This is a genomic window from Sporolactobacillus caesalpiniae, from assembly GCF_040513385.1.
In the GTDB taxonomy this organism is placed as follows: Bacteria; Bacillota; Bacilli; order Bacillales; family Sporolactobacillaceae; genus Sporolactobacillus.
The window spans coordinates 230,686-346,028 of sequence record NZ_JBEVCB010000006.1 but is presented as its reverse complement, the minus strand read 5'-3'; the positions used below and the strand labels follow the sequence as shown (position 1 = coordinate 346,028).

Here is a 115,343-nt window from a genome sequence, read left to right as displayed (position 1 = left end):
GGTTATCGAGTCGCTTCACTGATTGGAATCGCCATCTTTTTTGCCATACCAAGCAGTCTCGGATTTCTTATACGATCAGATTTTGATGTGCAGAGCTTTCAGTTCTTAACGAACAATCCGATGCTCGCTCTTGGCGTCGGTACAGTCATTGTCGTTACTGTTTCTTTCTGCTTTTCACTTTTCATTGTTACTAAGAAAGATTATTGAACGGAGGTGCATTTCATGAAGCCGAGTCAAAGTCAAAGCTATCATTATATTTGTTTTATTGTCTTTTTGGCGGTTGGTGTATGGCAGCTGATTGATAAAAATCCTTTTGCTTTTCTCTTCTTTATCTGTGCGCTTTTCTTTTTGTTTAAAGGAATCCGATTACACAAGAAATAGAGACGGTTCCTTAAAGAAGGGTTTTGATGCTCCTTGCAAAAATATATGATACCATTGAAATACGGAAAATGTGCTCAGGAGTGTGATGGAATGAATGCGGCACTTGACGATAAATTAAATCTGCTTGAAAAAAATATGGATTTATTGACGAAGCAATTAAAGATGATCTCCGCGAATACGCGGCTAATTCTTGCGGCCAATTATACAGCCTCAGGTGAACGGTTTGATGAAGCGGCATTTCTCAGCGTCGACGAACAGATGAAAGGCGCAACCGGGTGGTTTACTGTGCTTAGCCGTGAAATTCGTTATTGTATTAACGTCATGCTCATTCAAAACCACTCAGAACCGGATTCTGTTCGCGTGATTTACGGTTATCTTGTTAAAGACGGATTTACGCGGCAGCAGCAAACCTATATAGCGGCAGCCATACTTGCCGGAATGGACCGCCGCGAGGCACGTCGAGTTTCAGAAAAGGCATTCGCGCTTTACAAGTTAATAAAGAAAAAGCACCCGATTTTAACAAATAAAAATGACGTATCGCTTATTGTACTCCTTGCCCAGCTCGAAGAGGGCGTGACTGAACTTCTTGAAAAAGAGGAACGCATCTACACGTACTTAAATGAAAACAGATTTAGAAAATGCGATGACCTCCAAACACTCGCATGTCTTCTTGCATACATTTCTGAGGGAACCAGCTTAAGGTTTGCACAGAAGGCGGTGCAAATCAAGTCGGCACTGGAAGATCGAGGCATGCGTCTTAGAGCCAGCTGCTATCCGATGTACGGCGTGCTTGCTTTGCTCGCGAATGAACACGAAGCAGCAGGAGCGGTGAGTGAATTCTATCAACAAATAAGAGAAAAGAAGCTAAGTCTGTTTATCGGCAAAGATCTTTACTTTCAAACGGCGGCTGCTCTGTTCGTCAATGAAGCGCTGAACGGCGAAGACAAACATAAATCAATTGATCCAAGCTTGCTTGTCATGACCGAAATGGTGATCCGTGCCCAACAGGCAGCGACAGCCGCTGCTATTGCCGCATCCACAAGTGCCGCGGCGGCTTCAAACAGCGGAAATTAATCTGATCTGCGATACGTTTGGGAAGACGGCAAACTGCGGCCTTCTCCTCATTTTTACCGTTCTCTTCAAACTTTTAATCGCATATCGTTTGTACCTTTTTTAAAACAAGAGTAAACTATGGATAAGTAAAGCATGTGTCTGTCACTGTATTTATAAAGACATGATGAATGAAACCTTTCTAAAGGTAAAACGTAGATAAGTCATGCGAAAATAGGGAGTGACTTTTTTTATGACCAAAAATTATGACCTGGTCCTATTAGGTGGTGGAACGGGCGGTTATGTTGCGGCGATTCGTGCCAGTCAACTTGGATTAAGAACGGCCATCGTTGAAAAAGAAGCACTTGGCGGCACCTGTCTTCATAAAGGGTGCATTCCGACGAAGGCACTGCTCAGAAGTGCGGAACTATACGATACAATAAAAAAGAGCAATTCCTTTGGTATTGAAGTATCAGAAGTCGCGCTCCGATTTGAAAAAATACAAGAACGCAAACAAGCGATTGTGGAACGGCTGCACCAAGGAATTCAGCAACTTATGAAAAAGGGGAAGATTGATGTCTACAACGGATTTGGACGCATGCTTGGACCGTCAATTTTCTCACCGCTCCCCGGATCAATCTCAGTCCAATTTGCAGATGGCAGAGAAAATGAGATTCTGATCTCAAAAAATGTAATTATTGCGACAGGATCAAGACCGCGTTCTCTAAAGGGATTAGACATTGACGGTGATCGTGTCTTGACATCGGACGAAGCATTGCAGCTTAAGGAATGTCCGTCATCCATCTTAATTGTCGGAGGAGGCGTTATTGGTGTTGAGTGGGCATCAATGCTGGCAGACTTCGGCGTAGATGTTACCATCATTGAGTATAGTGACCGCATCATACCGACGGAAGACAAAACCCTTTCAATTAGTCTTGCTCGAAATCTAAAGAAGCGTGGTATTAAGATTGTAACTTCCGCTCAAGTGCTCCCGGAAACGCTAGAGGAGAAAGAGGGAGTCACCATAAGCGCGAAAATCGGCGATCAACTGCAAACATTTTCCGCTGAAAAAATGCTTGTCTCTGTGGGCCGGATGCCGAATACTGAGGACATTGGTCTGTCTAATACATCAATTGAAACCGATCATGGTTATATTAAGACAAATGCTTTTGGCCAGACAAAAGAATCTCATATATACGCGATCGGTGATGTGATCGGGGGATTACAGCTCGCACACGTCGCATCACATGAAGGAGTTAAAGCGGTAGAACATTTGGCAGGACTTCCAGTTGAACCGCTTCATTCAGAACTCGTGCCGCGTTGCATCTATACGCATCCGGAAATCGCCTCGATCGGATTAACAGAAGCACAAGCAAAAAAAGAACATGTGGTCAAGGTTGGAAAAGTGCCCTTCGGAGCAATCGGAAAAGCGCTTGTTTATGGTGATTCTGAAGGTTTTGCGAAAGTTGTATCCGATAAGACGACAAATGATCTTTTAGGTATTCATATTTATGGTCCGCATGCGACGGACTTGATTGGTGAGGCAGCAGTGGCAAAATTACTTGATGCGACACCGTGGGAATTATCTGAAGCGATTCATCCGCATCCGACATTATCTGAGATTATTGGAGAAGCCGCACTTGCGGTAGACGGGAGGGCGATTCATATATGATTAAGGAAAATAAGGAAGAGACATTAGTTAAAAATCGTCACCAGGAATTGGGACTGTCTGATGAAGTTGTTTTGTCGATGTATGAAAATATGCTGAAGGCGAGAAGAGTGGACGAAAGGCTTTGGCTGCTTAATCGTGCCGGCAAGATTCCTTTTGTTGTGTCCTGCCAAGGACAAGAGGCGGCTCAGGTTGGTGCGGCATTTGGTTTGAATCGTAAGACGGATTATGTTGCACCGTACTATCGCGATTTTGGTTTTGTCTTTGCTTGGGGAATGACGATCAAAGAAATGATGTTGAATAACTTCGCCAAAGCAGAAGATCCGAGTTCAGCTGGTCGACAAATGCCAGGACATTTTGGGTACCGTAAATTGCGTATGCTCAGTCATTCGTCACCGGTGACAACTCAGAACCCGCACGCGGTCGGAATTGCACTCGCTGCCAAAATCAAAGGAGACGATCTTGTCAGCTTTGTTGATTTTGGTGAAGGTTCATCAAATCAGGGCGATTTTCATGAGGCAGCTAATTTTGCAGCGGTTCACAAACTTCCAGTTATATTTATGTGTGAGAACAACCACTACGCCATTTCGGTACCTCTAAAACATCAATTGGCATGTGCGCATGTTTCAGACCGGGCGATCGGTTATGGAATGTACGGAGAATCATTCGACGGCAATGATCCGCTTGCCGCATATGCGGCTGTCAAAAAAGCGGCTGATCGCGCGCATCTCGGAGAAGGACCAACATTGCTTGAAGCGAACTGTTATCGTTTGATGCCGCACACTAGTGATGACAATGACATGACTTATCGGACAAAGGAAGAGGTCGACGAGGCAAAGAAGTATGATGGTGTGATTACATTTGCGGACTATTTGCGTTCGATTGGTGTCCTTACCAAAGAGAGAGAAAATGAGATGGAAGAACAGATCCGTAAAGAAATTGATGAAGCGACCGACTATGCGGAAAACGCGCCGTTCGCTGATCCTGAGTCTGTTCTTCGCTATGTCTATGAAGAAAAGAACTGAGGGGGAGAGCAAATGCCTGTAATTTCATATATTGAAGCCATTACTCAGGCTCTAGATGAAGAAATGAGTCGTGATGACAATGTGTTTGTAATGGGTGAAGATGTCGGCAAGCGAGGGGGCGTGTTCCAAGCGACCAAAGGATTGTTTGAAAAATATGGTGAGAATCGCGTGATTGATACGCCGCTTGCTGAATCAGCAATCGCCGGTGTTGGAATTGGCGCGGCAATGTACGGCATGCGCCCTGTTGCAGAAATGCAGTTTTCCGATTTTATGTTGCCGGCAGCCAATCAAATCATATCTGAGGCAGCTAAAACACGCTATCGTTCCAATAATGATTGGTCGGTTCCGATGACGATCCGTGCACCATTCGGAGGCGGCGTTCATGGCGGACTGTATCACTCACAATCGATGGAAGCAATTTTTGCGAATGTGCCCGGTCTAAAGATCGTGATTCCGTCAACACCGTATGATGTGAAGGGGTTGCTAAAAGCATCGATTCGCGACAATGATCCGGTCATCTTCTTTGAGCATAAACGGGCGTACCGTTTAATTAAAGGCGAAGTTCCTGAAAACGAATATGTTATTCCAATTGGCAAGGCAGATGTCAAGCGTGAGGGGACGGATGTCACAGTCATTACTTACGGCTTAATGGTGCACGAAGCGCTTCAAGCAGCTGAAAAGCTCGCAAGTGAAGGTATTTCAACGCATATTCTTGATTTGCGCACCGTTTATCCATTGGATAAAGAGGCAATTTGTGAAGCGGCGAAGAAAACAGGAAAAGTATTGCTTCTTACCGAAGATACAAAAGAAGGCAGTGTGATCAGTGAAGTGGCGGCAATCATTGCTGAAAACTGTTTGTTTGATTTGGATGCGCCGATAAGAAGGCTCGCTGCCCCTGATGCGCCAGCAATGCCTTATGCCGGCCCACTGGAACATGCGTTTATGGTCAAGCCGGAACAAGTAGAACACGAAATCCGTGATTTAGCTGAATTTTAAAAGGACGGGGGCAGCAAAATGAGTATCGAACAAATGGCGATGCCGCAATTAGGAGAAAGTGTGACCGAGGGAACGATCAGCCAATGGCTGGTTTCTATAGGAGACACGGTAAACAAATATGATCCGATTGCCGAAGTAACAACAGATAAAGTAAACGCGGAAATTCCATCCAGTTTTTCAGGGAAAATCACCGAGCTGTTCGTTGGCGAAGGAGATACGTTACCGGTTGGCGAACCCATATGCTCCATTGAAGTTGAAGGGGCAGAGACAACGGTTGATAAATTGGTGAAAAATACTTCATCTGCGAGCACTGTTTCTGAAAATGTGCAGCAAGATCAGGATACATCAATGAAGAAGCGCTATTCACCTGCGGTATTGCGTCTTGCGCAGGAGAACGAGCTTGATCTGAATCAGATTAAGGGAACAGGCAGAGGCGGACGAATTTCACGCAAGGATGTGGAGATTTTTCTCCAGTCTTCTTCGGTAAAATCTGAGGCAGATGCGAGTGCAGTACAGTCGTCCGGTGCCGGGTGTTTTTCAGAAGCTGTTGCTAAAGAAGCCGCAAAGCCCACGGCTCATGCGCCGAGATCTTACGAAAACGGAGCCGGCGATCATGTCATCGCACTTACCGGTGTCAGGCGGGCGATCGCATCGAACATGCTGCGCAGTAAGCATGAAATCCCACATGCTTGGACGATGATCGAAGTTGATGTCACAAATCTGGTGAACTACAGAAATCAAATCAAAGGTGCTTTCTTGAAAAAGGAAGGGCATAAACTCACCTATTTGCCATTTTTCATGAAGGCGATTGTTGCCGCACTTAAGGAATTTCCAAGAATCAACAGCACATGGGCCGGCGACAAAATTATTGAAAAGAAAGCAGTCAATATTTCGCTTGCTGTCGCGGCTGATGAAGCTTTGTATGTGCCTGTGATCAAGAATGCGGATGAGAAAAGTATTAAAGGTCTCGCATTCGCGGTGGATGAGCTTGCTGTCAATGTTCGCGAAAATCGCCTTTCTCCTGAAGACATGCAAGGCGGCACATTCACGGTGAATAACACGGGGTCATTTGGTTCTATTCAATCACAACCGATTATCAATTATCCTCAGGCAGCGATCCTCTCCATCGAATCAATTGTTAAACGCCCAGTTGTCGTTAACAACATGATCGCAATTCGGGATATGGTCAACCTATGTATTTCGATCGATCATCGCGTGCTTGATGGATTGATCACGGGACGCTTTCTTGCACGTGTTAAAGAATTACTTGAGAATATTAATCCTGAAAACACACCGATTTATTAATTGAATGAGGTCAGTATTAGAATGCATGCCCCCTATTCGTGCGAATAGGGGGCATGCGTTTAATTTGATTTCTTTATATGTTTCGTTTCTACCAATCTCTGCTGATACTCACGACTGAGCTTCATTAGATGTTTGAAAAAAGCTTCCTGATAAGTCTTTAATTCATCTCGAGCGCTTCGATCACGAGCTTTTTGAATGATCTCTTTTTCGCGCGAACAATCAAGAATAGCACACGCATGCTCCTCTTTAAAAAGAGCAACCGAGCGCGAGATAGTCATTCGACGATTTAATAGGCAGCTCAATTGCTCATCAATGGCATCGATTTCTTGACGATAGGTATGCAAATCACTCATAGTCAGTGCTCCAATCGTTTATTCTGAACCCTTGAATCAAGTGGCGCAAAGACCCATTCCACGGCTAAGTAAGATAAATTTTAATTGTTCCATAATTAGCTGTCAACCTCTCTGCCGGCTTGATTAATTATCGCGCGCAATCACGCCTCGGGTAATATCAGCGAAGCATTTAGCGGCTGGAGAGGCGGGTATTCGCGTTGCAAGTCCAATGGTTCGGAAACTATTCGTTGAGAAAGGGATCGCTTGCAATGGCGCAATATTATTTGGCAGGACAAGTTCGGGCAAAATACTGATGCCAAGATGATGAGCAACCATTGAAAGAATTGCATTTTCCTCCATGAGTTCGAATCGAATGTTCGGCGTACAGTGGTGCTCTGTCAAAAGACGTTTGACCTCATGATAGCCGCCAAATGCAGGCATGATAAACGGTTCATTTTCAATCTGGCTGAAGGAAATCGTTCTCTGATTATAAAGTGAACTTTCTGGCGATACAATACAGAGCATACGGTCTTTTTTTAATGGTATCACTTGGAATGAATTCATCTTCGTTTTATTTACAAAGCCGCAATCGAGTTCACCACGTATCATCGCTTGCTCAATCTCTTCATAATTTCCTTCAAACAGGCGAATCTTCACCAAAGGGTAACGGTCATCCATCGTCTGAATTATTTTGGGCAATAGATGTCTGGAAACACTTGTGAAAACACCGACTGAGACGATTCCTTTTTTGACACCCAGGATGGAAGAGGCTTCTTGATGTACATTCTCATCCATCTGCAGCACCTTGTTAATTGAGGGAAGAAGAAGATCACCTTCACGGGTCAACGTGATTCCTGATCGCTCTCGATTAATCAGGGTGAAGCCGAATTCATTTTCCAAGCTGGTTATTGCATGACTGACTGCAGATTGTGTCAACCCTAAGTGCTCTGCGGCTTTTGTGAAACTATTTAACGCGATGACTTTTGATAGTATTTGGTATTTTATTAGGCTCATTTTAATCTCACTATACCATGAAATTAATTCATGATTTGTATTATAAACATTCATTTTATTAATGATAACACAACACGTATACTAATTCTAGAAAATGATAACGGATAGTGAGGCGTAAAAATTGAATCAACAAAGAGCTGATCTTATGCTTGTCCTTGTTACGGCTTTCTGGGGTTCTTCTTATCTGTTTATGAAAACAGGATTAGATGCCCTTAACATTTTTAATTTGATTGCACTCCGTTTTCTAGTTGCCTTTGTTATCACCGCAGTCATATTTTTTAAATGGTTCAGAACGGTGGATAGAAGGACACTGATTTACAGCTTGGTTCAAAGTATTATGCTGCTTTGCGTCTTTGTTTGCATTATGTTCGGAATGTTCTCAACTTCAGCTTCCAAGGCTGGGTTTCTTGTCAGTCTCACTGTTATTTTTGTTCCGTTATTTCATGCATTAATTATGCGGAAAATGCCGGAACATCGAGTGACGGTTGGCGCATTGGTATCGCTGGTCGGCATATTCCTCTTGACTGGAACTGCTTCAATAAAATTGGGCGTAGGCGATCTGCTTTGTATCCTCGGGGCGATGTTCAACGCTGGTTATATCGTACTCGCCGGCCGGATGATTAAACATGTGCACACAATTGCCTTTAGCATTTGGCAGATGGGATTCACAGGTATATTGGCACTGATCATTTCTTTCCTACTCGAAAAGCCTCAATTACCTGGAACGGCTGCAGCCTGGATATCTGTCATGGGTCTAGGCATCCTGTGCAGTGCAGCAGGGTATATGATGCAAACCATCGCACAAAGATTCACGACATCTAATCATGCAGGCCTCATTTTTACATTGGAACCGGTCTTTGCTGTTCTCTTCGCTTACCTCTTCACTGGCGAAACGTTATCGGCACGCGGCTATGTTGGAGCAGGAATGGTATTATTAAGCGTTGCGATTATGGAAATGAATGTTCATGTGTTAAATCAGTCAGTACAGAAGCTTCGTTTGGCACATTTTTTCCGAAAAAAAGTAAAATCAATTCATAAATTACCAAATAAAATTTAGATACTCTAGAACTTATTTCATGATGAATCCATCACATTTATGAGGGTTTAACGGTATTGACGTTTCCTTTTGCTCTTCGACAAAGAGCAAAAGGAAACGTCAATTTTTCTTACAAGTAAAGACAGTATAGCGTTTTGCTTTGCAGGTACGACGATAAGGTCATAAGATTCGGTTGGGCTGGGCGATCAGGTAAGCGTCCAATCTGAGAAATAAGCGGAAAAATTCCGCTTATTTAGAGAATGAACGAAAAAATTGTATATTGCCATCGGAGAAGTCCACTTGTGCCATATTTCGGAGCCACTTCGGCCAGATTTGAAAGCCACTCTTGCCATCATAAGAGCCACCATCGTTCGATGGTGGCTCAACTTCAATTATTTCTTTATCCCATGCCGTTCTCTCATAGATACTTCTCCGTCAATTAAGAGACTATAAGAGTCATGAATGATTCGATCCAAGATCGCATCGGCTAATGTTGCTTCACCAATACTTTCATACCATCCTTGTGTATCGAATTGTGAGCAGAATATTGTGGAGGCTGTTTGGTGTCTTGCCTCTACAATTTCAAGTAAATCTCGTGCTTCGTTTCCCTTTAATGAAGTGAGAAGCCACTCATCGAGAATAAGAAGATTTACCTTTCGGTACATTTTCATTACTTTTTGGAAAATGCCTTCTCCTCTGGCGACGGCGAGTTCATCTAATAGATCTGGCAAGCGAATATACTTTACTGTATAAAATTGTCGACACGCAGCGATCCCAAATGCACAAGACATGTAAGACTTACCGTTCCCAGAGGCACCTTTGATAATTAAGTTATGCTTTTCTTGTATATAATGGCCTGAGGCTAATCGTAGAATTTGAGCCTTATCCAGTTTGCGATCAGGATGATATTCAATATCTTCAATACACGCCTGAGGGTAGCGGAACCCGGCATTTTTAATGAGACGGGCAAGCTTGTTGTTTTTCCTACGATCCCATTCTCGATCCACGAGCAGGCTGAAACGTTCTTCAAAGGATAGGTCGTTAAATTGAGGATTGTGAAGTTGTTCATGATAATACTCAGCCATTGCACTTAAGCGTAGATCATTTAATTTTGAAAGGGTACTTTCGTTGGTCATTTTTCTTTCCTCCCGTAATAAGCTGCGCCTCTAATAAACCCATGAGATTTTTGCTGTTCATTTTTATTTTCTTGTTCGAGTGCTTCTTGTTTCTGCTTGTCCTGTCCGGTTTTTAAGATCGTTGCGATGCTCTTAATATTAGGCCGTGGAGAGTAGTTGAGCGCTCTCATGCATGCGGACTCTAACCGTTCTACTGAATATTTGTCCGCCAGTTTTGAAAGGGCTAAACAGGATTTCAAAGCTTGTTTCTCAACCTTATAGGATGTAAGAATCGCTTGGATCATTGTATGTGTATGGGAGCCAATCGTTTTTGACCAGGATAAAAAATGTTCTGGTGTAAAAGTTAAATAGTCTTTATGTTGATCAGGCATATGATCAGGATTTGTTGATAATTGACCCATTTTTCCATACAGTCGAACATGCGAGGCAATGCGCATCGTGTGATAGAAGACTTCGATTATGCGTTCGGTCACGCGAATATCTACTTGATGTTTTAAGTATTCATAGGGAACAGAGTAATACATTTTTTCTACAGATATGTGATAATCATAGGGTACGGTAGCTGTTTTCCAAGTGGCTAATTCGTATGGGGAAGCTGGCAAAGGGAGCAGCGCAAAGCTCTCTTCCTCCGTGAAGGCGGATTGTCTGCTTCCATTTTTCTTTTGAAACGGTTTTTGATTGTATTCTACTAATTTTTCTTTAATGGATTCATTGAGTTCTTGGATGGAAAAGTACTGACCATTTCTTAATGCGGCAATAATCCAAGTGGATATGATTTTTACGGTGCCTTCAACATTAGGTTTATCTTTCGGATGACGAACTCTAGCAGGGATAATCACAGTTTGATAGTATTCCGCAAATTCTTGGTAGGTCCGATTAATGATCGGATTTGTACTTGAAGAATGATCAACACCCGTCTTAAGATTATCGGGAATAATAGTTCGAGGAACACCATTAAAAAAATGAAAGGCATGGATATGTGCGTGTATCCAACTCGTCGTGTTCATGGATAAAAAAGCTTCAACGTATGCGTATTGGGTGCAGGGAAGGACTGCGACAAAAACATAAGCTGGATGCACTTGTCCAGAGATCGAATCCTTAACTGACGCCGTTTGTCCTGCCCAATCGACTTCCATTGCTTCTCCTGGCTTTCGCTTAATCCGCATCGTTGCTTTTGTCTTAGTGACGTAACGGGTATAAAAGCGACAGAATTGCCGATAGCTATAAGGAATCTCTCTTCGCTCGCGGCACGATTGAACGTATTCATGCCAAAGCAGAGATAGAGTTACACCGCTCCGAGCCATTTCCTTATGAATGTAGTCACCGTCCGGTTTCTGTCTCACCTCTGATTGATTCTTTTCCGGAAACAGTAGTGTCTGCAGCTCTGCATCATCAACATCTTTTTCAAGTGGCCATAAAATATCTTTTTCCTCAGCCTTTTTCAAGACGTCACTGACTGTATTCCTAGAACTACCTACGCTTGAAGCAATGCTTCGAATGCTTAACTCCTGTGCATGAAGACGTAGAATCTCACGGTATTTAACCACACAAAAACCTCCTATTAAATGAATTTGTACCTGTGGTACAAGACAATTATACAGGAGGTGGCTCTGGTGATGTCACAAGTGGCTCTATATTATGTCCTAACATGCTCTAAAATATGGCGCAGTTGGCACTATTCAATGGCAATATACAAAAATAGCTTGAATAGACGGAGAAATTCCGCTTATCGAATCAAAAAACGTGAAAATGGAAGGTTTTTCTGTGAATAAGCGGAAAAATTACCTTTATTTACTTGAGAAACAAGCGCCAGGATGCATATAAGCGGAAAATCTCCGCTTATTTTACTCGTTACTTAATTAAGGATCATAGAAATGTCTGTTCACGCACAAGGGTGATGATTCAAAACGGTATTTGGAGCAAAGGAGTTTTCGTATGTAAGGAACGTGCACTCTGTGCCCGGTTTTTTCTAAACATTTTAGTGTATGAACAACTGAAATAGAGAACGTATGTGCTATAATTAATTTGTTTAAAAGCTAATAATAGTGAACAAACGAATAGTATACCTCGTGATGCGTTATGCTGTAAGGATGATTTTTAATAGTAGGTGGTTCATTTTCTGTTCATAGTTAAACGACACAATAAAAGGATATAAATGACATAGTAAAAGGGAGGTAGATACGTTGAACAAAATTCTCGTTGTCGATGATGACCCGCATATTCGTGAATTGGTCACTGTTTTTCTTGAAAATGAGAATCTGCCTTGTCTCGAAGCGGCTAATGGTGTGCAAGCTTTAAAAAAATTAGAACAAGAATCCGTTGGCCTCATTATTCTTGATATTATGATGCCGGAGATGGACGGATGGACATTTTGTCAAGAAGTTCGCCGATCCTCTCAAACACCGATTCTGATGTTAACTGCTAAGGGCGAAACAATGCAAAAAGTTAAGGGATTTGAACTTGGGGCAGATGACTATCTCGTAAAACCTTTTGAACCAATTGAGCTAGTCATGCGTGTCAAAGCACTATTGAAACGCTATCAAGTTTCCATTTCCCAAACCATACATGTTGGTAACCTGAATTTGGACCGAAAATCGTATACCATTTTTAATGGAAAGGAGTCCATAATGATTCCGATGAAGGAGTTTGAATTATTATTCATGCTTGCAGGCACGCCGGGGCGAACGTTTACTCGAGATGATTTAATTGAAAATATTTGGGGCTATGATTACGAAGGTGATGAACGGACTGTTGATGTTCACGTTAAACGGTTTCGTGAGCGATTCGACGCAGACATATGCAGGTTTGAAATCAAAACAGTCCGAGGTATCGGATACCGATTGGAAGAGTCATAATGAGAAAATGGCCCATGAAAAAAATTAAGGCACACGGTTTGTTCATTTTGATGCTGCTTCTACTTAACAGTTTCTGGGTGTTTTTTTATGTGGTGATTGGCTCTATATTTCACTATTACGGATCGAGTTTACCACCACTACTGCTGCATGTCGCAAGTGCGCTTCTTGGCATCATCCTCTTTGGCTTTGTCATGGAGAAGGTCGGCAAGTATACGAAACCTAAACGATTGAATTATCTTCAGACAATCATTCAGGCGATTCAGCAGATGGCGAAAGGCAATTTTGAGATTAAGTTGGATGTTCCGGTTTTAGAAAGAGGGGAGAACCGGCATAATCCTTTTGTGCAGCTGGCTGACAGTGTGCATTATATGGCAAAGGAACTCGGACAATTGGAACGTGTCCGTCAAGAATTTATTTCGAATGTTTCGCATGAGATTCAATCGCCACTGACGTCGATTAAAGGATTTGCGCGAGCTCTGGAGAATGATCAATTATCAAAAGATAAACGCGCACACTATTTAAGAATTATTCAAACGGAGACCGATCGTCTTTCAAAGCTAAGCGACAATCTATTGAAATTGACAACGCTGGAGAACGAAAGACATCCAATGCATATGGTCGATTACCGACCGGATCGGCAAATCAGATCATGTTTGCTCGCTCTTGAACCGCAGTGGAATAAGAAAAATTTAACTATGAACATTGAACTTGAACCGGTCATTATCCATGCTGATCGTGAGTTAATGAATCAGGTATGGATGAATTTGATTCATAACAGCATCAAATTCACTCCGAACGATGGAGAAATTCATGTTGAATTAAAGAATCAAAAAGATCGGATTATATTCCGACTGTCTGATACAGGAGTGGGGATAAAACAAGAGGATTTCGTTCATCTCTTTGAACGTTTTTATAAAGCAGACCGTTCAAGAAGCAGTCAGCAAGGAGGTAATGGTTTAGGACTCTCCATTGTAAAGAAAATTATTGATGTGCACCACGGAGAAATTCATGTGAGCAGCGACTGTGGAAAGGGAACAACTTTCACAATTAGTCTTGATAAGGGGAACAAGGTACAATCGAATCAACTTAGTTGAGCGCTTCGTTAATAATCGAAATGATAAAGACAGAAACTGTTGAGAGTACAAGTGCACCAATCATTAAGTAAACAATTACTTTAAATAGTTTCTTAGGCATCGAGCTGATAATTCCTTTCATTATGGATTACTTTTTATTATAGAGGAAAATGTGGGGCTTTTTCAATCGTCTTCATCTATTTAGTACGATTGGTATGCTATTATAGTTATGTCGAAATCGATAGAACGAAAATGAGCGGAGTTACATCATTAAAAATGCAAATGAAATGAGTGAATGGAATGATTAATAAAGAACGCTTGGTTAACAGTTTTTGCGAATTAGTTAAGATTGATTCAGAGACAGGAAGTGAGGGCCAAATTTTTGAAGTGCTCAAAAATAAATTACTGGCTCTTGGCCTGGATGTGAAAGAAGATCGTGCCAAGGAGTCAACGGGGCATGGCGCAAATAATCTCATCTGTACCTTGGCCGGAACAGTAAAAGGAACGCCAATTTTTCTTGGTACGCATATGGATACAGTATTTCCCGGAAAAGCTGTGAAGCCGGTGATCACGGACGATTACATTGCTTCCGATGGAACAACTATTCTTGGATCAGATGATAAGGCGGGTATTTCAGCGGTTCTGGAAGCAATTCAAGTGATTAAGGATGAACATCGGGAACATGCTGACGTGCAGGTCATCATTACAATCGGTGAAGAGTCCGGGTTGCTGGGCGCAAAGGCGCTGGACATGTCTTTAGTTCATGCTGATTATGGATTTGCATTGGACAGTGACGGACCTGTTGGAGATATCGTTGTCGCCGCACCTTTTCAATCAAAATTATCTGTGGACTTAATTGGAAAAACATCCCATGCTGGAATTGAACCGGAAAAAGGTGTATCTGCAATCACATTGGCCGCCAAAGCCATTGCCAGAATGCCGCTTGGACGAATTGATAAGGACACGACGGCTAATATTGGTCGCTTTGAAGGCGGACAAGCGACCAATATTGTTTGTGACCATGTTAACGTGCTTGCAGAAACGCGTTCGCTTGTTAAAAGTAAGATGGACAAGCAAATTAAGAAAATGACTGATGCATTTGAAGATACGGCTGCAGCAATGGGAGGAAACGTGGACATTCATGTGGACTTTATGTATCCGGGCTATCGTTTTGGAAACGAAGATGCTGTTGTGCAGCTTGCTTCAAAATCGATTGAAGCTGTTGGCAGAACGCCGCGTCTGCTTCAAAGCGGCGGCGGGAGTGATGCCAATGTCATTTGCGGCAAAGGAATTCCTACAGTTAATTTAGGCGTTGGCTATGAGAACATTCACACGGTTAAGGAGAGAATCGCGATTAAAGAACTGGTCAAAACGAGTGAATTGGTCCTTGCATTAATTGATCAAGCGATTGAAAAAGATTAATCTGAGAGAGAATAAATAGGTTAAAGGCGGAGAATGACGATGGCGAGTGCGAGAATCATTTTTCATATTGATATGAATAGCTTTTACGCCTCAGTTGAAATCGCCAATCATCCTGAACTGACGGGCAAACCGCTAGCAATCGCTGGGAAAACTGAGGAACGCCATGGCATTATCGTGACAAGCAGCTACGAAGCGAGAAAGTTGGGAATTCGGACAACGATGACGGTTCGTGAAGCGAGAATGCTATGCTCGGATCTTATTGTACGGCATCCTGATTTTTCGTTGTACCGTCAGACCTCAGAGCAATTGTTTGATATGCTCAAGGAGTACACGCCGTTCGTTGAAAAAGCGTCAATTGATGAAGGTTACCTCGATGTCAGCGCGTTGATTCAGCGTGTTCATCCCATGGAGCTTGCAACTCAGATTCAAAATCGAATCGCAAGTCAATTGCGCTTGCCTTGCAGCATTGGCATCGCGCCAAACAAATTTCTAGCGAAAATGGCGTCAAACATGAAAAAACCAATGGGTATGTTTGTTATTCGGAAACGTGAATTAGCTGCGATTTTATGGCCGATGTCAATTGGAAAAATGCATGGCGTCGGTCCAAAAACAGAAAAGAAATTCCGAGCAGCCGGTATAGAAACAATTGGGGATTTAGCGAAGCAAAATCCCCAAAAAATTGAGCAAAATTATGGAGTGAACGGCAGACGCCTTTACGATATGGCGAATGGACGCGATAATCGCCCGGTTGATCCTGACGCTTGGGATCGCTATAAGAGCATTGGCCATTCAGTTACTTTGTCCCGAGACACGCATTCGGTTGGTGCGATCCGTGAGACGTTGCATCAGCTTTCGAAGAAACTTGCGTTGCAAATAAAAAAAGAGCATGTGGCGAGCTATGAAATCATTGTGACGATTCGTTTCCATGATTGGAAGACAATTACGAGGCATAAAACTACGGTTCAACCTCTGCGTAATTTGGATGAAATAGAGTGCCTCGCTTTTTCGGTATTTCAAGCGAATTGGAACGGTAAAGATGTTCGTCTTCTTGGGATCACTCTTGCGTCATTTCAATCCGTTGTTGATTCAACGAAACAGCTCGATCTGTTTTCATACCAGGAGGACGCACAAACGGAGCGGATTGTTGACCTCATCGATAAGATTAATGATCAGTTTGGTGAGAATACCTTATTACCAGCGATGCGACTGCTTGATAAGAAACGAACGACTACAACTTCCAAATTGGAAGTGCCACTTAATAAATATAATTGACGTTTAAGCTGTAGAAGGATGGTTGAAATGAAATTTACATTTTTAGGAACGGGAGCGGGGATGCCGGCAAAGGAAAGAAATGTGACTTCTTTGTCATTGAGCTTTCCGGAATATGATGGAGAGCTCTGGCTTTTTGACTGCGGGGAAGGTACTCAGCGGCAAATTCTTTATACTTCAGTAAAGCTGACGAAACTTTCTGTTATTTTCGTCACACACTTGCATGGAGATCACATTTTTGGTTTGCCGGGAATTCTTGGCAGTCGTTCATTTCAAGGGGCTGATTCTCCTTTAACATTAGTTGGACCAAAAGGCCTAAAAGAGTATGTGGAAACTTCTCTTCGTTTATCCGGTACTCACCTTTATTATCCGATAACTTTTCATGAAATCGATTCTGAGGGTGAAGTATATGAAAATGAACACTTCGTTGTAACAGCAGGTGAGTTGGATCATGGGATAAAAAGTTATGGGTATCGGATTAGCGAAAAAGATCAGCCTGGTGAACTATTAGTTGATAAGTTGGTCAGCATAGGTATACGTCCGGGTCCGATTTATAAAGAAATAAAAGAACAAGAGCAGGTTGTACTTCAGGACGGGAGTATTTTGAAGACTGCGCCTTTCATCGGAACAAAGCGAAAGGGTCGTCATATCAGCATTTTAGGTGATACACGACCATGCGGCGCAACGCTTCTGCTTGCAAGAGATTCAGATGTTCTTGTACATGAGGCGACATTCCGTGGTGATTCTGCACGTCTTGCCCATGAGTATCACCATTCAACCTCGCTTCAGGCTGCAGAGATTGCGCAAAAAGCTGGGGTAAAGGTGCTGATTTTATCGCACTTAAGTTCTCGCTATCAAAAAAGAGAGCAGTTAGCCTTGCTAGAAGAGGCGAAAGAAGTATTTGAGCAGACCTATGTAGCTCATGACTTGTGGACGTTTGAGTTAAAGCACCAACCAAGAAAATGATCGTGCTGGCAAAAGCGCAACTTTAGTTGCGCTTTTTAATTTTCGCTTCGAATTCTAAAGGTATTTATAGTATAAAAAAAGGTTCCCGCAACTTGGGAACCTTTTTACATGTACGTTGTTAATTCATTAAGTAATAGTGGTGATTAATTATTTTTCAGTTTCACCGTAGCCGTATGCACCGTGTTCACTGACATCAAGACCAGCTTTTTCCGCTTCAGCAGAAATACGAAGTCCAATCGTCGCTTTGATAATTGAGAGAACAATTACTGAAGCGACTGCAACGAATGCGAATGCCGCGATAACACCGAGAGCTTGAACGCCCAGCTGATGAAAGCCGCCGCCATAGAAGAGACCTGCTTTACCGACACCAGCAGTTTTAACCAAGGCCGGTGCTGCAAAGAATCCTGTTGAAAGTGTACCAATGACACCGGAAATACCATGAACAGAAAATGCGTAGATTGGATCGTCAAGACCTTTTGCTTCAAGAGCGATCGAAGTCCAGTAAGTGAATGCGCCGGCAATCGCACCGATAACAATAGCTGCCCAAGGTTCAACGAATGCACAGGATGCTGTGATGGCAACCAATGCTGCAAGAACACCGTTACACATTGCGCCGATGTCTGCAGTTTTTCTGAGAGCCATCGCGGTGAACAAAGCGCCAAGAGCACCGGCAGCTGCCGCGAGGTTTGTAGTCAGTGCTACATAGCCGAAGAATTCTCCGTTGCCTACACTGACTGTACTGCCGGCGTTGAATCCGAACCAGCCAATCCAAAGAATAAAAGTACCAAGATAAACAAATGGAATGCTGTGAGCCGGAATTGTTTTCGCTTTTCCGTCTATGAACTTGCCAATTCTAGGTCCGAGAAGCAATGTACCAACTAATGCGGCAGTCGCGCCTTGAAGGTGAACGACTGTTGACCCGGCGAAATCCTGCATGCCTAGAGTGGACAGCCAGCCGCCGCCCCATACCCAGTGTCCGACAACCGGATAAATAATGGCGACAAACACTGTACCGAAAATAAAGTAAACAGCGAGCTTTGCGCGTTCCGCAAAACCGCCCCACGCGATCGCCAATGATACAGCGGCAAAAGCAGTTTGGAAAAGAACGAAAATCGAATCAGCTCCGCTTGGAACACCGTTTAGAAAAAAGTCCGAAGTCCCAATGAATGCGTTGCCTTCTCCAAATGCTACTCCGTAACCAACTGCCCAGAAAACAATCGACGAAACAGCGAGAGTAATAATCTGCTTGCCTGTAATATGTCCTGCGTTCTTGCTCTGCAGTGAACCTGCTTCAAGAAAAGCAAAACCTGCTTGCATAAGAAGAACTAAAATAGCTGAAATCAATACCCACAATGAATCAACGCTTACAGATAATTCTTTCATGTAATCTGATGCCCCCTTTTTTTTGAATGAAGTAATTATAACATATCATGTCAGTAAAAGTTACAACAAAATATTAAAAATATTCATTTATTTATGTAAGCCTTTTCAAAATCGACAATTATTTTAATATTTTACTTATTGAAACGGCATATATATCTCCGGACAGTGATTTAAAATGGTATTTCGAAATTTAAATGAAGGTAAGTTCAATGTTATGTAACACTACTTTTGCGACGAATTTCCATTGGATTTGTTTTTATTATAATAAGTGGGTAGTCCTGTGTGATCATTTGCCATTGGAGGTATGCAGTCTATGTTTCAACACAAAACAATTGTTATTACCGGAGCTTCAAGCGGACTTGGAAGTGAGCTCGCTCGTTTGTTTGCATCAAAAGGAGCAAACGTTATTATGTTGGCACGTAACGCTGAAAAGCTTGCCGAAATACAAAGACAAATCGAAATCGAAGGCGGAATATCGTTTTATTATTCAATAGATATAAGTGAGGCAGAAGCTGTTCGTTCCCTTTTCCAGAGACTCAGTCGGCGTTTTCGGAGGATCGACATTTTAATTAATTGCGCCGGAATCGGAAAATTTCAGCCATTTATTGATATGGATAATCAGATCATCGATCAAATGCTGGATGTGAATGTACGTGGTCTTATCTATTGTACTCAAGCAGTAATTCCGATGATGATACGGGAAAAACATGGTGGACATATCGTCAATATTTCTTCGATCGCCGGAATCATTACGACTCCAAAATCGGTGATATATGGAGCCACGAAGCATGCTGTAATTGGATTTTCAAATGGATTGAGAATGGAACTCGAAAGTAATGGGATTCGTGTTACCGTTGTAAATCCCGGGCCGATCCGCACGCCATTTCATAATTTTGCCGATCCATCAGGTCACTATGTTGAGAATGTCGGTCGCTTCATGCTTGACGCACGAACAACGTCTGAAAAAATTATGCGCGCGATCGAAAAGAAAAAGAGAGAAGTAAACATTCCATGGTATATGGGTATATGCAATAAAATTTATCAACTGAGCCCAGCCATTTTTGAAAAGGTCTTTGGATCACTTCTGAAAATGAAATAGACCTTAGAGAAAAATGCGCATACATATTCTTTGCATAACGTATACAAATAATGTATTATTGATATGTAGGAAAGCGCTTACATTAATGTTTTGTGAGTGGTAAATGACGGGAGGAGTCAGAATGCAAACTGATACACAAGTAGCTGCTAAAGACATGACCGTTGAGAAAGCAAAATGGATTTACACGAAAATGCAAGAGATTCGCCAATTTGAAACTGCTGTACATGATATTTTTGCAAAGGGTGAAATCCCTGGATTTGTTCATTTGTATGCTGGCGAGGAAGCTGTAGCTGTTGGTGTTTGTGCGCATCTAACTGATGATGACAGTATCACAAGCACGCACCGAGGACATGGTCACTGCATTGCTAAGGGCTGTGATTTGAATGGTATGATGGCGGAAATCTATGGCAGGGCAACGGGTCTTTGCAAAGGCAAAGGCGGATCGATGCACATCGCCGACGTATCGAAAGGTATGTTGGGCGCGAATGGCATTGTTGGTGCGGGATTGCCGCTAGCAATTGGCGCGGGTCTAACAGCAAAGGTGAAGAAAACAAAAAATGTGGCCGTATGCTTTTTCGGAGATGGCGCGAGCAATCATGGCACATTCCATGAGGCAGTAAACATGGCGGCTATTTGGAAATTACCGGTCATTTTTGTTTGTGAGAATAATGGATTCGGAGAAGCGTCAACCTTCGACTATGCAGCAGCAGCGGATCAGATATCAGATTTTGCTAAAGTATATAAAATTGCTGGCGAAACGGTGGATGGAAAAGATCTTCCTGCAGTATATGAAGCAGCAGCAAAAGCTGTGGCGCGTGCGCGAAAGGGCGAGGGTCCTACGATTCTGGAATGCATGACCTATCGTGATTTCGGACATTTTGAAGGTGACACACAATCCTATAAAGATAAAGAAGTACAGAAAAAGGCAGTCACTGAAGACGATGCCATTGTCAGATTCCAAGACTATCTTAAAAAGCAAAAAATCCTGACTGATCAAGATATCAAAAAAATTGACGGTGCAGTAAAGGCATCAATAGATGAAGCAATCCGATTCAGTGAAGAAAGTCCATTCCCAGATGCTAATGAAGTTACTACCGACGTGTATGTTTCTTATTAAACCGATTGGATAAATCTGGAGGTGCTCGCAATGGCAGTTAAAATGAGTTATTCAGAAGCGATTAATGATGCGATACGTTTAGCGATGCGTAAAGATGATGATGTTATCTTAATTGGAGAAGACGTTGCAGGCGGCGCCGAAGTCGATCATTTGCAAGATGAAGGCGCATGGGGCGGCGTGTTTGGTGTGACCAAAGGAATCGTTGAAGAATTTGGACGTGATCGAGTGATTGACACGCCGATTGCTGAATCGGGTTATATGGGTGCGGCTGTTTCTGCAGCAGCGACCGGGTTGCGTCCGATTTCAGAATTGATGTTCAACGATTTTATTGGCAGCTGTTTGGATGAAGTGATGAATCAGGCCGCAAAATTTCATTATATGTTCGGCGGGAAAGCAAAAGTTCCGTTAACAATTCGAACGATTGACGGGGCGGGATTTAATGCGGCAGCTCAGCATTCGCAGAGCTTGTACGCACTTTTCACACACATACCAGGAATAAAAGTGGTTATTCCAAGCAATCCATATGACATGAAAGGGTTATTGTTAAGCGCAATATTTGATGATGATCCGGTGATTGTTTTTGAAGACAAGACACTTTATGGAATGAAGGGTGAAGTCGGCGAAGGCTTTTACACGATTCCGTTCGGCAAAGCTGAGATCAAACGTGCGGGTAAGGATTTAACGATTGTCGGACTCGGCAAACAGGTTTATACGGCATTGAAAGCAGCCGATCAACTAGCGAAAAAAGGTTTTGAGGCTGAGGTTATTGACCCGAGAACGTTGTCGCCGCTCGATGAAGACACAATTATCAATTCAGTGAAAAAAACCGGTCGTCTGATCATTGTAGATGAAGCTTATCCGCGTTGCAGTGCTGCCACAGATATTGCAGCAATTGTTGGTGATAAAGCCTTTGATTATCTGGACGCTCCGATCAAGCGCGTGACTGCTCCTCATGCTCCAGTGCCTTTTTCTCCGCCGCTTGAAAAATTGTATATGCCGACCCCACAGAAAATTATCGACGCATTTAGCGTTATGGTTGGCAATAAAGTATTCTCGGCAGTGTAATAGGCTCTGTACTCCATTGAAAAATTGTGATGCCGTATAACCTAAACGAGCATCCTTGTTGATTTTATTTGAAAGGAGCGAGAACAAAATGGCGGTAGAAATCATTATGCCGAAAATGGGCATGGGCATGGAAGAAGGAACAGTAGTCGAGTGGCTGAAACAGAAGGGAGATCCGGTTAAAAAAGGCGAATCGGTAGTCTCCATCAGTTCAGATAAGATTGAAAAAGAACTTGAAGCACCTGAGGAGGGTGTCTTGATCGATATTGAAGCAGACGTTGATGACGTTGTTCCGATCGGTCACGCACTCGGTTATATCGGTGCTCCCGGAGAAGAAGTGAGTACGGAAAGTGCCGCTGTACCTGAGGCAGAAGCGAAAAAGGAAGTGCCCGTTGCCGCGGCGCCTCAACCTGAACCTTCTCTTGAACCGGTATCAACCGATGAACCGAGATTGCGGGTTTCCCCGGCAGCACGCCGCTTAGCGAAAATCGCAAATGTCGATTTGGCGACGGTAACCGGTACGGGACCTATGGGCAGAATCACAAAAGCAGATGTAGCTGAAGCGCAAGCACACGTGCAAAAAGCACAAGAACCGGTTGCTGAGGTGAAGCCTGCTCAAGAAGCTGTACCAGCACCAACTACCGCTCCATCATCAGGAAAAGCGAAGAAAGTCACTGGAATGCGAAAAGTTATTTCGGAACGTATGTTTACTAGTCTTCAACAAACTGCGCAGCTCACCTTGCAGACAACTGTTGATGTAACTGAATTAATCGCGTTCCAAAAGAAAGCTCGTGAAGCTTATCAAATTAATGATGAGGTGCGCTTAACGATTACTGACTTTATTGCGAAGGCAGTAATCAACGCCCTCCTAGAACACAAATCGATGAATAGTCTTTATGAAGGCGATACGATCACCACCTTTGATGAGGTTCATCTTGGTGTAGCGGTTGCGCTGGATGAGGGTCTGGTTGTTCCAGTCGTCGAAAATGCAGATAAAAAATCGTTGAGCGCAATTTCACGTGAAATTCGCAAAGCAAGCAAAGCAGCACGTGGTAATGAATTAAATCAGCTGAAGCTAAGCGGTTCAACCTTTACGATTACTTCACTTGGAACCTCTGGTGTTGGATTCTTTACACCGGTCATCAACCCTCCTGAAGTAGGTATTCTAGGTGTGGGCACCATTAGTCAGCAGCCGGTTTATTTTGGCGACGAGCTGAAGAAACGCAGCATGATGCCGCTTAGCCTAACCTTTGACCATAGGGCAATTGATGGCGCTCCGGCAGCGGCTTTCTTAGCCACAGTGAAGGCGAATCTTGAAACGCCATTCAAATTAGTTCTATGATGGTATGATGAATTTGTAAACAGCACCCTCTCTTGAGGCAGTGCTGTTTGTTTTTTTACCCAATGAATATATATATATAATTCGATCTTCCAATTGGATTATATTGGATTAATGGCCGGAAAATGGGGTACAATGTGAGAGTAAATACATTTATAGTTGTTGTTTGAAGATAGGGGAAAGGTCATGCCAAAATCAAAATATTTCCGTTTCGCGGTTTGGGTGCTTCTTATTCTAGTAATATTAATGGTAGGTTCTAAGTTAACATTTGTCCTGCGGCCGGTTGGTGTGCTGTTTACATCACTTGCCGCTCCGCTCGTCATTTCCGGCTTGCTCTACTACCTGCTTCGCCCGCTCGTAAGAGGCTTGATGCGGCTAAAAATTCCGAAGATTGTTGCCATTCTTATCATATATTTAGTATGCATCGGACTTATCACTTTATTGGCGTTTAATGTTGGGCCACTTTTATACAGTCAGTTTCTATCGTTGATTAACAGCATGCCGGGTCTTGTGCAGCAACTAAGTGAGCAGTTGATTAACTTTCAGCAAAGTGAAATTTTTTCCAAAATGCATTTGGATGAGATTCCATACCTTGATTTCGCAAACCGATTTTCGAAGTCGCTTTCAACAATGGCGACATCGATTGGAAATAACGTACTATCAATTATTCAATCAATTACCGGCACAGTTCTGATTATTGCCACTGTCCCTTTTATACTTTTCTATTTATTAAAGGACAGCGATCGGATTTCGCACGGCATGACAAAATTCATTCCAGTTGTCCATCAAGAAAAAGCGCGTGAAATTCTTAAAGACATGGATCAGACACTAAGCGGTTATATTCAGGGTCAAATGATTGTTCTGCTCTTTGATTTCATTTTTATCTATATCTGGTACTTGATCATTGGCTTACATTACTCGCTTGTTTTAGCACTTGTGATTCTGTTTACTAATGTCATTCCGTTTATCGGATCCTTTATTGCAACGATTCCGGCTGTCATTGTCGCGTTTATTCAATCACCAATCCTAGCTGTCTATGTTATTGTCGGTGTTACTGTTGTTCAGCAAATTGAAGGGAATGTGGTTTCTCCACTTGTGATGGGGAGAAAACTAGACATTCATCCACTGACCATAATTTGTCTCTTGCTCGTAGCCGGTAATCTTGCAGGCATCATTGGCATGTTGTTTGCGATTCCGATGTATGCAGTATGCAAGGTCATTGTCACACGTGTCTACAAGTTGATACAATTGCGCAAGCAATAAGGGAGATTAAGGGGGAGTTATCTAAATGGGGTATGTACAAGATTTACGCCGTAAGCTTGGGCATGATCCGGTCATGCTTATTGGTTCTGTTGCGATTATTCATGATGGTAATGGCGCCGTGCTGCTTCAGAAACGGAAATTCCCTATCGGGAGCTGGGGGCTTCCGGGTGGTTTGATGGAGCTCGGCGAGTCGGCAGAGCAAACAGCGATTCGAGAGGTCCGAGAAGAAACCGGATTAACAGTGACCGGTCTTCAATTATTTCAAGTATATTCAGGTACGAAAACGCCTTCTGTTGCGGATAATGGTGATCAGTATTATCCGGTGACCATTGCCTATGTGACCGATACTTTTAAAGGAGAATGGAAGATTGACCCTGAAGAATCTGAGACTTTTGAATTCCGCAAACAGCATGAACTTCCCAAGACGATTTTGAAAAATCAGCGCAAAATTATTAACGATTATTTTAACTGGCAAAATAAGAAATAAAAAAACCATGTTCCGATTGAGCGGATCATGGTTTTTTCGCACTACAAAAAATAAAAGATTTTAAGGAAATGAATGTAACTAGGCTTTCGTATTCACCGAAGGCCAGGCAGAGATCGATCATTCACTAACTGCGGTTTCAAGCGCAATATGGATCATATCATTAAATGTTGTTTGTCTTTCTTCAGCGCTCGTATCGGGTTCGTCCGAGAAGATATGATCGCTGACAGTGAGAATGGTAAGCGCCTGAGCGCCGTATTTTGCAGCTAATGTATACAGCGCAGAGGTCTCCATCTCTACAGCAAGAACGCCGTACTCGCCTAATTTTTTTACAATATCCATGCTGTCGCGATAGAAAACATCGGCTGAAAGAATGTTGCCGGCGCGCAAAGATAGTCCGGACTGAACGCCAATGTTGTACGCTTTTTGAAGCAGATCAAAATTTGCGGTTGGTGCAAAATCAATGTGTGGAAATGTGCTATGGTTTACCGAAGAGTCTGTGGTAGCGGACATTGCCAGTATCACGTCTCGAACATGGATGCCGGTTTGAATGCCGCCACAAGTGCCGACTCGGATCAGTTTTTTTACTCCGTAGTCACGAATAAGTTCATTTACATAAATGGAGATTGATGGAATCCCCATTCCCGTTCCTTGGACCGATAGTCTTTTCCCGTTGTATGTTCCGGTAAATCCGAGCATGCCACGGACATTGTTATACTGAGAGACTTCGGTTAAGTAAGTTTCAGCAATATATTTTGCGCGTAAGGGATCACCGGGCAGCAGAATACGATCTGCAATTTCACCGGGTTTTGCCTCAATATGAATACTCACTGCACGTCCTCCTTCAAATAGTTGCGAATTCTTCTTATTTTACCATGCGAACATGTTTTAAAGGCAATGAATTAGTTCTCATAGAGTTCAAGTGGTAAATCATCCGGATCTCTGAAAAAGGTGAATCGGCTGCCTGTTATCGGATCGGTACGAATGGGTTCGGTAACAATGCCTTTTTTATTGAGTTCTTGCACGGAAGCGTCGAGATTTTTCACTGAGAAAGCAAGATGCCTGAGTCCACAGGCTTCCGGTTGGGTTGGGCGAGCGGGCGGAGTAGGAAACGAGAAAAGTTCGATTTGTCCACTTGATCCGTTCCCAACAGCCAGATCCAATTTATAAGAATTACGTTCTTTTCGGTAGATTTCATTAATAATAGAAAGACCGAGTAAATCTACATAAAAATGTTTTGATCGTGCGTAATCGGAGCTAATAATTGCACAATGATGGAGCTCTTCAAAATTCATCATCTCACGCCTTTCTTAATCGCTTATATCTATTAGTATACCAAATAAAATTCGTGAGTTGCGATTCTCTAAAAGAGACCATGATGATATTGACAGTTATCCATAAAAGTTTGATACTATACATATGAACAATTGAACATATGTTCAATTGTTGGATACTTCGACTAGAAAGAGGCGAGAGCGACATGAAAAAACATAAGGACCTTCATCATGAAATGACGCATGACCACACGCATACGCATCAGTCAACAAACCAAAAAGCGCTGTTTATCAGCTTTATAATTATTACAGGTTTCATGATCGTCGAGGCGATTGGCGGCTACTTGAGCAACAGTTTAGCATTGCTCTCGGATGCCGGTCATATGCTCAGTGACGCAATTTCATTGGGATTAAGCTTTGCCGCAATTGTGATTGGAAACAAAGTATCGGCTAACGGGCGTAAAACATTCGGTTATAAAAGATTCGAGATCTTGGCGGCTCTGTTTAACGGAGTGCTGCTCTTAATCATTTCTGTTTGGATTATCGTCGAAGCGATTTCTCGAATGGTTCGTCCGGCCACAGTCGCCAGTGGAGAGATGATGGTCATCGCAGTGATTGGACTAATCGTCAATATTGTAGTGGCACGGATTTTGATGCAGGGAGAAAAAGATGATAATTTGAATGTTCGAAGCGCGTTTTTGCATGTGATCGGCGATTTGCTTGGGTCAGTCGGAGCAATTGTCGCCTCAGCACTCATTATGTTCTTTGGGTGGGGGATTGCCGATCCGATCGCCAGTATGATTGTCTCGCTCCTTATCTTGAAAAGCGGTTGGGGTGTTACACGTGACTCGGTTAATGTATTGATGGAAGCTAAGCCTGATGATCTAGATCTTGACGAGATACACGATCAAATTATGGAATTGGACGGCGTTCAAGGGATTCATGACTTACATGTGTGGACGATCACATCCGGCTTTCTTTCGTTGAGTTGCCATCTGACAGTTGCTGACGGCATCAATCATGATGAGATGCTGAAAAGAGTGGAACAGCTCTTATCCGACTATCACCTGGAACATTCAACGGTTCAAATCGAAAGTATCAATTTCACAGACTGTCATTCGGATTGTACGCATCAGCGGCATGGCTGAAGTGCCATAGTTTTATAAAAGAAGCGGGAGTAAAGGTGAACTGAACCTTTACTCTCGCTTTTGTGATATAAGTTTATAGGCTCAATGATCTTCAAATAACCACTAATTTGCTCTGGGGATTGGTTATCTGCCCGAAGATGTGCGATGTTCTTTCCATTTTTGAAAGCAAGCAGGCTGGGTATACCCAGAACCTGTGATAGCCTCTACCGAGTTCAGATAATTGATCACGGTCCACGCTGAGCCTTTCAAAGTCAAAATTTTTGATAATATCGTCAGGATACATAGTCCTCATAACGCTCATTAGCATAGTCCCTCTTTTCATTTTTATAGCAAAATGAATTTTAGGAACAAGAATTTGCTTTTCACTGCTGCCGTTACTTAAAGCATGTTAAAGTATAGGTAATGAAAACTAGGGAGGTTGTCTTATGGTGTCTGAAGCGCTTCTTGTGATTGATATGAGCAATGATTTTGTTGATGATCGCGGCGGATTAACAGCAGGCAAACCTGCGCAACAGATTGTGCCTTATATTAAAGATCTCGCAGATCATTTTTTTAAAGAAGGAAAGCCGGTGTTCTTTTGTATGGATGCTCATGAGCCGAATGATGCGCATTTTAAACTGTGGCCGCCGCACAATATAAAAGGGACATGGGGTGCCAAGCTCTATGGACTTCTTGACGAATGGTACACCGCACATGCTCAGGAGTCGAATGTGATTTTCGTCCCGAAGCCGGAGTATGATGCTTTTATTAGAACTGATTTGGATGGTATGTTGAAGGAACGTCACATCGACACGGTTCACCTCACCGGAGTTTGTACGGATATCTGTGATTTTCTGACTGCGTATGGCGCATATTCGAGAGGTTATAAAACGATTGCGCATCGAAGGGGAATGGCAACTTTTACAGAGCAGCATGAATTGTTTCTGAGTCATATGAATGCCATCTTTAAGACGAAAATTATCAATTAACTAAAAAAGGAGTCGGTTAAACTGACCGAACTGTATGATGACGGATATACGCGTTGCTCTTGGAATACCACTGATCCGGTTTATCTGGATTATCATGACCACGAGTGGGGACGCCCGCAATATGATTCGCAGAAACTATTTGAAATGCTTTGTTTAGAAGGGATGCAGGCAGGATTGAGTTGGATCACCATTCTGAAACGACGTGCGGCGTATTGCGAGGCATTTAGCAATTTTGATCCTCAAACGGTTGCCGATTATTCCGTTGAGAAAGTCGAACAATTAATGGAAAACCCAGGAATTATACGGAATAGGCTAAAGATCAACGCAATCATTACAAACGCACGAATGTTTTTGAAGCTGGAAAAGGAACAGTCGTTCAGTCAGTTTCTCTGGTCCTTCGTAGGCGGAAAACCGATGATCCATTATTATAAAGAACAAGCAGCGATTCCCGCTTCAACCGAGGAATCACTGCTAATGAGTAAAGCCCTGAAAAAGAGAGGCTTTAAATTTGTTGGTGGGACGATTTGCTATGCCTTTATGCAAGCAACGGGAATGGTCAATGATCATGAAACCGGCTGCTTTTGCTTTCGGAAAATCACTAATTTGGATGAGAATAACTTGAGCTGTCCGGAAAACGACGCTTAATCAAATTTTCGGATGGCGGGAATGCAAAGAACGATTGCGATGAACAGGAGTGTCAAACAGCTAAGAACAAGCATTGCTGATACGCCGCCGATCGCACTAGCGAACCATCCGGTAAACATATACCCTACAGGGATGAGCGCGAATGAGCCGAGCATATCAATACTCGCAACTCGGCCGAATGCTTCCGGAGCGACAAGGTCCTGAAGGCTTGTTTCCCATACCAAACCGAAGGACATGCTTCCTAATCCCTCGATTGTCATGAGCAATGTGAGGACTGCTGGGTTAGGGACAAATGGCATGATAATAAACGCTGCGCCACCGATCGCAATACCTAAATAGGCGATCAAACCGCGATGCCGCCAAGTTTGGCGCATGCCAAAAATGAATGCCGCTAGAGCAGCACCGACTGCTTGCCCGGACATGACTAGACCATAAACATATGAAGGAAAATGATGATGCACGTTCATCAGCCAGGGAATGATAATGACGGTGATGCCCGTTGTGCAAATGTTAATGAAGCAAAAGGCTAGTATGGTGACCCAAAGCCATGTGTTTTTCTTGATTACCTCAATTCCGCCAAAACAGTCGCGTATAAAGGAAGATTTTCTTGGATCTGAGACTACTTTTTTTATTTCGCCCTCTTTGTTTAGAAATAGAAGACAAATAAAAGAGATCAGATATGTAAGAGCGTCGATTCCAAATCCAACCGGTGCCGACCAGACAGTGACAATCACGCCTCCAAGAGCTGGTCCGAGCAAACGCATCCCCTGTATACTTAACTGGTTAAGCGCATTCGCGGATGTACGGATATCTTGAGTGAATACTGTGGCGCGCATTGCCGAAAATGCGGGTTGAAACAGCCCATCCATAATTCCGAGCACAATAGCGATACCTGACAGCAGATGTATGGTTAGTTGTCCCCCTATTCCTAAGCTCATGATGGTGAATGCCATCGCGCAGCGAACGATGTCTGTCATGCGCATCAATTTCGCTCGATTCACTTTATCGACGATGATTCCGGCGAAAGGAAGAATGAGAACGTTTGGCAGCATATAAGCCGTCATGACAAAACCCATAGCGACAGTTGACTGAGTCAAAGAATAAACAAGCAGCGGAATGATAATACCTGTAATTGATGAACCGAAAACGGAAAGCGTATTACCAATCCATAATGCACGGAATGCGCGAGAATGATAGAGAGGTTTAAAGAATTGCGGCACGTTTCGTTTGGAAGTTATGTTGGAAGTTCTTGCTTGATCAGTCATCTTTTCACCTCATATAACCACTGAGTAATTTGCAGCACACGTTACACACTATAAATCAAAATGGTGTATTAGTCACGATCTGTCACAGTATTAACTACAGAGAAGCGGGGGTGTTCTTTACTCAGAATGAAAAGGAAAAAAGAATGGATCACTATGCCTGCTGTGATAGAATGAAAACAGAACAAATTGCAGCATGATGAATGAGGCTATTCGTAACAAAACCAACTCAATAGAGGATGTGTGTTTATGGATGGATTAACTGAAAACAAGATAAGTTCAAAAGAAATTTTCAAAGGCAGAATTGTTCATCTATTTGTCGATCAAGTACGGCTTCCAAACGGTGAAGAATCTTCCCGTGAAGTAGTCAAACATCCTGGTGCTGTCGCTGTGATTGCCGTTAATAAAGAAGGTAAGCTGCTACTTGTAAGACAGTATCGTTATCCAATGGATGGAATTATTTATGAGATACCCGCGGGTAAGTTGGAACCTAATGAAAATCCGGATGATTCCGCATTAAGAGAACTTGAGGAAGAAACAGGCTGCCGATGCGAAAAGATGGAAAAAATAGCTTCATTCTATTCGTCACCGGGATTTTCTGATGAATTGCTTCATGTCTATTTTACAGATTCTCTCATTGAAGGCAGGCAGCATCTTGATCAGGATGAATTTCTGGAAGTTTGCGCAGTGGACCTTGAAGAAGCAATACAAATGGTAGAAGATCATCGCATATTTGATGCGAAGTCAGTCTATGCTGTGCAATATATGCAGCTTAGGGCAATGCGATCTGCAAAATGAAAGATTCGTGAAAACTCTCGATTTGGTCATAGTTATCTGAATGAATCATAGAATGAGATTATAGATTTCAGATGATCGAACATGTCGGGAGGTCGACCGAATGATTGCAGAACGATTAAAAAAAGCGCTTACGCAGCATATTAGCGATTATTTATCACTTTATACTTTTGTTACGGGTTTGCTGCTCATGGGCATAGTCTTTGGAGCGATTGTTGTGAATTGTCTTTCCTATGAATCGAAAAGTGATTTGCTTCATTATTTACAACAGTTTTTCGGTGAACTAGCCAAGAGTCAAATTGCCGATCCGCGAGCGCTTTTCAAAGAGAGCCTTTTTCATGATATGCAGTTTCTCGTTTTGATTTGGGTGCTTGGACTCTCAGTCATTGGTCTTCCGCTTATCTTTCTACTGATCTTTGTTAAAGGCATGTTTCTCGGTTTTACTGTTGGTTTTCTTGTTAGCCAAATGGGAACGAAGGGATTAATGGCTGTACTTGTCAGCATCTTTCCTCAGAACCTGCTCAGTATTCCAAACTATTTGTTTCTTACCGTTCTGTCGGTTGCGTTTTCGTTGAAAATGATAAGGCAGCTCCTAATGAAAACGAGAAAGCAGCCAATGTTGCCGCAATTTATCAGTTATGGGATTGTATTAGCAAGTGCGACATTGATTGCCGCAGCTGCGTCCGGATACGAAGCTTATATATCGCCTGCGTTGATACGTCTTTTTATTTCTTAATAAGCGGGAAATCAGTTCTTATTAAAATAAAATAATTATAATTTGAAAGTAATTATATTTAATTGACACTGTTATCAATAAGGATTATAATTTTCCTGTAAAAACAATGATCTTTTGGTAATGATCGCATTTTTTACGATTATGTTGAGGAATACAGGCCATGATTGGCTACCGAACATTCCAGCGTTATTTTATCTTTGAGATTGTTCTTGCAAAGGGGGGGCTTGTATGGAAGGCAGAATTAATCGTATTAAGAAACAACTTCATGCGCAAAAATATAAGCTGACACCGCAGCGAGAAGCCACAGTAAGGGTCTTGTTGGAAAATGAACGAGATCATTTGAGTGCTGAAGATGTGTACCTCCTTGTCAAAGAGAAAGCGCCTGAAATTGGGCTTGCTACTGTATATCGAACACTTGAATTGTTAGCTGAATTGAAAATTGTAGACAAAATTAATTTTGGGGATGGTGTATCACGCTATGATTTGCGCCGTGAAGGGGCGAGTCATTTCCACCATCACTTGGTCTGCATTGAGTGCGGCTCTGTGGATGAAATACAGGAGGATCTGCTCGGAGAAGTGGAGAAGGTTGTGGAGCGTAAATGGCATTTTAAAGTGAAAGATCACCGCCTGACTTTTCACGGTATTTGTCATCGCTGCTTGGAAAAACATGAAGAAGAAAACCGCCTGAAAAAAGAGAAAGAATATGAACAGGAAACAGAGAAAGTATAATTATTTTCGACCGCGACAGCCTGAGTGCATCAGACTGTTTTTTCATTTTTTTCGTGTGAACTGTCTGCGGCCGATGACCATTGAAGGCATCCAAAAGTAAAAAGAGTCGTTACACCGCAATATTCTCGAACTGCCCTCATATGATTAACTAAGAATTAATTTTGGACAGGCAGGGATGAGCAGATGAACGATATTTTCCGAATGAGTATGGATTTTTTCAAACTATTAATCGCTTTTGCTGTACTCACTGCGGCTTTTTATGCTGGAATGACCTGGGTGGATCACTTTCAGGAAAAGGTGCACCGCTACGATGAACCGGGATCAGGCGCAGTAAAAGTCATTCATGATCAGGACGCCAAACGGATGGATGGCGATCAACTGGACAACAGACGTGATTATTCGCGCTTTATAGAATTCTTGAGAGACGGAGAATGAGCGATTGAGGAAACAGCTAAATGACTTTTTGGACTTACTTATTCGGGAACGCGGTTTGTCGGAAAATACTATTGAGGCATACCGAAGTGATTTATCTCAGTATCTTGCTTTTTTAATGGAAAGTGCGAGCTGCGAGAAGTGGGGTGATGTCACAGAAGTAGTCGTGATGAACTATCTTTATCATCTAAAAGATCAGGGCTGCGCGCCGGCAACGCTTGCAAGGAAGGCTGCCGCTATGCGTGGCTTGCATCGCTATCTGATGCGCAGTCACCAAATGGTGAACGATCCTGCTTATGCTATGGATTTACCCAAGATAAAACAGAAACCGCTTCCCTCAATGTTGACTGTGAATCAAGTGGAGCAGCTCCTGGCAGCGCCGGACACTCGGACCAGAACAGGAAAACGTGATCGGGCTATCATGGAGGTACTGTACGCGACGGGAATGCGTGTATCTGAATGTATCCGGTTAAATCGCGACCAAGTCAATCTCGATTTGGAATTTATCCGCTGCGTTGGGAAAAAGGGTGACGAGCGGATACTGCCTCTTGATCCGGAAGCGATTCAAGCGCTCCAATCGTACATAACGGAACTTGATCATGAGTCGGCACTGAAAAAAAACGGACAGCCGCTCTTCTTAAACCGGCTGAATAAACGATTGACCAGACAAGGCATTTGGAAAATCCTTAAGCAGTACGCTGAAGAAGCGGGGATTTCTGTCCCTATTTCACCGGAAACGCTTCGACAGTCATTAACCGCTCATTTGTTGCAAAACGGTGCATCATTCGAATTTGTCGATGAATTGATGGGACGCACGCATCATTCCGCATCGATGCGTTATCCACGACCGAATCGTTTGCCCTTCAAGAAACTTTACACTACCTATCATCCACATGTACGATCAAAATAGTATAAATGGTATGTATCACCACACAGGAGAGATGAATATGAAGCCAATAGAAGAAGTAATGGAAAAGTTGAGAAAAACCACACGTCAAAAACCAATAATCGGACTGATTCTTGGATCCGGACTTGGTGATCTGGCTGATGAAATTTCCGATGCGGAACAGATTCCATATCAATCTCTTCCTCATTTTCCGGAATCGACAGTTAAAGGTCATAAAGGGCAATTTGTCATCGGAGAGCTTGAGGGAAAGACTGTTGTTGCGATGCAAGGAAGGTATCATCATTATGAGGGCTACTCTCTTGCGCAAGTTGCCTTTCCTGTTTACGTTATGAAGGCGATGGGCATTGAAAAGCTGATTGTTACCAACGCATGCGGGGGCATCAATACGAATTTTGATCCTGGCGATCTGATGCTGATCACTGATCATATCAACATGCTCGGTGACAGTCCGTTGATCGGACCGAACGATGATGAACTGGGACCGCGTTTTCCCGATATGTCGCATGCATACAGTTCGGAATTGATTCTGAAGGCGGAAGAAGCTGCTGCAGAACTCAATATCCATATTCGTAAAGGCGTTTATTTGGCGACTCACGGCCCGCAATATGAAACACCAGCCGAGATTCGAATGATGCGCGTCATGGGTGCTGACGCGGTTGGTATGTCAACCGTTCCTGAGGTGACTGCGGCGAGCCATCTTCAATTGGATGTACTTGGCATCTCATGTATCACGAACATGGCTTGTGGGATTCTCGATCAGCCGCTGGCACACAAAGAGGTTATTGAAACAGCAGAACGTGTCAAAGCAGACTTCACAGCCTTAATTAAATCAATTATTCGTTCGATGTGAAATTAAATTTAAGCGAGAAAGAGGCGTGGAGAAAATTCACGGCTCTTTCTTACTTAAGAGAAAATGTCTTGCATCAATTTTTTGTGTTTCTAATTATAAGTGATCTGACACAAGATCAAAAGAATGTCAGATTGCCGGTTTCCTTCGCGTGTTTTTCCGCGTAACGAACGAGAACGAACGAGGCAGCAGTCAGGGCAATCAATATGATGGCCAATTCGATTAAAGGGATACATATGCTTCCCAATGGTTTGCCATCCATTACAATGGCTCGAAGAATAGTCAAAACAAAGGTTAGTGGGAAAACAAAAGCGATCACTTTTGCCCATATTGGAAAAGCCATGATCGGCATACGCACTCCTGAGAAGAATTCCATCGGAGCTTCAAAAAGAGTATAGAGAAAGCCGGCGTCGCGTGAGAAGAGAAAGATTGTATTCAAAAATCCACCCCATACAACAGCCGACAGGAGAAGCACCATGACGGCAAATGGAAGCAGCCACCAGTGAGCAATGTGGAGTCCGCCCATAAAAAATATGGTGAGTATGGCAAAAATAGAAAACATCCAAACAGCTTCAATTAAATTTGCAGCAGCGCGGCTGAACATAATCAAAGTTCGAGAGGCGGGAGTAAGCAGGATCAGTTCCAAAGTTCCTTGTTGGCGTTCATAGCCCATCATCCATGCGGATTGAACGAGACTCCAGAAAAAAATGTAGGCGATGCAGCCGGTGATCAAAAAGAGTCCGAGCTTATTTACAGGAACAAATCGAGAAAGCGGACTGTTCTGTCCGAGATTAAACGGTTTGAATGCGTAGTAGGCATTGATGAACTGAATAATCGGCCATAGAAACATTGAAAAATACATAAGACGATTATTAAAATTATGGCGATGACTCTTTCGCATTTCTGCTTGGCAGATCGTCAGCATCTTCATCATTAGTCATGAACCTCCGTAAGTCGAATGATCGCGTCTTCTAAATTTGGTTTTTTGGCGTCGAACCGAATGAGTTGCAGATTTCTTTTTTGAGCGAGTGCAAGAAAGGAAGAAGTCATATCAAAGGTCGCTTTCATATCCACGCGCGTGCCTTCATTCGTTTCCTTTTTCTGTGCATGGATGCCAAGCTTATCTGTTTCTTGCTTGAGCCAGTGCCAGTTCTCTTTATCAAGCGTCTTCATAACGACAATCAGCGAACGGTCTTTGACAATCGTCTGTATGATTCTGCGCGGCGTGCCTTGTAACAGCAGATGCCCTTTTTCAATGATCGAGACATGATCGCATAGCTCTTCAACTTCCTCAAGATAGTGGCTCGTCAGGAGAATTCCCTTGTTTTTCTCTTTGGCGAGGCTTTTGACAAGAACTCTCAATTGACGGGCGACCGGCGCGTCCAAGCCAAGCGTCGGTTCATCAAGAAATAGATAATCCGGGTCGTTGATTAATCCGCGAGCAATCTGAAGACGCTGCTTCATTCCTTTGGAGTAACGTTCAACAGGGCGGTCGGCGAACTCGGTCAAACCAACCTTATCGATGAGCGCTCGGCATCTTTGCTTCAGAATATTCCCGTTTAGACCATACAGTCGGCCGAAATACATCAGATTTTCACGGGCGCTTAAGCGCCAATAGAGCATGCGTTCACCACCGGCGATCATATTGACGCGTCGCTTAATCAGCTCTGGTTGTTTCACTGCATTGATTCCGTCGATTGAAATGGTACCGGACGTTGGCGCGAGCAAGGTGGAAAGCATTTTTATTGTGGTTGTTTTCCCCGCTCCATTTACGCCAAGCAGGCCAATAATTTCACCTTTTTCAATTGTTAAACTAAGATCGTTGACCGCTTTAACTTGCTGCTTCTTTCGACTCAACCAGCCGTTTTTTTCTTTAATTGTATAACTTTTATGCAAGTGTTTTGCTTCAAGCATGATCGTTCCCCCCTTATCCAAAATGTTTTTCCAATACCGATTTTTCCATGCGTTTCATAAAGAGTAAACCGATTGCAAAGTAAAGTATGCCAAGCGTAGAAAGACTAAGCAGATGATAAAGAATGCCTGAAGATGGCGCGCTATGAGTCATTACTGAGCGCATGAGTTCGAGTCCATAATAGAGGGGCATGATTAAGCTCAGTCCTTGAATCCAATCAGGCAAAAATTGCGGCGGGAAACTAACGCCGCTCACAAGTGTCATGATCACAAATAATGTATTCTGCGTGATGTATGTATCACGAAAAGCGAGCATAAAGCCTCCGAGTACGAGCGCTTGTGCGAAAAGAGCGAAACAAAGAACGATCATGATTGGAAGGAGCAATGTCAAATGTGCGGCGACCAGATTTAATCCAAAAAACAGGCCAACACAAATGATAGCTAGCCACTCGATCCCCGAACGCATCAGGCCCTGGATGGCAGCGCCGAGAAAGTAGCCAAGCCGTGAAGAGGGAGTGAGCAGCAAGGCTTCTAATGTACCTTCTCTCATTTCATTAATCAGCATGCGGCTGACGATCATCAGAAGAGACACGGCGAAGGAATTAAAAATGCCGCCCATAATGACATAGGAAAGGTAGTCGGAGGTGCCCGTGTAACTGACAAACTGTGTATTCAATTGACCTTGAAAAATGAAATGATAAGAGAGATAAGCAAAAATCGTGATATAGACACCGTCTAAAATATGTCCAATGAAAAATGACCATGGATATGCGCGGCGCATGGTGATCAGTTGACGCTTAAAAGTCGCTGAGAAAGCGATCCACATGGTATCATTCCTCCTTATCTGAGTTTGGGACGATCAAAAAATTGATCCATATCGACGCGAATCATTTCCAATTCTCGCGCTTTTGTTTTGTAAAAAACATAATGACTGCTGCGTCTGCTTTCGATCAAACCAGCATCCTCAAGAATCCGAAGATGCTTGGAAACCGTTGCCTTCGCAAGGCTTAGATGGTCGGACAACTGCTGCGTGCAGTAAGGATTATAAAGCATTAATCGTGCCATCCGCATTCGAGTCGGGTCGGAGAGCGCCTTAAGCTTATCGGTCAGGTCTGTAGGGACACCCTCTTGTAGATCGTGAGAGGGAACAAGCAGCTGCTTTGCTACAAAAAGATCGGGCGTATCGATGTCTATTAATAGATGTGGTGCGATAAATGTTGATGGAATAATAGTTATTGATCTCAAATCCTCATAACTACGCGTGTATGTCCTCGCTTTGAGAAATTGAACCGATTGATCGCCGACAATAAAGCGCGGATGAACCGAGCGAAGTGCTCCGATCGGATCTTTTTGCACCTCTTCATTAAACTGGTTCACCGAGCGAATCATCCAAGGCTCAATATGATAGAGCTCGCGTGCGAAAACCGTCGTGTGATAGTCGTGAAGAAAGTGGTAGAACATCTTTTGATATCTTTTCGGACGACGAAGAATTTCACGCTCATCAGGGTTTAACTGGATACGATCAAGGTTGCGACGCGTGCCTAAAAGAAATGAAGCAAACGCCTCACAATCAATATGATTCCATTGTTCAATCGAATCTTCTACATAGCGATTTTCGAATCCAAATGAACGTTCGCAATCCATAATAAACATCCATTCATCCGTCACTTTTCCAAAGAAAGATAACGTATTAAGCATTTCGGATGAAAGTGATTGCCGGGTACGATTCGCCCATTCAAGACGATCAAGATGGTGTTCCGGTTTTGTTAAAACATGCAGGCTGGTCATCAATTCACGGTAGGGTGAATAAACAGCCTCAACATGTTTTATCATCCATTGTTCAAGGTGCGCGAACATGGCCATGCTCCCTCTATAATTGATTCGCTATTTAACGAATCAAATAACTAATTTTGCAAAATTATTAAGAATTATAGAGATAGCCTATCAACCTGTCAATGACTAATTGAAAATTTCCGAAACAATGATCTGTCTATCCTTTATCTTTTCTCTTTTGCTTCTGTATAAAAGAATCGCGCGTGGACAGAATGATAAGGATCATAGTGAGGAGGTTTTTTCATGAAGGCATTTTCTATGTGGATAGCTTGTGCCGCGCTCCTTTTCGCGGCTTTTGTTCCGACAGCTTCGGCATTTGCCGAATCAAAGGAAAACGCGGGTGCGGAGACTGGTAAACTGAAATCAGCAATCGTTATCGAGCAGGATACGGGGAAGATTCTATTTAAAAAGAACGAGAATAAAGAGCTTCCGCCCGCGAGTATGACGAAGGTGATGACACTTCTCCTAATCTTTAAGGCGTTGCAGAATCATCAAATTTCCTTGAAAGATAAAGTGAATGTGAGCGAGCACGCAGCTTCAATGGGCGGCTCTCAAGTCTTTCTTGAACCAGGAGAAACAATGACAGTGGATGAGATGCTGAAAGCAATTTGTATTTCGTCCGCAAATGATGCCTCAATTGCGATGGCTGAGCACATAGCAGGTTCAGAAAAGGCATTTGTGGCAAATATGAATAAAGAAGCGAAGAAGTTGGGAATGCGGCACACTCATTTTGTTAATCCAACCGGACTTCCTGTGGCCAATCATTACACAACTGCTAATGATATGGCCGTTATGGCACGTGCGCTGCTGAATCATCCACAAGTGCTGCACTACACATCAAAATATGAAGACTATCTACGAGAAAATACAGATAAGAAATTTTGGCTTGTAAACACAAATAAACTGATAAAAACATATCCAGGTGCTGATGGGTTAAAGACAGGCTTCACCAACGAGGCAAAGTATTGTCTGACGGCAACCGCAAAAAGAAACGGTATGCGTGTTGTGGCCGTTGTTATGGGCGCGCCGACACCAAAGGAGCGTAACAAAGAAATCGCCGGCTTAATGGATAATGCCTTTGCCGCGTATGTAACCAAACCTTTACTAAGTAAAAATAAAACAGTAGCTATGGCGAAAGTAAAAAAAGGTGACTTGGCTCAAGTTCCGATTGTGACGAAGCATCCGGCAGTTCTTTTGTTGAAAAAAGGAGAGAGCTCGAAAGGCTTGAAAAAATCGATCAAAATGAACGGTCCGTTGCAGGCACCAATAAAATCAGGAACCGTTGTCGGACAATTTATTGTGAAGAAGAAGGGGAAGGTCATTTCACAAACTCCTCTGGTAGTCAAAGACAACGTGAAGCGCGCGTCATGGTGGCAATTGTTTAAGAGAAGCGCAGGAACCATTCTGACGCACTAACGTCTGCAATTCTTGGCAGTTGTGACCTTGTTTTGACGAAACGGCACTAGTTATGTCATCAGGCAGGAGTCATAGAGAGAAAAAGAGAAACTAGTATCATGAGTTATCGGAACTCAAAGATTTACCGAATAGTTACGGATTCGGTGAACTTGGATAAAAAACAATTTCCGTTCAGGGAGGGAGGAAGCAGCATTGAGTTTAAAAGTTGATTTGGAAGTTAAGTATGGCGTGCTGTGTATCCGGCTTGAGGGTGAACTTGATCATCATACGGCAGATGAATTACGTGAAAAGGTCAACAATGTCATGGATGAGGAAATGGTTCAACATATTTTGCTGAATATGGGGAAACTCACGTTTATGGATAGTTCAGGTTTGGGTGTTATTTTGGGTCGCTACAAGAGAATTTCCGGACTTGGAGGGGAAATGGTTATATGTTCTATTTCTCCGGCCGTTCGTCGCTTGTTTGAACTGAGCGGTATGTTTAAAATTATTCGTCTGGAAACTGATGAAGACTATGCACTTCACACTCTGGGGGTGGCCTGAATGAGAAATGAAATGTCATTAACCTTCTCTGCAATCAGTGAAAATGAATCGTTTGCACGAGTGACGGTTGCGGCATTTGTCGCTCAATTGGACCCGACACTCGACGAATTGACAGAAATTAAAACAGTTGTTTCTGAAGCGGTAACTAACTGTATCATTCACGGTTATGAAAATAGCGGTATCGGAAAAGTGACCATTAACACCTCTCTCGATGACGCTATCGTTACTGTGACGATCCATGACGACGGCGTGGGTATTAAAGATGTGGAACAAGCGAAACAGCCGCTCTTTACAACTAAGCCTGAGCTTGAGCGCTCCGGTATGGGGTTCACGATCATGGAGAATTTTATGGATCATGTAACGATTGAGACAAAGGAAGGAAAGGGAACGACGATCATCATGACCAAGGAAATCGCCCGCAACCGAGCGATATGCAAGTAGGGAGACATGCAAATGGAGCTTGATCGCAAAATGGCGTCTAAAGAACCGCTGCTTGGTGATGCTGAAGTAAAGCAGCTGATTAAACAGAGCCAGACGGGTGATCATGAGGCGCGCGACCGCCTTGTTCAGAAGAATATGAGGCTTGTTTGGTCAGTTGTTCAGCGTTTTATAAATCGAGGTTATGAGCCGGACGATCTTTTTCAGATCGGCTGTATCGGCTTGTTAAAGTCCATTGATAAATTTGATCTTTCATATGATGTTCGCTTCTCCACTTACGCCGTTCCGATGATTATCGGTGAAATTCAGCGTTTTATTCGTGATGATGGCGCAGTCAAAGTCAGTCGTTCATTAAAGGAAACAGGAATTAAGGTTCGCAAGAAGAAAGATGAATTGTCTAAGCGATTAGGCAGAAATCCGACTGTCGGCGAATTAGCTGATGCTTTGGAGCTTTCTCCAGAAGATATTGTACTCTCTCAAGAAGCGATTCGGGCGCCTTCTTCGATTCATGAAACCGTTTTTGAAAATGATGGGGATCCGATCACAATTCTTGATCAGATTTCAGATGGTGAAAGTGGAAAATGGTTTGATCAGATGGTTGTTCGTGAGGCGGTTGAGCAATTGAACGACCGTGAAAAACTGATTGTGTACTTACGCTATTTTAAAGACCAGACCCAGACAGAGGTGGCACAGCGACTGGGTATCTCACAGGTTCAAGTGTCACGTCTTGAAAAGAAAATACTAGAAGAAATCAAAAGCCAGATTGCCGAATAAGAGCTGTCTGGCTTTTTTTTTCACGCTCATTTCATTTAATTCTTTGCACAATGATAACGGAATCTAGCATAAGTGCAACTAAGTCTTGGCCATGCCGGTACGACGATAAGGTCATTTAGATTAGGATGGGCGATCAGTTAAGCGCCTAATCGAAGAAATAAACGGAAAAATTCCGCTTAAATAGAAAATGAATGAAAAAATTGCTTAAATAGACGGAGAAATTCCGCTTATCGCATTGAAAAACGTGAAAATAGAGGTTTTTCCTGTGCTTAACCGGAAAAATTCCCCTTATTTACCTGTGAAACAAGCGCCATGATGCATATAGCCGGAAAATCTCCGCTTATTTTATTCCGGCCACGTTACTTAATCAAGGATCAAAATGATTCATGAAATAGAACTGTTTGTTCAAGACAGGGGTGATGATTCAAAACAGCATTTGAAGCAAAGGAACTTTCGCTAATGACGCATACCTCCTGCATGCAACGCGAAAGTCACCGCATCAGTTTTTCTCACAAGTAAAGAAAGTTTATTATTTTGCACGTTTTCAAACCAATAGACCAGTGTCTTGGCTGAGAATCAAAGCGGAGGAACGAGGGCGCCTGCGGGATTAGGTGCCGGCGAGACCCCGCAGATTTCTACCTGTTTGAGGAGGCTCGCGGTGCGCCCGCGGCAAGCGAGTAACCGAAGCGACGATTCAGCACCGAAAAGACACAAAACCATCACACATGGCTGGATTTTTGAGCGTTCGGGCATAATTTACATCAGTTGGCAGATACTAACCTTCAGCATAGATCGGAAGGGAGTTTATTTTCATGCTTAATGATCCCAAAAACTACAAAGAAAATGTGAACGCATATCTACCCAAAATCCCTTATTTCATGAATTGTCTTAAGGCTTTTTTGGTTGGGGGACTTATTTGTCTCATTGGTCAAGGAATCCAGACCTTCTATATGTATTTCTTCCACTTCTCCAAGCAAGCGGCGGGAAATCCGACGGTGGCGACACTTATTCTTATCTCGGCATTGATGACCGGCTTCGGTGTCTACGATAAAATCGCTCAATTCGCTGGAGCAGGCACGATTGTTCCGGTGACAGGTTTTGCGAATTCAATCACAAGCAGTGCGCTAGAGCACAAGAGTGAAGGCATTGTTCTTGGTATTGCGACAAACCTATTCCAGCTTGCCGGAGAAGTCATTGTTTTCGGTGTTGTATCGGCTGCCGTATTGGGGATACTCCGGCTGTTCATTGAACAAGTATTCTAAGGAGGCGTGATCACGTGAGTAAAGTAAGAAAACAGACCTGGAGATTTGATCATCCGATCTATTTGGCTGCAACGGGTACTGCGGTCGGCCCGCTCGAAGCCAAAGGTCCGTTGGTAGAAAGTTTTGACAAAAAATTTGAACATCTGGATTGCGGCGAACAAACATGGTCAAAAGCGGAGCGTGCGCTTATGCGTCGGTCCATCTCTGCCTGCTTGGCGAAGGCGGGAAAAGTAGAAGGAGATATTGATCTTTTTCTGGCCGGTGATTTGATGGATCAAAGTGTGACGTCCAATTTTATCGCTCGGGAGAACCGGATTCCTTTTCTTGGAATGTTTGGCGCATGTTCCACATCGATGGAAACTTTAGCGACAGGCGCGCAGCTAGTAGACAGCGGTTTTGCCGATAATGTGCTGTGCGCGGTAAGCAGCCACAATGCGACCGCCGAACGGCAATTCCGCTACCCGACAGAATACGGTGGACCGACAAAGTTGACACAAACATTCACTGTTACCGGCGCCGGCGCGACGATTGTCACAAGGGAACCTGGAAAAGTGTTGGTTAAGGAAGCTACAATCGGACGCGTCATCGACTGGGGAATTGACGATGCCAGCAATTTGGGAACGGCAATGGCTCCGGCAGCGGCAGATACAATTTGGACGCATTTCCAGGATACCGGACGCAAGCCGGAAGACTATGACCTGATTGTTACCGGGGATCTTTCAAACGTCGGATCTCCGATTCTTGATGAAATCCTTCTTGAAAAGGGCTTAGATATTACAAATGTTCATCAAGATTGCGGCACGATGGTCTATACGTCGGATCAACCAGTCAGCGCGGGGGGAAGCGGGTGCGCTTGCTCCGCAGTTGTTACTTACGGGTATTTGTACAACAGACTTTCCGAAGGTTCGTTAAAACGCGTGCTTGTTGTTGCTACAGGCGCCCTGCTTAACAGTTCGACACCGAAAGAAAAGGATACAATCCCATGTATTGCGCATGCCGTTCTTTTGGAATCAGCAAAGGAGGTACAACCATGACTTTTGTCTATGCTTTTCTTGTTGGCGGCGCAATCTGTGTCGTTGGGCAGCTCATGATGGATGTCTTCAAATTAACGCCCGCGCATGTCGTTGCAACTTTTGTTGTCGTTGGCGCTGCTTTGGATGTATTTGGAGTCTACGACCATTTGATTGAGTTTGCTGGAGCGGGAGCAACTGTGCCGATTACCAGTTTTGGACATTCATTGCTTCACGGTGCCATGACAGAAGGACATCAGCATGGCTATTTAGGCATTGCAATGGGCATATTCAAACTGACATCAGCAGGAATAACCTCTGCCATTTTATTTGGTTTCCTTGTTGCATTGTTCTTTAAGCCAAAGGGATAAGTTTGGATCCGTTATGGAGGAGTCGTAGGTATGGAGAATCAAACAGAAAAAAAACAAATTAGTGCGGACATTGCTGAGAACGTAGATCAAATGCAGCAAATCCTTGATTTTGGGCCGCACAATTTTGATGTCGGTTTACGCGAAATCAGGATTCTTGGTCGTGAATGCCGAATATACTATACCAATAGCTTGGTGGACTCCAGCATTCTTGTAGTCATGATGCGTGAATTCATGCGCTTTTCTAATGAAAATTCGAAAAATGTCGACGTGTTTAAAGAAATTAAACAACATCTTGTTCATCAGCAGGTAGAAGAAGTCACAATGATCAATGACGCGGTTGACAAGATGCTCACCGGTCGTATTGTTATTTTCATTGATGGCGAATCGACAGGGCTTTGCATCGACCTCCGCCACTATCCGGGCAGGCAGCCGCAGGAACCTGATGTTGAGAAAGTTGTTCGTGGCTCTAAAGATGGTTTTACTGAAAACATCATCGAAAATTCAGGCTTGATCAGAAGACGTATTCGCGACCCACGATTCCGTTGCGAGATCTCACAAATCGGTGTGCGTTCGAAAACCGATGTCTGTCTCTGCTATTTAAAAGATGTTGCTAATCCGGGTTTGATCAAAACAATTAGAAAGGAATTAAATGCAATTAATGTAGATGGGATACCCATGGCCGATAATGCGATCGAGGAGTTTATCTTGAAGCAAGGTTGGAACCCGTTTCCGCTTGTTCGGTACACTGGACGTCCGGATGTCGCCGCCACACATCTGCTTGAGGGTCACGTGGTAATCATTACAGACACCTCGCCGAGTGTCATGATTTTGCCAACGACACTTTTTCATCATGTACAGCATGCAGAAGAATATCGACAAGTAACCGCTTCGGGAGCGTTGCTTCGATGGTTTCGTTTCATGGCTATTCTTGCATCGGTCTTTCTCGTTCCCTTGTGGCTGCTGCTTGTAGAGGATCATTTGCTGCCGAATTTTCTCGATTTCATCGGACCTAACAAAAGTGATTTCAATATCCCATTGCTTATCCAATTTCTGATCGCTGAAGTGGGCATTGAGACACTGCGATTAGCGGCAATTCACACACCTACGTCATTATCGACTGCACTTGGTCTCATAGCAGCAGTTCTCGTCGGGCAAATTGCCATTGAAGCTGGTATTTTTGTCACGGAAGTAATTCTATACACTTCGGTTGCCGCGATCGGAGGATTTGCGACACCTAGCTACGAACTTCAGTTGGCTAATAAAATGGTACGAATTATTTTGATCTTGTCGGCAGGTCTGTTCCATGTTCAAGGCTTTATGATTGCGACGACATTATTTATTATTTATCTATCGCATGTCCGCAATCTTAACACGCCTTATCTATGGCCATTCATTCCCTTCAATCCGACAGGACTGTATAATATCATGATCCGGCGCGCGCTGCCTACTTCAGTGGTACGTCCCAGCATTGTGCGGCCGATGGATAAGTACCGTCAGCCCGCAAAAGACAAGTCAAAGTGATTCTTGTCTTCATAGGATAATCATGGTACACTAGCACTAAATTTTTGTTCGTGCTGCTTACATAGAGAGAGAACAGACGCAGCTGTCTGTTTTATACAAATTAGACTATTTGCGAAGTCTAGTATAAGAGACAATGAGACTTGGCCGGAGCCAAAGGCTTGGCTGTGCCGGCATTCTTTACGATGGGAGAGGTTTTCTTTTGTTCGGAACGCAGACAATAAATGAACAAGGCCATTTATGCATCGGCGGTATTGATACCAAGGATCTGGCGAAGGAATTTGGTACACCGCTTTATATTTATGACACCGCTTTGATAAAGCAAAAAATTAGTGAATTTAAACAGGCGTTTAATCAACATGAGGGTTTAAAATGGCAGATTGCTTATGCGAGCAAAGCATTCTCCACTGTCGCTATGATACAGCTTATTGATCAACAAGGGCTGTCGCTGGATGTTGTATCCGGGGGGGAGCTTTATACCGCATTGAAAGCAGGTATGAATCCTGAACGCATTCACTTTCATGGCAACAATAAATCGGAGACTGAGCTTGCGATGGCACTAGATGCAAAAATCGGAGCTGTTATTGTTGACAATTTTTATGAATTAGACTTGCTTGAAAAAATGTGCGCGGAGCGTAATCAGGAGATCGCGATTCTGCTTCGCGTCACGCCTGGAGTCGAGGCTCATACACATGAATTCATAATGACCGGTCAGGATGATTCTAAGTTTGGGTTCAACTTAGATAATGGTATGGCTGACGAGGCGGTTAAACGATCACTTCGCTCACCTCACCTTGATCTAAAAGGCATCCACTCGCATATCGGATCACAGATCTTTGAAACGGACGGATTTGCGGGTGCTATACGTATCATGATGAAACATGTAGACACATGGGCGCGTGATTTTGCTTTTCAACTTGACGTACTTAATGTTGGCGGTGGATTTGGTATTCATTATACGGAGGGTGACAACCCGCTTCCAATTGAGCGGTATATTGATACCATTGTGAACACAACTGAAGAAGAGTGCACTCGGTACAATCTAACAATGCCGGAAGTGTGGATTGAACCGGGCCGATCTGTTGTCGGAGAGGCGGGCACCACGCTCTACACAGTCGGCTCGTCAAAAAAAATTCCGGGCATCAGAAATTATTTGTCCGTTGACGGAGGCATGTCGGATAATATCAGGCCCTCGCTCTACCAAGCACAATACAAGGCGATTTGCGCAAACAGAGCATTAGAACCCGCGGACAGCCAAGTCGCTCTGGCGGGCAAATGCTGCGAGTCCGGAGATGTCCTGATAAAAGAAGCTAATCTGCCTGAATCCTGTAGCGCCGGCGACCTCGTGGCTGTTTTTTCGACAGGTGCTTATGGCTATTCAATGGCGAGCCATTATAATCGAATCACGAATCCGGCGGTTGTTTTTGTTGAAAACGGCGAAGCGTCGCTTGTTGTTCGAAGAGAAACCTATGAGGACTTAATTCGTCAGGATATGGCGCTTAACAATCTTTCACGGAACAGTTAACAGTATGAGAACGCAAAGATTAAGGCATATTTTGCAGCTTTTTTTATTGTTGATCTCCGAATAGATGCACAGCTTCATTCTTTTGGTTATAATATAAATGGTGAAATGTGTTCACGAGATTGGTGTGCAGATTTCATTATCTCATAGTTATGAGGGGTTCAAAATGCTGATTCGCTATAAAAAGAGTTATGAAAAGATAGCTATGGGCCTGCTATCTTTTATTCCGTCTGAGAAAGAGATAAAGCTGCTTTTACAAACGATTAAAAGATATGAGGACGATGAGAGCTGGCAGCTTTTTTTATGGAAAGATGATGAAGATATACTGGGTGTGATCGGCGTGCAGATAACTTCTGATCATGAGGCGGTTATTGAACATATTAGTGTCAATCCTTCCTACCGTGCGGAAGGGGTTGGCAAGAAGATGATCCTGGCACTGGGTAAACTAATTGGAGAACAAACGACATTGACTCCATCCCAGGCTATTGAGTCATACTTTGATAAGTGTTTTGAAGAGGGGGATAAAAAGGAAACCAATTCATAAAATGGTTTCTTTTTTTTGGTTCGTTTGGATCTGCACTGCACAGGGCGAGAGACCACATATTCTGTGAATGTACATTCACGGAATACACGTTCTATGCTACAATTAGTGCATTAAGTTTGGAATCAGGGGGATAAGCTTGGAATATAAGGTGAAAATTGATGCTTTTGAAGGCCCTCTCGATTTGCTTCTGCATCTGATTAAAAAATTTGAAATCGATATATATGACATCCCGGTCGCGGAGATTACGAATCAGTATCTAGACTTTATCCATCAAATGCAGAAACTAGAGTTAAATATTGCCAGTGAGTATTTACTTATGGCCGCAACACTGATCGCGATGAAAAGCAGGATGCTTTTGCCGAAACCAGAGCTCCCAAGTGTTGACGTGGATGAGCCTTACGAGGACCCGGAGATGACGCGCGAGGCACTAATGCGGCAACTGCTGGACTACCGCCAGTTTAAAGAAGCGGCTGAAGTTTTGAAGGAAAATGAAAATGAACGCATGCAGTTGTTTGCCAAATTGCCCTCAGATCTTACACCCTATGAGAACAATGATCTGACTACGATTCCACTGGCTGGCAGAGCTACAGTGCATGATATGTTACGCGCATTTCGGCGTTTGATGTTGAAAAAAAAGCTGGAAGAACCTTTAAACACGAAAATAGATCGGCAGGTGCTGCCGATCGGGCAGCAAATGAACCTGGTCATGGAGAAATTAAAGGCCGCCGAACATCCGTTGTCTTTCCAATCTATTTTTGACTATCCTGATCGATCCCATCTCATTGTCACCTTCCTTGCCCTGCTTGAGCTGATGAAAATGAATGCTGTCTCATGCCGACAGAGTGAGAATTTCGATGATATACTGATCAATCTTGGAGAAGGAGCAGATGACTTTGACGCCACTGAAAATCCATTCGATTATTGAAGGACTTCTCTATCTGACAGGAGAAGAAGGGCTGCTTGTCGAACAAATTAATAAAGTACTTCCTGAATGCACAGCACAGGAAATTATCAATCACGTTGAGCAAATGAAAAAAGATTATCAAGAAAATGAGGCAAGCGGCTTGATGATTGCGGATCAACCGAATGGCTATCGCTTGACAACAAAGCCATTTATGGCTGATTACGCGGAAAAATTTGCAGTTATTCCGAAGACTGCGCCGCTGTCTCAGGCTGCACTGGAAACGATCGCAATTATCGCATATAAACAACCGGTTTCACGCATTGATATTGAAGAAATACGTGGGGTTAAGTCTGAACGCGCGTTGCAAACACTAGTTGTCAAAGGACTTATTAAGGAAGTTGGACGGGCGGAGGGCAGCGGCCGAGCGATTCTTTATGGCGTGACTCCTATATTTCTCGACTATTTTGGTCTTCATGACCTGAGTGAACTTCCTCCTCTGGCCGAGATGGTGAAGCATCAGAACGAACAGCTTGATGCATATGATTTATTTTATGATCACTATAAAGAAACGATTAAGAATCTGTAACTAAAAGAAGGCCGAGATCAAGCAGATTGTGTTTACACCAGATGGCTCTTTCGGGAGGTTGTCACCAATGTTTGAGCAATTAAAAGGTTATTGGGATCACTATGTGCAAGAAAATCATAGACAAGTCGTCGCTCTTGGTTTATGTACGCCGCTGCTTATTGGTATTCCTGCACTGGTCGCGGTGATCATGATTCACGGAACATTTTTTGAGGCTGTTTTTAATTTTCTATTTACACTTGTATTTATCGCGTTATTTGCGTGTCTCCCTCTTTTTCTGCTTAGCATTTCTTCTGTGTGGTCGCAGCAGTTCAGAATCACTTGGACTGTAATTTCATCAGCCTTTTTTATCTTATGGTTTATTCTTTTTCAGCTCACGAACTTTTACTTTTAGACGAAAAAAATCATAATCCGCTTGTCCCAGCATAACTTCTTATTAAGGGTGTCCAAACTGTCCGGGAGCATGCGGGTTATTTATGAAAGTGTTCTTGTCTGACCAGGCTCTCTTTGCCTGATTTTCCCGGTTCATTTTGCCCCTTGCCAAAAACGTCTGATTTTGATCAGGACAGGGGATGGAAATTGTGGGGATCATGCTAAAGAGAGCTTTATTTTTGCTTCTATTTTTCATACTTGTTTTTTCTATTTATCCACGGATCTCACACGCAGCCGGGCCAGGGGTATCCGCGCAATCCGCTGTACTCATGGATCAGTCGTCCGGTCGTGTTTTGTTTCGACATAACAGCCAAGAAAAATTGCCGATTGCAAGCATTACAAAAGTAATGACGGCAATTCTTGCCATTGAATCAGGCAAATTCAATAAAACATTTACCGTGAGTGAGGAAGCGTTGCATACTGAAGGCTCGTCCATTTATCTGAAAGCCGGTGAGAGGATGAAGCTCAAGGATATGGTGTACGGGCTCATGCTCCGATCAGGAAATGACGCGTCGCGCGCGATTGCTGAAGCGGTCGGTGGGAGTGAATCTGGTTTTGTACTGATGATGAATGAGAAGGCACGTGTACTTGGTATGACGAATTCTCATTTTACCAACCCAAACGGTCTTGAAAATCCCGATCATTACTCCACTGCTTATGATATGGCACTGCTTATGCGCTATGCAATGGGAAATGCTCAGTTTCGTAAGGTAGTTGGGACGAAGCTCCACCGTGTGCCTGCCACAAATAAAGAAGTTGCCCGTGCATGGAAAAATAAAAATAAAATGTTGCGACTCTACAAATATGCTACCGGTGGAAAAACAGGTTTTACCAAAAAAGCAAGGAGAACCTTAATTTCAACTGCTTCAAAAGATGATCTGAATTTGATTGCAGTAACCTTGAATGACGGTGATGACTGGAAAGATCATCAAGGGATGTTCGAATGGGCTTTTGCTAACTATAAACCGATTCAGGTGGTTAGAAAGGGCAAATTGAAGGCTCATGTCCATACTTTTTATCAAGATCATATCTATGTGCATCGATCCAGTGTTCTCCCTTTAACCAAGGATGAGCAAAAGCGGATCAAGAAAAATTTGACACTTTTGAAACCCATAGAAGGAAAAAAATGGAATCCCACTTCTCCTGCCGGTCGTTTGGACCTAATGCTCGGTAAACAGAAGTTAACGTCATTACCTGTCTACTATAAACCGGATAAAAAGGAGAATCGGGGGTTCTGGTCGCGATTTAACGGGTTCCTGCACGCGATTGTGACCGGAGAAGGCGTATGATTAATATCATTTGGGTCGCACTCTTTTTGATTGGAATGGGTTACGCCGCATTCAATGGAACAATGGATAATGTCAACAAGGCCATTTTTAATTCAGCGGGAAATGCTGTGCAGATATGTTTTGGATTGATCAGCGTTTTGATCTTCTGGCTTGGTCTGATGAAAATTGCTGAGAAATCGGGTTTACTGGAAAAATTGAGCACATTATTCAAACCAATTATGAAACGTATCTTTCCCGAAGTTCCGCCTGAACATCCTGCAATGGGGTATATCATGTCCAACACAATTGCAAATATGTTCGGACTTGGCAATGCCGCTACCCCTATGGGGATCAAAGCTATGGAAGAATTGAAAAAACTGAATGGAGGAAAATCGACACCAAGTCGATCAATGATTACGCTGCTCGCGTTAAATACATCCGGGCTGACGCTGGTTCCTACAACGGTTATTGCTATACGTATGAATTCGCACGCACTTTCACCGACGGATATTGTCGGTCCAACATTGCTTGCAACATGCTGCACGACGGTCGCTGCGCTTATTATTGACCGCTACTTTTATCATCGCAGGAAACGAAGGGAGCGAAAGTAATGGCGCTGATCACAACTTTTTCAACCTGGATCGTTCCCTGCCTGATCGCAATTATTCTGCTCTATGGGACATTCAAAAAGGTAGCGTCCTACGATGCATTTGTTGAAGGAGGTAAAGAAGGCTTCTCACTCGCCATTTCGGTTATGCCGTTTCTCTTGGGTATGCTGGTTGCAATCAGTGTTTTTCGTGCATCTGGAGCAATGGATGCACTGATTCATCTAATTAGTCCTTTGCTTTCAGCAGTCGGTATGCCGCCTCAAGTATTACCACTTGCACTGATGCGTCCTTTATCAGGAACCGGTGCACTAGGCTTAATGACCGACCTCATTAAAACATATGGAGCGGACTCATTTATTGGGAAGCTTGCGTCCGTGATGCAAGGGAGTACGGATACCACATTTTATGTTGTGACTGTTTATTTTGGTGCCGTAGGCATTCATCGAATCGGAGATGCTTTGAAAGTCGGCTTATTAGCTGATCTTGTCGGCGTAATCTGTGCGATATGGATCGTGACGCTGTTGTTTGGATAATAGTAGCTTCAGAAAATAAAAAAGACGCTGTATATCAGCGACTTTTTTGTTTTCATCATAATTGTGGCGGTAAAGTGAATAAATAATGAAACTTGAGAAAACAGTTTAGTCGCGTTATGATAATTCCGAGGTGGAAGAATGGAACGATTACAGAAAGTCATAGCGCGTGCCGGTATCGCATCACGGCGAAAAGCAGAACAATTAATTTTAGACGGCAGGGTGAAAGTGAATGGCACAACTGTTAAGGAGCTCGGCACGAAGGTATCGGTGAATGATAAGGTAACCGTCGATGGTGTTCCGCTCGACAAGGAAAGGCTGGTGTACTATCTCTTTTATAAACCGACCGGGGTCATATCAAGTGTGAAGGATGATCGCAACAGAACAACCGTTGTCGATTTTTTCAAGCATGTGCCGGAACGGGTTTTCCCTGTCGGCCGTTTAGATTATGATACATCAGGCGCCTTGCTTCTGACTAATGACGGAGAACTTGCAAACAAGTTGATGCACCCAAGTTTTGAATTTGATAAGACATACATAGTTAATGTCAATCCGATTCCGACAAGTGATCAATTGCGTCAGCTCGCTACTGGTGTTCGCCTAGAAGACGGTATGACGGCCAAAGCACGTGTTCAATTGCTCATTTCGGATAAGGAGAAAGGAACAGCATCCGTGCAACTCACGATCCATGAGGGAAGAAATCGTCAAGTACGGCGAATGTTCTCCGCTATACATCTTCATGTGCGTAAACTGAAACGTGAACGATACGGCTTCTTGAGTTTAAACGGGTTACACCCCGGGGACAGCCGTGAATTAAAGCCGCATGAAGTGAAAACATTAATGCATGAAACGAGACATTCATAATTAGTACTGTTTTTTTTCAAGAAATTGTTTAAAATAAGACATAGGATTGACACATATATACTAATAGTCGATTTTTCTGTCATACGCCTTACGAAACAGTTGAATCATAATCGACTAGTGCGGCAAGCGTGACGGATTTAAATGGGGGTTGTTTGAAGCTGCGGGTACGTCTTCAGACAGCAATGCGTTTATAAAAAGAGAGAATAAAGTGTACTGGTCGGAAAAGGGAGGATTTGAATGAAAGAGAAGAAAGCGGCAATTCTGATTGTCGATGACGAAGACAGAATCCGTAAACTCCTCAGAATGTATCTTGAACGTGAGAAGTATGTGATTGATGAAGCAGGAGACGGAGAAACCGCATTAAAAATGGCATTGGACAAAGATTACGATTTGGTCCTGCTTGATTTGATGCTGCCGGGGATCAGCGGTGAGGAAGTTTGTGAACAATTACGTGAATCCAAAGCAACACCGGTCATTATGCTGACCGCTAAGGGTGAAGAAGCAAACCGCGTTCAAGGGTTTGAAGTCGGGACGGACGACTATATTGTCAAACCTTTTAGTCCTCGCGAGGTTGTGCTTCGAGTAAAAGCGCTTCTGCGCCGCTCGTCAAAGACAAAATTCTTGGAGACTGAAACAACGACAAAAAATGTTATTGTGTTTCCACACTTGATGATTGATCATGACGCCCATCGTGTAAAGGTAGATAAACGCGAAGTCAGCCTGACACCTAAGGAATATGAATTGCTGTATTATCTTGCTCAAAATCCGGATAAGGTTTTCTCAAGAGAACAGCTATTGAAAGATGTCTGGAATTACGAATTTTTCGGGGATCTTCGGACGGTGGATACCCATGTGAAACGTTTGCGCGAAAAATTAAACAAAGTATCAGAGGAAGCTGCGGAAATGATCATTACCGTATGGGGCGTCGGTTATAAAATTGAGGTTGATTCAGCGACATGATTTGGCGAAGCATCATTGGGAAATTATGGGCAACTATAATTTTAATTGTCACCATTGTGCTTATGTTCTTAACACTTTTTTTGCTTCAATTCTTTGAAAATAGCAACATCCAGCAAGCGGAGCATCAGATGGAAAAGATCGGTGTTAAAGCGGCGGCGTTGCTTGAGCATCATGCCGGGCGAACTGTTGATGATACACTAAAAACAGTGGCCGATATAGCGGACGTATATGATGCAGGTTATGTGATGATTGTAAATGGCAAGGTGTGGAGCGGTCCTGAGGGGAGTTCAGCGCCTGGTTTGCAGCGTGATTTTTTTGAAAATGACGCGACATTGAAACATGCGTTGACTGGCGAAAACACGGTGAAAAAAATCGGTACCTTCCGCATAACGGCTCACCAAAAAAAGAAAATCCAGCGGCTGATGATTGTCGGTGTCCCAATTCATGATTCTTCAAACACTCATGGAGCGGTGTACATCATTCAACCCATCCAGATTGCTCAAAATGCCTTAGATCAGTCAAAAAAACTGATCTATATTTGTGCCGGATTTTCAATTTTACTGACAACCTTTTTCGCTTTTTTCCTGTCGACAAGAATCGGATCACCACTAAGGAAAATGAGAAAAGCGGCACTTCAAGTTGCGCTTGGCAACTTTGATATTACTGTTCCGGTTATTACTCGTGATGAAGTTGGTGACCTTGCCGTTGCTTTCAATAATATGAGGCAGAAGCTGAAAACGAATATGAACGCGCTTAATCAGGAGAAGGAACAACTTGCCGGAATCCTACAAAATATGGCTGATGGTGTGCTGCTTATGAGTACAGATGCGCAAATAGCGGCGAGCAACCCGCCTGCCGATCATTTTGTTTACTCATGGAACTATGAACATAATGCAGATGCGAGCGGGCAGAAAACACCGGATCTTTTAGAGGACCTTTTCCATAAAGTATCGTCTGACGGTGCTCAGAAGACGTGCGAGGTAAGCGTCCAAGGACGTATATGGGTGGTCATTATGAAGCCGCTCTTTGATCATGATAAGATTCGCGGAGCTGTGGCGGTACTTCGCGACATGACTGAGGAAAGGCACAACGATCAAATGATTAAAAGCTTTGTGGCGAATGTTAGTCACGAATTGAGAACGCCGATTTCCATGATGCAAGGCTATAGTGAAGCGATTATTGATGATATAGCAGAAAGTGCTCAGGAAAAAAAGGATATGGCGCAAATCATTTTGGATGAATCGAAACGTATGGGGCGTCTTGTCAATGAACTACTTGATTTGGCAAAGCTTGAGACAGGGCACTTTCAATTAGATCGACGAGAAGTTGCCCTTGACGCGTTCTTCAAACACATTGTCACAAAATTCAGCAAGGTTGCAAGTGATGCAGGTATCCGTATAGAAGCAGTGCTTCACGAGATCGACGGTAAACTTTTTGTCATGGATCCGGATCGCGTGGAACAAGTGATGACGAACCTCATTGACAATGCGATTCGTCACATGCATAAGGGCGGCGTTGTGACGGTCGAAGCGCGCTTTGAGCAAGGGCAGCTTCACGTATTTGTTCGAGATTCCGGAGTCGGCATTGTCAGGGAGGATATTCCCTTTGTTTTTGAACGCTTTTATAAGGCGGATAAAGCAAGGACGAGGGGAAAAGCCGGCACTGGTTTGGGACTTGCTATTGCTAAGCACATTGTGGAGGCACACGGCGGCGAAATCAGCGTCAATAGTATAAAAGGTGAAGGCACCACTTTTCAATTCACCTTGAAGCAAGGACGGGACACAGAACGCTAATTACGTGCACATAGAAAAAGAGGATTGGAGCGACGATACTCCATTCCTCTTTTTCTATGTGCGCTCTTTTAAATACCGACAGCGTTATCCGTTTGTCCATTAAAAGGTGTCTCTGAAATACAAATAGACTCAGTAGGGCATCCATCATAGGCGTCTGCCAGATCCTCAAGTAATTCATCGGGAACCGCAACGTTTCCTTTGTTGTCATCAAGTAGAGAAAATGCAATTCCTTCGTCATCATAATCGTATAAATCCGGTGCAGTCGCGGCACAGGCGCCACAAGCAATACAGGTGTCTTTATTTACAATCGTAAATTTATCAGCCATAATCATTTCCTTTCCGTTCCTAGAAAATTGCGTGGTCCATTGACCTCTTTTATTTTAAATAAGCTGATCGCTCTTTTCAATAGCTCTCAGTCGGCAATTCAATGAACAATTGTCGAAACCTTTCTTGAAAAAGGGTAGAATAGAGAAAAAAAGGAGCATCATAGAGCGATTAAGGAGGATGCCCCAATGTACTGTGACACGCTTGTTCTATATTTAATTCATCAATTTCGAGGCGAACGCACTGTTTCCGGAATCTATCACTTATTGAAAGGAAAAAAATCGTCGCAAAGTGTGCAGGACAGCTATCTTTTTCATGTGAAGCCGTTCTTTCATTCCTGCGATGATCTGAACCGTCACTCATTTCAAACGTTAGTTAAGCGGTTAAACGTTTGCGGATGGATTCAGTCCGCAAGCTCTGAGCAAATGCACTTTATTCTTTCAACGGAAGGCGAGCACCAGCTCACTAGGTTTGACCTAAATAAATTGATACCTGACGGACTTTGCAATACGGATCATGTAAATGATGAGGGGAATTTTTGGCTTAAACTACAGCTTTCGGTTCAGACAATATCGGCACTGCAATATCATCAAAGCGCTTTTTTGCCGATTACACGGCAACCATCTGTAACAGAAAGTGTCCGCAAACGGATTATGAAAGCTCCACTTAATCGAGATCAACTGGCAAACCAATTACATCATGAACTTCACCAACTACTCCTGCCTATCCCTTTGACGGAAGCTGATCTTTTCGCAGCTCAACTTACAGGATATAGAATGACAGGTCTTACCACAGGTCAGATCGCGGATGCAACCGGCAAAGATCCTTTTGAATGCCGGATTCTTTTTAAATCAGCCTTAAGACGTGTCATGAAAGAGGTTGCGGAGCATAAAGCGACCTATCCGTTCATTGCCGGATTAATGAAACAAACAGCTAGTACGCTCTCAATAACTGCCGGGGAAACATTCCATCTATTAAAGGAAGGGTTGTCACTGCAACAAGTAGCGAAAAGGCGTAATTTATCAGTGAGCACAATTGAGGATCATTTGGTAGAAATCACATTGAAGGAGCGAAATTTTAATTCATCTGACTTCCTTTCACATGAATTAGAACAACAAATAGTAGAGACCGCGAATCAGTTAAATACAAGGCAGCTTAAATCGATTAAAAACCAGCTTCATGACGAAATTTCTTATCTGCAGATTCGTCTCGCTCTTGCAAAAAACACTGTTCGGAAAGGAAGTCTGCTCATTGGAGAGAATGAAGAAACATCGGAGAGATGAGTTGATCCATCGAGCGCAAACCGTTTTAAAAGAGAAATTCGGTCATGATCAATTTCGTTACGGTCAGCAGGAAATTATTCTCGACGTGTTAGAGGGCAAGGATGTATTTGCCATGTTGCCGACGGGAGGCGGAAAATCACTCTGTTACCAAATTCCCGGCTATTTGCTTAATGGGACTGTTCTCATTGTCTCACCCCTCTTGTCTTTGATGGAGGATCAGGTTAACGCATTGCGATCGATCGGTGAAACGAATGTACGGGCTTTAAATGGCTTGATTCATCCTCATGAACGTTCTCGCGTTCTCGCCCATTTAAGCGAACTTCGATTTCTTTTTATTTCTCCAGAGATGTTGCGGGGGAGCACGATACGCGCGGCATTAGCGAAAATCACGATTTCATTGTTCGTTATCGATGAAGCCCATTGTGTATCCCAATGGGGTCATGATTTTCGTCCGGATTATCTGCATCTGGCTGAAATCAGAACGCAGTTCGGTCATCCACCCTGTCTGGCGGTAACGGCAACAGCGGATGAGCGCGTGAGAGAGGACATTGTGCGTTCGCTTGAATTGCATCATGTCAGCCAGACTCTGATGAGTGTCGACCGTGCCAATATCGCACTTGTTGTCCAAAAGGTCGCGACGAATGATGAAAAAGTTGACCGTTTGTGTCACTTGCTTGAAAACACGCGATTACCGGGAATTATTTATTGCGCAAGTCGTGATTGGACCGAACGACTTGCGGATTATATTCGTCGTAAACTTGGGTTGCGCGTCGCTTATTATCATGGCGGGATGGACCCTGTCGACCGAAGAAAAATACAAAATCAGTTTTTGGATTCTCAATTAGATTTGTTATGCTGTACCAACGCGTTCGGTATGGGAATTAATAAGCCGGATATACGATTGATCGTCCACTTTCATTTTCCTTCAACGATGAACGCGTATCTTCAGGAGATTGGACGCGCGTCGAGAGACGGTAAGCCGGGTCTTGCAGTGGTCTATTATGCGAAACAGGATGAGCAGTATCCTGAAGGATTTATAGATGGGAATTTCCCGGATGACGAGATACTTCATCGCAGCCTGAGTGAATTGGATCAAGGACTGTTAACAATCGGGAACAAAGAACAGTTTGTAAGCAGCCTCCTAGAACGCGGCGTAAGTGAGTCAGCTGCGCGGTTTATCTATGAAAAGGTACAAGATAAACCCACCCATTGTACGTATCTTTCAATTTTTGATCAGTGTAAGGCAGTTATCAATGAACGAAAGGCGATTCAATTACAGGATCTGTCTGTAATGAGGAATTACTTAACGAGCACGAATTGCAGGCGAGCGTTTTATTTAAAGGTTTATCATGAACAACAACCTGCACAAAAACCGTACAATTGCTGTGATCGTTGCGGTATCGAGCTCAGTGATTTTCGGCAAACCGAATCAACAAACAAAAACGATACAGAGCGGCACGGGCAGATTCTGGATTGGAAGAAACGGTTGCAGATCATATTTAAAGAAGGCGAGCGGGCTGATGATCCAATCAGGAATAAATGGGTCTAATTGATCTTTTTTTACATGATGCTTTTTATCCGTTGAAGAAAAAAAGCAAGGATCAGTGAATTACTGTGTCTTAAATCAAAGGACTGTCCTATTTTCGTTATCAAGCTCATAGTTATGATGATGAGAGAGGTGATGGAACATGTCGCTTCAAGAATATCGCGATAAGGGACGACTTTCCGGAATCACATTCACTATTTTGTCGGAGCTCATTAAACGTAAGAAAGAGAAAGACAAATGGAATGGCAGAGAAACTGCAGCCGGACTTGCGTTGACTATTTGTGTTGGAATCATTGTTAGTTATGTTTTCTTTCTTCATCCGGGAATGCTTGGTTCAATGCATGATCTGAAAGCATTGATTGGCCGACCGTTGAGCTTAGCCTATGTCGCACTTTGTGTCGCTCTTATCCTGCTCTTTACCTATTGCCATGGTGAACGAGAGGATGCCGAAGATGATTATGATGAGCTGCGTGAAGAAATCATTGAGCGCACAGATGAACTCTGGATGAATGATGAACCCGATACCAACGGCGACACAGATCGTTTTCATATTCTCAGCTTGCTTAAAAAGAAGTTTGACATCAATCTGTTTTATAAGTGAACGGCATCGTCACTTTAGTGCCGATGCCGTTTACAACTATGAAGATGACCGCTTCAACAGGTAATGAAGCAGCCTTTGGTTTCTATGCATCTGTTTGTTGATCAGAACACTCTTTTTTTTGTCTGCTCTTCTTTTAGCAGTTCAACGGCTTCGCGGAAGCGTTGTGAGTGAACGATTTCACGTTCGCGGAGAAAGCCTAATGAATCATTAATTTGCGGGTCGTCGGAGATGTTGATGATCCATTGATAAGTAGATCTTGCCTTTTCTTCAGCTGCAATGTCTTCGTACAGATCGGCAATCGGATCGCCTTTGGATTGAAGACCCATAGAGAAGTTTTGTCCTGCTGCGTTGTGGTAGTATACGGATTTTCCGTGGTCCACATAATGCTCACCTAGTCCTGCCTCTTTCAATTGCTCTGGCGTGGCATCTTTTGTCAGTTTGTATACCATTGTGGCAATCATTTCCAAGTGAGCAAATTCTTCTGTTCCAATGTCGTTGAGCAGCCCCATAACACGACTTGGTATGGTGTAGCGCTGATTTAAATAGCGAAGGGCGGCTGCAAGCTCACCATCGGCACCGCCGTATTGTTCAATCAGAAATTTTGCCATCTTTGGATTGCAAATTCCGACGCGCACAGGGTACTGCAACTTTTTCTCGTAATACCACACAATTGTCCGCCTCCTCAGTCATAGTTGGTTATACTTGCCATGGCCATGGTGTGTCTTTCCACTGCCATGGATAAGCGGACAGACTATGCCCGAATTGTCTTAATGGTCCGTACCTCGCTTCAAATCCTTCGCGCAGCTCGGCACTTTTTTTTGCAGCCGAATTGAATTGTTTGAGTGCATCCAGATCGTTTGGATGCGTATCAAGATATAGAGTCAGTTCGACAAGAGTAAAATCAATGGCTTGAAGTGATTTCAGATCCGAGTAGTAACTTTCAGGTACTTGTGTCGGTTCAGCCATTTGTCGTAAGCTCCTTTCTTTTTGAGAGATATGGATTTGTATAGGGTGTGTAGAGTCCCGGCCATAGTGTGCCGTGTGCAAGCGCGTCAAAAGGCGAGAATTGTTCCATTCCTTGTGGTTGAAAGCCAAGATACAGCTGAACCGGTGTCTCGTAAGAAACGGGTCCAAGAGGCGGACAAGGATCGAATGGACTGACGTATGGTGTGTACCATTTCCTTGATGTAGTCAAGAGATGACCTCCCTTCCATGTTTCAATTTAATTAGGCTCATCATTTTTTATATGCGGCTCGTGCTCGTACATAGACCGAATGATTGAATTATTAACGCTTTCATACCTCATATCCGCATAGTCAATCGAATAGTTTATATAACCTCGCCCTAAAGTTTCGGAAGTCATAGAAAGTAGGTAATCGCTGTGCTTGATACGATTATAGTTTTAACGATAATGGCAAGTGTGCTGATTGTGCATATGTTCATCGAAGCTCATCTGAATCGATTGATCTCAATCGATCTCAACATTAACGGCTTGCCGGAACCGTTCATAGGGAAGCGGATATTTTTTATTTCTGATATTCATCGCCGGCGTATCTCTAGACGGTGGGTGGAATCCTTTAATCCGAAGGCGGATTATCTTATAATCGGCGGCGATCTGACTGAGAAAGGGGTTTCGCTTTCAAGAGTGCGGGAAAATGTTCAGCTCCTGAAGGAACAAGGACCCGTTTATTTCATATGGGGGAATCATGATTGGGATGCAGGCCATCATCAAGTGAAAAAACTGCTTGACCGAGAATCAATCACAATATTGGATAATACGACATATATTGTGCACGAGGATGGAGCGTCTCTTAACTTTTCGGGGGTCAATGACCTGCTGCGTGGTCATTGTGATCTTGAAAAGACACTTGCTGCAAGAGATACGGGGGCGCCAACACTTTTATTTAGCCACAATCCGGATATAAAGTATGCGTTAACACAACAATTGACTATTCCTTACGTCATTTCAGGACATACACATGGTGGACAAATCAATGTATTTGGTTATACATTGAAGGAAAAAGCAGGGGTAAAAAAAATGCCTTATGGAACACTAATAATCAGCGGCGGCTATGGTACAACCAAACTACCGCTGCGTCTTGGCGCGAAGCCCGACGCATTGATGCTTACATTGAAGAGGAAAAAGCCCTAAAAATGTAAAAGCATGTACATTTTCGGCTATGCGTTGTATACTACACTCAAGTCTCTTGTTCGCTGCGGCGTTAGCGAACCCGGCTTGTCTTTTAAGTATCTGTCATGGACCAAGCTCCAAACAGGAGACACCGAAATATGCCGAGATCATATAATTATAATAAAGGTCTGCGGTGGTGCAAAGAAGAGATTAGGCTGGACGGCAAGGAGGACATTTGCGATGCGACTGGAACGTTTAAATAGCGACAGGATTAAAATATTCCTGACCTTTGACGATCTCAAAGAACGAGGCATTACAAAAGAAGATATGTGGCACGACTTGCCGAGAGTCGAAAAATTATTTCGGGATATGATGCTTGAGGCAGATGATGAGCTCGGCTTCGAGGCATCCGGTCCGATTGATGTTGAAGTATTTTCTCTCCCGGCACAAGGTATGGTCGTTATTGTGTCGAAGGGAAGAAACGATCATCGTGATGATACCGAAGATGATTTTGAGGATGATGACGATTTCATTCAAATGCAGGTGACTTTGGATGAAAGTAAGGACGTTCTTTATCAGTTCGAACAATTGGATGATGTGATTGCTCTATCTAAAACACTTCATGATTTGGGGATCCGCGCAGGAAGCCTCTTCTTATTTGAAAACAAATATTATATACATTTCGATGAACATCACTTAAGTGATGATAGTAATTTAGAAACGCTCGTTGCGATCCTCGCGGAGTATGGGAATACCTCGACCATCACGATATATAGACTTGAAGAGTATGGTAAATGCCTAATGAAGGACGCAGCTATTGCCGATCTATATCGATATTTTATTAAAGCTCCGCATGCTTGATGACGCGGGGTTTTTCATTGTCCCTTAGTTCGTTTAGAGCACTGAAGGATTTGTATACTAAACTTTATGCGTTAATCTGTGTCTTAATGAATTAATTAAAGAATAAAATGATTGAGTTGATGGCGCAGTTTACTTGAGGATGAGAAGAAAGGAAGATTTGAGTGTCTGTTTACCGTCAGGACTATACTGGGAAGAACGATCGCTTCCTGAGTTCGGTTCGCGCTATGATTCAAACCTCGCTTGCCGACCTCGGCTATTCAGAGGATGTATTTGAGCTGCTAAAGGAGCCCCAGCGTACACTAGCCGTAAGAATACCTGTGAAAATGGATAACGGGCAGGTACGGATTTTTACTGGTTACCGCGTGCAGCACAGCTTTTCAGTTGGTCCGACAAAAGGCGGAGTACTGTTTTATCCAGAAGTGTCCGAATCCCTGATGTATGGATTGTCAATGATGAATAGCCTTAAAAATGGTTTGCTTAATATTCCGTTTGGAGGAGCGAAGGGCGGAGTTATCTGCGAACCTAGGGAACTTTCATACCGTGAACTTGAACTTCTAAGCAGAGGCTACATACAAGCTATTCGATCAGTTATTGGTCCTTATCAAGATATTCTCGCACCTGATATGTTTACTAACTCACAAGTGATGGCATGGATGATGGACGAATACAGCAAACTTTGTCCAGATCAGTCGGCAGGTTTCATTACCGGAAAGCCGATTGTGCTTGGCGGCTTAAAAAGTCGCGAGAATTCAGCAGGACGTGGGATCGTCTTGTTTATCCGTGAAGCGGCAAAAAGGAAAAAAATTGATTTGAAGAACGCGACTGCCATTATACAGGGATTTGGCGCGCTAGGCAGCTATGTTGCCAAATCATTATCTGATTCAGGTGTGACCATTACCGGACTTTCAGACGCTTATGGAGCGGTGTACAATCCGTCAGGACTTGAAATGAGTACATTGTTTGAATGCAGAGACAGCTTTGGAACGATCACCAAGCTATATAAACATACACTGACCAGCCAAGAACTCGTGGAGAAGCCCTGTGATATCATGGTGCTCGCTGCTGTCGAAAATCAGATCACAGAGAACAATGTTCAGAAGATAAAAAGCGGGCTTGTAATTGAAGCTGCCGATGGTGCGGTATCTGATCAGGCGGCGGATCGAATGAATCAAAATGGCATTTTGTTTATTCCGGAAATACTGACAAGCTCTGGGGATATGACTGCTTCTTATATTGAATGGGCACAAAACAGGCAAGGACTTATTTGGAGTAAGGAAGAAGGAGAAAAACGAGTGCGACACATTCTAGCGGACGCGTTCTCCCGTATCCATAATATCGCCGAAGAACGCAAGACTTCGATGAAAGCGGCAGCTTGTTTCGCCGGCGTTTACACGATTGCTGAATCTGCTCGCACGCGTGGATGGTTCTGAATTTAGAATGAACTGAAATTCAAAAAAATAAAAGTGATTGAGGCGGTTATGACGCGTTCATAACCGCTTTTTTCAATGCATAAAACATTTGTTTCTTGGAAACATAAAGCTGATTTCTGAGTTTTAGGGAAAGTATATGAACTTTTGAGTGGCCACACGTGCACTCCAGGGAGGATTAAGTCATTGAGTAAACGACTGATTCGAGGTCTATGTGTTGCAATTCTCGCATCTGTCTTGTTGTTTCAGACTGGTGAAGCCGCCGCATTTTCAAATCGAGTGATCATGCGCGGCGATACGGGAGAAGATGTCGTCGAACTTCAGGCGCGTCTTCAGTATATTAGTTTCTATAAGGGGAAAATTGATGGTTCCTTTGGCTATGGAACCTATTGGGCGCTTCGAAATTTTCAGTCTCAGTACGGTTTAAAGATAGATGGGATGGGAGGGAGCCAGACGAAGCAGAAGTTACTAAAAGCCTCACAATATAATCGTGATTTTGTCAATCGCAATATTAATGAGGGAAATACGTTTACCTATTACGGGGGCATCCCACTTGATCAACAAGTAAAGAAAAAAGCGCAAACTCCGAGCGGCAACACGTCAAATAATTCGGGAAGCAGCAAACCGCCGCAACAGAATCAAGGAAATTACACGATGGATAATTTGCCACAGGGTTATTCAAAATCTGACCTGAATCTTATGGCGAACGCGGTTTATGGGGAGTCTCGAGGAGAACCTTATATCGGTCAAGTCGCTGTCTCAGCAGTAATTATCAATCGTGTAGCCGATCCGCGATTCCCAAATAATATCTCCGATGTGATCTTCCAACCAGGGGCGTTCACAGCAGTTGCCGATGGGCAAATTTGGTTGACACCAAATGATACGGCAAAAAAAGCGGTCATGGATGCGATCAATGGTTGGGATCCTTCAAACGGGGCACTTTACTATTTTAATCCAGATACAGCTACTTCGGCGTGGATATGGACAAGACCGCAAATTGGTAAAATCGGCAAACACATTTTTTGTAAATAGGAGGGATGCATATGAAACGCCGGTATTGGATAGCTTTTGTATCTGCTGCGGTTCTGCTGATTGGGATAGGCGTGTGGGGTTATCAGGAGCACCAGATGAAAAAGGCGGTCGTTATTCAGGCAGAAAATCACTATCAGCAAGCCTATCATGAGTTGACCTATTATGTCGATTCTTTGGAAGAGTCGCTTGGCATGTCACTTGCGATGCAGTCGCGTGAGACGATGCGTCCGCAGCTTGTGGAATCGTGGAGACTGAGTGCTTTGGCGCATGCGGCAGCCAATGAACTTCCACTTACACGGCTGCCCTTTAACAGAACAAATGAATTTCTTGCACATGTTGGTGAGTTTACGTATAACACTGGGGTCAAAACCACAAACGATCGCCCTCTAAGCACAAAAGAATATAAGAATCTGCAGAAACTCTATTCAGAGTCAATGTCCATCCGGGACGAACTAAGGGATGTACAGTCAAAGGTGATGTCCCATCATCTACGTTGGATGGATGTAGAATGGGCGCTCAATAGCAAGAAGCAGAATCAGGACAATCAAGTAATTGATGGTATGAAACGTGTTGATGGTCAGGCAACCGATTATACTAACAGTTTCAGTCCGGAGAATCCTAGAAACGTGGTTCTTGAAAAGAAACATATAAATCCGATGAAAGGTTCACTCGTGACACGCGATCAAGCGGTCACTAATCTGAAAAAATGGACGAATCTTCCGCATGCGGAAATACGTAAGGTAAGTGAAACAGGAAAGGGATCCAATGTACCCGCCTTTGAGATTGTTTTGAGAGATAAAGGCAGATCGCTGAACGCATCAGTCACAAGAAAAGGCGGGCACGTGATTTGGTATCTATTTGAGCGCTCGGTCAAAAATGAACAACTGAATCTCTACGAGGCGTCAAGAAAGTCAGAAACATTCCTGAAAGAACATCAATTGAAGGATATGGTGTTAACCAAGCGAAACAAATACAATCATGTTGCTGTGTTGACCTATGTCCTTCGAAAGAGTGGTGTTCGTGTATATCCGGCATCAATGCGAATTAAAGTAGCGCTTGATAATGGAGAAATCCTTGCTTTTGACCAGACAGATTATTTATTTAATAAATACGATGATGTGCCGGTCAAACCGAAAATTTCAGAGAGCGAAGCGCGAAAACAACTGAATCCGAACCTGAAAATACAGGAATCAAGCCTTGTCATATTTCAGAATCCAATGTTGAAAAACGTGCTGTGCTATGAATTTTTTGCGACAAGAGCTAACGACACTTATCGAATCATGCTAAACGCCAAAAATGGGGATCAGGAAAAAATTGAGTTGTTGAGAGAATAGTGCCTCTAAAAGAAACACATGAGTCAATCGGTAAAGACTTGGCTGAATCAAACCTTCTAAGGTATAATGTTGCTAGATATGCGTCTTTTGGCATAAGTTGGCAAGATTGAAATTCATGATTGAAGAGATTAAAATGCGGGGGAGACGATCATGAAACTGAAAGTTGGCGAAACGCTGATTTTAGAAGAATTAAACAATCAGAAACAAATCATTCGTTATCGATGCAAGATTGCCGAGATCAAAGAAAATGCTTTATTAATTGATTATCCAATCGAAGAGAAGACAGGAAAGTCCCCTGTTTTGCTTAATGGTACTTCGTTCACGGCGATCTATGTTGTTGATAATCAAGTGTTCCGTTTTCTAACAACTTTCGTTTGCCGGATTTCTGGACAAATCCCTGTGATGCTCATGAGTTTCGAAGGTGAAGACAAAATGGAAGAAATTCAGCGCAGGAATTATGTCCGAGTGGAAACAAATGTGGACATTGCCGTTCATTCTCTAACACAAGCATTCCGTCCGTTCGCCACGCTGACAAGTGATATAGGCGGGGGCGGGGCACTGATTCTCTTGCCGGAGAAGTCAGAGATTGGCGAGGAAGACTTGATTGAAGTATGGATTTCCCTTCCGATGGCATCCGCAACATACCAATATGTTAAATTACAAGGGAAGGTCATACGCGTATTTACGGATAAACATACAAACGGAAAGAGGGCAACGATCGCATTTATCACGCAAACCGAGAGAGATCGACAGCCGATTATACGTTTCTGTTTTGAGAAGCAGTTGGAATCGAGAAAGAAACTGCTCGAAATGGAATCACGCAAACATAGCTAATCAGCATTGAAACAGTCAAAGAATCAGATAAGACAGATGGGAGTAGGCACGGAATATGGAGAACTTATTTCAAGTGGCAATCGACGGACCTGCCGCGGCAGGGAAAAGTACAGTCGCGAAGATTGCCGCTAAAACACTGGGGTTTGTTTATATTGATACGGGGGCGATGTATCGTTCACTCACATATAAGGCGCTCAAACAAAAAACGGATTTAAATGATGCGCGTCAATTGAAAAAATTGCTTAACCAAACAGAAATTAAATTAGTTCAAGAAGGAAGCGGACAAAAAGTTTATGTGGACGGTGAGGATGTGACTGAACGCATTCGCTATCCTGATGTTTCTGAACATGTCTCATTGGTTTCCTCTTTTGAAGACGTTCGAACGGAAATGGTTAATCGTCAACGCAAGCTTGCTGAATCGTGCAGCGTAGTTATGGATGGACGAGATATCGGGACGCATGTTCTTCCTGATGCTCAAGTGAAAATATTTTTAATCGCTTCAGTTGATGAACGCGCGGTTCGAAGGTATCGCGAAGAGGAACTCAAGGGCAGGCATCCATCTATGGAATCATTGAGAGAAGCCATTGCGCTAAGAGACAAAAAGGATATGGAACGAGAAGTTTCCCCGCTTGTTAAAGCAGACGACGCGATTGCCCTCGACACCACTTCACTAACCATTGATGAAGTTGTTGAGCAAATTCTGCATTTCGTAAAGGAGAAACAGCACTCTTGAATCTTTACTCTATAGGAAAACGACTCGTGAACGTGTACTATCATCTTAACTTTAAAATTCAAGTCATAGGACTTGAAAATATTCCGGAGCATGGCGGTGTACTGATCTGCAGCAATCATCTGTCCAATTTCGACCCGCCGTTCATTGGTACACAAATTGCTCGGCCATTAAGCTTTATTGCTAAATCAGAACTATTTAAGGTCCCTGTTTTAGGACAATTGCTGCCCCATTTGAATGCGTTTCCGATACGTCGCGGGGAAGGAGACCGCGGGGCGATTCGATTGGCTCTGAAGCTGATTCGCGCAGGACATGCGTTGCTGCTCTTCCCGGAAGGACATCGGAATTTAGAGCACACTCCAATGAAACGCGGCCTTTCAGGAGCCGGCTTCTTCGCTCTGAAAACAGATGCGGTTGTCATTCCATGTGCCATAATTGGTCACTATAAATTCAGAAGCAAAATGAAAATCGTTTTTGGTAAACCTATTGATACAACGGTAATGAAAAATCAAAAATTAAAGTCAGCTGACGCCAGCCTGGCAATCATGCAACATATTCAGGCACTGCTTGACGAGTACACAGGTCCAACTGCTTGACAAAAGCGTCTATTTGTAAGAAGTTATGAGTAGGATATTTTCTCGTTTGGTTAATTAAAGGAGGTCCCGGAGAATGGTTGAAGAAGTAAATCATGAATTAACGTCTTTCGATGCGCTTAATGTTGGAGATGTAGTTAACGGAAAAGTTACAAAAGTAGAAGAAAAACATGCTTTAGTTGATGTTGGATATAAAGTAGATGGCATACTGCCTATCAGTGAACTTTCAAGTCTTCATGTTGAAAAAGTTTCCGATTTGCTTCACGAAGGTGATGAGGTCAGCGTGAAAGTGACGAAGCTTGAAGATGATGAACTCGTTCTGTCCAAGAGAGAGGTTGACGCGGATAGAGCTTGGGGAGATCTTGAGACAAAATTCAATGAGAAGACGACTTTCTCTGTGGAGATTGCTGACGTTGTTAAAGGCGGTTTGGTTGTCGATCTCGGCGTGCGCGGATTTATTCCGGCATCACTCGTGGAAAGGCATTTCGTGGAGGATTTCAGCGACTACAAAGGCAATCCTCTTGATGTGAAAATTGTCGAGCTTGATCGCGAAAAAAGAAAAGTTATTCTTTCGCATCGAGCGGTTCTTGATGAAGAAGCCGATAAGCACAAGCTTGAAACACTTGAAGGAATTAAAGAAGGTTCCGTTCTTGAAGGAACGGTACAAAGACTGACTGATTTTGGTGCGTTCGTTGATATCGGCGGCGTAGATGGTCTTGTTCATATTTCACAACTTGCCCACTATCATGTTGAAACGCCTTCTGAAGTTGTTTCCGAAGGGGATAAGGTCAAAGTTAAGGTCCTGTCCGTTGATCCGGAAAATGAACGGATTTCTCTATCTATCAAGGCGACACAGCCAGGTCCGTGGGAAACAGCAAAGTCGAAAATCAGTGCGGGAGATGTTCTTGAAGGAACAGTTAAGAGACTTGTTCCATTCGGTGCGTTTGTCGAACTGCTTCAAGGCGTAGAAGGACTCGTTCACATCTCCGAAATTTCACATGACCATATCGGAACTCCTGAAGAGGTACTTTCAGAAGGTCAAACGATCAATGTTAAAGTGTTGGACGTGAATTTCAACGAACAACGCATCTCACTGAGCATTAAGGCACTTGAGGAACCGAAAGCGGAGAACCATGTGGAACAATCTGCTGAAACTCCTGAAATTGAGGAAGCGACGACAGGATTTTCACTAGGCGATATGATTGGCGACCAGTTAAAAAAATATAAATAATTCAATGATTGAACGTGAAGAAGCGGAAAATGTTGGGAGCACGAGTCTGTTTCCTTCCTTTTCCGCTTTTTCAGGGATATGACCAACATCAATCATGAATTCCGTATCTTTTTGTGATTCGTAGGCAATGAATGAGAGATAAAGGGTTATTAATGTTACCATTTTTAAACCTCTCCTTAATAAAGGAAAGGTTTTCTTTATGCGGACAGGCAGCACAGATCCAGAAGGTGAAGCGAAAACAATTTGAATGAGCTTCATTGAAATGAGTATTTAAAGGAGGACCATTATGTCTAAACCCACAATCGCTATTGTTGGCCGCCCGAATGTCGGTAAATCGACACTTTTTAACCGTATTGTTGGAGGTCGTATGGCCATTGTCGAGGATAAACCGGGAGTAACTCGCGACCGATTATATGGAAACGGGTCATGGCTGACACATGAGTTTCATGTTATTGACACGGGAGGTATTGAACTTGGTGATGAACCGCTCTTGGCGCAGATGCGTGCCCAGGCCGAAATTGCTGTTGACGAATCTGATGTGATTTTATTTCTTGTCGACGGCAAAACAGGATTAACAGATGCGGATGAAATCGTCGCTCAGCTCTTGAGACGATCAAAGAAACCGGTTGTCCTAGCTGTCAATAAATTAGATAATTTCGAACAAAGGCAACAGATGTACGAATTCTATTCAGTTGGTCTTGGTGACCCGTACGCGATTTCATGCGCGCACGGACAAGGTATCGGTGACTTGTTAGATGCTGTCGTTGCGAAGTTCCCATCTGCAGAAATGAATCCAGAAGATGACGGCGCGATACGATTTGCCTTAATCGGTCGTCCAAACGTTGGAAAATCATCACTCGTAAATAAAATTCTCGGCAAGGAACGCGTAATTGTTAGTGACATAGCCGGCACTACGCGTGATGCCATTGATTCGCCTTTTACAAGGGACGGACAGAATTATGTGATCGTTGATACTGCAGGTATACGCAGGCGCGGACGTGTTTATGAAAAAACGGAGAAATACAGCGTACTGCGCGCGCAGCGTTCGATCGAAGAATCCGATGTCGTTCTTGTTTTAATCAATGGTGAAGAAGGCATCATTGAACAGGATAAGAAAATCGCCGGATATGCACATGATGCCGGTCGAGCAATCGTCATTGTTGTCAACAAATGGGATGCTGTTGAAAAGGACGGCAAGACCATGGACAAGTTCAAAAAGAAAATTCGTGAGCAGTTTCAATTTATTGATTACGCGCCAATTGTTTTTCTTTCTGCGTTAACGGGAAGTCGAGTCGACCAGATTCTCCCCGTCATTCAACAAGTGGCTGAAAACCACAGTTTACGTGTGCAGACAAGTCTGCTCAATGATTGTATTATGGATACAGTGGCGATGACACCGCCTCCTTCAGATAAAGGAAAAAGGCTTAAAATTTACTATGCAACTCAAGTGTCCGTTCGACCACCGGTATTTGTTCTGTTTGTTAATGATCCGGAGCTTCTGCATTTTTCCTATGTGAGGCACATTGATAATCGTTTGCGTGAAACCTTTGGCTTCGTTGGTACACCGATTAAAATTTTGTCACGCAAGAAGAATGAAAAGTAAAGGGGATGTTTGAATCATGATGATCGCGCTTTCAATCATTGTTTCATACCTTATTGGATCAATCAGCTTCAGCTATTTAATTACTAAAAAAATAAAAAAAATTGATATTCGAAAAACCGGGAGCGGAAACGCCGGAGCAACAAACACGATGCGTGTTCTTGGAACTGGACCTGCGATAGGCGTACTGCTTCTCGATGTATTAAAGGGAATCGTTTGTGTATTGATTGCCAGAGCATTGGGGTTGCCTGATTGGGCAGTTGCTCTGTCTGGATTCGCATCAATTATTGGACACGACTTTCCTGTGTATTTTGGATTTAAAGGCGGCAAAGGGGTAGCCACAACCATTGGTGTATTCTTTATGATTATGCCGTTGTATGCATTGATCGCCGGTATTTTGACCATTTTAATCATCGCTGCCACACGGTTTGTCTCTTTGGGATCCCTGTTTTTTCTAATTGCCACTCCTGTTCTCGGATGGATTTTTAGTGATTATTCTTCAGGAGTACTGGTTGCGTCTTTTCTGATCTTGCTTCTGGCATTCTATCAGCATCGGGCAAATATTGTTCGTCTGATTCACGGCAATGAAAACAAGCTCGGTCATAAGAAGGCTCAGGCTTAAGGATTATCTGAGGTTCACTGATAACTTTAAATCAAGGAGGCAGAGTGATGAAGAAAATAGCGGTTTTGGGTGCGGGAAGCTGGGGTACAGCGCTTTCAATGGTTTTGGCGGATAACGGGTATGCGGTTTCACTCTGGAGTCATAGGAAAGAGCAGGCAGAAGAAATTCTGAATCAACATACCAATCACAAGTATCTCCCTGATGTCACTTTGTCAAGTCATATACAAGGTACTAATGAATTGAGTGAAGCACTTGATCAGGCGTCCGCCATACTGCTTGTTGTGCCGGCAAAAGCAATGCGAAGTGTTTTGAAACAAATAAAAGACCAACTTAAGCAGCCGATGTTGTTCATACATGGAGTAAAGGGAATTGAGCCGGGCTCATTCAAACGGATGTCTGAAGTCATTGAGGAGGAGATTCCTGCATCCCTTCGAACGGCGGTCGTTGTTCTTTCCGGACCCAGCCACGCAGAAGAAGTATCGCTCAGACATCCGACAACAGTTGCGGTTGCCTCATCAGATCTCGAAGCCGCGAGAAAGGCACAGGATCTCTTTTTCAATCACTATTTCCGTGTGTACACGAACGAGGACACAGTTGGTGTTGAAATTGGCGGAGCGCTTAAAAATATTATCGCACTTGGCGCAGGTATGCTGGACGGACTGGGCTATGGTGATAATGCAAAAGCCGCTTTAATCACACGTGGACTCGCTGAAATTTCGCGGCTTGGAACGAAAATGGGTGCTCATCCGTTGACATTTATCGGATTAACTGGAATGGGTGACTTGATCGTCACGTGTACGAGCGTCCACAGTAGGAACTGGAGAGCGGGCAATATGCTTGGAAAAGGCAAGAAGCTTGATGCTGTATTACAACAGATGGGTATGGTTGTAGAGGGTGTCCGTACTACGGAGGCTGCACATGCTTTAGCTCAAAAAATGAAGATCGAAATGCCTATCACCACTGCCATATATCAGGTGCTGTTTGATGGAAAGCATCCGAAAACGGCTGTTGATGAACTAATGGATCGTGATAAAAAGGATGAAATTGCGCCTTTGACCCATAGTCTTGCTGAACAAATCGCGCGTGAAAAATAAGGATGGCTGGCACAATGCTCCTTTTCCCGCATACCATGTAAGGAAGGCAGGGTAAAGGAGGACGCTCATTGGATTACACTAATCCTTTTTTTGATAACATTGAAAAGAAGACGAACGTGAAGAAAGAGGATATCCTTGAGATAGCCAACTCAGTATCAAACGCTGACTTTAGCGATCCCAAAGTTGTTAAAGAGCTTATTGCTCGCATTGGTGGCACGGCCGGTGTACCTGTTTCAAAGGAAAAGGAAGAGGCAATTGTAAAGGCCATTACCTCGGGGAATATGCCGAGCAGCTTCTCGTCTCTGTCAAAAATTTTCGGCCCAAAACATTAGAGTATTGGGCCGTCGTCAGCGGCAAACGAAGAGGCAATAGCATAATGTATAGGTGCGTCAATCATTTTGCAAGAGCGTTAAAGGCGTGGAGGGATTTAGTCGTGTGGGGAGAAAACGTTACAGTTTTCTCCCCATTTTTTATCTACTATAGGCATAAAAAATGAATTGGACAATAGTTTAGTATGGATAGGCGGCAGATTTATAAAGCTGCCGGTTCAATCTGAATACATTACTTCGGACGGTTCCATTTTTATTGGAATAATCAATGGACAAAGTCATATGTTTAGAACGACAGACAAGGTAGTTTAGTGCAGAAGGAGGAGCGGGAGGGTGCCAACTTTGGAAAAACTTGAACGAGTGGACATTTTCAAGGACATTGCTGAACGAACAGGCGGGGATATTTACTTAGGTGTAGTCGGAGCCGTCCGAACCGGAAAGTCGACATTTATTAAGAAATTCATGGAACTTGTTGTACTGCCGAATATCGAAGATGAGGCTGATCGTGTACGCGCGAAAGATGAATTGCCTCAGAGTGCAGCGGGCAAACAGATTATGACAACCGAACCCAAATTTATTCCAAATCACGCAGTGAAAGTGACTGTGGAAGAAGGACTTGATGTTAACATTCGGGTCGTTGATTGTGTTGGTTATGCAGTGAAAAGCGCAAAAGGATTTGAAGATGAAAACGGTCCGCGCATGGTGCATACACCTTGGTATGATGAACCGATTCCGTTTCAGGAAGCGGCAGAAATCGGAACACGTAAAGTTATTCAGGAACATTCCACTCTAGGTGTGGTTGTTACGACAGACGGTTCGATCGGCGAAATTGGCCGCGACGATTACGTAGAGGCGGAGGAGCGGATTGTTGATGAACTGAAAGAGGTTGGAAAGCCGTTCATTTTAATCATCAACTCAACGCATCCGTATCATCCGGAAACTGAGGCGCTGCGTAAAGAGCTGTCCGAAAAATACGACATTCCCGTCCTTGCTCAAAGCGTCGAGAACATGACGGAACACGACATCAACAACATTTTACGCGAAGCATTGTTTGAATTCCCGGTTCTTGAGGTGAATGTGAATCTGCCTAGTTGGGTCATGGTTCTGAAAGATGAGCACTGGCTGCGTAAAAGTTACGAGGACGCCGTTAAAGAAACAGTAAAAGATATTAAACGTCTCCGTGATGTCGACCGTGTTGTCGGTTCTTTTGGCCAATATGATTTCATTGAGAACGCTCAGCTCTCAGGTATTGAAATGGGCAAGGGAACGGCCGAAATAGACTTGTTCGCCCCGGATAACCTCTATGATCAAGTGCTTAAAGAGGTTGTCGGAGTCGAGATTCGCGGCAAGGACCATCTGCTTCAACTGATGCAGGAGTTCGCTCATGCCAAGCGTGAATACGATCAGGTTGCCGACGCGCTGCAAATGGTGAAGCAAACCGGTTACGGCATCGCAGCACCTTCAATCAGTGACATGAGTCTTGATGAGCCCGAAATCATTAAACAAGGGTCACGCTTCGGTGTGCGACTCAAAGCGGTTGCTCCGTCGATCCATATGATCAAAGTAGACGTACAGTCTGAGTTTGCGCCGATCATCGGCACGGAGAAGCAGAGCGAAGAACTGGTTCGCTACCTCATGCAGGACTTCGAGGATGATCCGCTATCAATCTGGAACTCTGATATATTCGGACGCTCTTTGAACTCAATTGTACGGGAAGGTATCTCAGCGAAGCTGGCATTAATGCCTGAGAACGCGCGCTACAAATTAAAAGAAACCTTGGAGCGGATCATTAATGAGGGCTCAGGCGGTTTAATCGCGATCATTCTGTAATTGTTCGTCATTTGTTGAACGAAGCTTTAGATCCCTCAGGGGGTCTTTTTTCTTTCTACATAGAATTTGAATGCGCAACTGCTTAGGTATCCACAAGACTTTTAATGCCATTTGATGGATTGATGGTGTATCATGAATAAATTGAAAAATATTGGAAGTTAATTTGCCGAAAAACGATTAAAAAGCCGCAGATATGGCAATATTTTTATAAAAGCTGTTGAATTCTTCCATCACATCGTATATGATAAGCGTTGTTGATGTTTCATCCAGCACAAAAAGGGAGTTATTCCTTTTTAAGGAGGTGAAAGTGTTGAATAAGACTGAATTGATTACTGCGGTTGCAGAATCTGCTGAACTTTCTAAAAAAGATGCTACAAAAGCTGTTGATTCTGTCCTGTCAACGATTGCCGATGCTTTGAAAGGCGGGAGCAAGGTTCAATTGATCGGATTTGGCAATTTTGAAGTTCGTGAACGCTCTGCTCGCAAAGGCCGCAATCCTCAAACGGGGGAAGAAATCGAAATTAGTGCAAGCAAGGTACCGGCGTTCAAACCGGGTAAAGCATTGAAAGAAGCCGTCCAATGATCTGAATTGATACATAGGACGTACGTTCGAAGGAGTCATCCGTCTTGGATGGCTCCTTTTGATTCAGAAAAGGATTAATTTATGGCGGTATTAATGACTTTCCTTTATTTTTATGGTTGCCTATGCTAGAATTTTTTACTAGGGCAACTAACGTTTACATAGGACTCAGGAATAATGCGCCGTTTCCATGGCAACAGATCCGGCAAAGTGCGGCGCGACTATGATTTGTTTATGCGGGAAGGATAAATTGGGAGGCTGCATTAAGTGAATGTGGATCATGAAAAGATAGAAAAAGCGGTTCGAATGATACTTGAAGCGATCGGAGAAGATCCTGATCGGGAAGGGCTTTTGGAGACACCGCAACGTGTGGCACGTATGTATGAAGAAATTTTTCAAGGAATGCAGCAGGATCCGAAAGAATACTTGTCGAAAATTTTTAACGAAGCACACGAAGAACTTGTTCTTGTTAAGGACATTCCATTTTATTCTATGTGTGAGCATCATTTAGTCCCTTTTTTCGGGAAAGCTCATGTGGGGTACATACCAAGAGGCGGTCGTGTGACCGGACTCAGTAAATTAGCTCGGGCAGTTGAAGTGGTTGCGAAAAGACCGCAGCTTCAAGAGCGGTTGACTACGGAAGTGGCAGACAGCATTGTGGAAACTTTAAAGCCATACGGCGTCATCGTTGTTGTCGAGGCTGAACACATGTGCATGACAATGCGCGGCGTTAAAAAACCGGGATCGAGAACCATCACTTCGGCGGTGCGCGGCGTTTTCCAAAAAGATTCAACAGCACGAGCAGAAGCGATGTCGTTAATAAATCATTAATTTAGATTGGAAAGCGAGGAATGGTTCATGGAACTTAAAAGCGAAGAAGTATTAGGCGATTATTTTGTCATTAAAGCCGAAGAAGACGGAGTGAATGTCATCGGTCTGACTCGAGGAGCTGAAACACGTTTTTTTCATACGGAAAAATTAGATAAAGGTGAAGTGATGATCGCGCAATTCACAGAGCATACCTCAGCGATTAAAGTTCACGGAAAGGCAACTATTCAGACAAAGCACGGCACAATTACATCCGAATGACGCATCGCTTCATCTCCTACCGACGTTTTATTTTCATTATTTGCATAGGAGGCCGACGGTATTGGCGTTAAATGAAGAATTGGAGTTGGTGTATCATCAGCTTCGGAGCGAATTGAACCACACATATGTCCAGACCATTTTGCCTGAACCGACGATTGATCGGGACAAACTCGCTATTTACTATTTATTGTTTCGCCATCAAGAAACAAAAGAAAGTGCGGCTGCTTGCGCAAAGAGCGTGATGGTTGCAGAAATCGGATTGAACACGCATGAGTCGATGACGATAGAGAAACAAGTAGATAAAGATTTGATTAAGAAAAGACAGTTGACGGTACTGTCCGGTGATTTCTACAGTGCCCTGTACTATTATTCGCTCGCGCGTCAATCGAAATTAGAAGTCGTAAAATGGGTGGCACAAGCTATTCAGAGTTTCAATGTGCGTAAATGCTCGTTCTTTTATTCGACATCTCATCTGGGATGGGCCGAGATCATTGAATCCGTGAAGAAAATTGAGAGCGCTCTAGTGGAAAAAATTGCCTGCCAATTGGGATTAATACATGCGATTCCATTACTAAATGACTTTTTCCTGATAAAAAGGTTAATCTTTGAAAAGAAAAGTCAAGCGGAGTTGGGACAACTGAGTTACTTTTCACAAAAGCTCGTTGACGGTGTGGAAAACGTTTCGGATAAATTAGATCAAGAAATTAAGCATAAGGTCGCGTGTCTGTCTATGGCACTGGATCAGTCGGCAGAGCATTCAGGGATGTTTCCACAAGTTGTGAACTATTTGCACGCTCGCTTAATAATGCTGGCTGAAGGGTTTGAAGAAAGGACTTATTAATTATGATGGACCAGGAAGAGAAACACGAAAAAGTGCATCGCGTCTTTCAAAAAATCTACAAGAAATATGACGCGATGAATTCATTGATCAGTTTCAATCGTCACAAATCTTGGCGGCGACAAGCGGATCAAATCGTTTCGGCGAAACAAGGAGACAAAGTAATTGACGTATGTTGCGGAACCGGAGATTGGACATTATCGCTTGCAGAAGCTGTTGGTCCCCAAGGAAGGGTCGTCGGTCTTGACTTTAGTGATAACATGCTGAAAATTGCTCAGGTGAAACTAGAAGCGAGTCAGCTCGAGAACGTCACGCTTGTAAATGGAGATGCAATGGAGCTTCCCTATGAAGATGACTCATTTGATCGTGCGACGATTGGATTTGGATTAAGAAATGTTCCCGATTATTTAACTGTCTTAAAAGAAATAAATCGTGTTCTGCGACCAGGGGGAACGCTTGTCTGTCTTGAAACATCACAGACTAAAATACCTGTATACCGACAGCTATACTTCATCTATTTTCGCCTTATCATGCCGCTTCTGGGAAAGTTATTCGCCGGCAGCTACAAAGAATACGCTTGGCTGAATGAATCTGCAGCAAAGTTTCCCGATCAAAAGAAACTGACTCAACTCTTTTTGGACGCTCACTTTGAAGACATCTTGGTCCGTTCATTAATGGGAGGAATCGCTGCCATACATCGTGGAACGAAACCGCTAGATGATAAATCTGCGACGGTTGATCGGAAATAACGCGTGTTCGTGTTAACGAAAGGTGAAAGAGATGACCCTGTCAAGAATCTACATGGAACAAAAGAAGAATTTAAAAATAGTTGAAAAGCAGCTGGAATCAGTGCTTTGGGCACCGCACCCCATTCTTAATGAGGCGTCTCTTGACCTGCTTAAAGCAGGAGGCAAGAGAATTCGACCATTGTTGACTCTACTTTGTGCTCAATATGGTGATCCCTCGCGCAAAGCTGTGATTGATTCAGCGGTGATGCTGGAATTGATTCATATGGCTTCGCTTGTTCATGATGATGTGGTTGATGATTCGAATCTGCGGCGAGGGAAGCCAACGGTTAAAGCACAGTGGGACAATAGAGTTGCCATGTACAGCGGCGATTTTATCTTTGCTAAGGCGATCGAACTTATCTCAGACCTTGAGGATCATGAAATTCATCGAAGTATATCACGAGTCATTCGTGACTTGAGTCTAGGCGAAATTGATCAGATCAAAGAGTTGTATAATTGGAAACAGAACCTGCGTGTTTATTTGAGAAGAATTAAGCGCAAAACAGCTTTGCTCATGGCGCTTAGTTGTCAGATAGGGGCTCTTGCTGCTGGCTGTCCCTCAAAGGTGGGAATAAAGCTCTATTATTTTGGCTATTATTTGGGTATGAGCTATCAAATTACCGATGATATTCTTGACTTCGTTGGTACGAATAAACAGCTGGGCAAACCTGCCGGGGGCGATTTGAGAAATGGGAATATTACACTGCCTACATTTTTTGCTCTAAATAAATATGGAATGCGTAATGCCATTCGTAATGTATTAGAGAGCAGCAATACCGATCAGGAACAATGGGATACAGTTATTCAGGAGATTCGTGATTCAGGCGCGATTCAGGATTCAGAGCGGCTCAGTGACAACTATTTGCGCAAGAGCAGAGAAATCCTAGATCAATTGCCGCAACTTAGCACGGCGCGCTCATTAAAAGAAATTGCGGATTATATTGGTACGAGAAACTACTAATCGAGTAAGATGTCTAAATGACTATAGGGAGGCCGATGAAGATGGAGCGAACATTCTTGATGATTAAGCCGGATGCTGTTAGGCGAGGATTGATTGGAAGTATCATTGCGCGTTTTGAAGCGAAGGGGTTTAAGATGATTGCCGGCAAACTCATGATCATTTCCGATGAGCTGGTCAAGAAACATTATTTTGAACATGAGGGACGCCCTTATTACAACGACTTAACAACTTTTATGACCTCAGGCCCCGTATTTGCTATGGTTTGGGAAGGCGACGACATTATTAAACTCTCACGATTTATGATGGGTTCAACCGATCCCGAAAAAGCGACTCCCGGAACCATTCGAGGAGATTACGCGACACGTATGAATCGAAATGTCATTCATGGGTCGGACTCAGCGGAGAATGCGGCGCGAGAAATTCGCCTTTTCTTTGAAGAAGAAGAATTTGTAAGCAATAAATAAGTAATGGACAAATAGATGAGGAGAACTAGTTAATGAGCGGAACAATCGAACAGGACTATGAACAATTTAAACGGTTGTTTTTCCAACTCACGGGTATCAATTTGTCTTTGTATAAAGAGGAGCAGATGAAGCGCCGACTCAATTCGCTTCGCATGAGGAGAGAAATTCCTACATTTGTTGACTATGCTCATCGGTTAAAAGAAGATAAAGCGCTGCTTGATGAAATTTTAAGTAGAATGACCATCAATGTAACCGAATTCTTTCGAAATCGTCCAAGGTGGACTATTCTTGAAGGCAAAATTCAAGAAATTGCTTCATCCGGCAGGCAGTTAAAGATCTGGAGTGCGGCATGTTCGACCGGGGAAGAGCCTTATTCATTAGCGATTTTATTGAGTAAATACTTGCCCAACATGAATTTTTCCATTGTCGCAACTGATATTGATCGCAACGTTTTGGAGAAGGCAAGTGAAGGTGCCTACCTGGAGAAAGCGATTCAGATGTTGACTCCGGACGAACGGCGGCATTTTTCAAAGAAAGGGTTTCTTTACTATGTGAATCCGAATTTGAAACAGACGATACACTTTAAGCAGCATGATTTGCTGCTTGATCCGATTCCGGGAAAATTTGATTTGATTGTCTGCCGCAATGTGCTGATCTATTTCACGGAAGAAGGAAAGAAGACGATATATATGAAATTAAGCGACGCATTGAGAGTAAACGGTGTTCTGTTTGTCGGGAGTACAGAACAAATTTTTAACGCTTCTACATTTCATTTGCGATCAACTGAGACCTTTTTCTATGAAAAAATGGAAGACGAGCGCTAGATTATTTCCAACGGGATAACTATGGTTGACAAGAACAATAGAGTTGACTATGATGAGTATACATTACGAGGCAAAGAATTGTTTTGAGATCGGATTGCGCCAAAGGGCGCGATCGGTCAGAGTTTTCAAGATGAGAGAAGAGAATGAGCAAAGTTGAGAAGAGCTGAGGGTTTTCCACACTGATGGCCACTACACCCACAGGACTTCCTGTGGGTTTTATTGTTGATTTATTTTCTATAAATCAACAATCCCCTCTCTTAGCACTCACACCCGCTCATTCCTCAAAAAGAGGAGTGGAGCCCATGTTTAAAGAAACATTAACGGATTTAGTTGAAGGTAAGAAGCTTTCTGAATCAGAAGCCGGATTAATGATGGATGTAATCATGGAGGGGAAGGCGACGTCAAGCCAAATCGCAAGCTATTTAACCCTTCTAAGTATGAGAGGTGAGACGATTGAAGAATTGGCGGGATCCGTGCGCAGCATGCGCGCGCATGCTAAAGCGCTTCACTATCATCACCCCGTACTTGATATAGTTGGTACCGGTGGAGACAAAACAGCGACCTTTAATATTTCAACAGCCGCGGCGCTTGTTCTTTCCTCACTCGGTATTCACGTGGCGAAACATGGTAATCGTTCGGTATCGTCAACCAGTGGTGCGGCAGACGCGTTGGAGGCATTAGGTGTTAGTATTCAATCAACTCCTGATTCCGCTTGCCGACTGCTTGATCAAACCCATATGTGTTTCCTATTTGCACCACTTTATCACGCCTCAATGAAATATGCCATCGAGCCGCGTAAAGCGCTCGGATTTCGAACGATATTTAATCAACTTGGCCCTTTGACTAACCCTGCCGGAGCCGAGCGTCAGCTTCTCGGCGTGTACAGTCGACCACTTGCCGAACATTATGCACAGGCAATTGTTACGCTTGGCACAGAACGGACACTTGTCGTAACCGGTGAGGATGGTATGGATGAACTGACAATAGCCGGACGTACGGACGCTTTTATGATAGAAAACGGTACAATCCAAACGTTCTCGCTGACACCTGAAGCGGTCGGTCTTACGACTGGCAGTCTAAAAGAGATTCAAGTCAAAAATCCGCACGAAAGTGCCTTATTAATTGAATCTGTACTATCAGGCGGTCAGGAAAATCAAACGGCGGTTGGCGCTGTTCTGCTAAATGCAGGCGCCGGGTTGTACGTGGCCGGCAGAACGAACTCTATTGCGGAAGGTGTCCATGAGGCACGTGAGGCGATACGATCCGGAGCAGCACTTGATCAGCTTAACTTGATGCGCAGAGAGACAAAGGTAGCCGCCCATGCCTAAATCCTTTCTTGACCGCATTCTGCAGACAAAGACAGAAGAGTTGGCTATGTTCACAATGCCTGACAGAGTTTGTGAACAGCAGGATCATTATTCATTGAAGAAGGCATTGCGAAACGCAAATCATGAGTTGGGTTTAATTGCTGAGGTGAAACAGGCATCACCATCTAAAGGTGTTTTCGCTCCCCGAATTATTCCTGCGCGCGTTGCCAAAGCATATGCGCGAGCGGGGGCTGACGCGATTAGCGTGCTTACCGATCGCACCTATTTTCACGGTTCGACAGAGCATTTGAGAGAAGTTAGGGGCAGCGTTCAATTGCCAATCTTGCGCAAAGATTTCATCATTGACGAGCGACAGATCGAAGAAGCTGACCGTTGCGGCGCGGATGCGATTCTGCTCATTGCCGCTGCACTTGATCCGCTAAAATTACATGAATTCTATTTGGCAGCGCAAGACCGTGGACTTGAGTCTCTAGTCGAGGTGCATTGCGTTGAAGAGCTGGAACGCATTCTTCGGATGTTCACACCGGAAATCATCGGGATTAACAATCGGAACTTAAAAACTTTTGAAACGAGTCTTTCTGTTACAGAAACAGTCGCGAAAGTTGTACCTAATGAGGTGGTGCTAGTGAGCGAATCCGGCGTGCACAAAGCACAGGATGTTTGCTTTCTGCGGGATCAAGGTGCAACTGCCGCGCTTGTAGGCGAGGCGTTGATTTGTTCCGGCTCACCTGAACAGAAGATTTGCGAATTATTTGGTGAGGTCGTGAAAAGCAATGCGTCCTTTACTTAAATTCTGTGGCAATCATTCATTTGAAGACTTGCAATTAACTGCTAGCAGTCGGGCAGATTTTATTGGACTTATTTTCACAGAAAAGAGCAAAAGAACGGTTTCAGCAAGGGAAGTCTCATGTTGGCTTAAACAACTTGGACCGATTAGCGGAAAAAAATTGGTTGGTGTGTTCGTCGATGATTCACTTAGATTTATAGAAACCGTACATGAAATGGTGCCATTCGATCTTGTTCAACTCCATGGCAGCGAGTCCCCCGAACAAGTTAAGAAGATAAAAAAGTCACTCGGCGTGCCAGTCTGGAAGGCACTTCATCATGATGACAAGACTCTAAGGCAGATGCATCAGTATGATGGACTGGCGGATGGATTTGTTATTGATACTAAAGCAAGCGGACAATTCGGCGGTACAGGAATTTCTTTTGACTGGACAAATATCTCAGACTATACGCGTGAGGCTGAGCGTCAAAATGTTCCATGTTTCATTGCAGGTGGCGTAACGCCTGAAAATATTTCTAGGTTGCTCAGTCTTCATCCAATTGGTATTGATATAGCTTCCGGTATCGAACGTACGCTTCACAAGGACAGGGAATGTATTCAAAAAATAGAAGAAAAGGTGTGGGTGAATTGTGATTAGGCAGCCTCAACTGGAAGATAAATTTAGAACAGATGAACGTGGCCGTTATGGAGAATTTGGCGGACAGTATGTTCCTGAGACTTTGATGCATGCAGTTTTGGAATTGGAAAAAGGATTTAAAGAAGCGATTAGTGATCCTTCCTTTTTACAAGAATATCATCGCATTCTTCAGGACTATTCAGGCAGACCGACACCGGTGACTTTTTGTGAGCGGCTCAGCAATCAGTTACGCGGAGCTCGAATTTATTTGAAGCGTGAGGACCTGAATCACACGGGAGCGCATAAAATTAACAACGCGGTAGGTCAGGCTTTACTGGCACGCAGAATGGGCAAACGGAAGATCATTGCGGAAACTGGTGCGGGCCAACACGGCGTTGCTTCGGCGACCGTTGCCGCATATTTCGGAATGCCGTGTAAAGTGTTCATGGGTGCGGTTGATGTGGAGCGTCAGGCGCTGAATGTATTCCGAATGAAGCTGCTGGGTGCTGAAGTCGTACCGGTCCATTCAGGAAATGGTACATTAAAAGATGCAGTCAACGAGGTGCTGCGCTATTGGGCGGCAAATAGTGAGGACACAGCTTATATCGACGGTTCGGTGGTTGGACCGCATCCTTACCCGATGATCGTTCGTGATTTCCAGCGAATTATTGGTGACGAAGCACGAGAACAGATGTTGCAGAAGGTAGGGAAGTTACCCGATGCCGCATTCGCCTGTGTCGGAGGCGGAAGTAATGCAATGGGTCTGTTTACTGCTTTTCTTAAGGATCCGGTTCGCTTATTTGGTGCCGAGGCAGGAGGCAAGGGCGTTGCCACCAATGATCATGCCGCGACGTTAACCAAGGGAAGTGTCGGTATTGTGCACGGTATGAAAACGTTCCTGCTTCAGGATCGAAACGGACAGATAACCGAACCTTATTCCATTTCAGCTGGATTGGACTATCCTGGGATTGGTCCGGAACATGCATTTCTATCTGAATCCGGACGCGCGGCTTATGAGGCGATTACCGACAACGAGGCGGTTGACGCACTGATCACATTATCAAGGCTGGAAGGCATACTGCCCGCTTTGGAAAGTGCGCATGGGCTTGCACTTGCAATGAAAAAAGCGAAGTCCATGAGCCCGGAGCAAAATGTGCTTGTCTGTCTATCCGGCCGAGGTGATAAGGATGTAAACACCATACTGCGTGTTATGGATGAGCGAAACGGAGGAAAAGTAAATGACAACGAGGATGAATGAATATGTGAACAAGGATAGAGGCATGATGTTTATTCCCTTTATCACTGCCGGTGATCCGAATAATGAGGTGACGATTGAACTGGCACTGATGTTGCAATCCATCGGGGCGAATGCACTTGAACTGGGCATCCCATATTCTGACCCATTGGCTGATGGTCCGGTGATTCAAAGCGCATCCAAGAGAGCATTAAGCCATGGCGAGACCATTTCAGAAGCGATGAATCTCGTAAAAACCATGCGCCAAAAAGGTTTGAACATTCCGGTCATTATTTTCACCTATGCTAATGTTCTGTCACAACTCGGATTGGAAGCTTTCTTTAAAAAGGCGGAGGCTGACGAAATTGACGGTTTGCTTATTCCCGACCTGCCTTATGAGGAAAGTCGTGCGCTTGCCGAGTCGTGCCGCAAGCGTGACATCAGCTTGATTTCACTTGTCGCGCCGACGACTTCTGACCGCAGACTTAGACTGATTTGCAGGGACGCGCAGGGATTCATCTATTGTGTCTCATCACTCGGCGTCACCGGTGTGCGCAAGACGTTCCACCCAGATGTTTTCTCATTTCTCAAGCGTGTGCGAAAAGTAACCGATCTACCAATAGCTGTTGGTTTCGGCATTTCATCCTCCGAACAGGTTGATCAACTGGAAGATTACGCGGATGGTTTTATTGTGGGAAGCGCCATCGTCTCCGAAATTGGACAGAGGTCGAATCAATTGTCTGATCCGCTTCAACGTCCCGCGGCCATCAATGAGATTCGGCAAAAACTATGTCAATGTCTGCTTGCACCTATCGGCTAATTACAAATAAATGCGATTTGATAATGCCTCTTCTGTTTTCTTCAGAAAGAGGCTTTTGTCTTGCACAAAATTTGTATCCTTTATTCAATCGCTCTCCCGTGGCTGTTCCTCCTTGAAGTTGACGCCTAAGTTGATTATGATGGCTAGAGTGGATATACGTACGGATTTTTGGAGGAGGAATAACATAAAATGCACACTTTAGAAACAGCGAGCGCCTTAATAGGAAGCGGACAGACAGAAGAGGGTCTTAGACAGCTTCACGAATTGATTATGGACGGTGACGATCAAACACAGTTTGGCGCAGCGTCTGTTTACCAGCAGTTCGGGTTTTTAGATGATGCTCAAAAAGTGTATGAACGATTGATCAAACAGTATCCGGATGATAGTGAGCTTATCCTGCAGCTATCCGAATTGCTGATTGACAAAAATGAGGAATCAAATGCGATCCAGTATTTGCAACGGATTCATCCCTTGGATGAAAATTATTTGAGCGCACAGGTGATGATGGCTGATTTGTATCAGATAGAAGGATTGGACGAAGTAGCCGAGCATAAGCTTCTTGGCGCGCTCAAACTTGCACCGCATCAGCCTATTCTGATTCTCGCACTCGGTGAGCTGTATCTGTCTGTCGGTCAGGCGGGCAAGGCTGTTGATTGCCTAATGCAGGTAAAAGACAATCCTGAATTTGCTGCTCAGAATGTTCACTTGAAGCTAGCAGAGGCGCTCAGCCTAAGCGGCAGCTTCGAAGCATCCATAAAAGAATATGAGCTGGGTTTGAAACAAGAAGAAACCCTTGACGGACTATATGGTTATGCGGTAACGGCAATGCGTATCCATGAGCCGCGTAAAGCTATTAAAGCGTTGGAGAAGTTAAAAGCAATGGATCCTGGCTATAGTACTCTTTACAATGTACTCGCAGAAGCTTACGAGCATGAGGGCGAGTATGAAAAAGCAATGGAAGCTGTGCTGGCGGGCATTGAGCAAGATGAATATAATGAACGGCTATTTGAGACTGCGGGAGTACTCGCAGCAAAGATGCATCAAAATGAGAAAGCGGCTGAGTACTTCACGAAGTGTCTCAACCAAAATCCTGAAAATATGGAGGCATTGACTCATCTGGTTGAACTTAAGGCGCAGGCGGAAGATTATGATGCGGTAATTGATCTGCTTGCCCCTCTTAAAATCGATGATCCGATGTTAATTTGGTTTCTTGCCACTGCATATAATCAAACAGATGAATTGACAAAGGCGGCGAATCTATATCAGGCTTGTTACCAAGCATTTTCAGTCAATCCCGATTTTCTCCAAGAGTATGGTGAATTTCTGAGAGAAACCGGAAGGATGAAGGAAGGACTGAGTGTATTGGAACAGGCAGCACAATTAAGTCCGGAAAATCAAGATCTTGTCGCATTTGTTGAACGAATAAAGCAGGATGAACGAGAATGAATGGCGAATGTAATTATTAAGAAAAGCGATGAATGCGAATGTTTGCGAGGAGGGGACAGCAGAATGGAACAGATGGTGTCAAATGTGCAGAAGAAAATATTTCTTCGTTGGATTTTAGATCGTCATCTGCTGGCTAACCGGGAAATAATTTGGCTGCTTCATTATCTGATGAGCAATGACCAGCTATTAGGTATGATCCATATTGTTGACGATGTGGTAGGGGTGAACCGTTTGATAACAATCACTTCGCCTGAACAAGAAGGACATATTTTTCGTTATGTTAAAGCGACCGTAGAAACGAATGATCCCGAGAAAGCGTTCCATGATTTGCGTATGAATCAGCAGGAGGATGTCTATCTTGAATTGAACATTGAGGCTGTACGCCGTTCCCCAATCTATTTTTCAGTTCTAGAGGAGAACCCAAACAGTTCCGTAGATGTCCATGAAAGATATGGAAGAATGGCGGAACGAGCAGCGGGAGAAGCGGAACGGATATTCATTGTTGATCAATTGAGTAAGGGGATTAACAATGCACTAGACAATGGCGATAAGGAACAATTTTATTTGCTGTCGAAGCAGTTAAATGAAGTGCGGAGAAATCAATCAAAAAAAACAGAATGAGAACAGATGATCAATGGCTTATAGCGAAGCGGTCTACTCTTGTCCTTCCACTCATATAGTTTCATCAAGGAGTTAAAGGGAGGACAAGCGATGAAAGCGAAGCTGTTTGCCATATTTATTTGCTTCATTCTTTTCTTAGGGTTTCCCGAGCATGGTCACGCTGAAGAAAGCCAGGAAGTGATGAAAGATCATATGGAGGTCTTGGTAGACCTGTCTGACCGCGTTTTTCAATATGCCGATGCGAACCAAGATGCCGCAGCCGCCAGTCTGTTAAATGAACTGAGTAAAAAATGGAACGCATCGACGCAAGCGTATTCAGAAAAAGACCAGCATGTGATCAGCACCGCGATGATTAAGCTGAGACTTTTGATCAATTCAGGAGATAATCAACGTGAAATTACAAATGCCGCTGTGTCTCTACGATTAAGTTTCGACGCTCTGACAACAGAGGGACAACCTATGTGGAAAGATCTGCACTCAGAGGTGCTTGCCCCCGTTTCTAAAATGAAAACGGCGTTACAAAATAAAGATAATGAGCGTTTTCAATATTTGCTCAATGACTTTCTTGATGAATATGCGGTTATTTATCCTGCGCTAGTTATTGATGGACAGTCAGACACGGTAAATTTAGTGAATAAACGCATCAGCGCTTTTTCTGATAGTCGTTTAAAAGATGTAAAAGCGAATGCAAGGATTCGCCAATTAAATGCTATTCAGTACGCATTGAATCAGGTGTTCCGTCAATCGACGAACACTCGAGAAGAAAGCATGATGGTACTTGTGGCAATTATTAGCGGAATTGTCGTATGTGTGCTTGTCTATGCATCATGGCGACGTTTTGTTGGGGAACGGATGATGGGAGAACGCGTCAGGTAATGAATGAGTGGCGAATTTTTGACAAACTCGGAAAGTTTGACTAAAATTGACTATAATGACATTTGTTCAAGGAAGAACGCTTCGATTACGACTGTGCGGGAACTGCTTGAATCAAGCGGATTAAGCATCTGATGGTGTTTTTCAATCGCGATGAACAAATTCAAATGATCAGTTTTGGAGGAATGAGCATGATTCAATACCTGATTTATCTGGGCATTTTAATGCTGATCCCTGTATGGGCACAAATGCGTGTCCGTTCGACGTATTCAAAGTACTCCGAAGTTGGTAACTCAACGGGTATGACAGGTGCTCAGACTGCAAGAAAAATTTTGGATGCGAACGGTCTTTATGACGTGACGGTTAAAGAGGTGGCGGGTTCCTTAACCGATCATTATGATCCCCGTGATAAATCGGTGAATTTGTCCACAGACATATACCATGGGGCTTCGATCGCAGGAACTGCGGTGTCTGCGCATGAGGTGGGGCACGCAATTCAGGATGCAAGGGATTACACGTTTATGCGGGTTCGGAGCGCACTTGTACCGGTTGCCAATCTTGGATCGAATCTTTCCTACATTCTCATTCTTGCCGGCGTGTTTTTGGGCATGATGCAGCTTGCCTCGCTTGGCGTTATTTTTTTCGCTGCGGCTGTACTCTTCCAGTTAGTAACGCTGCCTGTTGAGTTTGATGCTTCCGGTCGGGCTTTGAAACAAATCGTTTCACTGGGCATTGTTCAGGAAAGCGAAGAAAAGCAGGCGAAAAAAGTCCTTTCAGCAGCTGCTATGACTTATGTTGCCGCAGCTTTAGTTTCCGTGATGGAATTGATTCGATTTATATTAATGATTACAATGTCCAATCGTGAAGAATAACAAAAATAGTATATGAATAACGTGGAGCCGATCTCTAGCATCATAGAGATCGGCTTCTTTTATTCGTATAAAAGTCGCAAACATCTAAATCGTTCGAGGGCAGGCAGCAAATGTGCAAGCAACATCTTCCAGATTCCAAAAGGCATTATCCACAATCAATTGACAAATGCTTGTTTTATATTACAATGAAATAGTTTGAGCGGCAGCTCACGTGGTTCGAAACCATCCCACGTTTATCAAAAAACTAAGGAGGCGTCTATTAAATGAAGACGATTAAAATGCTAGCGATCAATGCAATTATAGCAGCGCTGTATATTGTGCTTACTTTCTTTCTGCAGCCGATCAGTTTTTCAACTGTTCAGTTCAGAATTGCGGAAATGTTAAACCATCTCATTGTGTTTAATAAAAAATATTTTTGGGGGATCATCTGCGGGGTGTTCATCGGCAACTTATTTTTTTCTCCGCTCCTCCCATATGATCTTATTTTTGGTACCGGGCAGTCTGTCTTGGCACTTTTGATCACAATCTTTGCTTCTAAATATGTGAAGTCGATATGGGCGCGGATGCTGATTAATACCAGCATCTTTACAGTATCTATGTGTTTTATCGCGTGGGAGCTGGCCATTGTGTTCCACACGCCATTCCTGTGGACATGGCTGACCGTTGCGATTGGCGAATGTGCGGTCATGCTTGTAGGCGCTCCGATCATGTATGCGATCAACCGGCGCGTTTCTTTTGGAAAATTGATTTGAATTCATTAAAAAGGTTGGCTAAGCCAAGCCTTTTTAACAGGTAAAGAAAGTTTATCGTTTTGCCTTGCCGGTACGACGATATGGTCATAAGATTCGGATGGACGATTAGGTAAGCCGCCCAATCTAAGAAATAAACGGAAAAAATCCGCTTATTTAGTGGATACTGAATAATTATAAAAGTTTTATATTTAAAACATTAATACCCTATTTATTGTATAATAAATGCATGGGATAATACGCTGTGATGCGATTTTCTGTGCATTTTTTAATAGATGGGGTGCTTGGAATGGTTTATCGGACAAAAACGGTTCAACTTTCAATTGAGTCTTTCGGTCAGGAACTGGGTGTCTCCTTAAGCCCGGAAAATAAATGGGTTCAGCTCGCGGATCAGTTGCCGTGGACCCAGATGGAGGATGTTTATCGTGTCGTTTTTCCATCTCCACTTGGCCGAGCAGGCAAACCCTTTCGGCTTCTTTTTGGCGCCCAGCTCATTAAGCAATCCACAGGCCTTTCTGATGCTGATTTGGTCACGGCCATTCGGGATACGCCCGCTTATCAGTACTTCATCGGTTGTCCCACATACGTGGTCAGCCGACCCTTTGACCCTTCTGCCCTCACGCATTTTCGGAAACGGATCGCCCCCATCAGCACCCAGTTGCGCCAAATCATGGGCGTTTGGTGTAAAGACCGACTTCAAGACAGCCTGGGTGACGAACAGAAGACGATGATCCTTGATGCCACGGTCACGCCGGTCAACATCCGCTTTCCACAAGACTACTCGCTACTCAACCAAGCCCGCACCTTCCTTGAAAAAATGATTACGGAACTGGCTCATCAGCTCCACGTCCCCATTCCACGGACGTACAAACGAGAAGCCCATAAAGCCTATGTCACCTTCACCAAGAAGCCCCATCGCACAGCTAAGGAAACACGCCACCAAGTCAAAGCACAACTGCAATACGTGCGACGTGACTTGCGTTATGTCGATGAGTTGCGCGCAAAAGGCGGTGAAATGACCGAGAAACAAAGCAGCCGATTGACCACAATCCAGCAGCTGTTTACGCAACAGGAGTTCATGTATCGAAATAAGACACATCGAGTGGATCACCGGATTGTCAGTCTGTCCCAGCCATACGTGCGCCCAATCAAGCGGGGCAAGGCGAAACAAAACACGGAGTTTGGTCCGAAAATCGATGCCTCGATTCAAGATGGCATCATCGAAATCGAACGTGTTGATTTCAACGCATTTAATGAAAGTACCGACTTCCAAAAGGCCATTGAGCGCTATAAAGAACAGCACGATCATTACCCCGACGAAGTGTTGGCCGACAAACTGTATCGCAATCGTGAAAACATTGCGTTTGCCAAAGAGCGAGGCATTACGATTATAGGCCCTAAACTCGGACGCAAGCCCAAGAACGTTGATGAAAAGCAACGACGCGCCGACAACGCAGCAGCACGAGACGCTGAGAATCGTCGAGGGGAAATTGAACGTCGTTTTGCTTTTATCAAGCAAAAGTGCGGTCTTGGTTTAGTGCGCGCCAAAACCGCTGAAACGATTGCGGTCACCATTGATATGGGGATCACGATGGCGAACATCGATACGGTACTACGCTTTTTTTCTTTTGCCCTTTTACTCGTCGTACAAATCAAGGATACATACCTAACCATTAGCTATAAATCATGCGAAGGTGCCGAATTTTTACCAGCCTAATTCAGCATCCACTATTTAGAAAATGAAAGAAAAAATGGCTTAAATAGACGGAAAAATTACCCTTATTTACCTGTGAAACAAGTACCATGATGCAAATAGCCGGAAGATCTCCGCTTATTTTATTTCGGCCACGTTACTTAATCAAGGATCAAAATGATTTATTAGAAAACTTGGCGAAGGCGAAGACTTAGTTGCGCTTACACTGATATGAACAAAACTGTCAATACCCCCACTACATTGGATTGGATCAGCTGTTTTATTCCAACTTTAAGAAGAGAAGCTCTTGGGCTTCTTTTTTTCTTTCAACTCCATCACTCCACTGCGTCTCTTTTGAATTCACCTTCTCTTTTTATGAACGAATGCTTTCTAGAACGATTCGAGCGCACGGCTCGAAGGCAAAAATCTCTTCGCCGATGAGTATACTGATATCCGTGGGTTTTCACATTTTATCGTTCCGTCTCAGGATCTGTCACGAACTCGTTTCGTGCATTCACTTCAATTCAAGCGAGCACATGTGTAAGTCGTGCGTTATCCCTTACGGTTTTCATCTTTGCCTTCCAGCCCTATTCTCAAGTCCTTCTCTTCTTTTATTTTATTTTTTCTACAACGAAACAAGATACGAGCACCCTTTGACAGGGAGAGGTGGGCGTGGTAGGCTGGGAAGCCGTGCAAAACTCAAGCTGGCCACCTTTTGCGGGAAAACAGCGCCCACAGAGGCTCCCTGTCAAAGGTCATGCAGTGCGCTCCTCATTGAGAGTGACCGTTTTCGGTTCGTCAAGCTGTTGCGTGAGTGCCCAAACAAACCCAGCGAGTTCCCGTGCGATCGCCGTCACTACTTTGCCTGCTTCCTTACCTCTTCCCATTAAACGGAAATACTTTGTGTGCAAGCGCGTCTGTGCTTTCCAAGCAATGCCTAAAAGCTGTGGCGGTTGATTTTCTTGACGCTTTTTCAAAGCACCCTTAACGGCCGGCTGATAACGATAACTCCATGCAGATTCAATGAGCAGCCGTCGAACATGACGATTGCCTGTTTTTGTGATTTTCCCCTGTCGCCGGGACTCGCCACTCGAGTGCTCGCTAGGGATGAGCCCGGTATAAGCCATGAACTGTCGCGCAGTCTGAAATCTCTGAAATGATCCTATTTCCGCTACAAGGCTTGTGGCTGTGATGGTTGAAATGCCACGAAAAACTTGAAGCGCCTGAATCATCGACGCATGGTGTCCTTCTTTTGCTTGACGCTCAATTTCCTTTTCTAAACGATTTAAGCGAAGTTCAATGTCTTTGAGTGTGTGCAAGTATTCCTGAAAAACTACCAAAGAGGCGCTTTTCTCGAACGAAAGTTTATCGAGCCAATCTTTGTACGCTCGGGTCCACTTTCGTACTCCACTAGGTTCTTTGATTTCGTTCCGCAAAAGAAACTTCGTAAGCCGATGCTTCGCGCGCAATTCATCTTCTTTGACATCTTCCCGTGCACGGACGAGATCACGGAGTGCTTCATCGTCTTCACTGGGAACATAAATAGGGGTGAGTTCGCCTGCTCGATATAATTTTGCCAGCTGCAGAGCATCACGTCGATCTGTTTTGACACGATTACCCGGCTTTTGCGGAATCAGGGACGGAGCAATGACTTCGCAATAAATATCCATCGCCTTGAGTAAACGATAAAGGCCATATCCGGTGGGTCCGGCCTCGTAGCAGACACGCAACTGGCTCGGATCCCCTAATCGGCTCATTTGTTTCCGAATCGCTTCTGGTCGATAAGGAATCATCGCGATGTACTGGGGCTGGTTTCTTCCTTCTTCGGCAACCGCAACCGCTATTTTTTCCTTAGAGACGTCTAAACCTACATATTTTGTGTTATCATTCATAGTGCTAGCTCCCTTTCGTATGATGGCTCTGTTTGAGGATTTGAAAGTCTCTTTCATTTTTCCCCATTTAATCCACGATTCTACAATCAAGGGGGCTAGTTTTGTTCATGATAACTCGTTTCCTTTAAAATTTTTATATTCTTTCTTACCAGTGTTAAAAAGTAAGAAGCATCTGCATGGATGCTTCTTACTTTTTTGGTTTAATATGCCATAGGTAACTGGCAATGATTCGATCCACTTGAGGATTTTCATGGAGCATGCTGTGCTGAGCGCTAGGTCCATACACCATTTTTTCCGTATAATGAGCCGGACTGAAAAAATATTTTCCAAAATAGGCACTTTGCAAGGTGACAACCCCATCGCCTTCGTGAGGTTCACGTATTTCCCCAGCAAGTGCAAGTACATCCATATTCTTGGGTAAACGTTGGCGGTGCTGGTACAAATAGCTTTCTTGCTTCAATTTGGAAATGGTGTAGTCATTGTCGTTCTGCGGACCATTGATCCAGTCAAACGGTGCTGCTATCGCTACATATTTCTTTATTGTAGGGTATTCTGCTGGGATCTTAATTTTCTCCAAATAACAGGTAAAAGCTTTTCCTCCCATCGAATGAGTGACGACGTTCACTCGACTGATGCCGTAGTCGCGTTTCAGTATCCGGAAAACATTAATTAGCCAAGCGGCTTGCTGCTCCATTGATTCATGGTTTCTGACGAATAACACCTGAATGAGTGGTATTTTCTGATCGGTTATCTCTCCGGTTAGCTTAACTACACCGTTGGGATCAACCGTTACCACCATTGCCCGCGTTGGTCCGTCATAATTCGCGTGCAGCCGCTCGAACATGGTGCGGAATGAACGTTCCGATCCTTTCCAACCATGAATAAAAACTGTGGGTATTTGCTGCACATTCGGTTTACTTGTTTGTTCCGCGGATGTTTTGGGTGCCGCGCTGGCACTGCGCACTCTATGATCAATGTCCTTGTCATAAGAAAGATTAAATACGAGCATGGCAAGTGTCACAATCAGTGTAAGCAAAAAAATGCGTTTGACTCTCATGATAAATCACTCCAATGATCGATTCATATAAAAAGGGGGCTTTTACTAGCTTAGTGCAAATGGAAGCTTTTTAAAACCAATTCTTTCTTCCATCCGTGAAATAGGTTCATGGTATAATGAATCTAGATTATTTGAAGAGAGGCGTTTTTTTGTCACAGCAACCGCAATTATTACTCGTGGACGGGATGGCACTGCTATTTAGAGCGTTTTACGCGACAGCACCAACCGGACAGTTTATGTTTAACGATCAAGGTACACCAACTAACGGAGTACAGGGATTTCTCCGTCATCTTTTGCTTGCTATTCAAAAACGGAAGCCAACACATATCGCTGTTTGTTGGGACATGGGTTCGAAAACATTTCGTCATCAATTATTCGATGGCTATAAAGCGAATCGCGCAGCGCCGCCAGTGGAAATGGTGCCGCAATTTGATCTTGCAAAAGAAATGATTGACGCTTTTGGTGTTCCGAACATAGGCGTGGACGGTTATGAAGCTGATGATTGTATCGGAACGTTGGCTAAGAAGGCGCAGGATGAAATTAATGTCTCTATCTTGACGGGTGATAGAGATCTGCTGCAGCTGCTTGACCGTCATATTAGCGTGGATCTCCTTCAGAAAGGCTACGGAAATTACCGCAGCTTTAATGAACAACTATTTTGTGACCATTATGGAGTGACTCCGCAGCAATTTATCGAAGTAAAAGCGCTAATGGGTGACTCAAGTGATGGTTATCCCGGTGTTCGCGGCATTGGCGAAAAGACGGCAATCAAGTTAATCAATCAATTTGGTTCCATTGATGCCATCCTTGAACATATCGATCTATTGCCGAATGGACAGCGAAAGAAAATCAGCACAGATTTGAGCATGCTTCATCTTTCACGTCAATTGGCTGAAATCAATTGTGATGCGCCTGTTGCATTAGATTTTAAAGATGCATCCTATACAGGCATCACAGACTCTTTTGCAGAAAAGGTCAACCAATTGGGAATGCGACTGGTAAACTATGAGATTGTTCAGCAAAGGTGGAATAAGAACGAGATACATGTTGCAGGGGATTCTATTTAATCACCAGTGAGTTCGTATTCATAGTTGTGCATGAGTGACAAAGACGGGACAAAAGCCCGCCTTTTATTTTTTTCTAAAAAAATAATTTTGTATTTTCTCTATTTTGACATAAATAGACATGTTTTGGAGAAGGAATTTAACGTTTCCCGTTGAATCATTATGTATAAACGGATAAAAGAGCAGCAATGATCGCAACGATATTTGCTGAATCGAGGAAACAAGTGCGAACGGACTGGAGCATATCCTTCAATCCATAATAATAAAAAAGGACGTGTGGATCAATGTTAACTGTTGAAAATGAGCGGCAACTGTCCCCAAATGATGTTGATCTGTATTTATTTCACGAAGGTACTCTCTTTGAAGGGTACAAGGTGTTTGGCGCGCATTATGAACATGTCGATAACGAAGACGGATTTCGATTCACTGTATGGGCACCGAACGCGCGCGCTGTCTCTGTCGTTGGTGATTTTAACGACTGGGATGCGGGCAAACATAAGATGAAACCAGTGAAACAATCTGGTGTTTGGACAAGTTTTATTGAAGGAATCGGTGTTGAAGAACGGTATAAATTCGCGATTGAGACGGCTTCTGGTTCAATCGTCTTGAAATCAGATCCGTACGCTTTTTATGCCGAAACAAGGCCGAACACAGCGTCCTTGACTTGCCGGATTGATGGGTATAAATGGCATGACAGTAAATGGATGAGACAGAGAGATAAGAAGGATGAATACCATCGGCCGATGGTAATTTACGAATGCCATTTAGGTTCGTGGAAAAAAAAGGAAGACGGGAAACTTCTGACTTATCGTGAACTTGCTGATGAGCTTGTTGATTATGTTTTTGAAAACGGGTTTACTCACATTGAACTCATGCCGATTATGGAGCATCCATATGACCGCTCCTGGGGCTATCAGATCACGGGTTATTTCGCGCCGACAAGCCGTTTCGGCAGTCCGCAGGATTTTATGTATTTCGTCGACACGTGCCATAAACGTGGAATCGGTGTCATATTGGACTGGACGCCAGCTCATTTCTGCCGTGACACGCATGGACTTGGCAAATTTGACGGCACGCCGCTTTATGAACCGTGTGATCCGAAATTGGCGGACCGTCCGCAATGGGGCACATACAACTTTGACTTCAGCAAAAATGAAGTTGTTAGTTTTCTCATTTCTAACGCCCGTTACTGGATGGACGTCTACCATGTTGAAGGGTTTCGAATTGATGCCGTCTCATCGATGATCTATTTGAATCATAACAATGATCTTCCTTTTGATTTGAAGAATAAATATGGCGGCTATGAAAATCTTGAAGCTATTGACTTTATCAAGAAATTAAATGAGGCAGTGTTCATTGAATTTCCATCAGCATTGATGATCGCTGAGGAAGCCACCGATTTTCCGATGGTTTCGAAACCGACTGATGCCGGTGGATTGGGCTTTAATTATAAATGGAACATGGGCTGGGTACATGATATTTTGCGTTATATGTCGCTGGAACCATCTGAACGGCGCTACCATCACAACTTTATTACTTTTTCAATGCTTTACGCGTACTCGGAGAATTTCATTTTGTCTTTCTCGCATGATGAACTCGTTTATGGCAAGCGCTCGTTATTGAACAAAATGCCGGGGGATGAGTGGCAGCGATTTGCGAATCTGCGCGTATTGTATGGCTTTTTTATGACGCACCCAGGCAAGAAACTTTTATTTATGGGTAGTGAATTCGCTCAGTTTGATGAATGGAAAGATTTGGAACAACTTGACTGGAAACTGCTTGATTTTCCAATGCATCACGCATTTCATGATTACGCAGTCGCCTTTAATCATTTTTATCAAGAGACATCTTGTTTATGGCGGCTCGACCATGAGGAGGAAGGATTTGAATGGATTGATGCAGATAATTCAAATCAAAGTATCATCAGTTTCATAAGAAAAGGGAAACGAAAAGGCGACTACTGTGTGATCGTGTGCAACTTCACGCCAAATGTCTATCATAATTTCAAACTTGGGGTTCCGGCAAGCGGGCCATATTTGGAAATGTTCAATAGTGACGCAGAGACATTTGGAGGAACGGGGCAATGCAATCGTAAGTCGGTTGAATCTATTGACGAGCCTTTTCACAATCATCCATATTGCGTGGAAACGACGATTCCGCCGTTGGGGATTAGTATTTTAATGAAAGAAACAAAAAAAAGAAAAACAATGAAGGCTTATGATCAGGTATAACGAAACCGTTCCCCTGAGCCACTGAAAAAGGAGAGAGAGAGATGAATGTGCTTTTTGCCGCATCTGAATGTGTTCCATTTATAAAAACAGGTGGATTGGGTGATGTAGTTGGTGCATTGCCTAAGGCTTTGCAGAAAGAAGGCGTGAACGTAAGCGTTGTCCTTCCGAAATACCAGGATCTGAATCCGGATTTTCAAACACGTTTGACGTACATGAAATATATCTTCGTTTCTGTTGGTTGGAGAAATCAATATTGCGGAATTTATAAACTTGAACAATCTGGGATCAACTATTATTTCTTGGATAACGAATATTACTTCAAGCGTGCAGGGTCATATGGCTATAATGACGATGGAGAACGCTTCGCTTTTTTTTCTAAGGCGGTTCTAGCAGCTCTCCCGCATCTGGATGACCATCCGGATTTAATACACTGCCATGACTGGCAAACGGGATTAATCGCTGTGCTTCTTGATGCACACTTTAGAAAACAGGCTTTTTATAAGGACATTCGAACTGTATTTACGATTCACAATTTGAGATATCAGGGTGTGTTTTCTAAATCAGTGCTTGGTGACTTGCTCGAACTCGATTATTCCTATTTTCACGAAAACGGTCTTGAATTCTATGACAATGTGAGTTACATGAAAGCAGGTCTCGCTTATTCGGATCAGTTGACGACGGTCAGCCGTACCTATGCACGCGAGATTCAAATGCCCTATTATGGCGAAAAACTCGATGGATTTCTACGTTGGAATAGTGGCAAGCTGCACGGAATCGTAAATGGTATTGATAATGAGCTATACAATCCGCAAACCGATTCACAAGTATTCGCTAACTACAGTGACCCGATTGGGAAAAAGAAAAATAAAATCGCGCTTCAAGAACATCTCCGTCTTCCCGTTGATGCGGATATCCCTATGATTGCAATGATTACGCGATTAACCGGTCAAAAAGGGATTGATTTGGTGCTTCGGGTTTTCCATGAAATGATGCATCTTGGCGTTCAATTTGTACTGCTCGGAACCGGAGAACGAAGTGACGAAGACGCGTTTCGTTGGTTAGCCGGTCAGTACTCCGGATCAGTTTCTGCGAATATATTCTTTGACGATGGGTTGGCACGAAAAATCTATGCAGGTTCGGATCTGTTTTTAATGCCGTCGAATTTCGAACCTTGTGGTATTGGACAATTGCTTGCCATGCGCTATGGAAGCTTACCCATAGTCAGAGAAACAGGCGGACTTAAGGATACAGTACAGTCATACAATGAGTTCACCGATGAGGGAAATGGATTCAGTTTTACCAATTACAATGCGCATGACATGCTCTATACGATTGAGCGTGCGGTTCGACTATACAATCACGATCGTTCTAAATTTACAGAAATAGCAAGTCGTGCGATGGAATTAGACTATGGATGGGCACAATCAGCAAAGGAATACATTGATTTGTATGAAACACTAGTCGAGTAACTAATATGAAAGATTATTATAATAAATTCAGAACTTTTTCAATGAAATGTTCCGTATTTCCTGAATTTTGTTATATAATAGTTATTGGGAAGTATATTTTCCATTGGCTACAGGCGAAACGAAGCATGAACTAACATTTGAAAATTTTTAAAAAATGCTTTTAGTCTGTGGTCATTGTTTAAATAACAAGTGAAAGCGATTACATTAATCAGATTGCTTAGAATGTCAGCTTATTTATGTGAAGCGAGATATTTTGAAGATGTTTTCGCTTCATCATTCATAAGATAGATTAAAGACTTTTGACTGACACGAGGGAGGTGTGCGGAAGAAGGTGGGATTGCCATTCTTTTTCCATTATTATGAAAAATGAAATGATTGCAATGATTTTGGCAGGCGGCCAAGGATCTCGTCTTGGAAAACTCACAAGGACGATCGCAAAACCCGCCGTTCCTTTTGGGGGGAAGTATCGCATTATAGATTTTTCATTAAGCAATTGTTCCAATTCGGGGATACGGACGATTGGTGTGGTGACTCAGTATCAACCCCTTGAATTAAACAGTCATATAGGAAATGGATCGTCTTGGGGGCTTGACCATAAGGATGGTGGCGTCACTATTCTACAGCCGCATTCAAGCCTCGACGGAGAAAAATGGTTTGAGGGAACGGCCCATGCAATTTATCAAAATATCAGTTACATTGACAGCCATAATCCGACATACTTATTAGTCCTTTCCGGGGATCATATATACAAAATGGATTATGAGCATATGCTGCATTTTCATAAACGGAAAAAGGCGTCGGCTACAGTTGCAGTGATTCATGTTCCACTCGATGAAGCCTCCCGATTCGGCATTATGAATACAGACAATACAGATCGAATCATTGATTTTGAGGAGAAACCTGAAGTGCCGAAAAGTAATTTGGCATCAATGGGCATTTATATCTTTACTTGGGAAATTCTTCGCCGCTATCTGATGGAAAGCCACGCAACCGGTCAGAATATGGATGACTTTGGGAAAAATGTGATTCCGACTTTTCTAGCCAACGGAGAAAATGTATTTGCCTATTCGTTCACTGGATACTGGAAGGATGTCGGCACGATTGAAAGCCTTTGGGAAGCGAATATGGCTTTTATCAATCCTGATCATGAATTAAATATTCGTGACAAAAGCTGGCGGATTTATTCCAAAAATCCTGTTGCACCACCACACTACATGGCAGCAGGGGCGAAAGTAAAGGAATCGTTAGTCGTTGACGGCTGCTATATTTCAGGTGAAATTAATCACTCTATAATCTCACAAAATGTGAAAATCGGAGCAAATAGTGTCGTCAAGGATTCCATCATCATGGCAAATTCCGTGATTGGGAAGAATGTAACGATTAGCCACGCTATTGTTGGAGAACACGCGGTGTTCGCTGATAATGCTCAAGTTGTCGGTGATCAGTCAATTGAAGTTGTTGGTTATAACGAAATTGTGGGAGGGTTGAATGATGAAGAGAAATAAAATTTGCGGGATACTTAATTTGACGGAATCAAAATTGGTTGCTTATCCGTTGACGCGACATCGGCCAATTGCCAGCCTTCCCTTTTGCAGCAGGTATCGGTTAATTGATTTCCCATTAACTAATTTAACCACAGCCGGAGTGGAAACAATCGGCGTCTTTACAGACGATAATTTGCGCTCAATTTATGATCATGTTCGAAGTGGTAAAGAATGGGGTTTGGACAGTATACATGGTGGATTATTTTTCTTCGCTCAACCGAATTCAGACGGAAACAAGGTTGGCGTAAATCGAGAAGGAGACATTATCAATTACTTCAACAATATCGAATTCTTTGAGAAATCCGAATCCGAATACACTGTGATCATGGGTACACAAATGCTATGTAATATCGATGTAAAAGCGATTTTGCGTCATCATATTGAACAAGGGGCAGAGATAACCGTAGTTTATAGATCGGTAGAGGCTCATGATAATAACGATCATAGGGCATCATGTCTGACCATAGATGAGGACGGCCGGGTACGTGGACTTAAATCATGCGGAATGCATGAAGGAACAGGCAAGCTTTTTATCAATATGGATATTTATATCTTAAAAACCGAATTACTGACGAAGTTAATCCGTAATGTTGTCGCAGAGAATGAACATTGTAACTTAAACGATGTACTTCATCAAGCGGTCATCAATTTACCATCTAATGGTTTCGAATATACCGGATACTTAAAGAATGTCACTTCAGTTCAAGCGTACTATCAAGCAAATATGGATATGCTTCAGGATTCAAATCTGATGGCGCTGCTGAAAGGAAACCAGAGCATTAATACCAAGGTGAAAAACGAAGCGCCAACCTTCTATTCCCGCTCATCGGATGTTCAAGATTCATTGGTTGCTAATGGTTGCATGATCCATGGAGAAGTTGCACACTCCGTTATCTTTCGCAATGTAACGATTGAAAAGAATGCAGTTGTGAACAGCTCTGTGATTATGCAAGGGAGTTCTATCGGCAGCGGAGCGGAACTTCACTATGTCATTCTGGATAAACAAGTACGTATCGAACCGAACACGAAATTAATTGGAACAAAAAATAAACCGATTGTTATTGAGAAAAATTCGGTAATCAGTCGAATTTCCGAAGGTATCCCGTCTATAGTTACAGATACAAAAGATCAGGGAACTGACAGAGAGAACTTCAATCCATTGTTTTCATAAAAATTTGCTTGAATGCGGCTTTTAAATCTTGCCTTTTTTGGCAATGATAGGTTCATAGCCCGTGAAGAAAGCCGCGGCTTTCCGTCATCAAGAATAGTAACTTCAGAAACAGCCGGACAGAATAAACAGCCTTTTCAATGCAACTAAGAACATTATGATAAAAGAGTTGCAAGATCAGAGGCGTTCGCGGCTGTTTTTGATTATCAATTTACATTTTTTTAATAATAATGATGTGCTAAGGATGATAATGTTATGGATCTATCGAAGCGTAAGTTCAAGGATGACTTTAAGAAAATGCTGACAGAAGTCTATTCAATGGATATTACTGAATCAGAGTTAACGGAACAATTTTTTACATTAGGGAATTTGATCCGTTCGTACTCGTCAAAGAACTGGAGCCGGACAAATCAGCACTACAGTGAGAAGAAGGAAAAACAGGTCTATTATTTTTCGATGGAATTTCTCCTTGGACGAATGCTGAAAAGTAATTTATTGAATTTAGGCATTTTGGATACTGTGCGGAGCGCTTTACAAGATCTTGGAATTGATCTTGAAGAACTTGTGCAGATTGAACCGGATCCAGGACTCGGAAACGGTGGGCTAGGTCGTTTGGCAGCCTGCTTTATTGACTCAATGGCAACAAGTGAAATACCGGCACATGGCAACGGGATCCGCTTCAAATATGGTTTATTTAAACAAAAATTTGTCAACGGATATCAGGTGGAACTTCCTGAAAATTGGCTGCAGAACGGAAACGTGTGGGAAACACGAAAAATGCATGCCGCAGTTACGGTGCGTTTCTATGGAAAGGTTTGGCTGCAGCAAACAGACAAAGGATTTTTAACCCCTCATTATGAGGGGGCTCAGGAGGTGTTGGCCGTACCCTATGACAGCGCGGTAATTGGCTACAAAAATAATGTTGTCAACACATTACGCCTGTGGTCTGCTGAATTACCTCCACAGGATGACATTTCCGACTACTGGGCCTATATTCATCAAAGAAATCAAATCGAGAGCATATCTGAAGTTCTATATCCCGATGATTCTACGTATGAGGGCAGGTTGTTGCGTTTAAAACAGGAGTATTTTTTTGTTTCCGCAGGGATTCAGAGTATTATACGTCATTTTAAAAAGATGCATCTGCATATGAATCATCTAGCCGAAAAAGTGGCGATTCATATTAACGACACCCATCCAGCACTCTGTGTTCCGGAGTTAATGCGCATTTTACTAGATGAAGAGCATATGGACTGGGAACATGCTTGGAATGTTACCGTCAATGTGATGAGTTACACGAATCATACCATTATGTCTGAGGCGCTTGAAAAATGGCCAATCGATATGATTAGCTCGTTACTTCCGCGTATATATCAGGTTATCTGCGAAATCGATCGTCGGTACACCATGAAAATGGGCACCTTGTTTGAACCTGCCATCATTGATCGAACGCAGATTATTGAAGGTGGGCATGTGAAAATGGCGCATTTGGCAATCATCGGCAGTCACAGTATTAATGGCGTTGCCCAGCTTCATACGACCATTCTTAAGGAGAAAGTGTTGCACGATTTTTTCCTTGTTTATCCGTCGAAGTTCAATAACAAAACTAATGGGATAACGCAACGCCGTTGGTTGATGCTTGCCAATGAACCGCTCCGCGATCTTATCAATCGCAAAATTGGGAATGAATGGGAAACAATGCCAACTGAATTAAAAATGTTAAAAGCGTTTCGTGATGATAATGATACATTGCTTGAACTCGCGCATATCAAGCATTTGAATAAAGAACGTTTCGCCGACTATGTTCAAGAGACAATGGGATTGGCTATAAATCCTGATGCCATTTTTGATGTTCAGATCAAACGACTTCACGCGTATAAAAGACAACTGATGAACTTATTGCACATTCTCAGTCTGTATTTCAAACTAAAAGATAATCCTGCAGCGGACATTCAGCCACGGGTGTTTATCTTCGGTGCCAAGGCTGCGCCAAGCTATACTTATGCCAAACAAATTATAAAGCTCATCAATACAGTAGCTGATCTGATTAACAATGACTCGTCTATCGAGAATAAGTTAAAGATTGTCTTTGTCGAGAACTATGGGGTGTCATTGGCAGAGAAAATCATACCTGCGGCAGATGTCAGTGAACAAATTTCACTTGCTTCGAAAGAAGCGTCAGGAACAAGTAATATGAAACTAATGCTCAATGGCGCAATCACTCTTGCCACGCTCGACGGCGCAAATGTCGAAATTAAGGAGCGCGTCGGTTCTGAAAATATTGTGATTTTTGGTTTGCGAGAAGAGGAAGTCTACCAATATTATCATGATGGTTCCTATCATTCACGCAGCTACTATGAGAATAATCCGGTTCTGCACAGGGTACTGGATGCATTGATTGATGGAACCATTCCCGGAATTGTGGCTGAAGGGCACTCAATATTTGATTCATTGGTCCAATACGGCGATGAGTATTTTGTGCTTCGTGATTTTGACGCGTATGTCGCTGCTCAGGAACGAATTGATTCTCTCTATCGTGACATGTTGAAATGGCAACGTATGGCATTGATCAATATCGCTGGTGCGGGAATTTTTTCATCCGACTATACAGTGCAGCAATATGCGAACCAGATTTGGGATGTGTCGTCAAACGCTCATCTGAAATGAGGCTTTTTGGTTTGAGAAAGAGGGAGTTGCTTCATGGGAGTTCCAAAGGTATCTTTTAATTCATGGTCTGAGGTGTTCAGACGTCCGTTTGGAGCGGTAAAGACGGGCAGCAGCATTTATTTTTCAATTAAGGTTGGCAACATTGATGTCATCGAAGTGGATTTAATGGTTCAAAGGGACGGAGAACAGGTGCAGGTGCGTCAAATGGCGCCATCCTCAGAAAAAGAGGATATGTACTATGTGAAACTAACAACTGAAAGTCCTGCACGTCTCTATTTTTATCACTTTAGAATTATTTATCAGGAAGATTTGCATGAAAAAATAATTTATTATGGAAAGTCGGAAGATAATTATGGCGGAGAAGGACGATTAGTTTCAGACCTTTCTCAGATTGAACAGTATCAAATTACGTGTTTCAACAAATTGGATCCTGCACCCGACTGGTATGTCAACGGAGTAATCTATCATATTTTCATCGATCGATTTTCCAATGGTGAACGCAATCATCGCGTGCTGAATCCAAAGAAAAACACATTTATCTACGCAACTGAAGAGGATCTTCCCTATTATATTCGCGATAAAAACGGAGACATCGTTCGTTGGGATTTCTATGGGGGTAATCTGAGCGGGATAATAAACAAATTGCATGATTTAAAGCTGCTTGGTGTCACGATACTTTATCTGAGTCCGATCTTTGAAGCGAGCAGCAATCACAAATACGATACAGCAAACTATAGGCGTATCGATCCGATGTTTGGTGATCGGAAGACGTTTGACAAGCTAATCAACAAGGCACGTCGATACGGCATTCACGTCATTCTCGACGGAGTGTTTAATCATGTCGGGGCTGACAGCATCTACTTCAACCGTTTTGGAACGTATGGAAATACCGGTGCATACAAGGATCAATCGTCTCCATACCGAGATTGGTTCACCTTTCATGGCGATCAAGATCATTATGACTGTTGGTGGAATATCTCGGATCTGCCAACTGTTAATAAAGAGAAGGAAAGCTACCGAAAATTTATTTACGACGCTGAAGACAGTGTCGTGGATACCTGGTCGGCGTCTGGAATCGGCGGTTGGCGGTTGGATGTTGCCGATGAATTAAGTGATGATTTTATCGCCGGAATTCGAAAATCGCTCAATCGGCATGAAGAAAAAGATGATCACAAGGTACTTATTGGCGAGGTCTGGGAAGATGCGTCAAATAAAATTGCATATGGCAAAAGGAGGCATTATCTTGAGGGCGGTATGCTTCATGGCGTGATGAACTATCCGTTTCGCACACTAATCATCGAGTTGATTAATGGAAAAATAAACGCGCGACAAGCTGCTCGTGCGGGCTTGACGTTGAAATCCAATTATCCGAGCGACACTTTATTTGCCAATATGAACAACATAGGTACACATGACACAGAGCGTATTTTGACAGTGCTTGACAACGATGAAAAGAAGCTGCAGCTGGCCATTTGGCTGCTGATGGTTTTACCTGGAGTTCCATGTGTGTATTACGGTGATGAGGCCGGTCTCACGGGAGGTAAAGATCCGGATAATCGTCGTTTTTATCCCTGGGGCAGGGAAAATCGAAAAATAGTGACGATATTCCATGAAGCGATCCAGGCGCGTAGAACGGATGAGAATATGCAGACAGGAGATTTCTATCCATTTTCCATAGGCGCTCTGTTTGGCTGCTTGCGTCTGCGTTCGACAGAAAACTATACTGTATTTCTCATGAATCCAACTATGGATTCGGTTGATTTGGATATAAACCAATTTATTGATGAGACGCGCGGTAATCTCATTCGTGGTTGTCTGCAAAATGTTTTCTCTGCTACGAAGCAGCTCAACGCACAAGCGTTTCAGATTCTAAAATCAAATGAATGAATTGTATCAAACACTTAGTAAGGTTTAGTAGTAGTAAACCGCTAACTGCTGTGAAAAAATGAAAATCGTTCAAAAAACTTGCGAGTTGGCAAGTTTTTCTTAAAATATTTCTTTTTTCGAAAATATCACTGTTTATTTATGTTATTATATACGTACACAAAAAAAGGCAGAAGATTTTGGAGGTCTTTTCGGACGATATAAGAGAGTCCAAGACAAAACCGACTGAATGTTCTGTTACTATCAGAAACGCAAGGAGGAGTTTACATTGTCAGAGTCTTATGTATATTATCAAGGGAAAATCGTGAAAGAGGACGATGTGAAAATCAGCGTCCGAAGCAAGGCCTTTAATTATGGCCTTGGCGTATTCGAAGGCATTCGCGCTTATTGGGATGATGAAAAACAACAGCTGTATGGTTTCAAACTCAAGGAACACTATGAACGGCTGAAGGAATCAGCTAAGACAGTTAACTTGGATTTTGATTTTTCAGTAGATGAACTGATCGAAGGAACAATCGCACTTCTTAAAGCAAACAACTGTAGGACAACTACATATCTTCGTCCAATCGTTTATAACGATGCCCTGGATATCGGACCGACACTGGATGTCAAAGATGCTAAGGTTGTTATCTACACACAACCGTTAAACAAATATGCAGGAAAGTCGGAACTGAGTGTTGGTGTCACGTCATGGAAAAGAATCTCGAACAACCAACTTCCGCCACGTACAAAAGCAACGGCAGCCTATCTTAACTCTGCACTGGCTGCCCTTGAAACAAAGCGTGCCGGATTTGATGAAGCGATCTTTTTAACTGACGGCGATCATGTCTGTGAAGGTTCAGGAGAGAATATCTTCATATTCCGTAAGGGCAAATTGGTTACACCGCCACCGGCAGACAATATTCTTGAAGGCATCACACGCGATCTTGTCATGAAGCTTGCGAAAGAAGAATTGGGACTTGAAGTTCAGGAACGCAGTATCTCGAGATCTGAACTTTATGTCGCAGACGAAGTGTTCTTCAGCGGAACCGCGATGGAAGTTACCCCTATCGTCGAAGTTGACCACCGAACAATTGGAACCGGTCACGAAGGCGAAGTGTGCAAACAGATTAAGGAATTGTTCTTTGGGTTGACTGTAGGAAAGAATCCAAAATACGCAGAATCATGCACGCCGGTATACGATAAATAATTTAAAAAATGCCATATAAAAGCAAAATAAAAAAGAGAGGGAAACTCCTCTCTTTTTTATTTTGCTTTTTCAAAGAGTACGTCTTTGAGAATGATGAAAAAAAGTACGAAACCGATGGTTAGGACAATATGCCCCATTCCCGCCATTCCGGCGATTGCGGGTCCGGATGAGATGCCGAGCACGTCTCGTGTTCCATGAATGACCATAATCGTGATCGTCCAAACAACGCCGACATTGTAGGTCCAAAAAAATAACGCAAATCGCTTGCTCGCGGTAAGGACGAAGACTTTCTCCATAACGATCAAGATAAGGAAAAAGAACATGCCGAGAATTAGTAAATGCGTATGCAGAATTGACAGCATGGACTCGCCATGAAAATTCATCGCTTTGGTTAACTCACGATAATAGATACCGGAGACAAGCCCTGCAATCATGTAAATAAGTGCGGCCACATATAATTTTTTCATAATAAAAATCCTCCATAAATATGTACGTTCTCTTTTATTATAGCTTGTTTGAGTAATATGGTGAGTGATTTGCATCGGGATAGAGGCTCTTGTTACACTATTAATTGGGGATAAGAGGGGAAAACGAACTTTTAATCGTAAAGCGAGGGAAACAATGACATTAACCATCGAACATTTAAGCAAACGTTTTCAAGAATTTGTTGCGGTCGACAATCTGAATTTTATGGCTAAACAAGGTGAAATCTTTGGACTGATCGGTCAAAATGGTGCCGGGAAGACAACAACCTTTCGGATGATCCTCAATTTAATTGCTCCAACTTCCGGTGCAATTAAATGGGAAGGTGAATCGGTTCATACGCTTAATCGGGATTGGATCGGCTATCTGCCAGAAGAAAGAGGCTTGTATCCTAAAATGACTGTGGGAGATCAATTATTGTTTTTTGGGCAGCTGCGCGGCAAATCAAAACGAACGTTGAAATTAGAGATCAATGAATGGCTTGAGCGATTTGAATTGACGGATAAACGAAAAGTACTTACAGAGACACTTTCAAAGGGGAATCAACAGAAAGTGCAATTGATTGCCAGCTTGATCCACAAGCCCCGCCTGCTGATCTTGGACGAACCGTTCAGCGGACTTGATCCGGTCAATGCTGGTTTGCTTAAGAATGCGATTATCGCATTGAAAAAGCAGGGGACAGTAATCATTTTTTCCAGTCATCGGATGGATCATGTTGAGGAGCTGTGTGATCATATCTGTCTTTTAAAGCGAGGAAAATCACTGTTTTCAGGAGCGATTATTGATTTGAAAAAGCAGTATGGAAAAGTCAATCTTACCGTTCGCGGTCCATTTATGACATCCAATTTGACCGGACTTCCTGGTGTGATCTCTGCATCGGAAGAAAAGGACACGTATCGGCTGATTTTGTCACATGAAGATGATGCACGTCCGATTTTTAAAACGTTGACGCAAGACGGATTTATCGAACGCTTCAGCTTGGACTATTTGTCGCTTGAAGAACTCTTTAAACGGAAGGTGGCGGGCGAGAATGTCTAAATTTATGCTCTTATTTTCACAATCTTATACGAGTAAATTGAAAGCAAAATCCTTTTATATTACAACACTCATCATGCTGATCGGTGTCGCGTGTTTTTTTCTCTGGCCGACAATAAGCGGGTGGTTCGCAACTGCGGATAAACCGCTTAGCATTGTCATTGTTGATCAAACAAAAGAAACCGCTGCATCGTATTTTAACAGCAATAAAAGAATCAGCTTTAAAACATCTAATCTTTCCCTTAAGGAAGAAGAGAATCAAGTGCTGAAGGGGAAAACAGATGCTTTGCTCCTGCTGTCTTTAAAAAACGGTGATCAATTGAATGCAGAGCTGCAAACGAAGAAACCGCTTGAGCTTAACAATCAGCAGATGCTTGAACAGCAAGTACAATCCGCAAGCCAGCTGTTTACCATCCAGCAACTCAAGCTCACCGCTGATCAGGCGCAGCGCATCATGAATCAGAACGTACAATTGAGTCAAAAAGTCATATCCCAGGCAGCAGAGAAAGGGAAGACGAGTGAGGAGAAGACAACCGCGACAATTGTATCGTACGCTGTCGCTTTCATTATCTATTTATTCGTCCTTTCTTATCTCTCCATCATTTCGTCTGAAGTAGCCGCAGAAAAGGATTCGCGGATTATGGAAATCATTATTTCCAGCACGTCACCAGTGGTGCATCTGCTGTCTCGGGTCAGCGGTGTTCTCGCATTGGCGATGACCCAATTTGCTGTTTTGATTGCTGCGGCGCTGATCATGGCTCGCAGCTTTCAATCAGGGAAATACTGGAATCTGCTGAACGATCTCTTTTCATCGCTCACTGCAGGCTATACGGCATACGCTATTTTCTTTTTCTTCTTTGCCTGTGTGCTTTACACGTTGATGGGTGCTGTGCTTGGATCACTCGTTAATAAAGTACAGGATGTCGGTCAGGCAGTGATGCCTGTTACCATGATGCTTATGGTCGGATTCTTTATTGCCATCAGCGGTATGAGCAATCCGGATACCTTGCTGATTAAAATTTTTTCCTATATTCCATTCACCGCCTCGATGATTATGCCCATGCGAATCGGAGCAACAGATATGAGTTTATGGCAGGCTTTACTTTCACTGATGATTCTCGGTGGAACTATAGTCGGACTTTTCCTATTTAGTTTGCGGTTCTATCGCGGTTCGGTGCTCACGTATGCAAATGGTTCTTTTATCAAGAAAATCAAACAAGCAATTCTACTCTCCAAATAAGATCAAGGATTGGAAAAATTCTTTCCAATCTTTTTTTGCAAGTAAAGAAAGTTTATTATTTTGCACGTTTTCAAACCAATAGACCAGTGTCTTGGCCGAGAATCAAAGCGGAGGTACGAGGGCGCCTGCGGGAGCGTCTTTGTTGATCGCGTGCCAGCGAGAGACCCTGCAGATTCCTGCCTGTCTGAGGAGGCTCGCGGTGCGCCCGCGGCAAGCGAGCAACCGAAGCGACGATTCAGCACTGAAAAGACATAAAACCATCACACATGGCTGGAGATTAAGGACCGGGCGCTTTTTGCCCGGTTTTTCTAAGTGAAAAAATTACTTTGACACATAGAGTAATCGATGGTAGTATTACTATAACAGATAGAGTAATGATCTATTGATATGGGGTGGTACTATTCGCAGCGACATTTTAAGAGGGCATCTGGACTCGATTATTCTTCGGCTTCTTAAGGAGGCAGATTCATACGGGTATGAACTTTCAAAGAAAATCAGTCAAAAGAGTGACGGAAAATTTGAAATTAAAGAGGCAACACTTTACGCCGTTTTTCAACGATTGGAGAAAAAGCAGTTAATCGAATCGTATTATGGGGAACGGTCTCATGGCGGGAAACGAAAATATTATCGAATTACGCCACTAGGAAAAGCGTACTTTCATGAGATGGTCAAAGAGTGGCGAGAAGTTAAATACATTATGGATCTATTTATGGAGGAGATTGGTGAATGAAGCGTCTAACAGCTTATATTAATAAACTTTTTGAAGAGCTTCCTAGAGGTGAACAGACAGAGAAAGTAAAGGAAGAGATTATCCGTGATCTAGAAGAAAAGGTGGCTGATTTAGTAGAAGAAGGCAAATCGGAGGAAGATGCGATTAATAAAGTCATTGTCGAATTTGGCGACATCGACGAAATCAAGCAGGAAATGGATCTACCAGATTTTCCAAATAACCACAAACCAGAATTCGCGCGACTAAATCTTGGCTATTCTTTGTGGGAAAGTGGTCTAATTATTGCATTAGTCCTATTTATCAATTATTATTATACGCCACATACAATCTGGTTTATTTATCCGGCATTCGCTGTTGCGTGGTGGCCGCTTTCTATGTTCTATCATTTACACCGAAAAAAATTGGAGGGGAAAGGATGAATCGATCACTGCGCGAATTTATTGCATTGGGCAGCATCATGACCGGCATCTTTCTTCTAACGGTCAATCTGTTTACAGGTGTTTCGAGTTTTTGGGCTATTTATCCTGTCGCCTTATTACTTTGCCCGCTTGTATGGGTGCTTACCAATGATAAGAAAAAAGGATCAATCGTTACCTCTAGTTTGTTTGTCGCATTTTGCATCATACAAAATTTGTTAGAAACACCGCACTATTTCTGGGTTGTCTATCTCTTGCCACTCGCAGTTGCTTGGCCCACTATTGTCTGTGCAGGTATGGCTGCTCTGAGACGCTCATTTTCGTATTACGTCAGTGTTTCGGTAATTATGTATTATGTTATGCTCAATATCTTTTTTGAACCACGTTTCCCTTGGTGCATTTTTCCAATTTTTGCCCTTGTCTGGTGGCCGCTTAGCATAAGTCTTGCGAGTCGTCCGCGAATGCTCGGCGTGCTGGGGGCAGGATGGACAATCATTTTTTTTGCAGTGCTGAACATGATCACGACGCCGGATCTTCTTTGGGCGATTCATCCGATTTTTGTTACTATTTGGTGGCCGTTGAGTGTCTATTTGGCGAAAAAACCTTTTCGATTCGCAGTTGTTGGTGCAGTACTCACCATTACATACTTTTCGATCATCAATTATATGCTCACGCCGGACCAATTGTGGGCTGTGTATCCGGCATTCGCTATTGTTTGGTGGCCATTATCTGTTTATTATTTTGTCAAACGTCCAGTGGAGGCATAACATTTCGAAACATAAGCACATTTTTTGAAACATAGTTTGGACAGAAGACGTATTAAGTGATACAGTGAGTCGAGAATCAATTATAATGATGTACGGAACGATAAACATTAGAAAGTACAGGACGGAATGTTTTTTAATAAAGGAGAGAATAAATGATGAGGTTAGCTATTGATGCTATGGGTGGAGATCACGCTCCTGATGCAATGGTGGAAGGAACATTGAAGGCGCTGAAAGAATTTCCGGATCTTCAGATCACTCTTGTTGGTGATAAGGATAAGTTAGTGAATTTGGTTGGTGAACAGAATCGAATCGATATTCTGCACACAACAGAGAAGATCGAAGGTACAGATGCGCCGGTTCAAGCCGTTCGAAGGAAAAAACAGGCATCAATGGTTTTGGCAGTTCAGGAGGTTCGTGAAAAACGTTGTTCTGCCGCTATCTCTGCCGGAAATACCGGGGCACTGATGGCATCCGGATTATTCGGTGTCGGGCGTATTAAAGGAATTGATCGGCCTGCGCTTGCCCCAACGTTACCTACTATTCATCAGAATAAAGGATTTTTGTTTCTTGATGTCGGGGCAAATGCGGAAACAAAGCCGGAGAATATGTTGCAATACGCGATCATGGGAGCAATTTATGCAGAGAAAGTGATGCATCGTCCCAACCCAAGAATTGGCCTTCTGAATATCGGTGAGGAAGCGGGAAAGGGAAATGAACTGGTGAAAGAGGCCTATAAGCTGTTGAGTAATGCGCCAATCAACTTTGTCGGCAACGTGGAATCACGTGAGCTGCTTGAAGGTCCAGCCGATGTGATTGTGGCAGACGGATTTTCGGGCAACATGGTGCTCAAGAGTATTGAGGGTACGGCTATGTCATTAATGAAGCTGCTCAAGGAAACGCTAGGCAGCTCTCTATATACAAAAGTACTGACCGGTCTCATGTACGGGAAATTAAAATCTGTGAAGCAGCATATGGACACATCAGCATATGGCGGCGCGCTTCTCTTTGGCCTTGCGGCACCAATTATTAAAGTGCATGGCGCGGCTAAGAGCGAAGCCGTGTATACGGCGATTAAACAAGCACAGTTGCTGATTAAAGAAGATGTGGTTGGAACCATTGAACACACGTTCCATGATAAGCAGTATGACTGGATGAACAGTAAGGTCTGATAGATGTTAAAAAAACTCGGCGCCTGCCGAGTTTTTTATTTTTGAATTAATTCACAAAAGAGATGATTAATCCCATTGATACGGAGTTTCTTGATAAACATAGTAGTTAAGCCAGTTGGAGAAGAGCAGATGCGCGTGAGAACGCCAAATGTTCAAAGGTTGTCTCTCAGGATTATCACTAGGGAAATAGTGTTTTGGCAAGCTTGGATTAATTCCTTTCTTTAAATCACGTTGGTATTCGGTAGCAAGCGTTCCCGTGTCGTATTCGAGATGTCCGGTAATCATTATTTGTTTCCCATGATTCGCCATCAGGATAAACGGGCCTGCTTCTTCTGATCCGGAGAGTACATGGATCTCCGGATGCAGAGCCAAAGCTTTGCGATCGACATCTGTATAGCGGGAATGCGGCGCAAAAAAAACGTCATCGAAACCGCGAAGCAGTTTTTCTTTGGGTGCATAGAGTGTGTGCGGGAACACCCCTGATAGTTTTTCGGGATAGCGAATCTTATCAATACCAAAGTGATAATACAATGCGGCCTGAGCTCCCCAGCAAATATGCAAGGTGGACGTAACATGACTGTCGGCCCAATGCATGATTTCTGTCAACTCTTCCCAGTAATCTACCTCAGAAAAAGGCATCCGTTCTACAGGTGCGCCTGTAATAATCAGGCCGTCAAATTTTTTATGTTTTACTTCGTCAAAAACGGTGTAGAATTGATCGAGATGAAGATGACTCGTATTTTTGGATTGATGGGTTGCGGTCTTCATGAACGACACATTTACCTGCAACGGGGTATTACTCAGATGGCGGAGCAATTGTGTCTCTTCCATCTCTTTTTCAGGCATCAGATTTAATATTAATATATTTAATGGACGAATGTCTTGGGTAATTGCACGATCTTCGTCCATAACAAAAATATTTTCATTTTCAAGAATTTCGCGCGCCGGAAGCAGCTGCGGTATTTTTATTGGCATTACATCAGTTCTCCTCATGGTTTACTTGGCATTTTTATTATAAACTGTTTTTAATCAATCGACTAGTTTCTTAATGAAAATGAGCATTAAAGAATTTGTAAAAGAATGTCGAGAATAAAAATATAGGTAAAATTAAACAAAAGAGGCAGGTAATCGGTTCTGAATATAGATAATACGCGTGAAACATTCGCAATTGTTTTGAAACAGCCTTTTAATTCACTAATAGTATCATAAATACAGATAGAGCGACATTTTAACACAATAAGAGATTATAT

At 43.3% G+C, this 115,343-nt stretch carries 119 protein-coding genes and 1 riboswitch (1 of these 120 running past the window's edge); of the genes, 97 read left to right on the top strand and 22 right to left on the bottom strand.

Annotated features, from left to right (window positions below; translation table 11 throughout):
- From ABWW58_RS14015 to ABWW58_RS13985, 7 genes are all read left to right on the top strand, one after another.
- Window positions 1-207 carry the final stretch of an ABC-2 transporter permease gene (locus ABWW58_RS14015; RefSeq protein ID WP_353869691.1) on the top strand. 438 nt of this gene lie to the left of the window's left edge, so the window shows 207 of its 645 coding nt (coding positions 439-645); the start codon falls outside the window, past its left edge; the stop codon is at window positions 205-207.
- A gap of 15 nt (window positions 208-222) precedes the next feature.
- Window positions 223-381: a hypothetical protein gene (locus ABWW58_RS14010; protein WP_353869690.1), complete on the top strand. Its 159-nt coding sequence runs from the start codon at window positions 223-225 to the stop codon at window positions 379-381.
- Between the two features lie 90 nt (window positions 382-471).
- A complete protein-coding gene (locus ABWW58_RS14005) occupies window positions 472-1,455 on the top strand; it encodes a DUF4003 family protein (RefSeq protein ID WP_353869689.1) in 984 nt (327 codons plus the stop codon).
- A 229-nt stretch (window positions 1,456-1,684) separates the two neighbouring features.
- A complete protein-coding gene (lpdA, locus tag ABWW58_RS14000; protein WP_353869688.1) occupies window positions 1,685-3,103 on the top strand; it encodes a dihydrolipoyl dehydrogenase in 1,419 nt (472 codons plus the stop codon).
- Window positions 3,100-4,125 (top strand): thiamine pyrophosphate-dependent dehydrogenase E1 component subunit alpha, encoded by a 1,026-nt coding sequence (locus ABWW58_RS13995; protein ID WP_353869687.1) that lies wholly within the window; start codon window positions 3,100-3,102, stop codon window positions 4,123-4,125. Before lpdA ends, ABWW58_RS13995 begins: the two co-directional genes overlap by 4 nt.
- Before the next feature lie 12 nt (window positions 4,126-4,137).
- The gene (locus ABWW58_RS13990; protein WP_353869686.1) at window positions 4,138-5,121 is read left to right on the top strand and encodes an alpha-ketoacid dehydrogenase subunit beta; all 984 of its coding nucleotides are present in this window, start codon (window positions 4,138-4,140) and stop codon (window positions 5,119-5,121) included.
- Window positions 5,122-5,139: 18 nt separating this feature from the next.
- Window positions 5,140-6,426: a dihydrolipoamide acetyltransferase family protein gene (locus tag ABWW58_RS13985; protein ID WP_353869685.1), complete on the top strand. Its 1,287-nt coding sequence runs from the start codon at window positions 5,140-5,142 to the stop codon at window positions 6,424-6,426.
- Between the two features lie 59 nt (window positions 6,427-6,485).
- Here the strand turns inward: ABWW58_RS13985 and ABWW58_RS13980 are convergent, their stop codons facing one another.
- Complete coding sequence (locus ABWW58_RS13980) at window positions 6,486-6,779, bottom strand: chorismate mutase (RefSeq protein WP_353869684.1); 294 nt, start codon at window positions 6,777-6,779, stop codon at window positions 6,486-6,488.
- 123 nt (window positions 6,780-6,902) lie between these two features.
- Window positions 6,903-7,772: a LysR family transcriptional regulator gene (locus ABWW58_RS13975; RefSeq protein WP_353869683.1), complete on the bottom strand. Its 870-nt coding sequence runs from the start codon at window positions 7,770-7,772 to the stop codon at window positions 6,903-6,905.
- 121 nt (window positions 7,773-7,893) lie between these two features.
- On the opposite strand from ABWW58_RS13975, the gene ABWW58_RS13970 reads away from it, so the two are divergent.
- A complete protein-coding gene (locus tag ABWW58_RS13970; RefSeq protein WP_353869682.1) occupies window positions 7,894-8,829 on the top strand; it encodes a DMT family transporter in 936 nt (311 codons plus the stop codon).
- Window positions 8,830-9,200: 371 nt separating this feature from the next.
- Here the strand turns inward: ABWW58_RS13970 and istB are convergent, their stop codons facing one another.
- Together istB and istA are read right to left on the bottom strand one after the other, a co-directional pair.
- The gene (istB, locus tag ABWW58_RS13965; RefSeq protein WP_353868040.1) at window positions 9,201-9,944 is read right to left on the bottom strand and encodes an IS21-like element helper ATPase IstB; all 744 of its coding nucleotides are present in this window, start codon (window positions 9,942-9,944) and stop codon (window positions 9,201-9,203) included.
- Window positions 9,941-11,491, bottom strand: coding sequence for an IS21 family transposase (istA, locus tag ABWW58_RS13960; RefSeq protein WP_353868039.1), 1,551 nt, complete (start codon window positions 11,489-11,491; stop codon window positions 9,941-9,943). Before istA ends, istB begins: the two co-directional genes overlap by 4 nt.
- Before the next feature lie 636 nt (window positions 11,492-12,127).
- Between istA and ABWW58_RS13955 the strand changes: the two genes are divergently transcribed.
- Both ABWW58_RS13955 and ABWW58_RS13950 read left to right on the top strand, forming a co-directional pair.
- On the top strand, window positions 12,128-12,799 hold the full coding sequence (locus ABWW58_RS13955) for a response regulator transcription factor (RefSeq protein ID WP_353869681.1): 672 nt from the start codon (window positions 12,128-12,130) through the stop codon (window positions 12,797-12,799).
- Between the two features lie 14 nt (window positions 12,800-12,813).
- Window positions 12,814-13,893, top strand: a complete 1,080-nt coding sequence (locus ABWW58_RS13950) for a HAMP domain-containing sensor histidine kinase (protein ID WP_353869680.1) — start codon at window positions 12,814-12,816, stop codon at window positions 13,891-13,893.
- Here ABWW58_RS13950 and prli42 read toward each other — a convergent pair.
- Window positions 13,886-13,993, bottom strand: coding sequence for a stressosome-associated protein Prli42 (gene prli42, locus ABWW58_RS13945; RefSeq protein ID WP_353869679.1), 108 nt, complete (start codon window positions 13,991-13,993; stop codon window positions 13,886-13,888). The two genes, ABWW58_RS13950 and prli42, sit on opposite strands and share 8 nt — an antisense overlap.
- A 179-nt stretch (window positions 13,994-14,172) precedes the next feature.
- Between prli42 and ABWW58_RS13940 the strand changes: the two genes are divergently transcribed.
- From ABWW58_RS13940 to rnz, 3 genes are read left to right on the top strand one after another with little or no spacing between them, the layout of a single operon-like run.
- Window positions 14,173-15,294 carry a M20/M25/M40 family metallo-hydrolase gene (locus ABWW58_RS13940; RefSeq protein ID WP_353869678.1) on the top strand — a complete coding sequence of 374 codons (1,122 nt, stop codon included), beginning with the start codon at window positions 14,173-14,175 and terminating at the stop codon, window positions 15,292-15,294.
- A 39-nt stretch (window positions 15,295-15,333) separates the two neighbouring features.
- The gene (locus tag ABWW58_RS13935) at window positions 15,334-16,566 is read left to right on the top strand and encodes a DNA polymerase IV (RefSeq protein WP_353869677.1); all 1,233 of its coding nucleotides are present in this window, start codon (window positions 15,334-15,336) and stop codon (window positions 16,564-16,566) included.
- A 27-nt stretch (window positions 16,567-16,593) separates the two neighbouring features.
- The gene (gene rnz / locus ABWW58_RS13930) at window positions 16,594-17,529 is read left to right on the top strand and encodes a ribonuclease Z (RefSeq protein WP_353869730.1); all 936 of its coding nucleotides are present in this window, start codon (window positions 16,594-16,596) and stop codon (window positions 17,527-17,529) included.
- Window positions 17,530-17,676: 147 nt separating this feature from the next.
- Here rnz and ABWW58_RS13925 read toward each other — a convergent pair whose 3' ends face one another.
- The gene (locus tag ABWW58_RS13925) at window positions 17,677-18,912 is read right to left on the bottom strand and encodes an ammonium transporter (protein ID WP_353869676.1); all 1,236 of its coding nucleotides are present in this window, start codon (window positions 18,910-18,912) and stop codon (window positions 17,677-17,679) included.
- A gap of 313 nt (window positions 18,913-19,225) precedes the next feature.
- Between ABWW58_RS13925 and ABWW58_RS13920 the strand changes: the two genes are divergently transcribed.
- The 6 genes from ABWW58_RS13920 to ABWW58_RS13895 all read left to right on the top strand — a co-directional run bounded on the left by ABWW58_RS13920 (window position 19,226) and on the right by ABWW58_RS13895 (window position 25,279).
- Window positions 19,226-20,011: an SDR family NAD(P)-dependent oxidoreductase gene (locus ABWW58_RS13920; protein ID WP_353869675.1), complete on the top strand. Its 786-nt coding sequence runs from the start codon at window positions 19,226-19,228 to the stop codon at window positions 20,009-20,011.
- A 121-nt stretch (window positions 20,012-20,132) separates the two neighbouring features.
- Window positions 20,133-21,128 carry a thiamine pyrophosphate-dependent dehydrogenase E1 component subunit alpha gene (locus ABWW58_RS13915; RefSeq protein ID WP_353869674.1) on the top strand — a complete coding sequence of 332 codons (996 nt, stop codon included), beginning with the start codon at window positions 20,133-20,135 and terminating at the stop codon, window positions 21,126-21,128.
- A gap of 30 nt (window positions 21,129-21,158) precedes the next feature.
- Window positions 21,159-22,193, top strand: coding sequence for an alpha-ketoacid dehydrogenase subunit beta (locus tag ABWW58_RS13910; protein WP_093668912.1), 1,035 nt, complete (start codon window positions 21,159-21,161; stop codon window positions 22,191-22,193).
- An 88-nt stretch (window positions 22,194-22,281) separates the two neighbouring features.
- Window positions 22,282-23,532 carry a dihydrolipoamide acetyltransferase family protein gene (locus tag ABWW58_RS13905; RefSeq protein WP_353869673.1) on the top strand — a complete coding sequence of 417 codons (1,251 nt, stop codon included), beginning with the start codon at window positions 22,282-22,284 and terminating at the stop codon, window positions 23,530-23,532.
- Between the two features lie 183 nt (window positions 23,533-23,715).
- Window positions 23,716-24,792: an AI-2E family transporter gene (locus tag ABWW58_RS13900; protein ID WP_353869672.1), complete on the top strand. Its 1,077-nt coding sequence runs from the start codon at window positions 23,716-23,718 to the stop codon at window positions 24,790-24,792.
- Window positions 24,793-24,817: 25 nt separating this feature from the next.
- Window positions 24,818-25,279 (top strand): NUDIX hydrolase, encoded by a 462-nt coding sequence (locus ABWW58_RS13895; RefSeq protein WP_353869671.1) that lies wholly within the window; start codon window positions 24,818-24,820, stop codon window positions 25,277-25,279.
- 117 nt (window positions 25,280-25,396) lie between these two features.
- On the opposite strand, the gene deoD is transcribed toward ABWW58_RS13895, so the two are convergent.
- Together deoD and gloA2 are read right to left on the bottom strand one after the other, a co-directional pair.
- Window positions 25,397-26,107 carry a purine-nucleoside phosphorylase gene (gene deoD / locus ABWW58_RS13890; RefSeq protein WP_353869670.1) on the bottom strand — a complete coding sequence of 237 codons (711 nt, stop codon included), beginning with the start codon at window positions 26,105-26,107 and terminating at the stop codon, window positions 25,397-25,399.
- Between the two features lie 71 nt (window positions 26,108-26,178).
- Window positions 26,179-26,571 carry an SMU1112c/YaeR family gloxylase I-like metalloprotein gene (gene gloA2, locus ABWW58_RS13885; protein WP_353869729.1) on the bottom strand — a complete coding sequence of 131 codons (393 nt, stop codon included), beginning with the start codon at window positions 26,569-26,571 and terminating at the stop codon, window positions 26,179-26,181.
- 185 nt (window positions 26,572-26,756) lie between these two features.
- On the opposite strand from gloA2, the gene ABWW58_RS13880 reads away from it, so the two are divergent.
- The 3 genes from ABWW58_RS13880 to ABWW58_RS13870 all read left to right on the top strand — a co-directional run bounded on the left by ABWW58_RS13880 (window position 26,757) and on the right by ABWW58_RS13870 (window position 29,311).
- Entirely contained in the window at window positions 26,757-27,698 is a 942-nt protein-coding gene (locus ABWW58_RS13880; RefSeq protein ID WP_353869669.1) for a cation diffusion facilitator family transporter, read from the top strand.
- 425 nt (window positions 27,699-28,123) lie between these two features.
- Window positions 28,124-28,666, top strand: a complete 543-nt coding sequence (locus ABWW58_RS13875; RefSeq protein ID WP_353869668.1) for a cysteine hydrolase family protein — start codon at window positions 28,124-28,126, stop codon at window positions 28,664-28,666.
- A 21-nt stretch (window positions 28,667-28,687) separates the two neighbouring features.
- On the top strand, window positions 28,688-29,311 hold the full coding sequence (locus ABWW58_RS13870; protein WP_353869728.1) for a DNA-3-methyladenine glycosylase I: 624 nt from the start codon (window positions 28,688-28,690) through the stop codon (window positions 29,309-29,311).
- Here the strand turns inward: ABWW58_RS13870 and ABWW58_RS13865 are convergent.
- The gene (locus ABWW58_RS13865) at window positions 29,308-30,576 is read right to left on the bottom strand and encodes an MFS transporter (protein WP_353869667.1); all 1,269 of its coding nucleotides are present in this window, start codon (window positions 30,574-30,576) and stop codon (window positions 29,308-29,310) included. The genes ABWW58_RS13870 and ABWW58_RS13865 overlap by 4 nt on opposite strands.
- Window positions 30,577-30,822: 246 nt before the next feature.
- Here ABWW58_RS13865 and ABWW58_RS13860 point away from each other — a divergent pair, with 246 nt between their 5' ends.
- From ABWW58_RS13860 to ABWW58_RS13835, 6 genes are all read left to right on the top strand, one after another.
- On the top strand, window positions 30,823-31,371 hold the full coding sequence (locus ABWW58_RS13860) for an NUDIX hydrolase (RefSeq protein WP_353869666.1): 549 nt from the start codon (window positions 30,823-30,825) through the stop codon (window positions 31,369-31,371).
- Between the two features lie 100 nt (window positions 31,372-31,471).
- Complete coding sequence (gene spoIIM, locus ABWW58_RS13855) at window positions 31,472-32,104, top strand: stage II sporulation protein M (protein WP_353869665.1); 633 nt, start codon at window positions 31,472-31,474, stop codon at window positions 32,102-32,104.
- Window positions 32,105-32,332: 228 nt separating this feature from the next.
- The gene (gene fur, locus ABWW58_RS13850) at window positions 32,333-32,833 is read left to right on the top strand and encodes a ferric iron uptake transcriptional regulator (RefSeq protein WP_093668934.1); all 501 of its coding nucleotides are present in this window, start codon (window positions 32,333-32,335) and stop codon (window positions 32,831-32,833) included.
- A gap of 183 nt (window positions 32,834-33,016) precedes the next feature.
- Complete coding sequence (locus ABWW58_RS13845) at window positions 33,017-33,268, top strand: DUF4227 family protein (protein ID WP_353869664.1); 252 nt, start codon at window positions 33,017-33,019, stop codon at window positions 33,266-33,268.
- A 4-nt stretch (window positions 33,269-33,272) separates the two neighbouring features.
- Window positions 33,273-34,175, top strand: a complete 903-nt coding sequence (locus tag ABWW58_RS13840; RefSeq protein WP_353869663.1) for a tyrosine-type recombinase/integrase — start codon at window positions 33,273-33,275, stop codon at window positions 34,173-34,175.
- A gap of 31 nt (window positions 34,176-34,206) precedes the next feature.
- Window positions 34,207-35,022, top strand: coding sequence for a purine-nucleoside phosphorylase (locus ABWW58_RS13835; RefSeq protein ID WP_353869662.1), 816 nt, complete (start codon window positions 34,207-34,209; stop codon window positions 35,020-35,022).
- A gap of 115 nt (window positions 35,023-35,137) precedes the next feature.
- On the opposite strand, the gene ABWW58_RS13830 is transcribed toward ABWW58_RS13835, so the two are convergent.
- From ABWW58_RS13830 to ABWW58_RS13815, 4 genes are read right to left on the bottom strand one after another with little or no spacing between them, the layout of a single operon-like run.
- Complete coding sequence (locus tag ABWW58_RS13830) at window positions 35,138-35,953, bottom strand: ABC transporter permease (protein ID WP_353869661.1); 816 nt, start codon at window positions 35,951-35,953, stop codon at window positions 35,138-35,140.
- Window positions 35,953-36,933 (bottom strand): ABC transporter ATP-binding protein, encoded by a 981-nt coding sequence (locus tag ABWW58_RS13825; RefSeq protein ID WP_353869660.1) that lies wholly within the window; start codon window positions 36,931-36,933, stop codon window positions 35,953-35,955. Before ABWW58_RS13825 ends, ABWW58_RS13830 begins: the two co-directional genes overlap by 1 nt.
- Window positions 36,934-36,946: 13 nt before the next feature.
- Entirely contained in the window at window positions 36,947-37,756 is an 810-nt protein-coding gene (locus ABWW58_RS13820) for an ABC transporter permease (RefSeq protein WP_353869659.1), read from the bottom strand.
- Between the two features lie 14 nt (window positions 37,757-37,770).
- Window positions 37,771-38,787: an ArsR/SmtB family transcription factor gene (locus tag ABWW58_RS13815; protein ID WP_353869658.1), complete on the bottom strand. Its 1,017-nt coding sequence runs from the start codon at window positions 38,785-38,787 to the stop codon at window positions 37,771-37,773.
- A gap of 219 nt (window positions 38,788-39,006) precedes the next feature.
- Between ABWW58_RS13815 and ABWW58_RS13810 the strand changes: the two genes are divergently transcribed.
- The 19 genes from ABWW58_RS13810 to ABWW58_RS13720 all read left to right on the top strand — a co-directional run bounded on the left by ABWW58_RS13810 (window position 39,007) and on the right by ABWW58_RS13720 (window position 56,103).
- The gene (locus ABWW58_RS13810) at window positions 39,007-40,179 is read left to right on the top strand and encodes a D-alanyl-D-alanine carboxypeptidase family protein (RefSeq protein ID WP_353869657.1); all 1,173 of its coding nucleotides are present in this window, start codon (window positions 39,007-39,009) and stop codon (window positions 40,177-40,179) included.
- A 192-nt stretch (window positions 40,180-40,371) separates the two neighbouring features.
- The gene (gene spoIIAA / locus ABWW58_RS13805) at window positions 40,372-40,722 is read left to right on the top strand and encodes an anti-sigma F factor antagonist (RefSeq protein WP_093668952.1); all 351 of its coding nucleotides are present in this window, start codon (window positions 40,372-40,374) and stop codon (window positions 40,720-40,722) included.
- Window positions 40,723-41,163, top strand: a complete 441-nt coding sequence (spoIIAB, locus tag ABWW58_RS13800; protein ID WP_093668954.1) for an anti-sigma F factor — start codon at window positions 40,723-40,725, stop codon at window positions 41,161-41,163.
- 12 nt (window positions 41,164-41,175) lie between these two features.
- Window positions 41,176-41,934, top strand: coding sequence for an RNA polymerase sporulation sigma factor SigF (gene sigF, locus ABWW58_RS13795; protein WP_093668956.1), 759 nt, complete (start codon window positions 41,176-41,178; stop codon window positions 41,932-41,934).
- A gap of 812 nt (window positions 41,935-42,746) precedes the next feature.
- Complete coding sequence (gene spoVAC, locus ABWW58_RS13790; RefSeq protein ID WP_353869656.1) at window positions 42,747-43,196, top strand: stage V sporulation protein AC; 450 nt, start codon at window positions 42,747-42,749, stop codon at window positions 43,194-43,196.
- Between the two features lie 14 nt (window positions 43,197-43,210).
- Entirely contained in the window at window positions 43,211-44,230 is a 1,020-nt protein-coding gene (gene spoVAD, locus ABWW58_RS13785) for a stage V sporulation protein AD (protein WP_353869655.1), read from the top strand.
- Window positions 44,227-44,577 (top strand): stage V sporulation protein AE, encoded by a 351-nt coding sequence (spoVAE, locus tag ABWW58_RS13780; protein ID WP_093668964.1) that lies wholly within the window; start codon window positions 44,227-44,229, stop codon window positions 44,575-44,577. Before spoVAD ends, spoVAE begins: the two co-directional genes overlap by 4 nt.
- 30 nt (window positions 44,578-44,607) lie before the next feature.
- On the top strand, window positions 44,608-46,098 hold the full coding sequence (locus ABWW58_RS13775; protein ID WP_353869654.1) for a spore germination protein: 1,491 nt from the start codon (window positions 44,608-44,610) through the stop codon (window positions 46,096-46,098).
- Window positions 46,099-46,297: 199 nt separating this feature from the next.
- Window positions 46,298-47,620, top strand: a complete 1,323-nt coding sequence (gene lysA, locus ABWW58_RS13770; protein ID WP_353869653.1) for a diaminopimelate decarboxylase — start codon at window positions 46,298-46,300, stop codon at window positions 47,618-47,620.
- 163 nt (window positions 47,621-47,783) lie between these two features.
- The gene (locus ABWW58_RS13765) at window positions 47,784-48,161 is read left to right on the top strand and encodes a GNAT family N-acetyltransferase (RefSeq protein ID WP_093668970.1); all 378 of its coding nucleotides are present in this window, start codon (window positions 47,784-47,786) and stop codon (window positions 48,159-48,161) included.
- A 136-nt stretch (window positions 48,162-48,297) separates the two neighbouring features.
- On the top strand, window positions 48,298-49,086 hold the full coding sequence (locus ABWW58_RS13760) for a segregation/condensation protein A (protein ID WP_353869652.1): 789 nt from the start codon (window positions 48,298-48,300) through the stop codon (window positions 49,084-49,086).
- Window positions 49,049-49,651, top strand: coding sequence for an SMC-Scp complex subunit ScpB (gene scpB / locus ABWW58_RS13755; RefSeq protein WP_177184559.1), 603 nt, complete (start codon window positions 49,049-49,051; stop codon window positions 49,649-49,651). The genes ABWW58_RS13760 and scpB overlap by 38 nt, the downstream gene beginning before the upstream one ends.
- Before the next feature lie 67 nt (window positions 49,652-49,718).
- Window positions 49,719-50,042 (top strand): hypothetical protein, encoded by a 324-nt coding sequence (locus tag ABWW58_RS13750; RefSeq protein ID WP_353869651.1) that lies wholly within the window; start codon window positions 49,719-49,721, stop codon window positions 50,040-50,042.
- 196 nt (window positions 50,043-50,238) lie between these two features.
- On the top strand, window positions 50,239-51,369 hold the full coding sequence (locus tag ABWW58_RS13745) for a D-alanyl-D-alanine carboxypeptidase family protein (RefSeq protein WP_353869727.1): 1,131 nt from the start codon (window positions 50,239-50,241) through the stop codon (window positions 51,367-51,369).
- Window positions 51,366-51,959, top strand: a complete 594-nt coding sequence (locus ABWW58_RS13740; RefSeq protein ID WP_353869650.1) for a nucleoside recognition domain-containing protein — start codon at window positions 51,366-51,368, stop codon at window positions 51,957-51,959. The genes ABWW58_RS13745 and ABWW58_RS13740 overlap by 4 nt, the downstream gene beginning before the upstream one ends.
- A complete protein-coding gene (locus tag ABWW58_RS13735) occupies window positions 51,959-52,489 on the top strand; it encodes a spore maturation protein (protein ID WP_353869649.1) in 531 nt (176 codons plus the stop codon). The genes ABWW58_RS13740 and ABWW58_RS13735 overlap by 1 nt, the downstream gene beginning before the upstream one ends.
- Before the next feature lie 138 nt (window positions 52,490-52,627).
- Complete coding sequence (locus ABWW58_RS13730; protein WP_353869648.1) at window positions 52,628-53,350, top strand: pseudouridine synthase; 723 nt, start codon at window positions 52,628-52,630, stop codon at window positions 53,348-53,350.
- A 237-nt stretch (window positions 53,351-53,587) separates the two neighbouring features.
- Window positions 53,588-54,310 carry a response regulator transcription factor gene (locus ABWW58_RS13725; protein WP_093668982.1) on the top strand — a complete coding sequence of 241 codons (723 nt, stop codon included), beginning with the start codon at window positions 53,588-53,590 and terminating at the stop codon, window positions 54,308-54,310.
- A complete protein-coding gene (locus tag ABWW58_RS13720) occupies window positions 54,307-56,103 on the top strand; it encodes an ATP-binding protein (RefSeq protein ID WP_353869647.1) in 1,797 nt (598 codons plus the stop codon). The genes ABWW58_RS13725 and ABWW58_RS13720 overlap by 4 nt, the downstream gene beginning before the upstream one ends.
- A 68-nt stretch (window positions 56,104-56,171) precedes the next feature.
- On the opposite strand, the gene ABWW58_RS13715 is transcribed toward ABWW58_RS13720, so the two are convergent.
- A complete protein-coding gene (locus tag ABWW58_RS13715) occupies window positions 56,172-56,429 on the bottom strand; it encodes a ferredoxin (protein ID WP_353869646.1) in 258 nt (85 codons plus the stop codon).
- Window positions 56,430-56,615: 186 nt separating this feature from the next.
- Between ABWW58_RS13715 and ABWW58_RS13710 the strand changes: the two genes are divergently transcribed.
- The 3 genes from ABWW58_RS13710 to ABWW58_RS13700 all read left to right on the top strand — a co-directional run bounded on the left by ABWW58_RS13710 (window position 56,616) and on the right by ABWW58_RS13700 (window position 59,857).
- Window positions 56,616-57,710 carry a YpbB family protein gene (locus ABWW58_RS13710; RefSeq protein WP_353869645.1) on the top strand — a complete coding sequence of 365 codons (1,095 nt, stop codon included), beginning with the start codon at window positions 56,616-56,618 and terminating at the stop codon, window positions 57,708-57,710.
- A complete protein-coding gene (locus tag ABWW58_RS13705; protein WP_353869726.1) occupies window positions 57,688-59,259 on the top strand; it encodes a RecQ family ATP-dependent DNA helicase in 1,572 nt (523 codons plus the stop codon). The genes ABWW58_RS13710 and ABWW58_RS13705 overlap by 23 nt, the downstream gene beginning before the upstream one ends.
- 139 nt (window positions 59,260-59,398) lie before the next feature.
- The gene (locus ABWW58_RS13700) at window positions 59,399-59,857 is read left to right on the top strand and encodes a DUF2663 family protein (protein ID WP_353869644.1); all 459 of its coding nucleotides are present in this window, start codon (window positions 59,399-59,401) and stop codon (window positions 59,855-59,857) included.
- Window positions 59,858-59,958: 101 nt separating this feature from the next.
- On the opposite strand, the gene ABWW58_RS13695 is transcribed toward ABWW58_RS13700, so the two are convergent.
- The 3 genes from ABWW58_RS13695 to ABWW58_RS13685 are packed head-to-tail and all read right to left on the bottom strand — an operon-like array spanning window position 59,959 to window position 61,052.
- A complete protein-coding gene (locus ABWW58_RS13695) occupies window positions 59,959-60,525 on the bottom strand; it encodes a manganese catalase family protein (protein ID WP_353869643.1) in 567 nt (188 codons plus the stop codon).
- Between the two features lie 28 nt (window positions 60,526-60,553).
- Window positions 60,554-60,823 carry a spore coat protein CotJB gene (locus ABWW58_RS13690; protein WP_353869642.1) on the bottom strand — a complete coding sequence of 90 codons (270 nt, stop codon included), beginning with the start codon at window positions 60,821-60,823 and terminating at the stop codon, window positions 60,554-60,556.
- Window positions 60,816-61,052 carry a spore coat associated protein CotJA gene (locus tag ABWW58_RS13685; protein ID WP_353869641.1) on the bottom strand — a complete coding sequence of 79 codons (237 nt, stop codon included), beginning with the start codon at window positions 61,050-61,052 and terminating at the stop codon, window positions 60,816-60,818. Before ABWW58_RS13685 ends, ABWW58_RS13690 begins: the two co-directional genes overlap by 8 nt.
- Window positions 61,053-61,238: 186 nt before the next feature.
- Between ABWW58_RS13685 and ABWW58_RS13680 the strand changes: the two genes are divergently transcribed.
- The 9 genes from ABWW58_RS13680 (at window position 61,239) to rpsA (ending at window position 70,030) form a co-directional block, all read left to right on the top strand.
- On the top strand, window positions 61,239-62,009 hold the full coding sequence (locus tag ABWW58_RS13680; protein ID WP_353869640.1) for a metallophosphoesterase: 771 nt from the start codon (window positions 61,239-61,241) through the stop codon (window positions 62,007-62,009).
- 219 nt (window positions 62,010-62,228) lie between these two features.
- Window positions 62,229-62,849 (top strand): genetic competence negative regulator, encoded by a 621-nt coding sequence (locus tag ABWW58_RS13675; RefSeq protein ID WP_353869639.1) that lies wholly within the window; start codon window positions 62,229-62,231, stop codon window positions 62,847-62,849.
- A 224-nt stretch (window positions 62,850-63,073) separates the two neighbouring features.
- Complete coding sequence (locus tag ABWW58_RS13670; RefSeq protein WP_353869725.1) at window positions 63,074-64,279, top strand: Glu/Leu/Phe/Val family dehydrogenase; 1,206 nt, start codon at window positions 63,074-63,076, stop codon at window positions 64,277-64,279.
- A gap of 183 nt (window positions 64,280-64,462) precedes the next feature.
- A complete protein-coding gene (sleB, locus tag ABWW58_RS13665; RefSeq protein ID WP_093668999.1) occupies window positions 64,463-65,308 on the top strand; it encodes a spore cortex-lytic enzyme in 846 nt (281 codons plus the stop codon).
- 11 nt (window positions 65,309-65,319) lie between these two features.
- Complete coding sequence (gene ypeB, locus ABWW58_RS13660) at window positions 65,320-66,642, top strand: germination protein YpeB (RefSeq protein ID WP_353869638.1); 1,323 nt, start codon at window positions 65,320-65,322, stop codon at window positions 66,640-66,642.
- A 150-nt stretch (window positions 66,643-66,792) separates the two neighbouring features.
- Window positions 66,793-67,476 (top strand): flagellar brake protein, encoded by a 684-nt coding sequence (locus ABWW58_RS13655; protein WP_353869637.1) that lies wholly within the window; start codon window positions 66,793-66,795, stop codon window positions 67,474-67,476.
- 55 nt (window positions 67,477-67,531) lie between these two features.
- Window positions 67,532-68,209: a (d)CMP kinase gene (gene cmk, locus ABWW58_RS13650; RefSeq protein ID WP_353869636.1), complete on the top strand. Its 678-nt coding sequence runs from the start codon at window positions 67,532-67,534 to the stop codon at window positions 68,207-68,209.
- On the top strand, window positions 68,206-68,802 hold the full coding sequence (locus ABWW58_RS13645) for a lysophospholipid acyltransferase family protein (protein ID WP_353869635.1): 597 nt from the start codon (window positions 68,206-68,208) through the stop codon (window positions 68,800-68,802). Before cmk ends, ABWW58_RS13645 begins: the two co-directional genes overlap by 4 nt.
- Window positions 68,803-68,875: 73 nt before the next feature.
- A complete protein-coding gene (rpsA, locus tag ABWW58_RS13640; protein ID WP_353869634.1) occupies window positions 68,876-70,030 on the top strand; it encodes a 30S ribosomal protein S1 in 1,155 nt (384 codons plus the stop codon).
- Here rpsA and ABWW58_RS13635 read toward each other — a convergent pair.
- The gene (locus ABWW58_RS13635) at window positions 70,013-70,192 is read right to left on the bottom strand and encodes a hypothetical protein (protein WP_353869633.1); all 180 of its coding nucleotides are present in this window, start codon (window positions 70,190-70,192) and stop codon (window positions 70,013-70,015) included. The genes rpsA and ABWW58_RS13635 overlap by 18 nt on opposite strands.
- A gap of 124 nt (window positions 70,193-70,316) precedes the next feature.
- On the opposite strand from ABWW58_RS13635, the gene der reads away from it, so the two are divergent.
- From der to ABWW58_RS13515, 24 genes are all read left to right on the top strand, one after another.
- On the top strand, window positions 70,317-71,633 hold the full coding sequence (der, locus tag ABWW58_RS13630) for a ribosome biogenesis GTPase Der (RefSeq protein ID WP_093669013.1): 1,317 nt from the start codon (window positions 70,317-70,319) through the stop codon (window positions 71,631-71,633).
- Window positions 71,634-71,649: 16 nt separating this feature from the next.
- The gene (gene plsY, locus ABWW58_RS13625; protein WP_353869632.1) at window positions 71,650-72,252 is read left to right on the top strand and encodes a glycerol-3-phosphate 1-O-acyltransferase PlsY; all 603 of its coding nucleotides are present in this window, start codon (window positions 71,650-71,652) and stop codon (window positions 72,250-72,252) included.
- 47 nt (window positions 72,253-72,299) lie between these two features.
- Entirely contained in the window at window positions 72,300-73,346 is a 1,047-nt protein-coding gene (locus ABWW58_RS13620) for an NAD(P)H-dependent glycerol-3-phosphate dehydrogenase (protein ID WP_353869631.1), read from the top strand.
- Between the two features lie 68 nt (window positions 73,347-73,414).
- Window positions 73,415-73,678 carry a stage VI sporulation protein F gene (locus tag ABWW58_RS13615; protein ID WP_353869630.1) on the top strand — a complete coding sequence of 88 codons (264 nt, stop codon included), beginning with the start codon at window positions 73,415-73,417 and terminating at the stop codon, window positions 73,676-73,678.
- 339 nt (window positions 73,679-74,017) lie between these two features.
- Window positions 74,018-75,505 (top strand): stage IV sporulation protein A, encoded by a 1,488-nt coding sequence (gene spoIVA / locus ABWW58_RS13610; protein WP_353869629.1) that lies wholly within the window; start codon window positions 74,018-74,020, stop codon window positions 75,503-75,505.
- 310 nt (window positions 75,506-75,815) lie between these two features.
- Window positions 75,816-76,088, top strand: coding sequence for a non-specific DNA-binding protein Hbs (gene hbs / locus ABWW58_RS13605; RefSeq protein WP_093669023.1), 273 nt, complete (start codon window positions 75,816-75,818; stop codon window positions 76,086-76,088).
- A 264-nt stretch (window positions 76,089-76,352) separates the two neighbouring features.
- Entirely contained in the window at window positions 76,353-76,916 is a 564-nt protein-coding gene (folE, locus tag ABWW58_RS13600) for a GTP cyclohydrolase I FolE (protein ID WP_093669025.1), read from the top strand.
- Window positions 76,917-76,943: 27 nt separating this feature from the next.
- Window positions 76,944-77,174, top strand: a complete 231-nt coding sequence (mtrB, locus tag ABWW58_RS13595) for a trp RNA-binding attenuation protein MtrB (protein WP_093669027.1) — start codon at window positions 76,944-76,946, stop codon at window positions 77,172-77,174.
- Window positions 77,175-77,235: 61 nt separating this feature from the next.
- Window positions 77,236-78,015 (top strand): heptaprenyl diphosphate synthase component 1, encoded by a 780-nt coding sequence (locus tag ABWW58_RS13590; RefSeq protein WP_353869628.1) that lies wholly within the window; start codon window positions 77,236-77,238, stop codon window positions 78,013-78,015.
- A gap of 5 nt (window positions 78,016-78,020) precedes the next feature.
- Window positions 78,021-78,761 carry a demethylmenaquinone methyltransferase gene (locus ABWW58_RS13585; RefSeq protein ID WP_353869724.1) on the top strand — a complete coding sequence of 247 codons (741 nt, stop codon included), beginning with the start codon at window positions 78,021-78,023 and terminating at the stop codon, window positions 78,759-78,761.
- Window positions 78,762-78,792: 31 nt separating this feature from the next.
- Window positions 78,793-79,761, top strand: a complete 969-nt coding sequence (locus ABWW58_RS13580) for a polyprenyl synthetase family protein (RefSeq protein WP_353869627.1) — start codon at window positions 78,793-78,795, stop codon at window positions 79,759-79,761.
- A 41-nt stretch (window positions 79,762-79,802) separates the two neighbouring features.
- Window positions 79,803-80,225, top strand: a complete 423-nt coding sequence (gene ndk / locus ABWW58_RS13575; RefSeq protein WP_353869626.1) for a nucleoside-diphosphate kinase — start codon at window positions 79,803-79,805, stop codon at window positions 80,223-80,225.
- A 32-nt stretch (window positions 80,226-80,257) separates the two neighbouring features.
- Window positions 80,258-81,049, top strand: a complete 792-nt coding sequence (locus ABWW58_RS13570; protein WP_353869625.1) for a CheR family methyltransferase — start codon at window positions 80,258-80,260, stop codon at window positions 81,047-81,049.
- A gap of 302 nt (window positions 81,050-81,351) precedes the next feature.
- Complete coding sequence (trpD, locus tag ABWW58_RS13565) at window positions 81,352-82,377, top strand: anthranilate phosphoribosyltransferase (RefSeq protein WP_353869624.1); 1,026 nt, start codon at window positions 81,352-81,354, stop codon at window positions 82,375-82,377.
- Window positions 82,370-83,167, top strand: coding sequence for an indole-3-glycerol phosphate synthase TrpC (trpC, locus tag ABWW58_RS13560; RefSeq protein WP_353869623.1), 798 nt, complete (start codon window positions 82,370-82,372; stop codon window positions 83,165-83,167). The genes trpD and trpC overlap by 8 nt, the downstream gene beginning before the upstream one ends.
- Window positions 83,151-83,801, top strand: a complete 651-nt coding sequence (locus tag ABWW58_RS13555) for a phosphoribosylanthranilate isomerase (RefSeq protein ID WP_353869622.1) — start codon at window positions 83,151-83,153, stop codon at window positions 83,799-83,801. The genes trpC and ABWW58_RS13555 overlap by 17 nt, the downstream gene beginning before the upstream one ends.
- The gene (gene trpB / locus ABWW58_RS13550) at window positions 83,794-85,038 is read left to right on the top strand and encodes a tryptophan synthase subunit beta (protein WP_353869621.1); all 1,245 of its coding nucleotides are present in this window, start codon (window positions 83,794-83,796) and stop codon (window positions 85,036-85,038) included. Before ABWW58_RS13555 ends, trpB begins: the two co-directional genes overlap by 8 nt.
- The gene (gene trpA / locus ABWW58_RS13545) at window positions 85,019-85,834 is read left to right on the top strand and encodes a tryptophan synthase subunit alpha (protein WP_353869620.1); all 816 of its coding nucleotides are present in this window, start codon (window positions 85,019-85,021) and stop codon (window positions 85,832-85,834) included. Before trpB ends, trpA begins: the two co-directional genes overlap by 20 nt.
- A 189-nt stretch (window positions 85,835-86,023) precedes the next feature.
- Window positions 86,024-87,280 carry a tetratricopeptide repeat protein gene (locus ABWW58_RS13540; RefSeq protein WP_353869619.1) on the top strand — a complete coding sequence of 419 codons (1,257 nt, stop codon included), beginning with the start codon at window positions 86,024-86,026 and terminating at the stop codon, window positions 87,278-87,280.
- Window positions 87,281-87,343: 63 nt separating this feature from the next.
- A complete protein-coding gene (locus ABWW58_RS13535; RefSeq protein ID WP_177184562.1) occupies window positions 87,344-87,901 on the top strand; it encodes a YpiB family protein in 558 nt (185 codons plus the stop codon).
- 90 nt (window positions 87,902-87,991) lie between these two features.
- Window positions 87,992-88,777, top strand: coding sequence for a sporulation protein YpjB (locus ABWW58_RS13530; RefSeq protein WP_353869618.1), 786 nt, complete (start codon window positions 87,992-87,994; stop codon window positions 88,775-88,777).
- Window positions 88,778-88,965: 188 nt separating this feature from the next.
- Window positions 88,966-89,646, top strand: coding sequence for a zinc metallopeptidase (locus ABWW58_RS13525; RefSeq protein WP_093669667.1), 681 nt, complete (start codon window positions 88,966-88,968; stop codon window positions 89,644-89,646).
- A 205-nt stretch (window positions 89,647-89,851) separates the two neighbouring features.
- A riboswitch (PreQ1 riboswitch) is annotated at window positions 89,852-89,900 on the top strand.
- A 9-nt stretch (window positions 89,901-89,909) separates the two neighbouring features.
- The gene (locus ABWW58_RS13520) at window positions 89,910-90,398 is read left to right on the top strand and encodes a QueT transporter family protein (protein WP_353869617.1); all 489 of its coding nucleotides are present in this window, start codon (window positions 89,910-89,912) and stop codon (window positions 90,396-90,398) included.
- Window positions 90,399-90,684: 286 nt separating this feature from the next.
- Window positions 90,685-92,112, top strand: a complete 1,428-nt coding sequence (locus ABWW58_RS13515; protein WP_353869616.1) for an IS5 family transposase — start codon at window positions 90,685-90,687, stop codon at window positions 92,110-92,112.
- Window positions 92,113-92,843: 731 nt separating this feature from the next.
- Here ABWW58_RS13515 and ABWW58_RS13510 read toward each other — a convergent pair.
- Together ABWW58_RS13510 and ABWW58_RS13505 are read right to left on the bottom strand one after the other, a co-directional pair.
- On the bottom strand, window positions 92,844-93,980 hold the full coding sequence (locus ABWW58_RS13510) for an IS110 family RNA-guided transposase (protein ID WP_353867341.1): 1,137 nt from the start codon (window positions 93,978-93,980) through the stop codon (window positions 92,844-92,846).
- Between the two features lie 187 nt (window positions 93,981-94,167).
- Window positions 94,168-95,037: an alpha/beta hydrolase gene (locus tag ABWW58_RS13505; RefSeq protein WP_353869615.1), complete on the bottom strand. Its 870-nt coding sequence runs from the start codon at window positions 95,035-95,037 to the stop codon at window positions 94,168-94,170.
- Between the two features lie 149 nt (window positions 95,038-95,186).
- Between ABWW58_RS13505 and ABWW58_RS13500 the strand changes: the two genes are divergently transcribed.
- From ABWW58_RS13500 to ABWW58_RS13465, 8 genes are all read left to right on the top strand, one after another.
- Window positions 95,187-96,104, top strand: a complete 918-nt coding sequence (locus ABWW58_RS13500) for a 5'-3' exonuclease (RefSeq protein WP_353869614.1) — start codon at window positions 95,187-95,189, stop codon at window positions 96,102-96,104.
- A 281-nt stretch (window positions 96,105-96,385) separates the two neighbouring features.
- Window positions 96,386-98,332, top strand: a complete 1,947-nt coding sequence (gene glgB, locus ABWW58_RS13495; RefSeq protein ID WP_353869613.1) for a 1,4-alpha-glucan branching protein GlgB — start codon at window positions 96,386-96,388, stop codon at window positions 98,330-98,332.
- 41 nt (window positions 98,333-98,373) lie between these two features.
- Window positions 98,374-99,801, top strand: coding sequence for a glycogen synthase GlgA (glgA, locus tag ABWW58_RS13490; protein ID WP_353869612.1), 1,428 nt, complete (start codon window positions 98,374-98,376; stop codon window positions 99,799-99,801).
- Window positions 99,802-100,160: 359 nt separating this feature from the next.
- Complete coding sequence (locus ABWW58_RS13485) at window positions 100,161-101,306, top strand: glucose-1-phosphate adenylyltransferase (protein ID WP_445783443.1); 1,146 nt, start codon at window positions 100,161-100,163, stop codon at window positions 101,304-101,306.
- Window positions 101,293-102,516, top strand: coding sequence for a glucose-1-phosphate adenylyltransferase subunit GlgD (glgD, locus tag ABWW58_RS13480; protein ID WP_353869610.1), 1,224 nt, complete (start codon window positions 101,293-101,295; stop codon window positions 102,514-102,516). The genes ABWW58_RS13485 and glgD overlap by 14 nt, the downstream gene beginning before the upstream one ends.
- Before the next feature lie 252 nt (window positions 102,517-102,768).
- Window positions 102,769-105,180: a glycogen/starch/alpha-glucan phosphorylase gene (locus ABWW58_RS13475; protein WP_353869609.1), complete on the top strand. Its 2,412-nt coding sequence runs from the start codon at window positions 102,769-102,771 to the stop codon at window positions 105,178-105,180.
- 33 nt (window positions 105,181-105,213) lie between these two features.
- The gene (locus ABWW58_RS13470; RefSeq protein ID WP_353869608.1) at window positions 105,214-107,067 is read left to right on the top strand and encodes a glycoside hydrolase family 13 protein; all 1,854 of its coding nucleotides are present in this window, start codon (window positions 105,214-105,216) and stop codon (window positions 107,065-107,067) included.
- 265 nt (window positions 107,068-107,332) lie between these two features.
- The gene (locus ABWW58_RS13465; RefSeq protein ID WP_353869607.1) at window positions 107,333-108,253 is read left to right on the top strand and encodes a branched-chain amino acid transaminase; all 921 of its coding nucleotides are present in this window, start codon (window positions 107,333-107,335) and stop codon (window positions 108,251-108,253) included.
- 56 nt (window positions 108,254-108,309) lie between these two features.
- Here ABWW58_RS13465 and ABWW58_RS13460 read toward each other — a convergent pair whose 3' ends face one another.
- Window positions 108,310-108,720, bottom strand: coding sequence for a DUF2871 domain-containing protein (locus ABWW58_RS13460; protein ID WP_353869606.1), 411 nt, complete (start codon window positions 108,718-108,720; stop codon window positions 108,310-108,312).
- Window positions 108,721-108,874: 154 nt separating this feature from the next.
- Here ABWW58_RS13460 and ABWW58_RS13455 point away from each other — a divergent pair, with 154 nt between their 5' ends.
- The 6 genes from ABWW58_RS13455 to plsX all read left to right on the top strand — a co-directional run bounded on the left by ABWW58_RS13455 (window position 108,875) and on the right by plsX (window position 114,093).
- On the top strand, window positions 108,875-109,774 hold the full coding sequence (locus ABWW58_RS13455) for an ABC transporter ATP-binding protein (RefSeq protein ID WP_353869605.1): 900 nt from the start codon (window positions 108,875-108,877) through the stop codon (window positions 109,772-109,774).
- Window positions 109,767-111,011 carry an ABC transporter permease gene (locus ABWW58_RS13450; RefSeq protein ID WP_353869604.1) on the top strand — a complete coding sequence of 415 codons (1,245 nt, stop codon included), beginning with the start codon at window positions 109,767-109,769 and terminating at the stop codon, window positions 111,009-111,011. The genes ABWW58_RS13455 and ABWW58_RS13450 overlap by 8 nt, the downstream gene beginning before the upstream one ends.
- Window positions 111,012-111,393: 382 nt before the next feature.
- A complete protein-coding gene (locus ABWW58_RS13445; protein WP_245733969.1) occupies window positions 111,394-111,741 on the top strand; it encodes a PadR family transcriptional regulator in 348 nt (115 codons plus the stop codon).
- Window positions 111,738-112,160, top strand: coding sequence for a permease prefix domain 1-containing protein (locus ABWW58_RS13440; RefSeq protein WP_353869603.1), 423 nt, complete (start codon window positions 111,738-111,740; stop codon window positions 112,158-112,160). The genes ABWW58_RS13445 and ABWW58_RS13440 overlap by 4 nt, the downstream gene beginning before the upstream one ends.
- Complete coding sequence (locus ABWW58_RS13435) at window positions 112,157-112,924, top strand: hypothetical protein (RefSeq protein ID WP_353869602.1); 768 nt, start codon at window positions 112,157-112,159, stop codon at window positions 112,922-112,924. The genes ABWW58_RS13440 and ABWW58_RS13435 overlap by 4 nt, the downstream gene beginning before the upstream one ends.
- A gap of 155 nt (window positions 112,925-113,079) precedes the next feature.
- Window positions 113,080-114,093 carry a phosphate acyltransferase PlsX gene (gene plsX / locus ABWW58_RS13430; protein WP_093669670.1) on the top strand — a complete coding sequence of 338 codons (1,014 nt, stop codon included), beginning with the start codon at window positions 113,080-113,082 and terminating at the stop codon, window positions 114,091-114,093.
- A gap of 66 nt (window positions 114,094-114,159) precedes the next feature.
- Here plsX and metA read toward each other — a convergent pair whose 3' ends face one another.
- Window positions 114,160-115,068: a homoserine O-acetyltransferase MetA gene (gene metA / locus ABWW58_RS13425; RefSeq protein WP_353869601.1), complete on the bottom strand. Its 909-nt coding sequence runs from the start codon at window positions 115,066-115,068 to the stop codon at window positions 114,160-114,162.
- Between the last annotated feature and the right edge of the window lie 275 nt (window positions 115,069-115,343).

Coding starts and splice junctions, on each gene's coding strand:
- ABWW58_RS14010 (WP_353869690.1), top strand. CDS start 223: ATGAAGCCGAGTCAAAGTCAAAGCTATCATTATATTTGTTTTATTGTC.
- ABWW58_RS14005 (WP_353869689.1), top strand. CDS start 472: ATGAATGCGGCACTTGACGATAAATTAAATCTGCTTGAAAAAAATATG.
- lpdA (WP_353869688.1), top strand. CDS start 1,685: ATGACCAAAAATTATGACCTGGTCCTATTAGGTGGTGGAACGGGCGGT.
- ABWW58_RS13995 (WP_353869687.1), top strand. CDS start 3,100: ATGATTAAGGAAAATAAGGAAGAGACATTAGTTAAAAATCGTCACCAG.
- ABWW58_RS13990 (WP_353869686.1), top strand. CDS start 4,138: ATGCCTGTAATTTCATATATTGAAGCCATTACTCAGGCTCTAGATGAA.
- ABWW58_RS13985 (WP_353869685.1), top strand. CDS start 5,140: ATGAGTATCGAACAAATGGCGATGCCGCAATTAGGAGAAAGTGTGACC.
- ABWW58_RS13980 (WP_353869684.1), bottom strand. CDS start 6,779: ATGAGTGATTTGCATACCTATCGTCAAGAAATCGATGCCATTGATGAG.
- ABWW58_RS13975 (WP_353869683.1), bottom strand. CDS start 7,772: ATGAGCCTAATAAAATACCAAATACTATCAAAAGTCATCGCGTTAAAT.
- istB (WP_353868040.1), bottom strand. CDS start 9,944: ATGACCAACGAAAGTACCCTTTCAAAATTAAATGATCTACGCTTAAGT.
- ABWW58_RS13950 (WP_353869680.1), top strand. CDS start 12,814: ATGAAAAAAATTAAGGCACACGGTTTGTTCATTTTGATGCTGCTTCTA.
- prli42 (WP_353869679.1), bottom strand. CDS start 13,993: ATGCCTAAGAAACTATTTAAAGTAATTGTTTACTTAATGATTGGTGCA.
- ABWW58_RS13940 (WP_353869678.1), top strand. CDS start 14,173: ATGATTAATAAAGAACGCTTGGTTAACAGTTTTTGCGAATTAGTTAAG.
- ABWW58_RS13935 (WP_353869677.1), top strand. CDS start 15,334: ATGGCGAGTGCGAGAATCATTTTTCATATTGATATGAATAGCTTTTAC.
- rnz (WP_353869730.1), top strand. CDS start 16,594: ATGAAATTTACATTTTTAGGAACGGGAGCGGGGATGCCGGCAAAGGAA.
- ABWW58_RS13925 (WP_353869676.1), bottom strand. CDS start 18,912: ATGAAAGAATTATCTGTAAGCGTTGATTCATTGTGGGTATTGATTTCA.
- ABWW58_RS13920 (WP_353869675.1), top strand. CDS start 19,226: ATGTTTCAACACAAAACAATTGTTATTACCGGAGCTTCAAGCGGACTT.
- ABWW58_RS13915 (WP_353869674.1), top strand. CDS start 20,133: ATGCAAACTGATACACAAGTAGCTGCTAAAGACATGACCGTTGAGAAA.
- ABWW58_RS13910 (WP_093668912.1), top strand. CDS start 21,159: ATGGCAGTTAAAATGAGTTATTCAGAAGCGATTAATGATGCGATACGT.
- ABWW58_RS13905 (WP_353869673.1), top strand. CDS start 22,282: ATGGCGGTAGAAATCATTATGCCGAAAATGGGCATGGGCATGGAAGAA.
- ABWW58_RS13900 (WP_353869672.1), top strand. CDS start 23,716: ATGCCAAAATCAAAATATTTCCGTTTCGCGGTTTGGGTGCTTCTTATT.
- ABWW58_RS13895 (WP_353869671.1), top strand. CDS start 24,818: ATGGGGTATGTACAAGATTTACGCCGTAAGCTTGGGCATGATCCGGTC.
- gloA2 (WP_353869729.1), bottom strand. CDS start 26,571: ATGAATTTTGAAGAGCTCCATCATTGTGCAATTATTAGCTCCGATTAC.
- ABWW58_RS13880 (WP_353869669.1), top strand. CDS start 26,757: ATGAAAAAACATAAGGACCTTCATCATGAAATGACGCATGACCACACG.
- ABWW58_RS13875 (WP_353869668.1), top strand. CDS start 28,124: ATGGTGTCTGAAGCGCTTCTTGTGATTGATATGAGCAATGATTTTGTT.
- ABWW58_RS13865 (WP_353869667.1), bottom strand. CDS start 30,576: ATGACTGATCAAGCAAGAACTTCCAACATAACTTCCAAACGAAACGTG.
- ABWW58_RS13860 (WP_353869666.1), top strand. CDS start 30,823: ATGGATGGATTAACTGAAAACAAGATAAGTTCAAAAGAAATTTTCAAA.
- spoIIM (WP_353869665.1), top strand. CDS start 31,472: ATGATTGCAGAACGATTAAAAAAAGCGCTTACGCAGCATATTAGCGAT.
- fur (WP_093668934.1), top strand. CDS start 32,333: ATGGAAGGCAGAATTAATCGTATTAAGAAACAACTTCATGCGCAAAAA.
- ABWW58_RS13845 (WP_353869664.1), top strand. CDS start 33,017: ATGAACGATATTTTCCGAATGAGTATGGATTTTTTCAAACTATTAATC.
- ABWW58_RS13835 (WP_353869662.1), top strand. CDS start 34,207: ATGAATATGAAGCCAATAGAAGAAGTAATGGAAAAGTTGAGAAAAACC.
- ABWW58_RS13830 (WP_353869661.1), bottom strand. CDS start 35,953: ATGATGAAGATGCTGACGATCTGCCAAGCAGAAATGCGAAAGAGTCAT.
- ABWW58_RS13825 (WP_353869660.1), bottom strand. CDS start 36,933: ATGCTTGAAGCAAAACACTTGCATAAAAGTTATACAATTAAAGAAAAA.
- ABWW58_RS13820 (WP_353869659.1), bottom strand. CDS start 37,756: ATGTGGATCGCTTTCTCAGCGACTTTTAAGCGTCAACTGATCACCATG.
- ABWW58_RS13815 (WP_353869658.1), bottom strand. CDS start 38,787: ATGTTCGCGCACCTTGAACAATGGATGATAAAACATGTTGAGGCTGTT.
- ABWW58_RS13810 (WP_353869657.1), top strand. CDS start 39,007: ATGAAGGCATTTTCTATGTGGATAGCTTGTGCCGCGCTCCTTTTCGCG.
- spoIIAB (WP_093668954.1), top strand. CDS start 40,723: ATGAGAAATGAAATGTCATTAACCTTCTCTGCAATCAGTGAAAATGAA.
- sigF (WP_093668956.1), top strand. CDS start 41,176: ATGGAGCTTGATCGCAAAATGGCGTCTAAAGAACCGCTGCTTGGTGAT.
- spoVAC (WP_353869656.1), top strand. CDS start 42,747: ATGCTTAATGATCCCAAAAACTACAAAGAAAATGTGAACGCATATCTA.
- spoVAE (WP_093668964.1), top strand. CDS start 44,227: ATGACTTTTGTCTATGCTTTTCTTGTTGGCGGCGCAATCTGTGTCGTT.
- ABWW58_RS13775 (WP_353869654.1), top strand. CDS start 44,608: ATGGAGAATCAAACAGAAAAAAAACAAATTAGTGCGGACATTGCTGAG.
- ABWW58_RS13765 (WP_093668970.1), top strand. CDS start 47,784: ATGCTGATTCGCTATAAAAAGAGTTATGAAAAGATAGCTATGGGCCTG.
- scpB (WP_177184559.1), top strand. CDS start 49,049: ATGACTTTGACGCCACTGAAAATCCATTCGATTATTGAAGGACTTCTC.
- ABWW58_RS13750 (WP_353869651.1), top strand. CDS start 49,719: ATGTTTGAGCAATTAAAAGGTTATTGGGATCACTATGTGCAAGAAAAT.
- ABWW58_RS13745 (WP_353869727.1), top strand. CDS start 50,239: ATGCTAAAGAGAGCTTTATTTTTGCTTCTATTTTTCATACTTGTTTTT.
- ABWW58_RS13740 (WP_353869650.1), top strand. CDS start 51,366: ATGATTAATATCATTTGGGTCGCACTCTTTTTGATTGGAATGGGTTAC.
- ABWW58_RS13735 (WP_353869649.1), top strand. CDS start 51,959: ATGGCGCTGATCACAACTTTTTCAACCTGGATCGTTCCCTGCCTGATC.
- ABWW58_RS13730 (WP_353869648.1), top strand. CDS start 52,628: ATGGAACGATTACAGAAAGTCATAGCGCGTGCCGGTATCGCATCACGG.
- ABWW58_RS13725 (WP_093668982.1), top strand. CDS start 53,588: ATGAAAGAGAAGAAAGCGGCAATTCTGATTGTCGATGACGAAGACAGA.
- ABWW58_RS13720 (WP_353869647.1), top strand. CDS start 54,307: ATGATTTGGCGAAGCATCATTGGGAAATTATGGGCAACTATAATTTTA.
- ABWW58_RS13715 (WP_353869646.1), bottom strand. CDS start 56,429: ATGGCTGATAAATTTACGATTGTAAATAAAGACACCTGTATTGCTTGT.
- ABWW58_RS13710 (WP_353869645.1), top strand. CDS start 56,616: ATGTACTGTGACACGCTTGTTCTATATTTAATTCATCAATTTCGAGGC.
- ABWW58_RS13705 (WP_353869726.1), top strand. CDS start 57,688: ATGAAGAAACATCGGAGAGATGAGTTGATCCATCGAGCGCAAACCGTT.
- ABWW58_RS13700 (WP_353869644.1), top strand. CDS start 59,399: ATGTCGCTTCAAGAATATCGCGATAAGGGACGACTTTCCGGAATCACA.
- ABWW58_RS13690 (WP_353869642.1), bottom strand. CDS start 60,823: ATGGCTGAACCGACACAAGTACCTGAAAGTTACTACTCGGATCTGAAA.
- ABWW58_RS13675 (WP_353869639.1), top strand. CDS start 62,229: ATGCGACTGGAACGTTTAAATAGCGACAGGATTAAAATATTCCTGACC.
- ABWW58_RS13670 (WP_353869725.1), top strand. CDS start 63,074: ATGATTCAAACCTCGCTTGCCGACCTCGGCTATTCAGAGGATGTATTT.
- ypeB (WP_353869638.1), top strand. CDS start 65,320: ATGAAACGCCGGTATTGGATAGCTTTTGTATCTGCTGCGGTTCTGCTG.
- ABWW58_RS13655 (WP_353869637.1), top strand. CDS start 66,793: ATGAAACTGAAAGTTGGCGAAACGCTGATTTTAGAAGAATTAAACAAT.
- cmk (WP_353869636.1), top strand. CDS start 67,532: ATGGAGAACTTATTTCAAGTGGCAATCGACGGACCTGCCGCGGCAGGG.
- rpsA (WP_353869634.1), top strand. CDS start 68,876: ATGGTTGAAGAAGTAAATCATGAATTAACGTCTTTCGATGCGCTTAAT.
- ABWW58_RS13635 (WP_353869633.1), bottom strand. CDS start 70,192: ATGGTAACATTAATAACCCTTTATCTCTCATTCATTGCCTACGAATCA.
- der (WP_093669013.1), top strand. CDS start 70,317: ATGTCTAAACCCACAATCGCTATTGTTGGCCGCCCGAATGTCGGTAAA.
- plsY (WP_353869632.1), top strand. CDS start 71,650: ATGATGATCGCGCTTTCAATCATTGTTTCATACCTTATTGGATCAATC.
- ABWW58_RS13620 (WP_353869631.1), top strand. CDS start 72,300: ATGAAGAAAATAGCGGTTTTGGGTGCGGGAAGCTGGGGTACAGCGCTT.
- mtrB (WP_093669027.1), top strand. CDS start 76,944: ATGGAACTTAAAAGCGAAGAAGTATTAGGCGATTATTTTGTCATTAAA.
- ABWW58_RS13585 (WP_353869724.1), top strand. CDS start 78,021: ATGGACCAGGAAGAGAAACACGAAAAAGTGCATCGCGTCTTTCAAAAA.
- ABWW58_RS13580 (WP_353869627.1), top strand. CDS start 78,793: ATGACCCTGTCAAGAATCTACATGGAACAAAAGAAGAATTTAAAAATA.
- ndk (WP_353869626.1), top strand. CDS start 79,803: ATGGAGCGAACATTCTTGATGATTAAGCCGGATGCTGTTAGGCGAGGA.
- ABWW58_RS13570 (WP_353869625.1), top strand. CDS start 80,258: ATGAGCGGAACAATCGAACAGGACTATGAACAATTTAAACGGTTGTTT.
- trpD (WP_353869624.1), top strand. CDS start 81,352: ATGTTTAAAGAAACATTAACGGATTTAGTTGAAGGTAAGAAGCTTTCT.
- trpC (WP_353869623.1), top strand. CDS start 82,370: ATGCCTAAATCCTTTCTTGACCGCATTCTGCAGACAAAGACAGAAGAG.
- ABWW58_RS13555 (WP_353869622.1), top strand. CDS start 83,151: ATGCGTCCTTTACTTAAATTCTGTGGCAATCATTCATTTGAAGACTTG.
- trpA (WP_353869620.1), top strand. CDS start 85,019: ATGACAACGAGGATGAATGAATATGTGAACAAGGATAGAGGCATGATG.
- ABWW58_RS13540 (WP_353869619.1), top strand. CDS start 86,024: ATGCACACTTTAGAAACAGCGAGCGCCTTAATAGGAAGCGGACAGACA.
- ABWW58_RS13535 (WP_177184562.1), top strand. CDS start 87,344: ATGGAACAGATGGTGTCAAATGTGCAGAAGAAAATATTTCTTCGTTGG.
- ABWW58_RS13530 (WP_353869618.1), top strand. CDS start 87,992: ATGAAAGCGAAGCTGTTTGCCATATTTATTTGCTTCATTCTTTTCTTA.
- ABWW58_RS13525 (WP_093669667.1), top strand. CDS start 88,966: ATGATTCAATACCTGATTTATCTGGGCATTTTAATGCTGATCCCTGTA.
- ABWW58_RS13520 (WP_353869617.1), top strand. CDS start 89,910: ATGAAGACGATTAAAATGCTAGCGATCAATGCAATTATAGCAGCGCTG.
- ABWW58_RS13515 (WP_353869616.1), top strand. CDS start 90,685: ATGGTTTATCGGACAAAAACGGTTCAACTTTCAATTGAGTCTTTCGGT.
- ABWW58_RS13510 (WP_353867341.1), bottom strand. CDS start 93,980: ATGAATGATAACACAAAATATGTAGGTTTAGACGTCTCTAAGGAAAAA.
- ABWW58_RS13505 (WP_353869615.1), bottom strand. CDS start 95,037: ATGAGAGTCAAACGCATTTTTTTGCTTACACTGATTGTGACACTTGCC.
- glgB (WP_353869613.1), top strand. CDS start 96,386: ATGTTAACTGTTGAAAATGAGCGGCAACTGTCCCCAAATGATGTTGAT.
- glgA (WP_353869612.1), top strand. CDS start 98,374: ATGAATGTGCTTTTTGCCGCATCTGAATGTGTTCCATTTATAAAAACA.
- ABWW58_RS13485 (WP_445783443.1), top strand. CDS start 100,161: ATGAAAAATGAAATGATTGCAATGATTTTGGCAGGCGGCCAAGGATCT.
- glgD (WP_353869610.1), top strand. CDS start 101,293: ATGAAGAGAAATAAAATTTGCGGGATACTTAATTTGACGGAATCAAAA.
- ABWW58_RS13475 (WP_353869609.1), top strand. CDS start 102,769: ATGGATCTATCGAAGCGTAAGTTCAAGGATGACTTTAAGAAAATGCTG.
- ABWW58_RS13470 (WP_353869608.1), top strand. CDS start 105,214: ATGGGAGTTCCAAAGGTATCTTTTAATTCATGGTCTGAGGTGTTCAGA.
- ABWW58_RS13460 (WP_353869606.1), bottom strand. CDS start 108,720: ATGAAAAAATTATATGTGGCCGCACTTATTTACATGATTGCAGGGCTT.
- ABWW58_RS13455 (WP_353869605.1), top strand. CDS start 108,875: ATGACATTAACCATCGAACATTTAAGCAAACGTTTTCAAGAATTTGTT.
- ABWW58_RS13450 (WP_353869604.1), top strand. CDS start 109,767: ATGTCTAAATTTATGCTCTTATTTTCACAATCTTATACGAGTAAATTG.
- ABWW58_RS13440 (WP_353869603.1), top strand. CDS start 111,738: ATGAAGCGTCTAACAGCTTATATTAATAAACTTTTTGAAGAGCTTCCT.
- ABWW58_RS13435 (WP_353869602.1), top strand. CDS start 112,157: ATGAATCGATCACTGCGCGAATTTATTGCATTGGGCAGCATCATGACC.
- plsX (WP_093669670.1), top strand. CDS start 113,080: ATGAGGTTAGCTATTGATGCTATGGGTGGAGATCACGCTCCTGATGCA.
- metA (WP_353869601.1), bottom strand. CDS start 115,068: ATGCCAATAAAAATACCGCAGCTGCTTCCGGCGCGCGAAATTCTTGAA.